The 114,007-nt window shown below is 69.4% G+C and carries 98 protein-coding genes (2 of these 98 only partly in view); 47 read left to right on the plus strand and 51 right to left on the minus strand.

Annotation, left to right across the window (positions count from 1 at the left end):
* The 3 genes from T336_RS0112685 to T336_RS0112695 all read right to left on the minus strand — a co-directional run.
* On the minus strand, positions 1-1,475 hold the 5' portion of the coding sequence (locus tag T336_RS0112685; RefSeq protein WP_026432821.1) for a carbon starvation CstA family protein. Its footprint begins 589 nt before the window's first position; 1,475 of the gene's 2,064 nt are visible here — the first part of the coding sequence; its start codon is at positions 1,473-1,475; its stop codon lies beyond the left edge, outside the window.
* Positions 1,476-1,901: 426 nt separating this feature from the next.
* Positions 1,902-2,561, minus strand: coding sequence for a response regulator (locus tag T336_RS0112690; RefSeq protein ID WP_026432822.1), 660 nt, complete (start codon positions 2,559-2,561; stop codon positions 1,902-1,904).
* A complete protein-coding gene (locus T336_RS0112695) occupies positions 2,558-3,994 on the minus strand; it encodes a cache domain-containing protein (protein ID WP_026432823.1) in 1,437 nt (478 codons plus the stop codon). The genes T336_RS0112690 and T336_RS0112695 overlap by 4 nt, the downstream gene beginning before the upstream one ends.
* 163 nt (positions 3,995-4,157) lie before the next feature.
* Here T336_RS0112695 and ttcA point away from each other — a divergent pair, with 163 nt between their 5' ends.
* From ttcA to T336_RS0112715, 4 genes are all read left to right on the plus strand, one after another.
* A complete protein-coding gene (gene ttcA / locus T336_RS0112700) occupies positions 4,158-5,090 on the plus strand; it encodes a tRNA 2-thiocytidine(32) synthetase TtcA (RefSeq protein ID WP_026432824.1) in 933 nt (310 codons plus the stop codon).
* A 66-nt stretch (positions 5,091-5,156) separates the two neighbouring features.
* Positions 5,157-5,891, plus strand: coding sequence for a DUF4136 domain-containing protein (locus T336_RS0112705; RefSeq protein WP_026432825.1), 735 nt, complete (start codon positions 5,157-5,159; stop codon positions 5,889-5,891).
* 7 nt (positions 5,892-5,898) lie between these two features.
* Entirely contained in the window at positions 5,899-6,540 is a 642-nt protein-coding gene (locus T336_RS0112710) for a histidine phosphatase family protein (protein ID WP_026432826.1), read from the plus strand.
* Positions 6,524-7,705 (plus strand): DSD1 family PLP-dependent enzyme, encoded by a 1,182-nt coding sequence (locus T336_RS0112715; protein ID WP_026432827.1) that lies wholly within the window; start codon positions 6,524-6,526, stop codon positions 7,703-7,705. The genes T336_RS0112710 and T336_RS0112715 overlap by 17 nt, the downstream gene beginning before the upstream one ends.
* A gap of 7 nt (positions 7,706-7,712) precedes the next feature.
* On the opposite strand, the gene T336_RS0112720 is transcribed toward T336_RS0112715, so the two are convergent.
* The 7 genes from T336_RS0112720 to ruvA all read right to left on the minus strand — a co-directional run bounded on the left by T336_RS0112720 (position 7,713) and on the right by ruvA (position 15,439).
* Positions 7,713-8,327 carry a phage tail protein gene (locus T336_RS0112720; protein ID WP_026432828.1) on the minus strand — a complete coding sequence of 205 codons (615 nt, stop codon included), beginning with the start codon at positions 8,325-8,327 and terminating at the stop codon, positions 7,713-7,715.
* A 54-nt stretch (positions 8,328-8,381) separates the two neighbouring features.
* Positions 8,382-8,993 (minus strand): phage tail protein, encoded by a 612-nt coding sequence (locus tag T336_RS0112725; RefSeq protein WP_026432829.1) that lies wholly within the window; start codon positions 8,991-8,993, stop codon positions 8,382-8,384.
* 165 nt (positions 8,994-9,158) lie between these two features.
* Entirely contained in the window at positions 9,159-9,773 is a 615-nt protein-coding gene (locus tag T336_RS0112730; protein WP_026432830.1) for a phage tail protein, read from the minus strand.
* A gap of 231 nt (positions 9,774-10,004) precedes the next feature.
* Positions 10,005-11,066 (minus strand): Holliday junction branch migration DNA helicase RuvB, encoded by a 1,062-nt coding sequence (ruvB, locus tag T336_RS0112735; RefSeq protein ID WP_019700455.1) that lies wholly within the window; start codon positions 11,064-11,066, stop codon positions 10,005-10,007.
* Between the two features lie 37 nt (positions 11,067-11,103).
* A complete protein-coding gene (locus T336_RS0112740) occupies positions 11,104-13,041 on the minus strand; it encodes a trypsin-like peptidase domain-containing protein (protein ID WP_026432831.1) in 1,938 nt (645 codons plus the stop codon).
* Positions 13,042-13,205: 164 nt separating this feature from the next.
* Complete coding sequence (locus T336_RS0112745; RefSeq protein ID WP_035225958.1) at positions 13,206-14,798, minus strand: trypsin-like serine peptidase; 1,593 nt, start codon at positions 14,796-14,798, stop codon at positions 13,206-13,208.
* A 68-nt stretch (positions 14,799-14,866) separates the two neighbouring features.
* Entirely contained in the window at positions 14,867-15,439 is a 573-nt protein-coding gene (gene ruvA, locus T336_RS0112750) for a Holliday junction branch migration protein RuvA (protein WP_026432833.1), read from the minus strand.
* A gap of 48 nt (positions 15,440-15,487) precedes the next feature.
* On the opposite strand from ruvA, the gene T336_RS0112755 reads away from it, so the two are divergent.
* Complete coding sequence (locus tag T336_RS0112755; protein WP_026432834.1) at positions 15,488-16,438, plus strand: PhoH family protein; 951 nt, start codon at positions 15,488-15,490, stop codon at positions 16,436-16,438.
* A gap of 189 nt (positions 16,439-16,627) precedes the next feature.
* On the opposite strand, the gene T336_RS0112760 is transcribed toward T336_RS0112755, so the two are convergent.
* Genes T336_RS0112760 through T336_RS0112770 form a run of 3 tightly spaced genes read right to left on the minus strand, consistent with a single transcriptional unit; the run spans position 16,628 to position 18,388 of the window.
* Positions 16,628-17,041 carry a hypothetical protein gene (locus T336_RS0112760; RefSeq protein ID WP_026432835.1) on the minus strand — a complete coding sequence of 138 codons (414 nt, stop codon included), beginning with the start codon at positions 17,039-17,041 and terminating at the stop codon, positions 16,628-16,630.
* 55 nt (positions 17,042-17,096) lie between these two features.
* Positions 17,097-17,507 (minus strand): hypothetical protein, encoded by a 411-nt coding sequence (locus tag T336_RS0112765; protein WP_026432836.1) that lies wholly within the window; start codon positions 17,505-17,507, stop codon positions 17,097-17,099.
* Positions 17,507-18,388 (minus strand): DUF6402 family protein, encoded by an 882-nt coding sequence (locus tag T336_RS0112770; protein WP_026432837.1) that lies wholly within the window; start codon positions 18,386-18,388, stop codon positions 17,507-17,509. The genes T336_RS0112765 and T336_RS0112770 overlap by 1 nt, the downstream gene beginning before the upstream one ends.
* Positions 18,389-18,750: 362 nt before the next feature.
* On the opposite strand from T336_RS0112770, the gene ybeY reads away from it, so the two are divergent.
* A complete protein-coding gene (ybeY, locus tag T336_RS0112775) occupies positions 18,751-19,209 on the plus strand; it encodes an rRNA maturation RNase YbeY (protein ID WP_026432838.1) in 459 nt (152 codons plus the stop codon).
* On the opposite strand, the gene dtd is transcribed toward ybeY, so the two are convergent.
* From dtd to dbpA, 4 genes are all read right to left on the minus strand, one after another.
* Complete coding sequence (gene dtd, locus T336_RS0112780; protein ID WP_026432839.1) at positions 19,197-19,670, minus strand: D-aminoacyl-tRNA deacylase; 474 nt, start codon at positions 19,668-19,670, stop codon at positions 19,197-19,199. The two genes, ybeY and dtd, sit on opposite strands and share 13 nt — an antisense overlap.
* Positions 19,667-20,590 (minus strand): cation diffusion facilitator family transporter, encoded by a 924-nt coding sequence (locus tag T336_RS0112785; protein WP_019700464.1) that lies wholly within the window; start codon positions 20,588-20,590, stop codon positions 19,667-19,669. The genes dtd and T336_RS0112785 overlap by 4 nt, the downstream gene beginning before the upstream one ends.
* Before the next feature lie 190 nt (positions 20,591-20,780).
* Complete coding sequence (locus tag T336_RS0112790) at positions 20,781-21,806, minus strand: tripartite tricarboxylate transporter substrate binding protein (RefSeq protein WP_026432840.1); 1,026 nt, start codon at positions 21,804-21,806, stop codon at positions 20,781-20,783.
* A 60-nt stretch (positions 21,807-21,866) separates the two neighbouring features.
* Positions 21,867-23,300 (minus strand): ATP-dependent RNA helicase DbpA, encoded by a 1,434-nt coding sequence (dbpA, locus tag T336_RS0112795; protein ID WP_026432841.1) that lies wholly within the window; start codon positions 23,298-23,300, stop codon positions 21,867-21,869.
* A 65-nt stretch (positions 23,301-23,365) separates the two neighbouring features.
* Here dbpA and T336_RS0112800 point away from each other — a divergent pair, with 65 nt between their 5' ends.
* Positions 23,366-24,847, plus strand: a complete 1,482-nt coding sequence (locus T336_RS0112800; RefSeq protein WP_026432842.1) for an AMP nucleosidase — start codon at positions 23,366-23,368, stop codon at positions 24,845-24,847.
* 28 nt (positions 24,848-24,875) lie between these two features.
* Positions 24,876-26,063: a GGDEF domain-containing protein gene (locus tag T336_RS0112805; protein ID WP_026432843.1), complete on the plus strand. Its 1,188-nt coding sequence runs from the start codon at positions 24,876-24,878 to the stop codon at positions 26,061-26,063.
* Positions 26,064-26,108: 45 nt separating this feature from the next.
* On the opposite strand, the gene T336_RS0112810 is transcribed toward T336_RS0112805, so the two are convergent.
* On the minus strand, positions 26,109-27,185 hold the full coding sequence (locus tag T336_RS0112810; protein WP_026432844.1) for a porin: 1,077 nt from the start codon (positions 27,183-27,185) through the stop codon (positions 26,109-26,111).
* 38 nt (positions 27,186-27,223) lie between these two features.
* Positions 27,224-28,564, minus strand: coding sequence for an MFS transporter (locus T336_RS25140; protein WP_035225961.1), 1,341 nt, complete (start codon positions 28,562-28,564; stop codon positions 27,224-27,226).
* 279 nt (positions 28,565-28,843) lie between these two features.
* Here T336_RS25140 and T336_RS0112820 point away from each other — a divergent pair, with 279 nt between their 5' ends.
* From T336_RS0112820 to T336_RS0112830, 3 genes are read left to right on the plus strand one after another with little or no spacing between them, the layout of a single operon-like run.
* The gene (locus T336_RS0112820) at positions 28,844-29,827 is read left to right on the plus strand and encodes an amidohydrolase family protein (protein WP_026432845.1); all 984 of its coding nucleotides are present in this window, start codon (positions 28,844-28,846) and stop codon (positions 29,825-29,827) included.
* Positions 29,828-29,854: 27 nt separating this feature from the next.
* Positions 29,855-30,739, plus strand: coding sequence for an intradiol ring-cleavage dioxygenase (locus T336_RS0112825; protein ID WP_026432846.1), 885 nt, complete (start codon positions 29,855-29,857; stop codon positions 30,737-30,739).
* Positions 30,736-31,806 carry a maleylacetate reductase gene (locus T336_RS0112830; RefSeq protein WP_035225929.1) on the plus strand — a complete coding sequence of 357 codons (1,071 nt, stop codon included), beginning with the start codon at positions 30,736-30,738 and terminating at the stop codon, positions 31,804-31,806. Before T336_RS0112825 ends, T336_RS0112830 begins: the two co-directional genes overlap by 4 nt.
* A gap of 32 nt (positions 31,807-31,838) precedes the next feature.
* Here T336_RS0112830 and T336_RS0112835 read toward each other — a convergent pair whose 3' ends face one another.
* Both T336_RS0112835 and T336_RS0112840 read right to left on the minus strand, forming a co-directional pair.
* Positions 31,839-32,783, minus strand: a complete 945-nt coding sequence (locus T336_RS0112835) for a LysR family transcriptional regulator (protein ID WP_026432848.1) — start codon at positions 32,781-32,783, stop codon at positions 31,839-31,841.
* Between the two features lie 31 nt (positions 32,784-32,814).
* Positions 32,815-33,255: a MarR family winged helix-turn-helix transcriptional regulator gene (locus T336_RS0112840; protein ID WP_019701587.1), complete on the minus strand. Its 441-nt coding sequence runs from the start codon at positions 33,253-33,255 to the stop codon at positions 32,815-32,817.
* 269 nt (positions 33,256-33,524) lie between these two features.
* On the opposite strand from T336_RS0112840, the gene T336_RS0112845 reads away from it, so the two are divergent.
* Positions 33,525-34,793, plus strand: a complete 1,269-nt coding sequence (locus T336_RS0112845) for an acyl-CoA dehydrogenase family protein (RefSeq protein WP_026432850.1) — start codon at positions 33,525-33,527, stop codon at positions 34,791-34,793.
* Between the two features lie 29 nt (positions 34,794-34,822).
* Positions 34,823-35,368 (plus strand): flavin reductase family protein, encoded by a 546-nt coding sequence (locus T336_RS0112850; RefSeq protein WP_026432851.1) that lies wholly within the window; start codon positions 34,823-34,825, stop codon positions 35,366-35,368.
* A 43-nt stretch (positions 35,369-35,411) separates the two neighbouring features.
* Here the strand turns inward: T336_RS0112850 and T336_RS0112855 are convergent, their stop codons facing one another.
* Together T336_RS0112855 and T336_RS0112860 are read right to left on the minus strand one after the other, a co-directional pair.
* Positions 35,412-35,915: a DUF4189 domain-containing protein gene (locus T336_RS0112855; protein ID WP_026432852.1), complete on the minus strand. Its 504-nt coding sequence runs from the start codon at positions 35,913-35,915 to the stop codon at positions 35,412-35,414.
* Positions 35,916-35,963: 48 nt separating this feature from the next.
* Positions 35,964-36,464 carry a DUF4189 domain-containing protein gene (locus tag T336_RS0112860; protein WP_026432853.1) on the minus strand — a complete coding sequence of 167 codons (501 nt, stop codon included), beginning with the start codon at positions 36,462-36,464 and terminating at the stop codon, positions 35,964-35,966.
* 209 nt (positions 36,465-36,673) lie between these two features.
* Between T336_RS0112860 and T336_RS0112865 the strand changes: the two genes are divergently transcribed.
* Together T336_RS0112865 and T336_RS0112870 are read left to right on the plus strand one after the other, a co-directional pair.
* Positions 36,674-37,252: a peptidoglycan recognition protein family protein gene (locus T336_RS0112865; protein WP_026432854.1), complete on the plus strand. Its 579-nt coding sequence runs from the start codon at positions 36,674-36,676 to the stop codon at positions 37,250-37,252.
* Positions 37,246-37,722, plus strand: a complete 477-nt coding sequence (locus T336_RS0112870; protein ID WP_026432855.1) for a hypothetical protein — start codon at positions 37,246-37,248, stop codon at positions 37,720-37,722. The genes T336_RS0112865 and T336_RS0112870 overlap by 7 nt, the downstream gene beginning before the upstream one ends.
* A 48-nt stretch (positions 37,723-37,770) precedes the next feature.
* Here the strand turns inward: T336_RS0112870 and T336_RS0112875 are convergent, their stop codons facing one another.
* Genes T336_RS0112875 through ptsP form a run of 3 tightly spaced genes read right to left on the minus strand, consistent with a single transcriptional unit; the run spans position 37,771 to position 43,167 of the window.
* The gene (locus T336_RS0112875; RefSeq protein ID WP_026432856.1) at positions 37,771-39,561 is read right to left on the minus strand and encodes a fructose-specific PTS transporter subunit EIIC; all 1,791 of its coding nucleotides are present in this window, start codon (positions 39,559-39,561) and stop codon (positions 37,771-37,773) included.
* A 20-nt stretch (positions 39,562-39,581) separates the two neighbouring features.
* Positions 39,582-40,577 carry a 1-phosphofructokinase family hexose kinase gene (locus tag T336_RS0112880; RefSeq protein WP_026432857.1) on the minus strand — a complete coding sequence of 332 codons (996 nt, stop codon included), beginning with the start codon at positions 40,575-40,577 and terminating at the stop codon, positions 39,582-39,584.
* Positions 40,570-43,167 (minus strand): phosphoenolpyruvate--protein phosphotransferase, encoded by a 2,598-nt coding sequence (ptsP, locus tag T336_RS0112885; RefSeq protein ID WP_026432858.1) that lies wholly within the window; start codon positions 43,165-43,167, stop codon positions 40,570-40,572. The genes T336_RS0112880 and ptsP overlap by 8 nt, the downstream gene beginning before the upstream one ends.
* A gap of 290 nt (positions 43,168-43,457) precedes the next feature.
* Here ptsP and T336_RS0112890 point away from each other — a divergent pair, with 290 nt between their 5' ends.
* Together T336_RS0112890 and T336_RS0112895 are read left to right on the plus strand one after the other, a co-directional pair.
* Positions 43,458-44,447, plus strand: a complete 990-nt coding sequence (locus T336_RS0112890) for a LacI family DNA-binding transcriptional regulator (RefSeq protein WP_026432859.1) — start codon at positions 43,458-43,460, stop codon at positions 44,445-44,447.
* A gap of 392 nt (positions 44,448-44,839) precedes the next feature.
* Positions 44,840-45,664: an HpaF protein gene (locus tag T336_RS0112895; protein ID WP_244883930.1), complete on the plus strand. Its 825-nt coding sequence runs from the start codon at positions 44,840-44,842 to the stop codon at positions 45,662-45,664.
* Here T336_RS0112895 and T336_RS0112900 read toward each other — a convergent pair.
* The 3 genes from T336_RS0112900 to T336_RS0112910 form a co-directional block, all read right to left on the minus strand.
* Positions 45,642-47,414: a TonB family protein gene (locus T336_RS0112900; protein ID WP_026432861.1), complete on the minus strand. Its 1,773-nt coding sequence runs from the start codon at positions 47,412-47,414 to the stop codon at positions 45,642-45,644. The two genes, T336_RS0112895 and T336_RS0112900, sit on opposite strands and share 23 nt — an antisense overlap.
* Entirely contained in the window at positions 47,411-49,129 is a 1,719-nt protein-coding gene (locus T336_RS0112905; RefSeq protein WP_026432862.1) for an Hsp70 family protein, read from the minus strand. Before T336_RS0112905 ends, T336_RS0112900 begins: the two co-directional genes overlap by 4 nt.
* Positions 49,130-49,280: 151 nt before the next feature.
* Positions 49,281-51,188 carry a S8 family peptidase gene (locus tag T336_RS0112910; protein ID WP_026432863.1) on the minus strand — a complete coding sequence of 636 codons (1,908 nt, stop codon included), beginning with the start codon at positions 51,186-51,188 and terminating at the stop codon, positions 49,281-49,283.
* A gap of 371 nt (positions 51,189-51,559) precedes the next feature.
* Between T336_RS0112910 and T336_RS0112915 the strand changes: the two genes are divergently transcribed.
* The 6 genes from T336_RS0112915 (at position 51,560) to T336_RS25145 (ending at position 58,592) form a co-directional block, all read left to right on the plus strand.
* A complete protein-coding gene (locus T336_RS0112915) occupies positions 51,560-52,456 on the plus strand; it encodes a helix-turn-helix domain-containing protein (RefSeq protein ID WP_026432864.1) in 897 nt (298 codons plus the stop codon).
* Positions 52,457-52,644: 188 nt separating this feature from the next.
* Complete coding sequence (locus T336_RS0112920; RefSeq protein ID WP_026432865.1) at positions 52,645-54,303, plus strand: flavin-containing monooxygenase; 1,659 nt, start codon at positions 52,645-52,647, stop codon at positions 54,301-54,303.
* A gap of 28 nt (positions 54,304-54,331) precedes the next feature.
* Positions 54,332-55,102 (plus strand): SDR family NAD(P)-dependent oxidoreductase, encoded by a 771-nt coding sequence (locus T336_RS0112925; protein WP_026432866.1) that lies wholly within the window; start codon positions 54,332-54,334, stop codon positions 55,100-55,102.
* 29 nt (positions 55,103-55,131) lie between these two features.
* Positions 55,132-56,184 carry an alpha/beta fold hydrolase gene (locus T336_RS0112930; RefSeq protein ID WP_026432867.1) on the plus strand — a complete coding sequence of 351 codons (1,053 nt, stop codon included), beginning with the start codon at positions 55,132-55,134 and terminating at the stop codon, positions 56,182-56,184.
* A gap of 33 nt (positions 56,185-56,217) precedes the next feature.
* Positions 56,218-56,988, plus strand: a complete 771-nt coding sequence (locus tag T336_RS0112935) for an SDR family NAD(P)-dependent oxidoreductase (protein ID WP_035225933.1) — start codon at positions 56,218-56,220, stop codon at positions 56,986-56,988.
* 128 nt (positions 56,989-57,116) lie between these two features.
* Positions 57,117-58,592 carry a methyl-accepting chemotaxis protein gene (locus T336_RS25145; protein ID WP_051647186.1) on the plus strand — a complete coding sequence of 492 codons (1,476 nt, stop codon included), beginning with the start codon at positions 57,117-57,119 and terminating at the stop codon, positions 58,590-58,592.
* Between the two features lie 43 nt (positions 58,593-58,635).
* On the opposite strand, the gene sstT is transcribed toward T336_RS25145, so the two are convergent.
* The 8 genes from sstT to T336_RS0112980 all read right to left on the minus strand — a co-directional run bounded on the left by sstT (position 58,636) and on the right by T336_RS0112980 (position 66,995).
* Positions 58,636-59,883, minus strand: coding sequence for a serine/threonine transporter SstT (gene sstT / locus T336_RS0112945; protein ID WP_026432869.1), 1,248 nt, complete (start codon positions 59,881-59,883; stop codon positions 58,636-58,638).
* A gap of 266 nt (positions 59,884-60,149) precedes the next feature.
* Complete coding sequence (locus T336_RS0112950) at positions 60,150-61,484, minus strand: glycerate kinase type-2 family protein (RefSeq protein ID WP_051647188.1); 1,335 nt, start codon at positions 61,482-61,484, stop codon at positions 60,150-60,152.
* Positions 61,472-62,479: a transketolase family protein gene (locus tag T336_RS0112955; RefSeq protein WP_026432871.1), complete on the minus strand. Its 1,008-nt coding sequence runs from the start codon at positions 62,477-62,479 to the stop codon at positions 61,472-61,474. Before T336_RS0112955 ends, T336_RS0112950 begins: the two co-directional genes overlap by 13 nt.
* A gap of 18 nt (positions 62,480-62,497) precedes the next feature.
* Positions 62,498-63,325, minus strand: a complete 828-nt coding sequence (locus T336_RS0112960; protein WP_019702649.1) for a transketolase — start codon at positions 63,323-63,325, stop codon at positions 62,498-62,500.
* Positions 63,326-63,356: 31 nt separating this feature from the next.
* Positions 63,357-64,616 carry a TRAP transporter large permease gene (locus T336_RS0112965; RefSeq protein ID WP_026432872.1) on the minus strand — a complete coding sequence of 420 codons (1,260 nt, stop codon included), beginning with the start codon at positions 64,614-64,616 and terminating at the stop codon, positions 63,357-63,359.
* The gene (locus T336_RS0112970) at positions 64,613-65,116 is read right to left on the minus strand and encodes a TRAP transporter small permease (RefSeq protein WP_026432873.1); all 504 of its coding nucleotides are present in this window, start codon (positions 65,114-65,116) and stop codon (positions 64,613-64,615) included. Before T336_RS0112970 ends, T336_RS0112965 begins: the two co-directional genes overlap by 4 nt.
* Positions 65,117-65,166: 50 nt before the next feature.
* On the minus strand, positions 65,167-66,153 hold the full coding sequence (locus tag T336_RS0112975; RefSeq protein ID WP_026432874.1) for a TRAP transporter substrate-binding protein: 987 nt from the start codon (positions 66,151-66,153) through the stop codon (positions 65,167-65,169).
* A 92-nt stretch (positions 66,154-66,245) separates the two neighbouring features.
* On the minus strand, positions 66,246-66,995 hold the full coding sequence (locus tag T336_RS0112980) for an SDR family NAD(P)-dependent oxidoreductase (protein ID WP_026432875.1): 750 nt from the start codon (positions 66,993-66,995) through the stop codon (positions 66,246-66,248).
* A gap of 146 nt (positions 66,996-67,141) precedes the next feature.
* Between T336_RS0112980 and T336_RS0112985 the strand changes: the two genes are divergently transcribed.
* The 3 genes from T336_RS0112985 to T336_RS0112995 all read left to right on the plus strand — a co-directional run bounded on the left by T336_RS0112985 (position 67,142) and on the right by T336_RS0112995 (position 71,181).
* Positions 67,142-68,044: a LysR substrate-binding domain-containing protein gene (locus T336_RS0112985; protein WP_026432876.1), complete on the plus strand. Its 903-nt coding sequence runs from the start codon at positions 67,142-67,144 to the stop codon at positions 68,042-68,044.
* Positions 68,045-68,182: 138 nt separating this feature from the next.
* Positions 68,183-70,207 (plus strand): transketolase family protein, encoded by a 2,025-nt coding sequence (locus T336_RS25150; protein ID WP_035225937.1) that lies wholly within the window; start codon positions 68,183-68,185, stop codon positions 70,205-70,207.
* Positions 70,204-71,181, plus strand: a complete 978-nt coding sequence (locus tag T336_RS0112995) for a D-2-hydroxyacid dehydrogenase (RefSeq protein ID WP_404821586.1) — start codon at positions 70,204-70,206, stop codon at positions 71,179-71,181. The genes T336_RS25150 and T336_RS0112995 overlap by 4 nt, the downstream gene beginning before the upstream one ends.
* A gap of 16 nt (positions 71,182-71,197) precedes the next feature.
* Here the strand turns inward: T336_RS0112995 and purT are convergent, their stop codons facing one another.
* Entirely contained in the window at positions 71,198-72,442 is a 1,245-nt protein-coding gene (gene purT, locus T336_RS0113000) for a formate-dependent phosphoribosylglycinamide formyltransferase (RefSeq protein WP_026432878.1), read from the minus strand.
* Between the two features lie 59 nt (positions 72,443-72,501).
* Between purT and T336_RS0113005 the strand changes: the two genes are divergently transcribed.
* From T336_RS0113005 to T336_RS0113045, 9 genes are all read left to right on the plus strand, one after another.
* Positions 72,502-73,449: an ATP-binding cassette domain-containing protein gene (locus T336_RS0113005; protein WP_019701646.1), complete on the plus strand. Its 948-nt coding sequence runs from the start codon at positions 72,502-72,504 to the stop codon at positions 73,447-73,449.
* Between the two features lie 56 nt (positions 73,450-73,505).
* Complete coding sequence (locus T336_RS0113010; RefSeq protein WP_026432879.1) at positions 73,506-74,321, plus strand: ABC transporter permease; 816 nt, start codon at positions 73,506-73,508, stop codon at positions 74,319-74,321.
* 61 nt (positions 74,322-74,382) lie between these two features.
* A complete protein-coding gene (locus T336_RS0113015; protein WP_019701648.1) occupies positions 74,383-75,231 on the plus strand; it encodes a 3-hydroxybutyryl-CoA dehydrogenase in 849 nt (282 codons plus the stop codon).
* 136 nt (positions 75,232-75,367) lie between these two features.
* Entirely contained in the window at positions 75,368-75,838 is a 471-nt protein-coding gene (locus tag T336_RS0113020; RefSeq protein ID WP_019701649.1) for a MarR family winged helix-turn-helix transcriptional regulator, read from the plus strand.
* Positions 75,839-75,899: 61 nt separating this feature from the next.
* Positions 75,900-76,316 (plus strand): organic hydroperoxide resistance protein, encoded by a 417-nt coding sequence (locus T336_RS0113025; protein WP_011797285.1) that lies wholly within the window; start codon positions 75,900-75,902, stop codon positions 76,314-76,316.
* A gap of 238 nt (positions 76,317-76,554) precedes the next feature.
* Positions 76,555-77,082, plus strand: a complete 528-nt coding sequence (locus tag T336_RS0113030) for a hypothetical protein (RefSeq protein ID WP_209435964.1) — start codon at positions 76,555-76,557, stop codon at positions 77,080-77,082.
* A gap of 317 nt (positions 77,083-77,399) precedes the next feature.
* Entirely contained in the window at positions 77,400-78,158 is a 759-nt protein-coding gene (locus tag T336_RS0113035) for a metallophosphoesterase family protein (protein WP_026432881.1), read from the plus strand.
* A 16-nt stretch (positions 78,159-78,174) separates the two neighbouring features.
* A complete protein-coding gene (locus T336_RS0113040) occupies positions 78,175-79,620 on the plus strand; it encodes a serine/threonine protein kinase (RefSeq protein WP_026432882.1) in 1,446 nt (481 codons plus the stop codon).
* A complete protein-coding gene (locus T336_RS0113045; protein WP_084151423.1) occupies positions 79,589-80,626 on the plus strand; it encodes a serine/threonine protein kinase in 1,038 nt (345 codons plus the stop codon). The genes T336_RS0113040 and T336_RS0113045 overlap by 32 nt, the downstream gene beginning before the upstream one ends.
* Positions 80,627-80,652: 26 nt before the next feature.
* Here T336_RS0113045 and T336_RS0113050 read toward each other — a convergent pair whose 3' ends face one another.
* From T336_RS0113050 to xrtH, 3 genes are all read right to left on the minus strand, one after another.
* Positions 80,653-82,089, minus strand: a complete 1,437-nt coding sequence (locus tag T336_RS0113050; RefSeq protein ID WP_026432884.1) for a carbohydrate porin — start codon at positions 82,087-82,089, stop codon at positions 80,653-80,655.
* Positions 82,090-82,175: 86 nt separating this feature from the next.
* Positions 82,176-82,979: an exosortase H-associated membrane protein gene (locus T336_RS0113055; RefSeq protein ID WP_026432885.1), complete on the minus strand. Its 804-nt coding sequence runs from the start codon at positions 82,977-82,979 to the stop codon at positions 82,176-82,178.
* Positions 82,980-82,994: 15 nt separating this feature from the next.
* Positions 82,995-83,537 (minus strand): exosortase H, encoded by a 543-nt coding sequence (gene xrtH, locus T336_RS0113060; protein ID WP_026432886.1) that lies wholly within the window; start codon positions 83,535-83,537, stop codon positions 82,995-82,997.
* A 244-nt stretch (positions 83,538-83,781) separates the two neighbouring features.
* On the opposite strand from xrtH, the gene T336_RS25155 reads away from it, so the two are divergent.
* The 6 genes from T336_RS25155 to T336_RS0113075 all read left to right on the plus strand — a co-directional run bounded on the left by T336_RS25155 (position 83,782) and on the right by T336_RS0113075 (position 92,111).
* Positions 83,782-88,875 carry an RHS repeat-associated core domain-containing protein gene (locus tag T336_RS25155; protein ID WP_084151424.1) on the plus strand — a complete coding sequence of 1,698 codons (5,094 nt, stop codon included), beginning with the start codon at positions 83,782-83,784 and terminating at the stop codon, positions 88,873-88,875.
* A 540-nt stretch (positions 88,876-89,415) separates the two neighbouring features.
* Complete coding sequence (locus T336_RS0113070; protein ID WP_026432887.1) at positions 89,416-89,772, plus strand: hypothetical protein; 357 nt, start codon at positions 89,416-89,418, stop codon at positions 89,770-89,772.
* A 133-nt stretch (positions 89,773-89,905) separates the two neighbouring features.
* Positions 89,906-90,142 (plus strand): hypothetical protein, encoded by a 237-nt coding sequence (locus tag T336_RS27600; RefSeq protein ID WP_084151425.1) that lies wholly within the window; start codon positions 89,906-89,908, stop codon positions 90,140-90,142.
* The gene (locus T336_RS26665) at positions 90,121-90,735 is read left to right on the plus strand and encodes a DUF6714 family protein (protein WP_156957852.1); all 615 of its coding nucleotides are present in this window, start codon (positions 90,121-90,123) and stop codon (positions 90,733-90,735) included. The genes T336_RS27600 and T336_RS26665 overlap by 22 nt, the downstream gene beginning before the upstream one ends.
* Positions 90,736-90,813: 78 nt before the next feature.
* A complete protein-coding gene (locus T336_RS26670; RefSeq protein ID WP_156957853.1) occupies positions 90,814-91,413 on the plus strand; it encodes a hypothetical protein in 600 nt (199 codons plus the stop codon).
* A gap of 344 nt (positions 91,414-91,757) precedes the next feature.
* Positions 91,758-92,111 (plus strand): hypothetical protein, encoded by a 354-nt coding sequence (locus tag T336_RS0113075; RefSeq protein WP_244883931.1) that lies wholly within the window; start codon positions 91,758-91,760, stop codon positions 92,109-92,111.
* Between the two features lie 123 nt (positions 92,112-92,234).
* Here T336_RS0113075 and htpG read toward each other — a convergent pair whose 3' ends face one another.
* From htpG to T336_RS0113095, 4 genes are all read right to left on the minus strand, one after another.
* Complete coding sequence (gene htpG, locus T336_RS0113080) at positions 92,235-94,184, minus strand: molecular chaperone HtpG (RefSeq protein WP_026432889.1); 1,950 nt, start codon at positions 94,182-94,184, stop codon at positions 92,235-92,237.
* 172 nt (positions 94,185-94,356) lie between these two features.
* Positions 94,357-94,956 (minus strand): GAF domain-containing protein, encoded by a 600-nt coding sequence (locus T336_RS0113085; RefSeq protein WP_019703535.1) that lies wholly within the window; start codon positions 94,954-94,956, stop codon positions 94,357-94,359.
* A complete protein-coding gene (locus T336_RS0113090) occupies positions 94,949-95,914 on the minus strand; it encodes a Bug family tripartite tricarboxylate transporter substrate binding protein (RefSeq protein ID WP_019703536.1) in 966 nt (321 codons plus the stop codon). Before T336_RS0113090 ends, T336_RS0113085 begins: the two co-directional genes overlap by 8 nt.
* A 77-nt stretch (positions 95,915-95,991) precedes the next feature.
* Positions 95,992-97,836, minus strand: a complete 1,845-nt coding sequence (locus T336_RS0113095; RefSeq protein ID WP_019703537.1) for a gamma-glutamyltransferase family protein — start codon at positions 97,834-97,836, stop codon at positions 95,992-95,994.
* Between the two features lie 94 nt (positions 97,837-97,930).
* On the opposite strand from T336_RS0113095, the gene T336_RS25160 reads away from it, so the two are divergent.
* The gene (locus T336_RS25160) at positions 97,931-98,941 is read left to right on the plus strand and encodes a LysR family transcriptional regulator (RefSeq protein WP_019703538.1); all 1,011 of its coding nucleotides are present in this window, start codon (positions 97,931-97,933) and stop codon (positions 98,939-98,941) included.
* Here the strand turns inward: T336_RS25160 and T336_RS0113105 are convergent.
* Positions 98,896-99,420, minus strand: a complete 525-nt coding sequence (locus T336_RS0113105; RefSeq protein WP_026432890.1) for a hypothetical protein — start codon at positions 99,418-99,420, stop codon at positions 98,896-98,898. The two genes, T336_RS25160 and T336_RS0113105, sit on opposite strands and share 46 nt — an antisense overlap.
* A 157-nt stretch (positions 99,421-99,577) precedes the next feature.
* Between T336_RS0113105 and T336_RS25165 the strand changes: the two genes are divergently transcribed.
* Positions 99,578-102,073 carry a PAS domain-containing protein gene (locus T336_RS25165; RefSeq protein WP_244883932.1) on the plus strand — a complete coding sequence of 832 codons (2,496 nt, stop codon included), beginning with the start codon at positions 99,578-99,580 and terminating at the stop codon, positions 102,071-102,073.
* Here the strand turns inward: T336_RS25165 and T336_RS0113115 are convergent, their stop codons facing one another.
* From T336_RS0113115 to T336_RS0113125, 3 genes are read right to left on the minus strand one after another with little or no spacing between them, the layout of a single operon-like run.
* Positions 102,074-103,063 carry a pseudouridine synthase gene (locus tag T336_RS0113115; protein WP_084151426.1) on the minus strand — a complete coding sequence of 330 codons (990 nt, stop codon included), beginning with the start codon at positions 103,061-103,063 and terminating at the stop codon, positions 102,074-102,076. It lies immediately after the preceding gene.
* 4 nt (positions 103,064-103,067) lie between these two features.
* Positions 103,068-105,407: a putative bifunctional diguanylate cyclase/phosphodiesterase gene (locus T336_RS0113120; RefSeq protein WP_026432893.1), complete on the minus strand. Its 2,340-nt coding sequence runs from the start codon at positions 105,405-105,407 to the stop codon at positions 103,068-103,070.
* Positions 105,404-106,030, minus strand: coding sequence for a methylamine utilization protein (locus T336_RS0113125; protein WP_026432894.1), 627 nt, complete (start codon positions 106,028-106,030; stop codon positions 105,404-105,406). Before T336_RS0113125 ends, T336_RS0113120 begins: the two co-directional genes overlap by 4 nt.
* Before the next feature lie 290 nt (positions 106,031-106,320).
* Here T336_RS0113125 and T336_RS0113130 point away from each other — a divergent pair, with 290 nt between their 5' ends.
* Entirely contained in the window at positions 106,321-107,937 is a 1,617-nt protein-coding gene (locus T336_RS0113130; protein ID WP_019700115.1) for a methyl-accepting chemotaxis protein, read from the plus strand.
* A gap of 79 nt (positions 107,938-108,016) precedes the next feature.
* Here T336_RS0113130 and T336_RS0113135 read toward each other — a convergent pair whose 3' ends face one another.
* Both T336_RS0113135 and T336_RS0113140 read right to left on the minus strand, forming a co-directional pair.
* Positions 108,017-108,829 carry a Crp/Fnr family transcriptional regulator gene (locus tag T336_RS0113135; RefSeq protein ID WP_019700114.1) on the minus strand — a complete coding sequence of 271 codons (813 nt, stop codon included), beginning with the start codon at positions 108,827-108,829 and terminating at the stop codon, positions 108,017-108,019.
* A 76-nt stretch (positions 108,830-108,905) separates the two neighbouring features.
* Positions 108,906-111,212, minus strand: coding sequence for a glycoside hydrolase family 98 domain-containing protein (locus T336_RS0113140; RefSeq protein ID WP_156957854.1), 2,307 nt, complete (start codon positions 111,210-111,212; stop codon positions 108,906-108,908).
* A gap of 279 nt (positions 111,213-111,491) precedes the next feature.
* On the opposite strand from T336_RS0113140, the gene cysK reads away from it, so the two are divergent.
* From cysK to clsB, 3 genes are all read left to right on the plus strand, one after another.
* Positions 111,492-112,409 carry a cysteine synthase A gene (gene cysK, locus T336_RS0113145; protein ID WP_026432896.1) on the plus strand — a complete coding sequence of 306 codons (918 nt, stop codon included), beginning with the start codon at positions 111,492-111,494 and terminating at the stop codon, positions 112,407-112,409.
* Positions 112,410-112,675: 266 nt separating this feature from the next.
* Positions 112,676-113,455 carry an endonuclease/exonuclease/phosphatase family protein gene (locus tag T336_RS0113150; protein WP_019700169.1) on the plus strand — a complete coding sequence of 260 codons (780 nt, stop codon included), beginning with the start codon at positions 112,676-112,678 and terminating at the stop codon, positions 113,453-113,455.
* Positions 113,452-114,007 carry the start of a cardiolipin synthase ClsB gene (gene clsB / locus T336_RS0113155; protein ID WP_026432897.1) on the plus strand. 827 nt of this gene lie beyond the right edge of the window, so 556 of the gene's 1,383 nt are visible here — the first part of the coding sequence; its start codon is at positions 113,452-113,454; its stop codon lies off the right edge, out of view. Before T336_RS0113150 ends, clsB begins: the two co-directional genes overlap by 4 nt.

Here is a 114,007-nt window from a genome sequence, read left to right on the forward strand (position 1 = left end):
ATGAAGCGGCCCGCGCGCGTGCCGGCGTCCACCGCCGTGAGGATGAACAACGCCTCGAACAGGATCGCGAAGTGGTACCAGAAGGCCATCATGGCCGGCCCGCCCACCACCTGGTGCAGGATGTGCGCCATGCCCACGGCGAGCGTGGGCGCGCCGCCGGCACGGCCCAGGATGGTGTGCTCGCCCACGTCCTTGGCGGTCTGCACCAGCATGTCGGGCGTGATCACGAAGCCCCAGGTGGAGAGCGTCTGCGCCACGGCCTCGGGCGTGGTGCCCACGAGCGCCGCGGGGCTGTTCATCGCGAAGTAGATGCCGGGGTTGATGCACGAGGCGGCCACCAGCGCCATCACGGCGACGAAGGATTCGGCCAGCATGCCGCCGTAGCCGATGTAGCGCGCGTGGGTTTCGTTCTCCAGCATCTTGGGCGTGGTGCCCGAGGAGATCAGCGCATGGAAGCCCGACACCGCGCCGCAGGCGATGGTGATGAAGAGGAACGGGAACAGGCTGCCCGCCCAGACCGGGCCGTTGCCCTGCGCGAACTGGGTGATGGCCGGCATCTCCAGCGTGGGCGCCACCACCACGATGCCGATGGCCAGCGCCACGATGGTGCCGATCTTCAGGAAGGTGGAGAGGTAGTCGCGCGGCGCGAGCAGCAGCCACACCGGCAGCGAGGCGGCGACGAAGCCGTAGCCGATCAGCATCCAGGTGAGCGTGGTGCCCGAGAAGGTGAACATCGGCCCCCAGGTGGGGTGCGCGGCCACGGCCTGCCCGCCGAAGATCGCGGCCATCAGCAGCACGAAGCCGATGACGGAGACCTCGGCGATGCGGCCCGGGCGCAGGAAGCGCAGGTACACGCCCATGAAGAGCGCCACGGGAATGGTCGCCGCCACGGTGAACGCGCCCCAGGGCGATTCGGCCAGCGCCTTCACCACGATCAGCGCCAGCACGGCCAGGATGATGATCATGATCATGAAGGTGCCGAAGAGCGCGATCAGCCCCGGCACGGTGCCCATCTCCTGCTTGACCAGGTCGCCCAGCGAGCGGCCGTCGCGCCGCGTGGAGATGAAGAGCACGATGAAGTCCTGCACCGCACCCGCGAACACCACGCCCGCCAGCAGCCACAGCAGGCCCGGCACGTAGCCCATCTGCGCGGCCAGCACCGGCCCCACGAGCGGCCCCGCGCCCGCGATGGCGGCGAAGTGGTGGCCGAACAGCACGTGCTTGTTGGTGGGCACGTAGTCCAGCCCGTCGTTGTGGCGCCAGGCCGGCGTGGAGCGCTTGGAGTCCAGCACCAGCACGCGGCTGGCGATGAACAGGCTGTAGTAGCGGTAGGCGATCAGATAGACGCAGACCGCCGCGACGACGATCCAGAGCGCGCTGACGGCCTCGCCGCGCGTCAGCGCGACGGTGCCGAGCGCCCAGGCGCCGAGCACGGCGATGCAGAGCCACACCAGGTGGCGGCGGATGAGGGGCATGGGACTTGTCTCCTGGATGCGGGAAGGGCCCCGGTGGTCCGGGGGCAGGCCAGTATCCCGGCCAGGGGCGCCGCGCGCATCCGCCCTGCCACGTAGGCGGGCCGGGTGGAATTTCGTAAGGGACAACCCTAAGAACGTGTTCACGATCTCCCAGGGGTCGCGCAGCGGTGTGGGCGGGATGGGATGCAAGGCGCGGTGCGCAGTGGATAGCACTGCTATCCACAAGCGCCGCAACGCCGCAGACGGCCCGCCCACACCGCTGCCCTTCGGGTTGGAGCGAAATCGGGCGATTGGACGCCCCGGCTGCTTGCATGGGCACGAGCCCATGCGGCGCATCCGGGGCATCCACTCATCCCGATTGCGCTCCAACGCGATCCCCTGCGAGATCGTGAACACGCTCTAAGGACTACCGACAGGCCCTGGACGTCAGCGGCCCGTGTCGAAGCGCTTCGCGTGCTCGACGGCATAGCGGATCAGCTCCGCCAGGCTGCCCAGCTCCAGCCGCCGGCGGATGTTCTGCCGGTGCGCCTCCACCGTGCGGACGCTCAGGCCGAGATCGCAGGCGATCTGCTTGCTGGACGCGCCGCGGCCCAGCGCCGCCAGGATCTCGCTCTCGCGCGGGGTGAGCAGCGGCTTCGGGGCCTGGTTGCGGAAGAGCCGCTGCGACACGGCCGGGCTGAGGAAGGTGCCGCCCGCGGCCACCGCCTCCAGCGCCGCGACCAGCTCGGACGCCGGCGCGTCCTTGAGCACGTAGCCGCTGGCGCCCACCTGCAGGGCGCGCTGCACGTACTCGGGGTTGTCGTACATGCTGAGCATGAGCACCCGCGGGGCGCCGTCGCCGGCCAGCAGGCGGGCGGCGAGGTCCAGACCGCTCACGTCCTTCATGCCCACGTCCATGAGGACGATGCCGGGCGCCAGCCGCGCGATCAGCGGCTCCGCCTCGTCCGCGCCAGAGGCCTCGCCCACGATCGCCACCCACGGCAGGCTGCCCAGGCGCGCGCGCAGGCCGTCGCGCACCAGGGCATGGTCATCGACGAGGAACAGGCGGACGGGGCGCTCCAGGGGAGCGATGGCGGCAGCGGTCATGCGGGCTCCATCCTATCCGCGGGCACCTCGGCCACCACGCGCGTGCCGCCCGCGCCCGACCGCACCTGCAGGCGGCCGCCGATGGCCGCCATGCGCTCGTGCATGTTGCGCAGGCCGATGCCGCGCCGCGGATCGTGCTGCAGCGCCGCGGGATCGAAGCCCCGCCCGTCGTCGCGCACCTCCAGCTGCACGCCGCCGCCCACGCACTCCAGCGTCACGTGCACCTGTCGCGCCTGGGCATGCTTGCGCACGTTGGTGAGCGCCTCCTGGGCGACGCGGAACAGCGCGGTGGTGACGTCCTGCGGCAGCGGCCCCGGCGGCTGGGCCACGTCGGCGGTGGCTGCCACCGGGCCGTGTTCGCCGAAGGCGTGGGCCAGGTGCTCCAGCGCTGCGGGCAGGCCGAGGGTGTCCAGCAGCGCCGGGCGCAACTCGTGCGACAGGCGCCGCACCTCGCCCAGGGCCTCGTTGAGGTGCTGGAGCGCGGTGCCGAGGGTGGCCGGCGCCGGCCGCTCGCGCTCGATCTCCTCCACCGCCGATTCGATGAGCAGCTTGGCCGAGACCAGGGTCTGGCTGGTGCCGTCGTGCAGTTCGCGCGCCAGGTGGCCGCGCTCCTCCTCCTGCGACTGCACCACGCGGCGCGCGAGCAGGCGCAGGCGGGCCTCCGACAGGCGGTGCTCGCTGAGGTTGAGCAGCAGCCCGCAGGCGCTGATCGCCGCGAAGCCCAGGGCGGCGAAACCCGCGATCCACCACATCGTGGCGCCCACGTTGGAGCCCACCTGCCGCTCCAGGCCGGCCTGCGTGGCCTCGATGTCGTCCAGGTACAGCCCCGTGCCCACCATCCAGTTCCAGTGCGGCAGGGCGATCACGTAGCCCAGCTTCGGCGCGAGCTGCCCGCCGAGGGACGGCTTGGGCCAGGAATACTCCACGAAGCCGCCGCCGGCCTGCGCCTGCGCGATGAGCTGCTGGATGGTCGGCCGGCCCTGGGGATCGCGCAGGTCCCACAGCATCCGGCCCACCAGTTCCGGCTGGCGCGAGTGCATGAGGGAGCGGCCCTGCAGGTCATAGACGAAAAAGTAGCCGTCGCTGCCGTAATCCAGCGCGGCCAGGCGGCGCATGGCCTCCTCCCGCGCCTTCGGGTCGTCGCCGCCCGCCTCGTAGAGCGGCCGCACGGTGCTCACCGCCAGGTCCACGTAGCTGCGCAGCTCGCTGCGGCGCTGCTCCAGGTAGGACTGCTCGACCAGGGCGCGCTCGCGCCGCGCGAGGTCCTGCGCCTGGTGGCGCACCAGGGCCGTCACCAGCGCCAGGGTGACGAGCAGCGGCACCACGGCCAGCGCCACGATCTTCGTGCGCAGCCGGGCCGCGGGGTCCACTGCGCCGGCCGAGGGCGCGCCGTCCGGCGGGGCTCCGCGAAATACGTCCTTGCCTGTTCCCATGCGCCTTCCATCCGTCCCGGAAATGCGTTCCCGCCGTAAAATCGGCGGTCACCCGCCCCTTGAACGGGCGCCGCCGCACGGCTGCGCCGCGCGGCAAGCGGGAGGCGCCGCGCAACCGCGCCGTGCCCTTCCTGCTTCCGCGGACCCGATTGTCTCCCCTCCCATGACCTCCCTGCCCCAAGACACCGACTGGACCGCCGACGCCTCCCGCCCCGCCCAGGCCCGGATCGAACGCGAGGCGCACAAGCTCGAGAAGCGCCTGTGCCGCGAGGTCGGCCGCGCCATCGTCGATTACCGCATGATCGAGGAGGGCGACAAGGTCATGGTGTGCATGTCCGGCGGCAAGGACAGCTACACCCTGCTGGACATCCTCATCAAGCTGCAAAAACGCGCGCCCATCCATTTCGACCTGGTGGCGGTGAACCTCGACCAGAAGCAGCCGGGCTTCCCCGAGCACATCCTGCCCGAATACCTGGCCACCACCGGCGTGCCCTTCCACATCGAGAACCAGGACACCTACAGCATCGTCAAGCGGGTGGTGCCCGAGGGCAAGACCACCTGCGGCCTGTGCAGCCGGCTGCGCCGCGGCATCCTCTACCGCGTGGCCGACGAGCTGGGCTGCACCAAGATCGCGCTGGGCCACCACCGCGACGACATCCTGCAGACGCTGCTGCTCAACATGTTCTTCGGCGGCAAGCTCAAGGCCATGCCCCCGAAGCTGGTCAGCGACGACGGCCGCCACGTGGTGATCCGCCCGCTGGCCTACGTGACCGAGAAGGACACCACCCGCTGGGCGCAGCAGCAGCAGTTCCCGATCATTCCCTGCAACCTCTGCGGCAGCCAGGAGAACCTGCAGCGCAAGCAGGTGGGCGAGATGCTGCGCGACTGGGACAAGCGCTTCCCCGGCCGGGTGGACAACATGTTCAACGCCCTGCAGAACATCGTGCCGTCCCACCTGCTGGACGGAACGCTGCACGACTTCCAGCATCTGAAGGCCACGGGCGTTCCGAGCGACGACGGCGACAAGGCCTTCGACGCGGAGGAATTCCCCCCGGCGCCCGCCCTGCCGGGCCTGCAGGTGGTGCAGATTTCCTGACACGCCGCGGCCCTCCGAGCGACCCGTGAAGCCTTCCCCTTCGTACCGGATTCCAGGAGACCGCCCATGAACGCCGCCACCGCCGGACTGCCCCGGCTCTTCCGCTGCCTCTGGCTGCTGCTGGCCGCCGCCGTGCTGGCCGGCTGCGCCAGCACCCGCACGGTGGACAGCACCGTGTCCACCTACTCCACCCTGCCGGGGCTGCCCTCCCCGCCCACCTACCGGCTGGAGCGCCTGCCTTCGCAGCAGGCGCAGGCCGCGCAGTTCGCACCCATCGAGGCGCTGGCCCAGCAGTCGCTCGCGCGCGTGGGCCTGCAGCGCGACGACGCCGACGCCCGGCTGGTGCTGCAGATCGGCGCCAGCGCCAGCACCACCTGGCCCGCCTCCTGGCCCTACTACGGCCCCGCCTACCCCGGCTGGGGCTGGGGGGTGGGCTGGGGCGGCCGCGGCGGATGGGGCTGGGGCATGGGCTCCGGCTGGATGATGGACCGCCCGCCCACGCTCTACCGCCGCGAGGCCAGCCTGGTGCTGCGCGACGCGGCCACGCAGAAGATCGTCTATGAGACCTCGGCCATCTATGAGGATGTCTGGGTGAACGATCCGGCCATCTTCGGCATCCTGTTCGACGCCGCACTCACCGGATTCCCGGCACCGCCCGCCGGGCCGCGCCAGGTGCGCACCACGTTCGCCCCGGCCGGCCAGGGGCCTGCACCCGCCGCCGCCCCCGCCACCTCCGCCGCGCCCTCCGCACCCGCCACGCCGGGGGTGGTCGTGCCCCCCGATCCGGGCCGCGCCCCCTGACCGCCGCATGCAGCAAGCCACCCGCATCATCGCCATCCGCCACGGGGAAACCGCCTGGAACGTGGACACGCGCATCCAGGGCCACCTCGACATTCCCCTGAACGACACCGGCCTCTGGCAGGCCCGGCAGCTGGGCCGGGCCCTCGCGGACGAGCCCGTGGCCGCGATCTACGCCAGCGACCTGCGGCGCGCCCATGCCACGGCCCAGGCCGTGGCAGACGCCACGGGCGCGCCCCTGGCCACCGACGTGCGGCTGCGAGAGCGCGCGTTCGGCCTCATGGAGGGACGCACCTTCCGCGAAATCGAGGCCGAGCTGCCCGAACAGGCCCGCCGCTGGCGGCAGCGCGACCCGGATTTCGAGCCCGAAGGCGGCGAATCGCTGCTCGCCTTCCGCGAGCGCATCACCGCGGCCACCCATGCCCTGGCCCGCCGCCACCCGGGCGAGCTGATCGCCCTGGTGGCGCACGGCGGCGTGATGGACGTGCTCTACCGCGCCGCCACCGGCCAGGAACTGCAGGCGCCGCGCACCTGGCTCCTGGCCAATGCCGCCATCAACCGCCTGCTCTGGACCGAAGACGGGCTCACCCTGGTGGGCTGGGCCGACACGCAACACCTCGAGGACGCCGCCCGCGATGAAAACCATGCTTGATCCCGCCGCGGCGCTGCTCGCCACCATCGGCCAGCGGGTGGACCTGATCGACACCCCTGCCGCGGTCGTGGACCTCGACGCCATGGAGCGCAACATCCAGCGCATGGCCGATTTCGCGCGCAAGCACCAGGTGCGCTGGCGCCCCCACGCGAAGATGCACAAGTGCGCCGAGCTGGCGCTGCGCCTGCAGCAGGCCGGTGCCGGCGGCGCCTGCGTGCAGAAGGTCTCGGAGGCCGAGGCGCTCGCCGCCGGCGGCGTGACGGACATCTACATCAGCAACCAGGTGATCGCGCCGGCCAAGCTGCTGCGCGTGGCACGCCTGGCGCAGCAGCTCGCCGCACGCGGCGGGCGCCTCGCCATCGCCGTGGACAGCCCGGAGGGCATCACCCGCCTGGCCGAAGCCATGGACGCGGCCGGCCCGGATGGCGCCGGGATCGACGTGTTCGTGGAGATCGACGTCGGCCAGGGCCGCTGCGGCGTGCCGCCGGGCGAGGCGGCGGTGCCGCTCGCGCAGGCGGTCGCCGGCCATGCACGGCTGCACTTCGCCGGCCTGCATGCCTACCATGGCCGGGCCCAGCACCTGCGAGGCGCGGCCGAACGGCGCGATGCCATCGCCGCCGCCGTGGAAGCCGCCCGCACCACGCGCGACGCCATCCAGGCGGCGGGCCTGCCCGTCCCCCTCGTCACCGGAGCGGGCACGGGCACCCTGGTGCACGAAGCCGCGAGCGGCGTGTACGGCGAACTGCAGGCCGGCTCCTTCCTGTTCATGGATGCGGACTACGCGGCCAACGAGCGCGAGCCCGCGCAGCCGGCCTTCGAGCATGCGCTGTTCATCAAGACCCAGGTCATCTCCAGCCGCGATACGCACGCCGTCTGCGATGCGGGCCACAAGAGCCATGCCATCGACTCCGGCCTGCCTCAGGTCGCCTTCCTGCCACCCGAACGCGCGCTGCGCTACGCCAACGGCGGCGACGAGCACGGCCTGCTGTTCGCGGATGGCGACCGGGCCCGCCTGCCCGCCATCGGCCGCATGCTCTGGCTCGTTCCCGGCCACTGCGACCCGACGGTGAACCTCCACGGCCACCTCATCGGCGTGCGCGGCGGGCTCGCGCACGGCGTGGTCGAGCGCATCCTGCGCGTGGACGCACGCGGCGCGGTGACCTGAAGCTTCCTCAGTCGGGCCGGGGCGGGAACAGTCCCTGCACGCAGATGATGAAGGCCACCGTCAGCGAGGGCTGGAGGGTGCCCATCGTGCCGGACACCGCCACGGGCAAGGCCATGGGCTGCTGGGCGCCCACCGGGGCAACGGTCACGGGGGCGTTGAACGGCTTGAGGTTCGCATTCGGGGCGTCGCTCGTCCATTCCCTGACGTCGAAATTGCCCCCCTTGCCCTTGCACTGCACGGCCCCAGGGCCGGGCGTGTCGCTCACGTTGGCCGGTGTCGGTGCGCTGTTCGCGGGAATGCTCAAGGCTGCGCTGCCACCCACCGGCGGCAGCTGGCTGGCGGACACCATGCCCGCCGCCGCTCCGTTGAGCACCACGGGATGCGACGCGGCCCCCGTCGGGCCGGGTTGCTGGTCGGCCGTCTGCAGGCCCATGGGTACCCGGTTGCGCAGGTCGGGCAGCTGGAAGGTGGTGCGTCCATCGCCGCCGAAGCGGTTGCCCAGGATCGCGAACAGCGCCGGGTTCTGCGTGATGTTCAGGACCGACCCGTCGCACAGCGCCCAGCCGCGCGGCACGAAGGCCGCCGTCCACAGCAGGACGGTGCCGATGTAACTCTCATCCATGATTTCCCTCTTTCCTCAAGATGTCTGGAACGGTCCGCAGGCATGGCGGACGGATCAGGGCCGGTCGGGGTACAGACCCAGCAGGCAGATGATGAAGTTCAGCGTCAGCGAGGGCTGGATGGTGCTCACCGGGCCCGACAGCGACACCGGCAGCGACAGGGGCTGCTGCGCGGAACCGGGGCTGATGGTGACGGGTGCGTCGAAGGGCTTCAGGTTGGTATTGGCCGCATCGCTCGTGTAGATCTTCGCGCCGAAGTTGCCCGCCGTTCCCTTGGCCAGCACGCCGGTGGGGCCGGGGACATCGGTGAGGTTCGCAGCGACCGGCGCGTTGTTCACGGGGATAGATACCGATGCCTTGCCGCTCATCGGGGGCAGCTGGTTGGCGGCGATCATGCCGGTGGCGGCACCGGTCACGGTCAGGACCTGCGCCGCTGCGCCCGTGACGCCGGGCATCTGCGAGGCCGCCTGCAGCCCCATGGGCACCCGGTTGCGCAGGTCGGGGAGATTGAAGGTGGTGCGCGCATCGCCGCCGTAGCGCACGCCGATGAGCGAGTACAGCGCCTGGTAGTCCATGATCTTCAGCTGCGTCCCGTCGCACAGCGCCCAGTTCCTCGGCACCCAGCTGCCGGCCCACAGCACGATCGTGCCGATATACGCTTCATCCATGGTTTCCCTCACTTTCGGTTGGTGACTGCTTTGAATGGGCCCGCGCGCATGCCGCGGGACGCACCGCTCCGCAGCCCCGCTCAGGGGGCTGGGAACTGGCGAATGGTCTCGATGGAACGCACCGCGCCACCTCCGGCCGGACCGGAAAGCCGCGGGCGCAGCCCCTCAGTTGCGCGAGGGGTAGATGCCTTCGGTGGCGATGATGAAGTTCAGCGTGATGCCGGGCTGCAGCGTGCTCACCGTGACGGGGATGCTCACGGGTACCGCGGGCGTGCCCGACGGCTGCGCCGTGAGCACGGGCAGGTCCACGTCGAAGGGCTTGAGCGTGGTATCGGCGGCCGTGGCACCGTAGATCTTGGTGGGGAAGTTGCCGGCGGTGCCCTTGCCGAGCACGAGGCCGCTGGCCGGGGCGACGGTGTCCGCCGCGGCGCCGGCATTCGCTGGAATGGCGACACTCAGCTTGCCATTGCCGGCGGCGGTCACCGCATGGGTGTGGGGCGGCAGCTGGCTCGCCGCGAGCGTGACGCTGGCGGTGGTGGAGGCCGTGGCAGCGCCGCTGGTGATGGCCACACTCGTCGCGTTCTGCGAGCCCACGGGCACGCGGTTGCGCAGGTCCGGCAGCGCGAAGGTGCTTACCCCGTTGCCGCCGTAGGCGGTACCTATCAGCGAGAACAGCGCCGCGTTCTGCTGGATGCTCAGCAAAGTGCCGTCGCAGATGGCCCAGCCGCGCGGAATCCACGGCGTGGCCCACAGAATGATCTGTCCAAGGATCGGATCCATCGTAATTTCCCTCTCATCCGTTCGTTGATTGCTTTGAAACCAGCCTTAGCGCGAGGCATTGTTTTCAATGCATCGCATAGCGGCTGGTTATCGCAGTAGACACCATGCGCATGGCAAAACGCACGGGATTTCCCCGAATGACGCCTTGCGGCAACACCATTTTCGGAACGCTTGCGAAAGGGCCCCGGGTGGCCCCAGGATGGAAGGCGGAAACCGCTACGCGCGGCCGGCTCAGGCGCCGCCGAACAGGTCCGTGTGCTGGCGCGAGGGCGCCACGCCCAGGTGCCGGAACGCCGCCAGGGTGGCGATGCGGCCGCGTGGCGTGCGCTGCAGGTAGCCCTGCTGGATGAGGTAGGGCTCGATCACGTCCTCGATGGTGCCGGGCTCCTCGCCGATGCTCGCGGCGATGTTGTCCAGTCCCACCGGGCCGCCGTCGAAGCGGTGCACCACGGCCTCCAGGAGCTTGCGGTCCATCACGTCAAAGCCCTGCGGATCCACGTCCAGCATGGCCAGGGCGCGCTGGGCGATATCCTGCGTGATGCGGCCGTCGCCCTTCACGTCGGCATAGTCGCGCACGCGGCGCAGCAGGCGGTTGGCGATGCGCGGGGTGCCGCGCGAGCGGCGCGCGATCTCGAAGGAGCCCTGGGCGTCGATGGGTGCGTTGAGCAACCCGGCCGACCGCGTGACGATGCGCGACAGCTCTTCGGGCGTGTAGAACTCCAGCCGCGCGACGATGCCGAAGCGGTCGCGCAGCGGGTTGGTGAGCATGCCGGCGCGGGTGGTGGCGCCGACCAGGGTGAAGGGCTGCAGGTCGAGCTTGATGCTCCGCGCGGCCGGCCCTTCGCCGATCATGATGTCGATCTGGTAGTCTTCCAGCGCGGGGTAGAGGATTTCCTCCACCACGGGCGAGAGGCGGTGGATCTCGTCGATGAAGAGGACGTCGTTCCTTTCCAGGTTGGTCAGGAGCGCCGCCAGGTCCTTGGGTTTTTCCAGCACCGGCCCGCTGGTCTGGCGCAGGTTCACGCCCAGCTCGGCCGCGATGATGTGGCTCAGCGTGGTCTTGCCCAGCCCGGGCGGGCCGAACAGCAGCACGTGGTCGAGCGCCTCCTCCCGCTTGCGCGCGGCCCCGATGAAGATCTCGAGCTGCTCGCGCGCCTTCGCCTGGCCGACGTATTCCTGCAGCAGCTTGGGCCGCAGCGCGCGCTCCAGCGCCTCTTCCTGCGGGGACGCGGGTGCGGCGGAAACCACGCGCCTGGGCGGCGCGGGTGCGAAATCGTCGGTCTGAATGCTCATGGGCGCGGATGCGTGTCGGGGAGGAGGTGCCGGGCCGTCAGTTCGTCCAGGCGTAGTACGCCACGCCTTCGTACTTGAAGACCGGGTAGGTCGCGATCACGAAATCGCGCTCGGCCTGGCTGATCGTGTAGAAATGCGTGCTGGTTTTCGTGTTGAAGAAGCGGTACATCGCCGTGGAGCCGTTGCCGGCGCCCGTCTGGGCGTACCACACGGGGCCTTCGTACTTGAAGACCGGGTAGTTGGCGATCACGGAGTCGCGCTCGCCGGCATTGATGGTATAGAAGTGCGCGCCCGTCGAGGTGTTGAAGAAGCGGAAGACCGCGCTCTGGCCGGCCGTGGCGCCGCCGTAGGCATAGAAGCCTACGCCCTCGTAGCTGAACGCCGGGTAGGTGGCGATCACGAAATCGCGCTCGCTGGCACTGGACGTGTAGAAATGCGCGCCCGTGCTGCCGTTGAAGAAGCGGTAGATGGCGGTGCGCCCGCTGGTGCTGACGGCGGGCGAGAGCCACTGCTGCAGCGCCGCGCCGTAGGCGATGTCGAAGCGGCCGTAGAAGTCCGCTCCGCCATTGCTGGTGCAGGTGATGCTGCCGCCGTACAGCGTGCCGACCAGGGCGCCGTTCACGAACACGCCCGATCCGCTGCTGCCGCCTTCCGTCACGCCCTGGGTCCAGTTGACGCGGTAGAAGTTGCCGGAGGTGCCGCTGCACGAGAAGGTCGTGCTCGATTCGGTCAGGGCGCTGCAGGAGCTCAGGGACGCGACGTTGCCGAAGGAAATCTTCTGCAGGTCGCCCTTGGGATGGTGGATGCCCACGGCCGCGCTGCCGAGGGACTGGGTGCCCGCGTTCCACGCGGCGAACACCGCGCCCGCGGGCGGCGTCTCGTTGAGGCGCACGAACAGCGTGTCGGTGCTGGAGCTGGCATACAGCAGCGTGGCGCCGCCGGTGCGGGTCACGGAGCTGGACGACAGCGCAGTGCTGTTGCAGCTCGGGGAGCGGTAGAACCAGTCCGTGCGCAGGCTGGACGCCACGGTCTGCGACGAGAAGCAGTGGTTGGCCGAGATGAAGTACGGCGTGCCCGTGCCGTCGCGGTCGTTGAGCAGCGTGCCGGTGCAGAGGTAGGCACTGCCGTCGGGGCGCACGAAGACCATGCGCGCCACGGCGTTGCGCTGGCTGGCATAGGCGTCGTAGCAGCTCGAGTCGAGGTTGCAGGAGCCCGACTGGCCGATCTTGGCCTGCTCGCCCTCGTCCGCCGTCGGCAGGGAAAGGTTGGTGTAGATGTGCGACAACCGCGGGATGGCGATGTCCAGGGCGCTGGCGGGCGTGCCCGGCGGCAGTTCGATCTCGAGCGTGGCCTCGTCGCCACCGGTGTCGGGCGTCCACCAGGTATGGCCCGCGTCCGACGTGTCGCCGGCAGCGATGTTGCGGTCGATGGTCTGCAGGACTTCCTGGCCGGAAATCTCGTACACCGCGGACTGGCGGTCCTGGCGATAGACGCGCAGCTGCGCGCCGCCCGGCAGCGCATGCACCAGCACGCCCAGGCGCAGGCCGTGCGCGTCCTGCGCCGTGAAGCTGATGGCGGCGGCGAGGCCGCCGGCCGCGGTGGGTGTCCAGTGCAGCTGACCGGCCAGCGCGGCGGGCGTGGCCGTGGCATCCACGGCGCGTGCGGCACCGATCTGGCGCGGGCCGACGGCGGTTGCGGCCGCCTCGCTGCGCGACTCCAGCAGGGCGCCCAGCGAGACCCGCGCGGGCGCCAGTGCCGGCCGCGCCGCCAGGTCCTTGACCCGTATGACATCCTGCGCGGCCGTGGCGGGCTGCTCGCGCGACTCCACGCTCAGCACCGCCGCCCTGGGCTGGACCGCGGCGGAGGCGGAAGCACCCGCATCTGCACCGCTGCCGCCACCGCCCCCGCAAGCCGCCAGGAGCGCGGCAGCTCCCAGCACCATTACCGCTCGAACACTTCGCAGCCTGAAATCCATGGCCTCTGCTCCTGTTGTGGCTCCGGCGGGCACCATGCCCGCCGCTGCCCGTCAATGTGCCACGGCCGCGTTACCTTGGGCGAGCGCGGCCGCAGCAAAACGAATTTGCCCGGCCGTTCCGTTGCGGGCGGCACACGCCGGCCCCGCAAGCGGCCGGGCCTGGATCACCCCTGCGCCACCGAGGCGGCCTCCTGCGGAGCCGCCGGCGTGCCATGGCCGCTGTGGCCGTGGTGGGGCAGCACACGGGGCTGGTGGCCGCGGTGGCGGGCAGGGGTCGCCGGGGCCAGCCATTCCTTGAGCGCCGCCTGGTAGGCATGGTCGAAGCGGCCATACACCCGCACCCCGTCCACCGAGCATTGCCCGTCGCCCGAGAAGCCGTAGAGCGTGCCGATCACCCGGCCACCCTGGAACAGCGCCGCGCCGCTGCTGCCGCGCTCCACCGTGCCGCGGTCCAGGCCGACATCGTAGTAGTTGGCAGCGTCACCCGTCGCGGAGTCGCAGGTCAGGCTCTCGAGGTCGCCGGAGCAGGCGAGCGTGCCCATGATGCTGCCGAAACTGATCCTCTGCAGGTCGCCACGCGGATGGTGGATGCTGGCGATCGCGGAGGACTCGGCCTGCAGGCCCGCATCCCAGGCTGCGAACACGGCGCCGGGCGGCGGTGCGTCGTTGAGGCGCAGGAAGGCCGTGTCCGTATCGGGGCCCGAATAGAGCAGCACGGCACCGCCGGTGCGCGTCGCCGCGTTCGGCGACAGCGTGCGGTTGTTGCAGGACGACGACCGGAAGAACCAGTCGGTCTGCAGCGTGGACGCCACCGTCTGGGACGGGATGCAGTGGTTGGCGGTGAGGAAGTACGGCGTGCGCGTGCCGTCGCGGTCGTTGAGCAGCGTGCCGGTGCAGAAATGCGCCCCGGTGGAGTCCACGAAGACCATGCGCGCCACGGCGTTGCGCTGCTGCGCATAGTCGTCATAGCAGGTGGAGTCGAGGTTGCAGGCCACGGCGTCGCCGACGTTCTTGGCGACCAGCGCGTCATCGCCGCTGGAGGACAGCGAGAGGTCTTCCTGGATGTGCACCAGCGACGGGATGGCGATGTCGAGCGCATCGGCAGATGTGCCGGCCGGCAGGTCGATCTCCAGCGTCGCCTCGCTGCCGCCGGTATCGGGCGTCCACCAGGTTCTCGCTGCGTCCGACGTGTCGCCGGCAGCCGCGTTGCGCGCCAGGATCTGCAGGACGTCGCTGCCCCGCGTCTCGTAGGCGGCATCCGGCCGGTCCTGCCGGTACACGCGCAGTTGCGCCGATTCGGGCAGCCGGCGCACCAGCACGCCAAGGCGCACGCCGTAGGCATCCTCGGCCGTGAAGCTGATGGCGGCCCGCAGGCCCCCGTCCGCCGCCGGCGTCCATTGCAGGCGGCCGGCCAGTGCGGCGGCCGAGGCCGTGCCGGGCACGGTGCGCAGGGAGCCCACCTTGCGCGGGCCGCCATGCCGCCCCGTTTCCTCCGCCCGGGCGGACTGCAGTGCCGCCAGCGCCACGCGCACGGGCTGCGGCACGGCCTCGGAGCGTGCTGCGGTGCGCGACGGCACGGCCGCGTCCGCGGGCTGCACCGCAGACTCGACCCGCAGCACGGTCTCGCCGGACGAGGAGGCCGTGGCGGTGGAGCCGCCCCCGCCACCGCATCCTGCGATGAGCAATGCTGCCGCGATGCCGGCGAGCACGCCGCCCCGGCGCGCGATCTTCCATTCGGAAGCCCTGTGATTTTTCATGTTGTGGTTCATTTTTCTCTCGCCCCTCCCCCAGCGTCCGGCACTGGCGTGCCGGGACGGGCTTAACTTCACTTCGCCAGTGCCTTGAGCGCCAACTTGATGCCCTCGCTGACCCCCACGTCCTTCGGCAATGCCTTGAGCGCGGCGGCGCCTTCCTTGTCGTTGTATCCCAGGGCCAGCAGGGCCTGCAGGATGTCGGCCTGCGCATCGTTCGCGGCCTCGGGGCGGGCACCGATGTCCACGCCCAGCTTGCCCTTGAGCTCCAGCAGCAGGCGCTCGGCGGTCTTCTTGCCGATGCCGGGCACCTTCACGAGGCGGCCGGCCTCCTGCAGCGACACGGCCTGGGCCAGGTCGTCCACGCCCATGCCGGAGAGGATGGACAGCGCCGTGCGCGGCCCCACGCCGGAGATCTTGATGAGTTCGCGGAACGCCTGGCGCTCCGGCGCGCTGCCGAAGCCATAGAGCAATTGCGCATCCTCGCGTACGATGAACTGCGTGAGCAGCTGCACGCGCTCGCCCACGGCGGGCAGGTTGTAGAAGGTGCTCATCGGCACCTGCACTTCATAGCCCACGCCATGGCAGTCCACCAGCACCTCGGGCGGGTTTTTCTCCAGCAGCGTGCCGGTGAGTTTGCCTATCATCTTCGTCCTGTCTTTTTGTCCTGCTGACGTCCAACCGGAATTATCCGCGTGATCCTGCGCCACACATTCACTCCCCACAACAACACCCGGCTCACGCACCTGTGCGGGCCCGCCGATGCCCACCTGCGCACCATCGAGGCGGCGCTGTCCGTCGGCATCGCGCACCGCCACGAGCAGTTCAAGGTGGACGGCCCCAAGGCCCGGGCCACCCAGGCAATGGAACTGCTGCAGGCGATCTACGAGATCGCCGACCGGCCCGTCACCGAAGAGCAGGTGCAGCTCATGCTGGCTGGCGACGGCGCCCTGCGGGAGGCGGCCGACGGGGCCGTGGTGCTCAACACGCGCCGTGCCGACCTGCGCGCGCGCACGCCCACCCAGAGCGTGTACCTGGACAACATCGCCAGCCACGACATCACCTTCGGCATCGGCCCGGCGGGCACCGGCAAGACCTACCTGGCCGTGGCCTGCGCCGTCGATGCGCTGGAGCGCAGCGCCGTGCAGCGCATCGTGCTCACCCGCCCGGCCGTGGAGGCGGGCGAGCGCCTGGGCTTCCTGCCCGGCGACCTGACACAGAAGGTGGACCCCTACCTGCGCCCGCTCTACGACGCGCTCTACGACCTGATGGGCTACGACAAGGTGCAGAAGGCCTTCGAGCGCAATGCGCTGGAGATCGCGCCGCTGGCGTTCATGCGCGGGCGCACGCTCAACAACGCCTTCGTCATCCTCGACGAGGCGCAGAACACCACGCCCGAGCAGATGAAGATGTTCCTCACCCGCATCGGCTTCGGCGCACGGGCGGTGGTCACGGGCGACGTGAGCCAGATCGACCTGCCCAAGGGCGCGATGAGCGGCCTGATCGACGCCGAGCGGGTGCTCAAGCGCGTCAAGGGCATCGCCGTGACGCGCTTCACGACCGCCGACGTGGTGCGGCACCCGCTGGTGGCGCGCATCGTCGATGCCTATGATGCCCAGCGCAGCAGCCGTTCCGGCGCGGCGTGACCGGCGGATCGCTACAGATAAAAGATCGTCCAACGAAACCCTTCCGGCGCCGCTGCCGCATCTTGTCATTCGGGCGTGGACTGCCTGCGATGCAGAGCCTCGCCAGAACCACGGCGATGAGGCCGCTTCCTCACCACTCCAGCGCGATCGGAAGGCGCACGCGATGCACCTGGCGCCTATCGGGGACGGTCATGCCGGCGGCTCCGTATGGGGGCAACCCGGTATCTGCGCCGCCTCCGTGCATTCCTGCGGGATGTTCTCGAAGACAAGCTCCTTGCCCACATAGACTTTGTTGGCTTGCTCGGGTGGGTCGAGCTGCCAGCGGATCTCACGGCCGGCCGCAAGGTCGACCACCTGGCTTTCCCTCAGCCGCTCCCGGGGATCGATCCGGTAGAGGCGGACGACGGACGGAACCTTCTGGTCGCGGTGCACGATGCGCTGCCACGGCGATGCGTGGTAGATCTCCAGCCGATACACATGGTGGGGGCTGTTGTAGCTGTTGAACAGTGTCGGCGTGGTCATGTACCAGCCCAGCGCCACGCAGGCATCCAGTGCCAGGCACCAGACGACGCAGGACACGCTCTTGAGTCGGGGCAGTTTCATCAGCACTCGAGCGTGATCGGGAACGCGAGGCGCTCAGGACGCTTGGCGAAAGTGTTCATTCCGCAGGCTGGGTGCGGGGGCAACTCGGTATCCGCGCCGCCTCCGTGCATTCCGGTGGGATGTTTTCAAACATGACGCTCCCGGCATAGACTGTATTGAATTGCACGGGCGGATCAAGATGCCAACTGACGTCGCCGCCGCCGATGAGATCGACCACCTCGCTTTCTCCCAGCAGTTCTCTAGGCTCGACCCGGTACAGGCGGAAGATGGCCGGGTACTTCTGGTCGTAATGCACGATGCGCTGCCACGGCGATGCGTGATAAGTCTCCAGCCGGTAGACATCATGGGGACTGTTGTCGATGGTGAAAAGCGTCGACCGGGTCGCATACCAGCCCAGCGCCACGCAGGCATGCAGCGCCAGGCACCAGACGATGCAGGGCACGTTCTTGAGTCGGGACAGTTTCATCACCACTCCAGCGTGATCGGGAACGCGAGGCGCACGCGGTGCACATCGGAGACAACCATGAAATCCCCGCCCCGACCATGCAGGGCGCGCCATTGCCGGAAATGTCGGTTCTGCACCAGATAGCTCTGGCGGCCCGCGCCGTCGGCATCGGCGTACATCCACTGCTCGCCGAGGGGAATGTCCATCGCGGACCGGGGGGAACGCTTCACGCCGAGAGGCCCCCAGAAGCCCAGCGGCTGCGACAGTAAGGAATCGTCGTTGAAGTCATAGGAATCGCGCAGGTAGAAGGCCAGTTCGTCGATCGCGATGGACACCTTGCCGCGCCCCCTGGGCGTCACCAGGCCCGACACCGCGATCTTGAGCGTGGCCTCGCCCATGGCGCCGTAGAAGTCGTCCAGGGGGTCGCCGAATCGGCCTACGTTCAGGAAATTCACCTGGCAGGTGTCGTCCAGGATCTTGGCCGGCTGATTCAGATCGCCAAAGCGCCAGGGCGGGGTTTTACCAATCGTCTGCTGTTCAACCCGTTTTTTTAGCTCCACCATCCCCGCAGGGCTGTTCCACCGCGCCTGCAATTGGGACACGGCGGCCCGCACACGGGAAAAGCCCAGGGCCCAGCCCATGGTGACCACGTTTTCTTCCAATTGCGAGGCAGGCAACTGGAGTAGCTTGTTTGGCGACTTGCTGATTTTGATCGGCAGGTTGATCGCAAACCCCACGCCCCTGAACCACCGCTCCATCAGCGCCGCCGCCACCGGCCACCCCAGGTGCGAGCGCATTACACCCGGAATCTCATCGAGCCGGAAGCGCCGGACCCTGGGCGGCAGTTTCTTTTCGAGTTCCGCGCGAAGCTTCTGTCTATCGACCTGAACAATAGGGTCCATCGCCCTTCCCTCTGCTTATTTTCGGGGCCGGATTCTCCGGGCAAAAGCGCCAGGGATCGGAGGGATGGAGCGGCAGCGTGGTGACGGCGTGTAACGGTGCCGGGCAGCCGCACCGATGGGCGGGAGCGGCCCTGCCGGGAATCGCTTCTTTTTTCATAGCGAACTATCGATACTTTTCAGCGGCACGGGGGCAAAATGGCTGGACGCGCTTGGACACACCCGCGACAGCCGGGGGACGCCCGGCGCACTCCGCCGCGCAGCCTGCGATGCAGCGCCTCGCCAGAACCGCTTCGCCGGGTTCCGTCGGCGGCTTTCGCATCAAATAGCGAACCATTCAATACATACGACGACGCTAGGCTCCCATGGCCCTGAACCAGCTTTCCCTCTCCCTGCAGTTCGCGCGGTTTCCCGGCGTGGAGGCGCACCGCGCCGCCCTGCCCCGGCATGCCGTCGTCCGCTGGATCCGCCACGCGCTCTCGCTGGACGCGGAAATCACCGTGCGCATCGTCGATGCCGAAGAGGGCCAGGCCCTGAACCGCGAGTACCGGCACAAGGACTACGCCACCAACGTGCTCACCTTCGACTACGCGCAGGAGCCGGTGGTCATGGCCGACCTCGTGCTCTGCGCCCCGGTGGTCGAGCGCGAGGCGCGCGAGCAGAACAAGGCGCTGCACGAGCACTACGCCCACCTGCTGGTGCACGGCACCCTGCACGCCCAGGGCTGGGACCACGAGACCAGCGCCGAGGACGCGGACGAGATGGAGGCCTACGAGACGGCGATCATGCAGGAGCTGGGCTTCGCGGATCCCTACTCGGACTGAGAGCCTGCCGGACTGGACGGCGGGGCGATCCGCAGCGGGATCGTCACCGGCCCGTCGTTGACGAGGTGCACCTGCATCTCGGCCGCGAAGCGCCCGGTCTCCACCAGCGGGTGCAGGGCACGGGCACGTTCCACGAAATGGCCGTAGAGCCGGCGGCCGTCTTCCGGCGCGGCCGCCTGCGTGAAGCTCGGCCGGTTGCCGCCGCGCGTGTCGGCTGCCAGGGTGAACTGGCTCACGAGCAACAACCCCCCGCCCGTGTCCTGCACGCTGCGGTTCATCTTGCCGGCCTCGTCGGCGAAGATGCGCAGCTTGAGCAGCTTGTCCAGGAGTCGGTCGGCCTGCGCTTCGGTGTCGCCGCGTTCGGCGCATACCAGCACGAGCAGGCCGGGGCCGATGCGGCCCACGGTGGCTCCGTCGATGTCCACGCGCGCCTCGCGCACGCGCTGCAGCAGGCCCATCATGGGTGCAGGCTCCTCGTTTCGTCGTCTTCCATGGGGGTGGCCACGGCTTCCATGCCCGTGGGCAGCAGTTCGATGGTGGCGCGCAGGCCGGGCACGGCATCCACCAGCGCCTGCTCCACCGCGCCCCGCAGCCGCGCGGCCTCGGCCAGGCTCCATTCGCCCGGCACGTGCAGGTGCAGGGACACGTGCCGGCGGCGCCCGGCTCGGCGCGTGGCCACGTGGTCGAAATGCACGCCGGGCTGGCGCCGGGTGAAGGCGGCCAGCGCCGCGTCGATCGCCGCGCGCTCCTGCGGCTCCACGGCTTCGTCCATCAGGCCCTGCGATGCGCGCCAGACGAGGCGGGAGCCTTCCCGCATGATGTTCAGCGCCACGGCGATCGCCACCACGGGATCGAGCCAGAGCCAGCCCGTGGCCATCACGCCGAGGATGCCCGCCACCACGCCGGCCGATGTCCAGACGTCCGTGATCAGGTGCCGGGCATCGCCCTCCAGCGCCTCGGAGCGGTACGCCCGCGCCGAGCGCAGCATCATCCAGGCGAGCAGCCCGTTGAGGGCCGAACTGGCCACCGACAGCGCCAGGCCCCAGCCCAGCTGCTCGATGGGCGCGGGCACCAGCAGCCGGTGCACCGAGGCCCAGAGGATCGCCAGCGCCGCCCCCAGCACGAGGATGCCCTCGAAGCCGGAAGAAAAGTATTCGGCCTTGTGGTGGCCGAAGGGATGGTCGCCGTCGGCCGGGCGTTCGGCCACCGTGACCATCATCAGCGCGAACACGGCGCCCGCCAGGTTGACGAACGATTCGAGTGCGTCCGACAGCAGCCCGACGGAGCCGGTCAGGTACCAGGCGGCGCCCTTGAGGCCGATGGTGGCGAACGCCACGCCGACGGAGATCCAGAGCAGCGTGCGCGGCGGCAGGGGCTTCATGCGCGGCCCCCGTGGCGTGCGGTGCGGCGCCGGCAAGGCGGGAGCGAAAAGGTCTGGGTCATGGCCGTCGGGAGAGTCTGCCCGGATTCTGCCCGAGAGGCATGTCATCCGGACACGGAAGCCCCAGGCGTACAGGTTCCCGGCCCGCCGGCGCACCAGATGCCGCGGGAAAAGGCTCCCCCCATGCCGCTCATCCCACCGAGATCCTGCCCTCGCGGACCACCTGGGCCCACTGCGCCTGCTGCGCCTGGATGAACCTCCCGGCGCTCGCCTGCGAGGCATCGGCGAACATGTCGCCGCCCAGGGCCTGCACCCGCGCCTGCACCCCGGAATCGGCCAGCGTCTTGCGGATGGCGCCCACCAGGGCCTCCCGGGTGTCCGCCGGCAACCCCGCCGGCGCCAGCACGGGATTCCATTCCAGCACCTCGTACTGGGGCACGCCCACCTCGGCCATGGTCGGCACCGTGGGCAGCGAACGGGCGCGCACCGACGCCGTCACCGCGAGCGCGCGCAGCGTACCCGACCGGATATGGCTGAGGGCGGACGCCACGTTGGCGAAGAACAGCGGCACCAGCCCGCCGATGACGTCTTTCATGGCCGGGCCGCCGCCGCGATAGGGAACGTGCGAGAGCTTCACGCCCGCGCGCTGCTCGAACAGGGCGCCGGCCAGGTGCTGCGCCGAGCCGTTGCCCGACGACGCATAGGCGATGGCCCCGGGCCGCTGGCGTGCCATGCGGACCACGTCCAGCACCGTGCGCGCCGGGAAATCCGCGGAGCACACGAGCACGTTCGGGAAGGTGGCCAGCACCGCCAGCGGCGTGAAGTCCCTGCCGATGTCGTAGGCCATCTTCGGATAAAGCGACGGGTTCACGGCGAACGAGGAGGCGTCCACCAGCAGCGTTGCGCCGTCCGGAGCCGCCCGCGCCACGAAGGCCCCTGCCACCTGCCCGCCGCCGCCGGGCCTGTTGTCCACCACCATCCCCTGGCCCAGGGCCTCGCCCATGCGCGGGGCGATGATGCGGGCCATGAGGTCGGCGCCGCCGCCGGCGGGGTAGGACACCACCAGGGTGACCGGGCGCCCGCCCGCGACGGGCGCGGCGCGGCTGGCGCCCCAGGGAGCGCAGAGCGCGCCGGCCGAGGCGCCGAGCACGATGCCGCGGCGCGAGACCCATCCGGCGGGAACGGAGCCGGCCAGCGGCAGGGAGGCATCGGTCATGGGGCCAGTCTCCTCAAGGCGTTTCACACGGGCGTGGCGAGTGTGCAGGCGGGGGGCGCGTCAGGCGTCGCCGTCCTCGACCAGCCGCGCCTTGACGCTGCGGCCCTTCACGCGGCCGGACGAGAGCCGCTGGGCGGCCTGCCGGGCCACGCTGCGCTCCACCGCCACGTAGGTGGAGAAGTCGTTCACGTTGATCTTGCCCACCTGCTCGCGCGTGAAGCCCATCTCGCCGGTGAGCGCGCCCAGCACGTCGCCCGCGCGGATCTTTTCCTTGCGGCCGCCGATGATCTGGATCGTGGCCATGGGCGGCTGCAGCGGCCCGCCCGGCGCGGGCGTGAGGCCGGAGAGCGGATGCCACTCCGAAGGCCGGCCCTGCAGCACCTCGATGCGCCCCACCTGCCCCATTTCCGGCAGGCTCGCGAGGCTGAGCGCCAGGCCTTCCGCGTCGGCGCGGCCGGTGCGCCCGATGCGGTGGATGTGCACCTCCGGGTCGGGCGCCACGTCCACGTTGATCACGGCCTGCAGCCCGGCGATGTCGATGCCGCGCGCGGCCACGTCGGTGGCCACCAGCACGCTGCAGCTGCGGTTGGCGAACTGCACCAGCACCTGGTCGCGGTCGCGCTGCTCCAGGTCGCCGTGCAGGGCAAGGGCGCTGAACCCCTGTGCGCGCAGCACCTCCACCAGGTCGCGGCACTGCTGCTTCGTGTTGCAGAACGCGATGGCGGATTCCGGCCGGAAATGGTTCAGCAGCTGCGAGACGGCATGCAGGCGCTCGCGCTCCTGCACCTCGTACCAGCGCTGCTCGATCTTGCCTTCGGCATGCTGGGCCTGCACGGCGATGCGCTGCGGATCCTTCATGAACTGCCGCGCGATCCGCTCGATGCCTTCGGGATAGGTGGCAGAGAACAGCAGCGTCTGGCGGGTGTCCGGGCAGCGGCGCGCCACCTGGGCGATGTCTTCGGAGAAACCCATGTCGAGCATGCGGTCGGCCTCGTCCAGCACGAAGGTGGCCAGCGCGCCCAGGTCGAGCGTGCCGCGCTCCAGGTGGTCCATCACGCGGCCGGGCGTGCCGACGACGACATGCGCGCCGTGTTCCAGGCTCGCGATCTGCCCGCGCAGCGGCACGCCGCCGCAGAGGGTGACGACCTTGATGTTCTCCTGCGCGCGGGCCAGCCGGCGGATCTCGGCCGCCACCTGGTCGGCCAGTTCGCGCGTGGGGCAGAGCACCAGCGCCTGCACGGCGAAGCGGCGCGGATTGAGGCGCTCCAGCAGGGCCAGCCCGAAGGCGGCCGTCTTGCCGCTGCCGGTGCTGGCCTGCGCGATCAGGTCGCGGCCCAGCAGGGCGGGCGGCAGGCTGGCCGCCTGGATGGGCGTCATGCGCTCGTAGCCGAGCTGGCGCAGGTTGGCCAGCACCTCGGGGGAAAGCCCGAGGGCGTCGAAGCCCGCGGACGCCGCGGCGGCCCGGGGAGCCGGGGAAGGGGGAGAGGGTTGCATCGCCCGATTATCCCGGCCCGGCCCCTTTCCCGGCGCACCATGCGGCGGGCGTGGACAATACGCCCATGGCCCAGATCCCAGAATTCACAGAGCCCACCCTCCACACCGATCCCGCCGACGCGCTGGCCCAGGTCCAGCGCATCTACCAGGAGCAGATCGGCCACCTGAGAAACGCCATGCAGCGCTTCGTGGCCGGCGAGACGCCGAACGGCCACGTGCGGGCGTTCTATCCCTTTGTGCGGGTGCAGACCACCACGGTGGCGCGCGCGGCGACGCAGCTGGCCTACGGTTTCGTGGAGGGGCCGGGCCGCTACGAGACCACCCTCACCCGCCCCGACCTGTTCGCGCGCTACTACGCCGAGCAGTTCCGGCTGCTGCGCGCCAGCCACAACGTCGAACTGGAGGTGGGCATCAGCAACCAGCCCATCCCCATCCACTTCTCGTTCGCCGAGCACGACCACATCGAGGGCACCCTCTCGGCCCAGCGCCGCATGCTCATGCGCGACGTGTTCGACCTGCCCGACCTCGCCGCCATGGACGACGGCATCGCCAACGGCACCTGGGAGCCGCGCGCGGGCGAGGCGCAGCCGCTGTCGCTGTTCACCGCCCCGCGCGTGGACTATTCGCTGCACCGCCTGCGCCACTACACGGGCACCGCGCCCGAGTGGTTCCAGAACTTCGTGCTGTTCACGAACTACCAGTTCTACATCGATGAATTCGTGCGCCTGGGCCATGCCGAGATGGCGAACCCCGACAGCGAATACGTCGCCTTCATCGAACCGGGCAACGTGGTCACGCGCCGCACCGGCCTGCCCGCCGAGGCGGGCGACGACCTCGGCTCCCCGCCACCGCGCCTGCCGCAGATGCCCGCCTACCACCTCGTGCGCGCCGACCGCAGCGGCACCAGCATGGTGAACATCGGCGTGGGCCCCTCGAACGCCAAGACCATCACCGACCACATCGCCGTGCTGCGTCCGCACGCCTGGATGATGCTGGGCCACTGCGCGGGCCTGCGCAACAGCCAGCAGCTGGGCGACTACGTGCTGGCGCACGCCTACGTCCGCGAGGACCACGTGCTCGACGAGGAACTGCCCCTGTGGGTGCCGATCCCCGCGCTGGCCGAGATCCAGCTCGCGCTGCAGCAGGCGGTGGCCGACGTGACCCAGGTGCCCGAGGACCAGCTCAAGCGCATCATGCGCACCGGCACCGTGGCCAGCACCGACAACCGCAACTGGGAACTGCTGCCCGACAACATGCCCCAGCGGCGTTTCAGCCAGAGCCGCGCCGTGGCGCTGGACATGGAAAGCGCGACGATCGCCGCCAACGGATTCCGCTTCCGCGTGCCCTACGGCACGCTGCTGTGCGTGTCCGACAAGCCGCTGCACGGAGAGATCAAGCTGCCGGGCATGGCCAACCACTTCTACCGCGAGCGCGTGGACCAGCACCTGCGCATCGGCATGCGCGCCATCGACATCCTGCGCGCCGGCGGGGTGAGCCGGCTGCACAGCCGCAAGCTGCGCAGCTTCGCGGAAGTCGCCTTCCAATAGCGGAGCGCCGCGGCGCCGACAACGCACGATGGCGCTGGATTTCGTCACGCTGCTGGCCGTCACGGCCACCAACCTGCTGATGCTCTCGGTGGCCCTGCCGCTCATCATGGGGCGGGAGGTGAGCCGTGCGGCGCGCTTCGCGCAGGCCAGCGTGGTGCTGCAGGCCACCTCCTGGGCGGCGATCATCGCGTCCTCCCACCTGTGGGACCAGGCGCTCTCCACACTCTCCATCGCCAGCGCGGCGGCCGCCCAGTGGGCGCTGTTCGCCGCGCTGCAGGAATGGCTGGGGCCGCGGCCGGGGCGGCGGTGGCTGCCCTGGCTCGTCGCCGCGATACCGCTCGGCTACACCCTCGGCTTCGGCAGCTACCCCTTTCGCGTGGGTTGGGCCAACCTGCTGCTGGCCGTGCTGCTGGCCACCGTGGCGCGGGCCACGCTCGTGCCCTGGCGGCCGTCGCCCCGGCACTGGCGCCTGCTGCTGTGCGCCTGCCTCGTCGCCATGGCCGGCTTCACGGGCGCACGCGGCGTGCTCGGTGCCTTCACCGACGCCTACCCGAGCTTCCGCACGCCGCACCCGGTGAACATCGCCGCCGCCGTCGCCGCCAACGTGACACTGGTGCTGGGCACGGTGGCCCTGCTCGTCGCCTGGCGCACCGAGGCCGAGAACAAGCTGCGCGCGCTGGCCAAGACGGATGCGCTCACCGGCGTGCTCAACCGGCGCGGCTTCGACGTGCGGGGCCGCGCGCTGCTGGCGCAAGCGCTGCGGCACGGCCTGCGCGTCACCGCCGTGATGCTGGACGTGGACCATTTCAAGCGCGTGAACGACACGCATGGGCACGGCACGGGCGACCACGTGCTCGCGTTCTTCGCGCGGCTGCTGCAGGACGCGACGCGCACGGGCGACGTGGCGGGCCGCATCGGCGGCGAGGAGTTCGCCGTGCTGCTCGCGCATGCGCCGGGCGACCGCGCCGCCGAGGGCTTCGACCGCCGGCTGCGCGCGCGGCTGGCCGCCGAGGGCCCGCAGGCCCTGGGATTCCCGGTCGGCTACAGCGCGGGGGCCGCCACCCTGGAGGCCACCCTGCCGGCCCCCGGCACCGCGGCCGCCGCCCCGCTGCTCGCGGACCTCATGGCGCGGGCCGACGCGGCCCTCTACGAGGCCAAGCGCGCGGGGCGCGGGCGCATGCAGGTGCAGGCTCCGGCACAGGACGCACCGGGCTGAGCCCCGGGCCCTGCCACCGCCGCGACGGCCGCGGCGGCCGCACGGTCAGAACCGGTGGCGGATGCCCACGGCCAGCGTGGTGCCGCGATCCAGGCCCGAGGCCTTGTCGAACAGCGTCGCCACGTACACGTCCGTGCGTTTCGACAGGTCGTGGTCGTAGCCGAGCGCGAAGGAGGTGCGGTTCTGGTCCTGCGCTGCCGCCTCGGTCTTCTCCGTGCGCGCCACGCTGGCCAGCACCTTGCCGGCGCCCAGGGGCACCGCGGCACCCAGCTGGGCCGTCTCCAGGCGGACCTTGCCACCGGTGCCTTCCAGGCGCGCATGGCGGTACTGGCCGAACAGCCTGACGGCGCCGAAGTCGTAGCTGGCCCCCACGGTGGCGTTGGTGAAGTCCCGCAGGGTGACCACGCCCGCAGCGGGATCGGACACCGGATTGCGGCGGGGGAACGTGGCCGCGGCGCCGCCGGTCTTCTCGTAGCTGACCCCCAGGGAGAATTTCGACGCGGGCGCGCCGTAGATGGCGCCCAGGCCCAGCCGCCGGCCGGCGCCCGAACCCTCGCGGGCCGCGTATTGCACGCTGGCCGTCACGTCGGCGAAGGAGGGGCTGGTGTAGGCCACCGAATTGCTCCAGCCGGAATCCAGGAATCCATCGGATGTCATCAGGGACTGGGACGGGCTGGGCAGGTAGTTGTGCAGAAGGAAAGGGCTGAGCACCGCCGAATCCCCGAAGGGGTTGAACCGCACGGCCTGCTGGAATCCGGTGGTGGGGATGCGGCCCAGGCGGACGGAACCCGCCGTGACCGACGCGAGCCCCACCCAGGCGGCACGGGCCCAGTACGGCTCGGTCGCGGACCGCCCGGCATCGCCGGTGTCCACCCGGATGAACGAGCTCAGGTCGAACTGGGCGCGCAGCCCGCCTCCCAGGTCCTCGGTGCCGGTGATGCCCCAGCGCGAGGTGGAAAGCCCCCCGCTGGTCACGCCGCCCACGGCGGTTTCGCCGGACAGCTGCCGCCGCGTGACCGCCGCATCGACGGTGCCGTACAGCGTCACGGCGGACTGGGCGTGCGCGCTGGCGCATTGCAGTGCCGCGAGGGCCAGGGCGGCCGAAAGGGAGTGCTTGTTCATGTCGTCGTCTCCAGGGGAATGTCGGGTGGATCGGTGCTTCACTTGGACAGCAGCGCGTCGCGGGACACGGCGTCCGCCGCCGACCGGCCGTGCTGGATCAGCAGCACCGCGACCATGCCGATGACCGCGGGGATCGCGATGGCGACGAAGTTCTGCTGCAGCGGCAGGCGCATGCCCACGAGCATGCCGATCAGGATGGGCGCCAGGATGGCTCCGCTGCGGCCGATGCCCAGGGCCCAGCCCAGGCCCGTGGCGCGCACCGCCATGGGGTAGAACTGGCCGGCATAGGCGTTCGCGACGATCTGCGTGCCGATGGTGGAAGCACCCGCCAGGCCGAGCAGCACGAACAGCACGGGCGTGGAAGCCGGCTGCCCCAGCAGCGTGAGCGACACCGCTGCCAGCGCATACATGCCGGCCAGCACGTACTTGATGTGGAAGCGGTCGGCCAGCCAGCCGCCGCCGACGGCGCCCACCACCGCGCCGATGTTCATCACCAGCACGAAGTTCAACGCGGAGCCCAGGCTGTAGCCGGCGCCGGCCATGAGCTTGGTGAGCCATGAGCTGAGCGCGAACACCATGAAGAGGCACATGAAGAACGCGATCCAGAACATGACCGTGCTGAAGCCCCGGCCGTCGCTGAACAGCTGGCGGATGGGCGCCGCGGCGGCCTTCTCGTGCGCGGGGATGGTGAAGCGGTCGGTGGCCTGCGGCCTGTAGGCCGGGTCCAGCCGGGCGACGATCTGCCGCAGTTCATCGGTACGGCCCCGGGCCAGCAGGAACGGCATGGACTCGGGCAGCGACTTCAGGATGAACGGCACCAGCAGCAGGGGCAGGCCGGCGGCGAAGAACACCGACTGCCAGCCATGGCTCTCCAGCAGGCCCTTGCCCAGCAGCGCCGCCAGCATGCCGCCGACGGCGTAGCCGCTGAACATCAGCGTGACCAGGGTCGCGCGCATCTTCCTGGGCGCGTATTCCGTCATGTGCGCCACCACGCTCGGCATCACTCCGCCGATGCCCAGCCCCGCGAGGAAGCGCATCGCGCTGAACGACACCGGCCCCTGCGCCAGGCCGGCCCCCGCGGTGAAGACGCTGAACAGCGCTAGGCAGATGACGATGGCCCAGCGGCGCCCGATGCGGTCCGCCACGGTGCCCAGCAGGATGGCGCCGAACATCATGCCGAACAGCGCGGAGCTCACCATGAAGCCCGCGTGGGTGGCATCCACGCCCATCTTGGCCATGATCGATGGCAGGGCGATGCCGACGACGGCCAGGTCGTAGCCGTCGAACACGATGATCAGCGCGCACCAGAAAAGCACCAGTGCGTGGAACCGGTTGAAGCGGGCGGTGTCCGCCAGCTGGTGGAGGTCGATAGGGCGCACGTCCGTTGTCTCCGTTGCGTTGTCTTTGGAATCCCCGCCGATCTTCTGCACGGCAGAGCGCCGGGTCCAACGCATTTTCAGGATGTCCTGTATGCGCCACGGAAATGATGGGGCGGGTCTTCCCATGGGACCACTCCGGCCTGCCCGGCCGCCGGGGCCCCATGCGATTGGTGAATGCGCGCTATCACGGAATTTCGTTCGACCCGCCGGCCAGCGCTCCCTACATTCCGTTCATTCATCCATCACAGGGCGCGCGCAGCGCCGCAAAGGAGACAGGACATGCAGGGAAAGATCGGCCTGGAAGAACATTTCGCCATTCCGGAGACGCTGCAGGATTCGGCCGGCTTCGTGCCCGGCGACTACTGGAAGGAGCTGAGCCATCGCCTGCTGGACATCCACGAGCGCCGCCTGCGCGAGATGGACGAGAACGGCATGGAGATGATGATCCTGTCGCTCAACGCGCCCGCCGTGCAGGCGATTCCCGACACGCACAAGGCCGTGGAGATCGCCGTGCGCGCCAACGACTTCCTGGCCGAGCAGGTGGCCCGCCGGCCGGACCGCTTCCAGGCCTTCGCGGCGCTGCCCATGCAGGACCCCGACCTCGCCACGCGCGAGCTGGAGCGCTGCATGCAGGACCTGGGCTTCCGCGGCGCGCTGGTCAACGGCTTCTCGCAGGTCGGCACGCCCGAGAACGTGGTCTATTACGACGCGCCGCAGTACGGCGACTTCTGGGGGGCCGTGGAACGGCTGGACGCGCCCTTCTACCTGCACCCGCGCAACCCCATCGCCAGCTGGGCGCAGATCTACCAGGGCCATCCCTGGCTGATGGGCCCCACCTGGGCCTTCGCGCAGGAAACCGCCGTCCATGCGCTGCGCCTCATGGCCAGCGGCCTGTTCGACCGGCACCCGGGCCTCAGGATCATCCTCGGCCACCTGGGCGAAGGCCTGCCCTACAACATGTGGCGCGTGGACCACCGTAACGCCTGGGTGGACATGCCCAAGGGCTATCCCGCGAAGCGCAAACTGTGCGACTACTTCCACGAGAATTTCTACCTGACCACCTCGGGCAACTTCCGCACGCAGACGCTGATCGACGCCTTGCTCGAAGTGGGCGCGGACCGCATCCTGTTCTCCACCGACTGGCCCTTCGAGAACGTGGACCACGCCGCGCACTGGTTCGACGACGCCGCCATCAGCGAGGCCGACCGCCTCAAGATCGGCCGCACCAACGCCCTGTCGCTGTTCAAGCTGCCGCAGGGTTGAGACACGACACACAGCGAGGAAGGCCCCATGATCGACATCGACGAATGGACCATCACCCAGGCCGTGCTGAAAGTGCAGGCCGCCACGCAGGATGCGCGGCTGCGCCGCGTGCTCGACAGCCTGGTGCGGCACCTGCACGACTTCGCGCGGGAGGTGGAGCTGACCGAGGCCGAATGGGCGCAGGGCATCGACTTCCTCACGCGCGTGGGGCACATCACCGACGACCGGCGGCAGGAATTCATCCTGCTCTCGGATGTGCTGGGCCTGTCCACGCTGGTCACCGCGCAGAACAACCGCCGCCCCGCGGGCTGCACGGAAGCCACCGTCTTCGGTCCCTTCTACGTGCCCGATGCGCCCGTGGTCCGCAACGGCGACGACATCGCCCATGGCGCGCACGGGCAGCCGTGCTTCGTGAGCGGCACGGTGCGCGGCATCGGCGGCGAGCCGGTGGCCGGCGCCACCATCGACGTATGGCAATCGGACGAGGACGGCACCTACGATGTGCAGCGCCCCGGCCTGGACCACGCCGAGGGCAGGGCCCGGCTGGCCAGCGAGGCGGACGGGCGCTACCACTTCCGGTCCATCCTCGCGGTGCCCTACCCCATTCCGCACGACGGCCCCGTGGGCCAGCTGCTGGAGCGCACGGGGCGGCACCCGTGGCGCCCCGCGCACCTGCATTTCATGATCCAGGCGCCGGGCTACGAAACGCTGGTCACCCATGTGTTCCGCGAGGGTGGCGAGTACCTGGAATCGGACGCGGTGTTCGGCGTGCGCTCGTCCCTGGTGGCCGACTGGAAGCCCCACGATCCCGGCACGGCCCCCGACGGCACCCGCATGGACACGCCCTTCCACACGCTGGACTACGACTTCGTGCTGAACCCCTCTCCCACAGAGCAGCAGGCACGGCGATGACGGAGACACCCCTGTCCTTCTCTTACGCGGCCAGTCCGTCGCGCATCGTCTTCGGCGCCGGCAGCCTCGACCGCCTGCCCGGGGAACTGGACCGCCTGGGTGTGCGGCGCGCCCTGGTGATGTGCACGCCGAACCAGCGCGGGCAGGCCGAGGCCGTCGCGCAGCGCCTGCCCGGACGGGTGGCAGGCATCTTCGACGGCGCAGAGATGCACGTGCCCATCGAGGTGGCCCGCCGGGCCCGGGCGGAAGCGGCGGCCCTGGAGGCCGACTGCGCGCTCGCCGTGGGCGGCGGATCGACCATCGGGCTGGGCAAGGCCATTGCACTGGAAAGCGGCCTACCCATCGTCGCGGTGCCCACCACCTACGCCGGCAGCGAGGCGACGCCGATCTACGGCATCACCGAGGCCGGCCTGAAAAAGACCGGGCGCGATGCCCGCGTGCTGCCGCGCACGGTGGTGTACGACCCCACGCTCTCGCTCACCCTGCCCCTGCCGCTCACGGTGACCAGCACGCTCAACGCCATCGCCCATGCCTGCGAAGGCCTGTACGCCCACGACGGCAACCCGGTCACCGCCCTGATGGCCGAGGAAGGCATCCGCGCCTGCGCCGCCGCGCTGCAGCCGCTGCGCGCGGACCCGCGGGACCTGTCCGCGCGCAGCCAGGCCCTGTACGGCGCCTGGCTCTGCGGCACGGTGCTCGGGGCCGTCTCCATGGGGCTTCACCACAAGCTCTGCCACACCCTGGGCGGCAGCTTCGGGTTGCCGCATGCCGAGGTGCACTCCGTCATCCTGCCGCATGCGATGCGCTACAACGCGGCCGCCGCCCCGCAGGCCATGGAGCGCATCGCGCGCGCGCTGGGCACGGACGACGCGCCCCTGGGCCTGCACCGGCTCGCCGCGGAGCACGGCGCGCCGCTCTCGCTGCGGGAGATCGGCATGCCGGAATCCGGCCTCGACCGGGCAGCGGAACTGGCCGCCGCGCAGCCGTACCCGAATCCGCAGCCCCTGGAGCGGGCAGCGCTGCGCGGGCTGCTGGACGCCGCATTCCACGGCAGGCCGCCGGCCTAGTAGGGCCTGCCGGCCCCGGATCTGTCGTGGCCTCAGCCCGCCGGCTCCGGTGCCCGCCGCGACTTCTCGTGGAACAGGCCGAACATCAGCTCGCGCAGCCAGCGGTTGCCGCTGTCCTGGTGGAAGCGCTCGTGCCACTGCTGGCTGATCTCGAAGGGCGCCACCTCGAACGGCGCATTCAGGATATGCAGGTCGGAGCGTGAAGCCACCATGGCCTGCGCGAGGCGCTGTGGCGCGGTCAGCACCAGCCCGGTGGTGGCGACGATGGACGACAGGCCCAGCGAATGCGCGGCGGTGAGCACCACGCGCCGCCGGTCGAGCGCGCCCACGCGCTCCAGGGCCTGCTGCAGCTGGTGGTCGGTGGTGCCGCGCGGCCGGTAGGCGATGTGCTCGGCCGCCAGGTAGTCGTCCAGCGTGATGGAGTCCCGCGTGCCCAGGGGGGACGCGCGGGCCACGAGCACCACGAAGGTCTCGTCGAACAGGCGCTGCTGGTAGAACGACGGACCCATGGGCTCCCAACTGCCCAGCGCGACATCGATCTGGCCGTGCAGCATGCGCTGGCGCGCCTCGGCGCGCGGCACGTCCACCGTCTCGAAACGGATGCCCGGCGCTAGGCCACGGGCGAGCGACAGCAGCCGGGGCATCATCACCAGCTGCCCGATGTCGTTGACCGCGATGCGGAAAAGGCGCCCGGAGGTGCCCGCCTCGAACGTGCGGCCCTGGTCCACCGCCTGGGAGAACGCGGCAAGCCCTTCCTCCACCGGGCCGATCAGCCGTTCGGCCAGCGGCGTGGGCACCATGCCCTCCGCGGAGCGCACGAACAGCACGTCGTTGAAGCGCTCGCGCATGCGCTTGAGCGCATTGCTCACCGCCGACTGCGTCATGCCCAGCCGCTCGCCCGCCAGCGTGACGCTGCGGGTCGCGAAGATGGCCTGGAAGACCAGGAACAGGTTCAGGTCGATCGAGTGGATGTTCACCGCGCCTCCCCCTTGCCTTCGGTCATGCCCCTCATTCCCGGTCCAGCGCGGCGAGGTTGTCGTAGAGCATGCGCAGCATGTCGCGCAGCGACTCGGCCTGCGCATGGGTCAGCCCCCCCAGGGAAACCCGTTCGTACAGCTGTGCCAGCGGAATGATGCGCAGCGTCAGTTCGTGGCCCGCCGGGGTCAGGCTCAACGCCAGCGCGCGCGCGTCCTCGCCCGAGCGGTCGCGCACCACGAGGCCGCGCTGCAGCAGCCCATCGACGACGCGCGACAGCGTGGAAGGCTCCGTCGAGGTGTGCAGCGCCAGGTCGGAAAGCCGCTGGTGGGGCTGGTGGTGCAGCGCCACGCACACGCGCCAGTCCGTGAGCGACAGTTCGAACTGCCGCAGCTCCCGGCTGAACGACTGGCCCATGCGCGAGCCCGCACGCGCCAGCAAATAGGGAATGGCGCGCTCCAGGTCGTGACGCACCTCTTTGCCTGCATTTGCAATGGATTCCGTGGCAGCAGCAGGCGCTGCAACTGCGCGCCCAGGTGCCTTGGAGGCCGGAGTTTTCGCGGCAGCAGGGGACTTTTTTCGGGTGGCCATGGCCCATCTTACCGGTGCCGCAACCGTTGGACATCCGTGGAATTCCCTCAGGCATGCGTGAAAACCCCGAGCCTCAATTACTTGCAAATGCAAATAAAAAGCTCTCCAATGGCGTCACAGAAGACGGCTCAACCATTCCATCCGGAGACACCATGCAACCCGCCAACGCCCATCCGTTCGCCGCGCTCAACCACGTGGACCTTCCCGCCCCCGGCCGCCACTCGCCCGTGGCGGGTGCGCCTTCCCTGGCTTCGATCGTTGCATCCGCAAGCGATCTGGTCCCCGTGCTGCGCGCACGGGCCGAGCAGACGGAGCGGGACCGCCGCGTTTCCGACGAGACGACCCGCGCCTTCCACGACGCGGGCTTCTTCAAACTCATGCAGCCGGCACGCTATGGCGGCTACGAATACGGCTTCACCGCCTTCATCGACGTGGTGAGCGAGCTGGCGCGCGGCTGCACCTCGTCGTCCTGGGGCTGCTCGCTGGGTGCCATCCACCAGTGGCTGGTCGGCACCTTCCCTGAACAGGCGCAGGACGACGTGTGGCGCGACGACCCGTCGGCCATCGTGTGCGGCTCGTATGCGCCGGCCACGATGGCGCAGAAGGTCGATGGCGGCTACCTCGTGCAAGGCAAGTGGCTCTTCGCTTCCAACGTGGACAACTCGCAATGGGCCCTGCTGGGCGTGCAGTTTCCGCCCGAAGACCAGGGCGCGCCGCCGTCCGCCGGCTTCCTGCTGGCGCCGCGCGCCGACTGGCGGATCGAGGACAACTGGCACGTCGCCGGCCAGGCGGGCACCGGCTCCAAGGCCATCGTCATCGACCAGCCGCTCTTCATCCCCGGGCACCGCAAGCTGACCTTCGCCGAAGCGTCGTCCAACCAGCCCCCCGGCGCGCAGGCGAACACCAACCCGATCTACCGCATCCCGTTCCTGTCGGCCGTACCGGTGTGCCTGACCTCGCCGATCCTGGGCACGGCCCAGGGCGCGGTGGACGCACTGATCGAGTTGGCAGGCGTGCGCGTGACGCGCGGCGCCGTCTCCGGTGGAGGCAACCGGCTGAGCGAATTCTTCCCCGTGCAGTCGCGCCTGGCCGAAGCCTCGGCCAGCGTGGACGCTGCGCGGCTGCTGGTCTACCGCGACACCGCGCAGGTCGAGCAGATGGCCATGGACGGCCAGGCCATCGACGTTGCCCGGCGCATCCGCAACCGGCGCGACCACGCCTTCGCCGCGCGCCTGTCGCGCGATGCCGTGGAGGCCGTGTTCGCCAGCGTGGGCGGCGCGGGCCTGGCGCTGGACCAGCCCATCCAGCGCATGTGGCGCGACGCGAATGCGATCTCCCGCCACATCAGCCTGAACTGGGACGCCGTGTCGTCCATGGTCGGGCAGTACCTGCTGGGCCTGGAACCCAAGGGCCAGTACTGAAACGAGGACCACGGGAACGGAGCCGCCACATGTATTCCTGGGCCCTCATCACCGGCGACGCGGCCGACACAGTCGATGCACGCGCGCTGCGGCAGGCGCTGGGCGCCTTCCCCACGGGCGTGTGCCTGGTCACCACCGCCACGCCCGACGGCAAGCGCGAAGGCATGACCATCAATTCCTTCGCGTCCGTCTCGCTCGACCCGCCCCTGCTGCTCTGGAGCATCCGCGACGACGCGCGCAGCGCCGATGCCTTCCTGGCGGCGCGCGCGTTCAACCTCAGCGTGCTGGCCGCCTCGCAGCGCGACCTGGCCTGGCACTTCGCCAGGCCTGCGCCGGACAAGTTCGAGCGCTTCGAGGCCGACTTCGACACCGCCCGCAACGGCTGCCCCCGCCTGCGGGAAAGCGTGGCCACCTTCGAATGCAGCACCTACTCGCGCCACCAGGAGGGCGACCACACCGTGCTGCTAGGGCGCATCGAACGGTTCACGCGCGGCGACGCGCCGCCGCTGCTGTTCCACTCGGGGCAGATGGGGTCGCTGTGGGAACTGGCGGGGACGCTGGCGCAACCGGCGTGAGCCGGTATCCCGCGGGCCGGCCCCGGCCCCCCGTCCCGCTGGATCAATACTTGTGGAAGTAGGGTTTCGAGCAATCCGTCCCGCGCACCTTGCACTCGGAGCCACCGGCCTTGCGGCAATCCTCCAGCGCCCGCTCCTGCGCCGCGGGGATGCTCGCTGCACTGATGATCTTGCCGATCGCGCGCCCGGAAGTGGATTTCGGGCTATCGACCACCGCGACGCACTGGTTGCGATAGGTGTGCGAGACGACGCAATCGGAGTTGCCGAGCTTGGTGCAGAGCTGCATTGCGCCCTGGCGCGCGTCCTCCTCCGAGAATCTCCCGGTACTGCTGCCGATGTCCCCGCTGGACGGGGAGGTCGCGATCGCGCCCCAGGTCTTGATCCACTCGCCTGTCGGCCGCGGGGGCGCCTCCTCGCCACCGCCGCTCGGCCCGCAAAGCGCGCTGCCGGCCGCCACGCCCGAGGGGCATGCGGTCTGGGCGAAAGCGCCGAAGGAGATCAGGCAGGAGGCAGCAGTCAGGAGACCGAGTGAGAAGAGATGTTTCATGGCGGTACTTGGGTGTTGGCTCGGCGGTATCCGTGGCTCGCGCCAGTCTCAATACTTGTGGAAGTACGGCTTCGTGCAATCTTTTCCTATCACCTTGCACTCGGTTCCACCGGCCTTCCGGCATTCCTCCAGAGCGAGGTCCTGAGCCGAGGCGATGCTCCCTGCAGAGGAGATCCTGCGCAAGACACGCCCGGACGCAAGCTTCTGACTATCCGCCACTGCGACGCACTGGTTGTAATAAGTGAACACAGCCGTGCAATCCGAATTGCCGAGATTGGCGCAGACCTTCACGGCGCCTTCGCGTGCTTCCTCCTCCGTGAATTTCCCGGTGCTGCTGCCGACGTCCCCGCTGGAAGTAGAGCGTGCGATCGCCCCCCAGGTCTTGATCCACTCGCCTGTCGGCCGCGGGGGCGCCTCCTCGCCACCGCCGCTCGGCCCGCAAAGCGCGCTGCCGGCCGCCACGCCCGAGGGGCATGCGGTCTGGGCGAAAGCGCCGAAGGAAATCAGGCAGGAGGCGGCGAAGAGGGCGAGGGACAGGGGCAATTTCATGGCGGCTCCAATACAGGGCTGGATGGAACGGTTCCAGAGCGTGCTGCAAGCGTAACCGCTCCGCATCCAGGACACGGCGACCAGCGTACCGATCAAGGCGCATCGATGTATCCACCGGCAAGGTTATGCAACGCCAGGAAACAGATGTTTACACATCGAGTCACGCCGATAGCATGGCCCGTTCAAACCAAAGGAGGAACAGGCAAGGCATGGACATCGACAAAACCGGAAAAGTGCAGCATCCGCGTGTGCGGCTGGCGATCCACGGGGCCATCCAGCGCGGCGAGATGAAGGTGATCAACGGCATCATCGTCCACCAGACGGGGGCTTCCACGGCACAGTCTTCATTCAACAGCTACAAGACGGCCAACCCCAACGGCGCGCATTTCCTCATCGACAAGGACGGCACGATCTACCAGACGGCCTCCATCTACCAGAAGACCCACCACGTGGGCTTCATCAAGTCGCGCTGCATGGAGGAGCACAAGTGCACGCCGGCCGAAGTCGCCGCGCTCAAGGGCAAGACCGTGGGCCGCCAGATCGGCACGGTGGAAAAGCACAAGCCCTTCCCCAAGCGGTACCCCGACAACAACGACTCCATCGGCATCGAGATCGTCTCGGGTGTGCAGGGACAGACCTTCGAAGCCGTGACGGGCGCGCAGCAGGTCTCGCTGACGTGGCTGACCGCGCAGCTCACGTCCACGCTGGGCATCTCCACGCGCGAGATCTACCGGCATCCCCAGGTTTCCTGGAAGAACGCTACCGAAGCGAGTACGGCGCAATGGTGAAACGACACGCAACCCTTCTCGCACTCGCCTGCTTCGCGGCAGTGCCGGCCTCCACCCTGGCCGCCGAATCCTGGATGCGCGCGCAGGTCGAGGCCCTGCCCGCCTCCGTGCGCCAGGTGCTGCCCTGCGGCCAGTGGACGCAAGCGTCCCGGCAGGGCACCTACCGCGTGGTGGAGGCGAACGTGAACGAGGGCGCGGGCAGCGAGCTCTATGTGCAGTGGGTGACCGACCCGCTGCAGGGCGACCCGTCGCGCATCACGAAGACCGTCGCCTTTTCCGAGCTGAACGACGACCACAGCCAGTACCGCTTCGAATCCGTGCAGTGCCGCGCGCGCGGCGCGGCGATCGAGATCACGGTGAAGGCCCGCTACGAGCACGACGAGGACGACCGGCTGCGCACCTTCAACGTGCGCGTGGAGCCGGGCGGGAGCTACCGCCTGGACGAGGTCGGCGCGCGCAAGCGCAAGTAGCCAGGCCCGCCGCCGCCCTGCCGTGGCGCGGCGGCCCCTCCCGGTGCCTCAGCGGGCGGCGGGCTGCAGCTTCTTCTTGAACAGCCCCAGCGCCAGCGCCGTCACCACCGTGCCGGCCAGGATCGCGGCCGCATACAGGACCACATGGTTCACGGCGTTGGGAATGGCCAGCACGAACACGCCGCCGTGCGGGGCCTGCAGGCCGATGTTCCAGGCCATCGAGAGGCCCCCGGCCACCGCGGAGCCCAGCACGCAGGCCGGGATCACGCGCAGCGGGTCGCGCGCCACGAAGGGGATTGCGCCTTCGGTGATGAAGGCCAGGCCCAGCACGGCGGAGGCCTTGGAGGCTTCGCGCTCTTCGGCGGTGAAGCGGCTCTTGAACAGCCAGCAGGCCAGGGCGATGCCCAGCGGCGGCGTCATGCCGGCGGCCATGGCGGCGGCCATGGGGTTGGCCACGCCGCTGGCGATCAGGGTGGTGGAGAAGACGTAGGCAGCCTTGTTCACCGGCCCGCCCATGTCGAAGGCCATCATGGCGCCCAGGATCACGCCCAGCAGCACGGCGCTGCCGGTCTGCAGGCCCTTGAGCCAGTCGGTCAGCGCGCCCATCACGGCGGCCATGGGCGCGCCGATCACCATCATCATCAGCACGCCGACGATGGCCGCGCCCAGCAGCGGCAGGATCAGCACGGGCTTGAGCCCGTCCAGCCCGCGCGGCAGGCGGATGAAGCGGTTCAGCCAGTGCACGGAATAGCCCGCGATGAAGCCGGCCGCGATGGCGCCCAGGAAGCCCGCGCCGACGGTGCCGGCCAGCATGCCGCCGATCATGCCGGGCGCGATGCCGGGCCGGTCGGCGATGGAATAGGCGATGTAACCCGCCAGCGCCGGCAGCATGAGCGCGAAGCCCGCCTTGGCCCCGACCTGGAACAGCACCCAGCCCAGCGTGCCCTTGTGCGCGTCGTCATAGACGTAGATGCCGCCCAGCGCGAAGGCCAGCGCGATCAGCAGGCCGCCGGCCACCACGAAGGGCAGCATGAACGACACCCCCGTCATCAGGTGCTTGTAGGCGCCCGTGGATTCGCGCTTGCCGGCCGCTGCCGGAGTGGCCGCCGTGCCGCCGGCCGCAGGGGCGGGCGATGCCGGATCGCCCCACACCTGGGCCTGCGCCCGCGCCTGGGCGAAGACCGCCGCCGCATCGTGGATGGCGGCCTTGGTGCCGGTGGCGTAGAGGCGCTTGCCGGCGAAGCGGTCGCGGTTGACCTGCGTGTCCGCCGCGATCACCACGAGGTCGGCCTCGGCGATCTCGCCGGCGGTGAGCGCGTTCTGCGCGCCCACCGAGCCCTGCGTCTCCACCTTGATCGCGTGGCCCAGCGCGCGCGCGCCCTGCTCCAGCGCCTCGGCGGCCATGAAGGTGTGGGCCACGCCCGTGGGGCAGGACGTGATGGCGACGATGCGCAGGGGTCCGTCCTGGGGCGCAGCGGTTGCGGGCGAAGGCACGGCGGGAGCGGCGGCCTGCACGTGCGCCCCGCCCGCGCGGGCCAGCGCGGCGCGCACCACGCGTTCCGCATCGGCCAGCACGTCCTGCGGTGCGGCTTCGTGCACGGGGGCCGCGGCCGTGCCCAGCAGGTCCTGGCGGTCCACGGGCATGTCGGCGGCGATGATGGCCGCCGCGGCGCCCGCGAGTTCGCCGTCGCTGAACCCGCCCTGGGTGCCCAGGCTGCTGTGCACGCTCACGGCGATGCGGTGGCCGAGCGATTCGGCCGCGGCGCGCAGCGCCTCGGCCACCATGAAGCTGTGCGCCGGGCCGGCCTGGCTCGCGGCGATGGCGATGAGTTGGGCCATGGTGTGTGTCTCCTGATTGCTTAGAGCGGCGTGGCCTGGATGGATGCGGCCAGGGCATCCACCTCGGCGCGCGGCGGCAGGCCCGGCGCGATGCGCTGGATGCGGGCGGCGGCGCAGGCCATGCCGAAGATCGCGGCGGCGGGCATGGCCCGGCCCTGCGACAGGGCGGCGAGCGTGCCCGCCACCAGTGCGTCGCCTGCGCCCACCGTGGTGGCGACGGGCACGCGGGCGGCCGCGGCCTGCCAGCAGCCTTCGGCCGTGGCGATCACCGCGCCGTCGCCCCCCAGGGACACGGCCAGCTGCCGCACCCCGTGTGCGCGGCAGAGAGCGAGCGCGGCCTGCGCCACGTCGGCAGGCGTGGGCAACGCGCGGCCGGCCAGCTCTTCCAGTTCCGCCCGGTTGGGCTTGATGAAGTCCACGGGCACCACGGCGCCGCGCGCCGGATCGGCCAGCGCCTGCAGCAGCTGCCGCAGCACCGCGCCGCCCGTGTCGATGGCGATGCGTGCGCCACGCGCCGCCACGGCGCGGGCGATGCGCTCCCACACGGTGGCATCCGCACCGGGCGGCAGGCTGCCGGCCAGTTCGCACCAGTCGCCGGCCCGCACCTGGGCGCACAGCGCGGCGACCAGGCCGGCCTCGGCGCGCGCGAGGGCCGCGGGCTCCAGGGCCAGGCCGGGCAGGTTGATGTCGGTGGAGTCGCCGCGCGCGGCGTCGGCGATCTTGATGTTGGTGCGCGTGGCGCCCGGCACGCGCAGCATGCCGTCCGCGATGCCGCGCGCGGCGAAGGCGGCGGCGAACACCGCGTCGTTGTCCGCGCCCAGCCAGCCGGTGGCCGTCACCGGCACACCCAGCGCCGCGAGCACGGCCGCCACACCCACGCCCTTGCCGCCGGCCTCCACCTGCTGGCCGAGCGCGCGGTGCACGTTGCCGGGCACGAGCGCCTGCACGCGCACGGTATGGTCGATGGCCGGGTTGAGGGTGACCGTAAAGACCCGGGGCGTTGCGTGGTCAGCCATGGTCGGCCTCCTGCCCGGGTGCCTGCGGCGCCGGGCGCAGCGCGGCGCCCAGGGCGCGCACTTCGTCGGCCGTGTCCACGTCGAGCGCGCTGCGCGCCAGCGCCTGCAGCTCGGCCAGGGAATGGCGCCGCAGCAGCGCCTTGACGGTGCCGATGTCGCCGGCACTCATGCTCAGCTCCTGCACGCCCAGGCCCACGAGCAGCGCCGCGCCCAGCGGCTCGCCCGCCAGGCCACCGCACACGCCCACCCAGCGGCCGTGGCGCGCCGCGCCGGCCACCGTGCGCTCCACGAGCCGCAGCACCGCGGGATGCAGGCTGTCGGCCATGCCGGCGAGTTCGGGATGCTGGCGGTCCACCGCCAGCGCATACTGGGTGAGATCGTTGGTGCCGATCGAGAAGAAGTCCACGTGGGCGGCCAGGCGGTCGGCGGTCAGCGCGGCCGAAGGCACCTCGATCATGATGCCCACCGGCACCGTGGGCGCCTGCAGCTCGGCGCGCACGGCCTCCATGCGCGCTCGCAGTTCGCGCACCTCTTCCACGGTGCTGATCATCGGGAACATCACCTGCAGCGGGCCGTGCTGCGCGGCGCGGTAGAGCGCGCGCAACTGGGGCACCAGCAGGTCGTCGCGCCGCAGCGCCAGCCGCGCGCCGCGCACGCCGAGGAAGGGGTTTTCTTCCACGGGCAAATCCAGGTGGGGCACGCGCTTGTCGCCGCCGATGTCCAGCGTGCGCACCACGAGCGGCCGGCCCTGCAGCGCCTCCACCATGCCGCGGTAGGCCTGGTACTGCGCCTCCTCGTCCGGCACGGTGTCGCGCTCCAGGAAGAGGAATTCGGTGCGCATCAGGCCCACGCCTTCGGCGCCGGATTCCAGCGCCTTCGCGACCTGGTCGGCGCGGTTCACGTTCGCGGCGATCTCCACCGTGTGGCCATCGGTGGTGGTGGCGGGCTCGCGGCGGGTGCGGGCCTCTTCCTCCTGCCGGCGGGCCAGGCGTGCCATGCGCTCGCGCGCTTCCACCAGGGCGGTTTCGCTGGGCGCCACGTACAGCCGGCCGCGGTAGCCGTCCAGGATGGCCGGCGTGCCGCCCAGTGCCGGGCCCGAACCGTCCCGTGCGGGCAGCACGCCCGGGCCGGCAGCCACCACGGCGGGCAGGCCCAGGGCGCGCGCCAGGATGGCCGTATGCGCCGTGGGGCCGCCGCGCGCGGTGCAGAAGCCGCGCACGCGTTCGGTGTCGATCTGCGCGGCCATCGAGGGAGAAATATCGTCGGCCAGCAGGATGGCATGGTCGGGCCAGGCGGCCCCGGCCGCATCCGGCCCGGCCGCCTCGCCGCCCAGGCCCAGCAGGTGGCGCAGCACGCGCTCGCCCACGTCCTGCAGGTCGGCCGCGCGGGCGGCCAGGGTGGCGTCCGGCAGCGCGCGCTGCGCGGCCACGCGCTCGTGCACCGCGTGGCGCCAAGCCCAGGCGGCGCCGTGGCGCTGCACCACGGTGCGGCTCACGGCCTGCATCAGTTCCGCATCGCGCAGCAGCCCCTGGTGGGCCGCGAAGATGCCGGCCTGCTCGGCGCGGCCGGCGGCCTTTGCACCGGCGGCCAGTTGCTCCAGCTGCGCCTGCGCGGCGGCGAAGGCCCGGTCGAGCGCTGCGGCCTCGGCGGCCACAGAGGTGAAGCGGTCCTCCACGTCCAGGGCGGCCGCCTCCGCATGCACCAAGGTGCCCACGACCAGGCCAGGGCTGGCGGCGATGCCGGTGAAGGTATGCCGCGCCGCGGGCTGCCAGTCGCCCAGCTCGCGGCCCAGGCCCTGGGCCTGGGCCTGCCGCGCGGCCGAAAGTTCGGCCTGCCGCGCCTCTTCCTCGCCGAGCCGCACGATGGTGGCTGCCAGCGTGGACAGCGCGGCGGCCGCATCCGGGCCCTGCGCGGACAGGCGCAGCTGCGCGCCACGCCCGGCCCCCAGGCCCAGCAGCGCGGCCACGCTCTTGGCGTCGGCCACCGCGTCGCCGCACCGAACGTGCACCCGCGCCTGGAAGCGCCCGGCCACGCGGGCCCATTCGCCGGCCGGCCGCGCATGCAGGCCGCTCGGGTAATTGAGGGAGAGTTCGCGCCCGAGCGGGAAATCCTCCAGCGCCGCGCCCTGGGCCCCGGCGCCCGCAGCGCCCTCCGGCGCATCGGCCGTGAGTGCGCGCACGATCTCCTGCGCATCGCCCGTGGTGGCCAGGCGCTGCATCAGGGCGGAGTCGCGCATCACGCGCGTGAGCCGGCGCAGCACCTGGATGTGCTCGTCGGATGCCGCGGCGATCGCCACCACCAGCTTCGCCTGCTTGGCGTCGTCGCCCCAGCGCACGCCGGCCGGCACCTGCAGCACGGCCAGCCCCGTGCGGCGCACGAGGTGCTTGTCTTCCACCATGCCGTGCGGAATGGCCAGCCCTTCGCCCAGGAAGGTGTTGGCCACCTTCTCGCGCTGCAGCAGGCTGTCGACATAGGCGGGCTGGATGTGGCCGGCCTGCGCCAGCAGTGCGCCGGCGGCGCGCACGGCGTCCTCGCGGTTGTGCGGGGCCGCCCCGAGGCGGACCTCGACCGGAATGGTGGACATGGGCATGTCTCCTGAATTTGGTATCGATTCCAGACGCGATTATGAAACGGTGGCTCGTGCCCGGGCAAGCCGGATCGCACCCCCGTCGCCCTGAAAACCAGGGAAAACACCTAGGAAATCACAGGTCCCAAGCATGTCTGCGTGCACATCGATGCCACCGGCAGCCGTGGGATGGAAAACCGCCGCCGCACCGCTTGCCAGATGAATCATGGAATCGTTACCATCCAGCGAATCCCGTACCGGCGCATGCCCGGTACCTGTCCCGTTATCCCAACCGCCTTGCCCAGGAGTCCGGATTGGCCAGCATCAAGGACGTCGCCCAGCGCGCCGGCGTCTCCACCACCACCGTCTCGCGCGTGCTCACCACGCCCGGCGCCGTGCGCTCCCCGCTGCGCGAGCGCGTGGAGCAGGCCATCGCCGAAATGGGTTACCGGCCCAACCTTGCGGCGCGGCGGCTGCGCCAGCGCCGCGCCTCGATCGTCGGCCTGATCGTCTCGGACATCCGCAGCCCCTTCTTCACCGACGTGGGCCGTGCCGTGGAGGACGTGGCCTACCGCAACGGCCTGCGGCTCATCCTCTGCAACAGCGACGAAAACCCCGCCAAGGAGCAGTCGTACCTGGAGTTGATGGCCGACGAGCAGGCCAGCGGCGTGATCCTGTCGCCCACCATGGAGGGGCTGCAGCGCCTGCGACCCGCGGACTGGCCGTTTCCGCTCGTGCTCGTGGACCGCGCGCTCGAAAGCTCCCGCGTGGACCGCGTGGTGCTGGACAACCACGCCGCGGCCCGCCGCGCCACGGAACACCTGCTGCAATCGGGCTGGCGGCGCATCGCCCTGCTCGCCGGCATCCACAGCACCACCGGCCAGCAGCGCCACGCGGGCTATGCGGACGCCCTGGCGGCGCATGGCCTCGCGCCGCGGCCGCTGTGGCTCGACCCCACGCGCGAAGCAGGCGAGCGCGCCACGGCGCAATGCCTCGCGGCGCCGCCCGCCGAGCGCCCCGACGCGCTGCTCGCCACCAACGGCCTGCTGTTGCTCGGCGCCCTGCAGGCCGTGCAGGCCGCCGGCCTGCGCACGCCGCAGGACATCGGCATCGCCGGCTTCGACAACAACGACTGGACCGCCCTGCCCGCGCTGGACGTGACCACCATCGCCCAGCCCACCTACGACATCGGCCGCACGGCGGCGGAGTTGCTGCTGCAGCGCATGCAGGACCCGGCGCGGCCTGCGCGGCGCGTGGTGCTGGAAGGAGAGCTGGTGGTACGGGGCTCCAGCGCGAGGCCCTAGCGCGCCCCGCCTGGCTTCGCTCGCCCCTGCACTGCTTCGCACCGCGGGCGCGGCGGCCCGGGGCCTGAGTTACCGTCCGTGGCGGCCAGGACCGCTCCACGCGGCATGCCCACCCCATGCTCCGTATCCAGCGAACCTTCCCGAACACGTCCACGCGGCCCGCTGCTCCGGCTGCACCGGGTCCTGACGGCCCAGCGCCACGAGGTACCACGCTTCGGCAACTGCTCCGGGACCCCGGGGAGACATCCGGAGCGCCGGGTCCTGACGCACCGGCGCCACGGCGCACTACGCTCCGGCAACTGCTCCGGGAATCCGAACCGGCATACGGAGCCGCAGCTCTCCGGCAGGCGCCGCCGGAGCGGCCACGCCACCGTCCCATGCTGTGGGAGTTGATGCACGCAGAAGGCGGAAGGGTGGGCGCGGGCCTGCATCCGCCCACGGAGGCCCTGTCGCGGCGCAAACCCGCAACGGCGCCCGGCTCGGAAGTAGCAGCCCATGGCGAACACCTGCGGAAGTCGGCCGCCGACCTGCAGGCCGTGGACGGGGCTGCGGCCGAGGCCTTCCAGCGGTGGACCCGCGGCCTGCAGGACCAGGCCGCGGTACTCGACCAGCCGCTGACGCAGGCAGACATGGAGTTGGTCGATGCCGTGGTGGCCGAGGCCCTGCGGTCCACCGCCTTCCGGCAGGCCTTCACCACTTTCCTGGTGGAGCACGCCCCCGGCGACCTCCACCTGGACGGATCACCGCGCGACGAAGGTTTCCAGCGCATCGCAGGCGACGCCCGCACCGCCTATGCGTGCATGCTGGAGCACCGGCTCATGCGCGGCACGGGCCAGGACGAAGCACTGCACCTGCTGCTGGACGCCCTGCGCGATCCCCGCCTGGGCCTGTCCCGGGACACCTTGCTGCACGAAAGGCCGCCCACCGGCGGCCCCGAGCGGATATGGCCGCCATTGCGGGCCTATGTGGTCCTGCACGACCCTGCGGGCTCCGCGGCCCAGGAAAAAGCCGCCGCCCTGGCCGCTGGCGCCTTCGAGCAGGCGCAGCAGGGACGCATCGATGAAGCTGCGGCCATCGCGCAGTCCGAGGCAGCGCAGGCGCACGCGAACGGCGCGGCCGACCGGCGGGCCCGCGCGCTGCTGCAGGACTGGGGTTTCGGCCCCGTCCCTGCGGCGGACGGAGCGCGTCCGCCCCTCAGGGCCTCGGCCGGAACGTGATCACCATCTCCGGAGGGAACTGCCCCTGGTCATCCGCAGGCACCCGCTGGACGCGCGCCACCGCGCGCAGCACGGCCTGGTCCCAGTCCGCGCTGCCGCTGGGCTGCACCAGCCGGTAGCTTTCGATGGCGCCCTGGGCGCTCAGCCGCAACCGGACTTCGGCGGCGGGATTGCCGGTCACGCCCTGCGGCAGGCTGATCTGCGACTGGAAGGCATCGCGGATCCGCTGGGCGTAGTCGCGCGGCTTGACCGCGAGACCGGCGGCCGGCTTTTCCCCGGGGCCGGCGGCCGGCTTGTCCGACAGCACGAAGTTGAACGGGATGCGGTAGCTGGCGTCCACGGCATACCCCTGGCTGTCCTTGGCGGGGTGGAAGGTGGCATTGCGCACGGCGGCCAGGGCCGACTCGTCCAGTTCCCGGTGGCCGGAACTCTGGGCGATGGAAACATCCCGCGCCTGCCCCATCGATCCGATGGTGGCGGAGACGACGACACGCCCTTCGTGCCCCCGGCGGCGGGCCTCGGGCGGATAGACGGGCTGCAGCGGCGTGACCGGGGTGGCGCGCGCGGAGAGCGACGGCGGCACGGGCCCCGCCGGCTCGCGGGGCGACAGGCCAGGGTAGATGCCGCCCACCCCGGTCCCTGGCGGCAGGCTGCCGTGGACGGGCGCAGCCGGTGAAGGCGCCGATCGCGGCGGATCGTTCTGCAGGCACGTCCGCAACAGAGCCGTGAGGACCAGCACGCCGAAGATGATCCACCCGTTGCCGATGCGGAAAGACGATTCCGGCACCGAAAACGGCCCGGCTGCGGGCGCGGGCGCGGGTACCCTGGCCGGCGCATAGGTCAGCCAGCGCCGCCACCGCGGCACGGCATCCGCCCATTCGCGCCACCGCTCCGCGTTGCCCAGCGCGGTGACCACGTGCAGCCAGTGCGGAAACAGGCTGCGCAGGTGCAGCACCCGGGGCAGGTGCCGCAGCAGGAACCCCGTGCCCGGGCGCCTGTCGTCCCGCAGCCGGCGGATGAGGTCCCGCTGGCCCACCCGCACCTTTTTCGGCTGCGCATCGTAGAAATCGAGTTCGTCGATCGCGGAGGCGATCACCGCCCCCGCGCGCCCGAACGCGGCCAGCCGGTCCCGGTCGCGGCGCCAGCCGAAACACTCCATCGCGGGCCCGAACAGGTACTCGTGGCCCGGCTGCCAGCCGTTCGCCAGCAGGGACACCACGCCGCCCTCGAACAGGAACCGGGCATCCATGTCGATCAGGCGCTCGCCTTCGAGCGCCTGCTGCAGCCAGGCCTGTACCTTCTCATGGGCCCCGCGCCGCCGCTGCGGCAGCGCCGCGCGCATCGCCTCGAAGACCTCGCGGGCCGAGGCTTCCGCGGCCCGGGCGGCGGCCTGCCGGAGCGCGGCCGCATCGCCGGGGCCATGGCCCGGCTCGCGCGCGGCCGGCGGCGGTGGCCCTGCGGGGAGATCGGGTTCAGCGGGCGCTGGTGGCTCGGCGGGCAATGGTGGTTCTGCATCCGCTGGTGGTTCTTCGCCCGCCTGCTCCCCATCCTCTTGCTGCTGGCGATGGGCGAACCACTGCAGGGAGACCTCGTAAGCCTGGCGCAGGGACTGGAAACCGCCGGGGTCCTTTTCCTGGTCGATCTGCTTGAGCAGCCGCGCGTAGGCACGGCGGATCGCCCGGTCGTCCGCCGCCTCGTCGAGGCCGAGGTGGGCGAGGAACGGAGGCGGCGTGCGGCTTTCCGTGCTCACGGTTCGTCGTCCGCGAGGACGGCCCCCGTGCGCTCGAGGTGGGCCAGCTGGTCCTCCAGCAGCTTGCGCGCCTTGGCGACGACGCGGCCGTCCTGGGTGGCCAGGGCCCCTTCGAACCGCAGGATCTGCTCCGCCAGCCACTCCCGCGCGCCGCCCCGCAACTGCTGGTAGATACGCTCCGCATGCGCCATGGCGGTGCGGTTCTCCAGCGCATCGCGCGGATGGATCTTCAGCGCGCCCATGGCCGTGAGGCGCTCGGCGATCTCGGCTTCGGTCAGCAGGCCCGGATTGCCTTCGATGACGACGCTGAAGGTCTTCTGCGTGCTGGGCACATGCGCCTCCACCTGCAGCAGGCCATTGACGTCATAGCTGAAGCGCACCTCCAGGGAGGAATCCTCGCGGCTCGTGCCCGGCAGCTCGATCCGCAGGTTGCCCAGGTGGATGTTGTCCTGCACCAGGCGCGATTCGCCCTGGTAGATCTCCAGATCGACGAACACCTGGTCGTCCCGCGTCGGCGCATAGGTCTTCATGCGGCTGACCGGCACGATCGTGTTGCGCTCGATGATGGGATCGAAATGGCCCGCCGTGGAACTCCCGTCGGGCATGCGCTTGTTCACGGCCACCCCCAGGGAATAGGGCGACACATCGGTCATCACCACTTCGCTGAGGGCCGCGTCCTTCGCCTTCAGCCCGGCCTGGATGGCCGCGCCCATGGCGACCACCTCGTCCGGGTTGAAGTCGATGGCGGGAAAGCGGCCGAACATCGTCGTCGCGAGCCGCCGGACCATCGGCATGCGCGTGGCGCCGCCGGCCAGCACGATGTTGTCCAGCATGACGGTGCGCAGGTTCGCGTCCCGCAGGGCCCGCTCCACCGGCAGCCGCAGCTGCTTGAGCAGCGTGGCGCAGGCGCTTTCGAACAGGGACTCGTCCACTTCCAGGGACAGAGGCTTTCCCTGGTGCTCCACCGACAGCACGGCCCGTGCCTGCTCGCTGAGCGCCCGCTTCGCGCGCTCGGCGGCCGCAACGAGCCGCTGCATGAAGTGGCTGTCCCGGCGCAGGGATTCGGAGAGCTTGAGGCGCTCGAAGAACAGGTTCACCAGGGCCTGCAGGAAATCCTCGCCGCCGAGGAAGTTGTCCCCCGCGGATGCCCGCACCTCCATCACACCGTCGAACATCTCCAGGATGGAGACATCGAAGGTGCCGCCGCCCAGGTCGAAGACGAGGAACCGGGTTTCGCTGTCCTGCTGGTGCAGTCCGTAGGCCAATGCCGCCGCCGTCGGCTCGTTGAGCAGCCGGTCGACCCGCAGCCCGGCCAGGGCGCCCGCGGCCCGCGTGGCCTTGCGCTGCGCATCCGAGAAATAGGCGGGCACCGTGACCACCGCTTCCTCCACCGGCTCGCCGAGGAACGCTTCGGCGTCGGCCTTCAGCGCGCGCAGCACCAGCGACGACAGCTCCTCGGGCCGGAACGCGCGCCCGGCCAGCACCATCGTCTTGTCGCTGCCCATGTAGCGCTTGAAGTTCGCGGCCGTCCGGTCCGGGTGGGTCTGCAGCCGCTCGCGGGCCGCGCGCCCGACCAGCACCGTGCCGTCCTCGTCCAGGCTGACGCAGGACGGCGTCAGCATCTCGCCGAGCGCATTCGGGATCAGGACGGATCGCCCGTCCTTCCATGCCGCCGCCAGGCTGTTGGTGGTTCCCAGGTCGATGCCGATGATCATCCTCTGCTCCATGTCCTTTGGCGATCAGGCATCGCTCGAAACGTGTGCGGAGCCCCGGGAAACGGCGGTCGCGATGCCGCATGCCACTGCCGGGCTCGAAAGCCCGAGCATGCCATAAAGTTACGCGCCAGGTTAACGACTTGATACCAGCTCAGGGCCGGGAACGCAGGGTCATCGCCCGCGTCACCGCGAGTTCCGCATTGACGAAGCCATGGCCCGAGCGCACGTCATGGCCGGGCGCGCTGAGCGGGTCGCCGGCATCCACCATGTCGCGCGCCGTTTCGCGCAATGCCGGCCCCACCTCGCCGGCACGCATCTTCATGCCCGAGGCCTGCAGCATGAGAGCGGCGACGCCAGCCAGGTGCGGCGAGGCGGCGGAGGTGCCGAAGAAGTTCGGCCAGCCGTTGCCGTCCGTGTCCACGCCGAAGACCGAGTTGTCCACCCCGTCGGGGGCGCAAAGGTCCGGCTTGTGCGTATCGAGGGGATGGGACAGCGCCACACCGTCCGCGTCGCGCGTGCGCGCGAAGCCGCCCGTGGAGGAGAACGTCTCGGCCACCGGGCCGCGCGGCGTATTCACCTGCGAATAGCGCACGGCACAGGCGACGATGGCGCCCTCCGACGCGTTGTGGCCCACGGCAGTCGCGGAGTGGAAGGCCGCCTCGCGCGGCCAGTCCACCAGCGACATGTCGCTGGGCTGCGCGATCAGCTTGAAACGCCCGGGCGGGCGGCCGGTGCCTTCAGGCATGCCGACGCCGATGTGGATGGTGAAGGTCGCGTCGGCCGCATCCGGGTTCAGGAAGGCGAAGACGAACTCGAACGGGTCGCCGCCGACATTGCGGGTGGCGGAGAGGAAGGAGATGTTTCCGCCGCGGTCGTCGGTGAACGCGAACAGGTCCAGGTCGGAGGCGGAGCCTGCGCGGGACCGGGTGAACGAGGCGAAAGGCTCGTCCCACTGCAACACGATGCGCACCCGGCCGCCGCGGTGCAGGGTGACCGGGAAGGTGGTGCGCCCCCCGCCCCAGTCGTGCATCTGCCAGCGGCCCTGTGCAGCGCCTCCCATCGTCAGCCCGCGTGCGGGCAGGGGCTGGAACCAGCCTTCGGCGGACCAGTCGGCGAAGTTGGCCGCGGCATTGATGGAGAGCACGTTCCCGCTGGCAAGAAGCTCCCGCTGGACGGCACCGATCGGGCTTTCCTGGAACCAGGGATCGTTGGTCCAGTACATGTCGTCGCTGATGACGTTGGCGCCTGCCTTCGCCAGGGCGCGCAGGCCGTCGGCATGGTCCTGGACGCTCTCGGGAATGTAGACCGCCAGGGAGGCGCCGGGGGCGACGTCGTGGACGATCTGCGCCATGGCGCGGCCCTCGTCGCTGTCCCTGCCGCTGCTGCGGTCCTTGAGCACCCGCACGGGCTGCAGGCGGCCATTGGGATTGCCGGGGCCGGGCAGGTCGCCGCGTGCCACGTCCGCGGCCGCCCCGCCCTGCGTGTCGTAACCGGTGGAGGTCACCCCCACGACGACGCCCGATCCATCCACCCCGAAGCTGCGCCGCGCGCGCGCGGAACCCTGCACCGCGTCGCCCTGCGACGTCACCCCGCCCACGCTGCCGAACGGCTCCGGCGCCGGCCGCACGAAGCGCGCCGTGCGCAGCGACTGCAGGGCGCCCAGGCCCGCCACGGGCATCCGGCCCAGCACCAGGTTGCCCTGCTGGCGCACATCCGTGGCGCCCAGCCTGCGCAATTCGTCCGCCAGCGCGGCATCGTCGCCCAGGGACAGGGCCTCGATGCGCACCATGCCATCCACCACCCGCGGGCCGACGAAGCCTCTCGCGGCATCCGCCGGGGCGACCAGGTTGCCGCCGCGGCGCAAATGCTCCCCCCAGAGCATCTTCAATTGCGGATCGATGAAGGACCCGTTCTCCATCGCCGCCACCCCGGCGCTTTCCGGCCGCACCACCACGCCGCCTGCGGCGTCCGGCCCGGCCATCGCCCCACCGGCCACCAGGGCGCACGCCAGTCCCGCGCCCCATGCCATCCACTGCCTGTTGTATTGGAATTGCAGCATCCGAGATACCTCTTGCGGCGCGATCCGCGCCATGGACATCCGTTCATCGAATCATCCGCGCGCAACACCCCACAGTCAGGAGCGCCGCAGCCCGTACGGCCGGGCGCACCATGCACCGGGCAACGAATTCCACCACGCGGATTTCCGGATGCCTCCCGGATGGCAACAGCTGCACATGGCTGTTGCACATGGCAACCTTTATGTCACTTCTTCCTTCGGCAACGACGACTGGACTTCCCTGCCGGCGCCGGGCCGGCACAGGGCGCAGGCGCGGACGTAGAAGCAGGCGCCCCCGCCGGCCGGATGCCGGGGCGGCTGTCTGGTGTTTCCCCCAGCCCCGGCCCCGCCCGCCGTCGTTTGAAATCGGGGCCATGGCGATTCCTGCCCAGCCCATCGCGTCCGAAGACCTGCCCCGCTGGGTGCCCGGCGAGCTGCTGCGCAGCAGCGACGGATGCGACTGGAACAGCGTGGCGCTGCGCGCCTACCGCTACGGCGGCCTGGACGTGGAGGTGCCGCCGCTGTCGGACTTCATCCTGGTGTGCTACCAGGAGGGCACCACGCTCATGGAGCGCCGCTTCGAGGGCCGCTGGACGCGCACCGAATGCCGGCCGGGCGACGTGTCGCTGCTGACCCGATCGCAGGCCTCGCACTGGCACTGGACCGCGCCCATCGACGTGGCGCACGTCTATCTGCCCTCCAGCCTGCTGTCGCGCGTGGCCGCCGACGTGCTGGACCGTCCCGTCGCCGACGTGCGGCTGCATGACCTGCTGCGCATGCAGGACCCGGCGGTCAGCCACATCGTCCAGGCCATGGCGCACGAGGCCGGCAGCAGCGCCGTCGGCGGCGCGCTGTATGCCGAAGCGCTGGGCACGCAGCTGGCGGTGCATCTGCTGCGGCACTACGCCTCGGTGGATTTCATCGACCAGTCGGCCAGCGGCCAGCTGCCGGCCGCGCTGCGCCGCCGGCTCGAGGAATTCGTGGAGGAGCGCCTGGACCAGCCCCTGTCGCTGGAAGAGCTGGCGGCCGTCGCCGGCATGGGCGTGTGGTCGTTCTGCAAGCGCTTCCGCGCCTCGTTCCAGACCTCGCCGCACGGCTACGTCATCGACCGGCGGGTGGAGCGCGCCCGGCGCCTGCTCCTGCACAGCACGCTGGCGCTCAAGGCCGTGGCCGCCGAATGCGGCTTCTCCGACCAGGCCCATCTGACGCGGGCCGTGCGCGCCCGCCTGGGCTGCACCCCGGCCGCCCTGCGCCAGGGCAGGCCGCACTGAGGCTCCGCGCCCCTCCCCCTCCCTCACACATTCCTTCAACGCGCGCACCGGATCGTTCAAGTCCGGCCCGCACGCCGTGCCTATCGTGCATGCCATGGCCAACGCAGCCATGTCCCGGAAGGACGCCGCAGGGCCCTGCAGCCCGCGCGAGCGCCCCTCCCCATCCATGCACACAAGGAGACAAGCACATGAACGATACGGTTCTGGAACGCAAGGGCGCGACCGCGGAAGACGCGCCGCCCACCCGGCTCGACGCCATGGTCATCGGCGCGGGCGTGGCCGGCCTCTACCAATTGCACCGCATGCGCGAGATGGGCCTGAAGGTGCGGGCCTACGACACGGCTTCCGGCGTCGGCGGCACCTGGTACTGGAACCGCTACCCCGGCGCGCGCTTCGACTCGCAGGCCGAGATCTACCAGTACTGGTTCTCCGAGGCGCTCTACAAGGCCTGGCAGCCCAGCGAGCGCTTTCCGGCCCAGCCCGAGACCGAGCAATGGCTCAACTTCGTGGCCGACCGGCTGGACCTGAAGAAGGACATCCAGTTCGGCACCCGCATCGTCTCGGCCCACTACCAGGAAGGCACCGGCCGCTGGCTGGTCACCACGGCGACCGGCGAGCGCATCGACACCCAATACCTGCTGGCCTGCTGCGGCATGCTGTCGGCGCCGCTGGCCGACCGCTTTCCGGGGCAATCGAGCTTTCACGGCCCCATCACGCACACCGGCCTGTGGCCCAGGGAAGGCATCGACCTGAAGGGCAAGCGCGTGGCCGTGATCGGCACGGGCGCCACCGGCATCCAGGTGATACAGACCATCGCGCGCGAGGTCGGCTCGCTCAAGGTCTTCACGCGGTCGCCGCAGTACGTGGTGCCGATGCGCAACCCCAAGTACAGCGCGGCCGACTGGCAGCGCTGGGGCGAGCGCTTCCATGAGCTCAAGGCGCGCGTGCGCACCACCTTCGCGGGCTTCGACTGCGACTTCGAGAACCGGCCCTGGGCCGAGCTGACGCCTGCCGAGCGCACGGAGATCCTGGAGAAGTACTGGAACGACGGCTCGCTGGCGATGTGGCTGGCGACCTTCCCCGAGATGTTCTTCGACGAGGGCGTGAGCGCCGAGGTCTCGGAATTCGTGCGCGGCAAGATGCGCGTGCGGCTGCGCAACGATCCCCGGCTCTGCCAGATCCTCATCCCCGGCCCCGGGGACTACGGCTTCGGCACCCACCGCGTGCCGCTGGAGAACGGCTACCTGGAGGTCTATCTGCAGGACAATGTCGAGCCCATCGACTGCCGCGCCACGCCCATCGAGCGCATCGTGCCCGAAGGCATACGGACCGCCGACGGCCGGGTCCACGAAGTGGACGTGATCATCATGGCCACCGGCTTCGACGCCGGCTCCGGCGCGCTCAGCCGCATCGACATCCGCGGGCGCGGCGGCCGGTCGCTGAAGGAGCAGTGGTCGCAGGAGATCCGCACCGCCATGGGCCTGCAGGTCCACGGCTATCCCAACCTCTTCACCACGGGCGCGCCTCTGGCGCCCTCGGCGGCGCTCTGCAACATGACCACCTGCCTGCAGCAGCAGGTGGACTGGATCAGCGAATGCATCGCCCACGCCCGCCGCCACGGCAAGCAGACCGTCGAGGCGACGAAGGAATTCGAGGACCGCTGGGTGCAGCACCACGACGAGACCGCCGCCGCCACGCTGGTGGTCAAGACCGACTCCTGGTACATGGGCTCGAACGTCGATGGCAAGCCGCGCCGCCTGCTCTCCTACATCGGCGGTGCGGGCAACTACCACCGCCAGTGCGACGAGCTGGCCGCCCAGGGCTACCCCGGCTTCGAGATGGCCTGAAGACCGCACGCTGTCCCAGGAGACGACCATGAAACGACTCGAAGGCAAGGTGGCCGCCGTGACCGGCGGCGCCAACGGCCTGGGCGAAGCCATCGCGCTGCGCCTGGGCGAGGAAGGCGCCGCCGTGGCGCTGCTGGACCGCGACGAGCAGCGCGGCCGCGAGGTAGCCGCACAGCTGCAGGAGCGCGGGATCCGCGCCCTCTTCGCCACGGCCGACGTGACCCGCGAAGACCAGGTGCGCGCCGCGCTGGACCAGGTTGCCAAGGAGCTGGGCGGCCTGCACGTGCTGGTCAACAACGCCGGCATCGAAGGCGCCAACCAGCCCACCCACGAACTGCCGCTGCAGGAGTGGGAGCGGGTGATGGCGGTGAACGTCACCGGGGTCTTCCTCTGCACCAAGCACGCGATCCCGCACCTGCGGGCCGCGGGCGGCGGCTCCATCGTCAACATCTCGTCGATCTACGGCATCGTGGGCGGCGGCGACGTGCCGCCCTATCACGCAGCCAAGGGGGCCGTGCGCACGATGTCGAAGAACGACGCGCTGACCTACGCCCCGGACCGCATCCGCGTGAACTCGCTGCACCCCGGCTTCGTCTTCACCGCGATGGTCAAGCGCCATGCCCAGCATTCGGGCCTGCCCGAAGAGGCCGTGCGCCAGCACCTGGACAGCCTGCACCCCCTGGGCGGCACCGGCACGCCCGACGACATCGCCTGGGGCGTGGTGTACCTGGCCTCCGACCAGGCCCGCTGGGTCACGGGCTCGGAACTCGTGATCGACGGCGGCTACACGGCCCGCTGACTCCCATCATTGCCCGAAGAGACGACACCATGACGCAGAACACCTACTACACCCAGGAAGCCCACGGCCCCTTCGAGCGCATCGGCATCGGCGCGCTGGAGCTGGAAGACGGCGGCGTGCTGCCCGACTGCCAGCTGGCCGTGGCCACGCACGGCATGCTCAACGCCGCCCGGGACAACGCCATCCTCGTGCCCACCTGGTATTCGGGCACCAGCAAGATCATGGAGCAGGCCTATATCGGCCCGGGGCGCGCGCTGGACCCGTCGCGCTACTTCATCATCGTGGTCAACCAGATCGGCAACGGCCTGTCCACCTCGCCGCACGATGCGGCCGGCGAACTCGCCGGGCCGGGCTTTCCCAAGGTGCGCATCGGCGACGACGTGCGTGCGCAGCACCGGCTGGTCACCGGGCACTACGGCCTGCGCGAGCTGGCCCTGGTGGTGGGCGGCTCCATGGGCGCGCAGCAGACCTACGAATGGGCCGTACGCTACCCCGAGATGGTGCGCCGCGCGGCGCCCATCGCCGGCACCGCGAAGAACACCGAGCACGATTTCCTCTTCGCCCAGACCCTGGCCGATGCCATCACCTCGGACCCGGGCTTCCAGGGCGGCCGCTACGCATCGCCGGCCGACGTGGCCGCCGGCCTGAAGCGCCACGCCCAGCTGTGGACGGTGATGGGCTGGAGCACCGACTTCTTCCGCGAGGGCCGCCACAAGGCGCTGGGCTTCGACTCCCTGCAGGCCTTCGTGGACCAGTTCATGGCCGGCTACTTCGCGCCCATGGACCCCAACGCCCTGCTGGCCATGGCCTGGAAGTGGCAGCGCGGCGACGTCAGCCGCCACACCGGCGGCGACCTCGCGGCGGCGCTGGGCCGCATCCGGGCGAAGACCTTCGTGATGCCGATCAGCCATGACATGTTCTTCCCGCCCGCCGACTGCCAGGCCGAGCAGCGGCTCATACCGGGCAGCGAATTCCGCCCGCTCGCCTGCATCGACGGCCATCTGGGCCTGTTCGGCACCGACCCGCAGTTCCTCGCCCAGGTCGATGCCCATCTCCAGGATCTGCTGGCCCTGCCGGCCTGAGCAGCTACCCCCGAACCCATTCAAGGAGACACCATGTCGAAAAGACTGCAAGGCAAATGCGTCGTCATCACCGGCGGCGCGGGCGGCATCGGCCTGGCCAGCGCCCGGCTGTTCATCAGCGAAGGCGCCCAGGTCGTGCTGGTCGATCTGCAGCAGGAGGCGCTGGACGCCGCGCTGGCGCAGCTCGCCAGCGGCGCGGCCAGCGCCGTGGCGGCCGACGTGAGCGACGAGGCGCAGACCCGGGCCTATCTGCAGGCAGCGCTGGAGCGGCACGGCCGCATCGACGCGCTGTTCTGCAACGCCGGCACCGAGGGCCGGATCGCACCCATCGCCGACTACCCCATGGACGCCTTCGACCGCGTGATGGCGGTGAACGTGCGCGGCGTCTACCTGGGCCTCAAGCACGCCATGCCCATCATGCAGAAGCAGGGCGGGGGCAGCATCGTCATCACCTCCTCCATCGCCGGCCTGAAAGGCTTCGCCGGCCTGTCGGCCTATGTGACGAGCAAGCATGCGCTGGTGGGCCTGATGCGCTCGGCCGTGCTGGAGGCCGGCGGCTCCGGCGTGCGCATCAACACCATCCACCCCTCGCCCATCGAGACACGCATGATGCGATCCATCGAGGAAGGCGCTGCGCCCGGCGCCGGCACGGCGGCCAAGGCGCAGTTCTCGGCCGCCATTCCGGCCGGGCGCTATGGCCTGCCGGAGGAAGTGGCGCGCACCGCGCTGTTCCTCGCCAGCGACGACAGCGTGTTCTGCACGGGCGGGCGCTACAGCGTGGACGGGGGGATGTCGGCCGGGTGAGATGGTGTTCACGATTTCCAGGAGGCACGCTGATGCGTGCGTGCCCCGGAAATTCCCTGATGCCCGAGTGATCCAGGGTGGATACAAATTCGTACAAAAGCAAACAAATCCCACGCCCCTCCCACGCCATGCAAAAACGCTCCATACGCCAATGGCTGAAACTCCTCGCGATCGTGCTGCTCGTGTCCGCGGTCACGTCGTTCTACGGCTTGCGCCTGATGGGCAAGGGAGCGAAGTTCCATTACCTGGAGCGCGAGTACGCGGTGAACCTGCTGCACCTGGACAGGGACCTGGAGCACGCGGCGGCAGGGGCTGCGCTGGACAAGGCGCCCGTCCTCAAGGCGTTGAACCATTCGCAATGGATCTCCGGCCATGTGGACACGGAACTCTTCGGCTTCGAGCTCGTCGCGTTCCGCCTCATGGGCTTCGGCGCGGTGATCGACCTGCCCCGCGACAGCATCCGGCGCGTGGGCGCCATGATCGCCAGGCTGGAGGCGGACCCTTCGGCCCAACTCTCTCCGGCGCTGGCGAAGGCCCTGCAGCCGGACCTCGTGGAGCTCATCCGCTACGGCGACGATTTCGCCAAGGAAGTCTCCTCCGCCGTGAACTTCGTGGGCGTCGCCGTGCGCGTGCTGACAGCGATCTGCCTGGCCCTGCTGGGCCTGAGCCTCTGGCGCATGGCAGCCGCCGTGCTCGGCCCGCTGGAAAACGCGCGGGACGTGGCGCAGACCCTGGCCCAGGGCGATCTGTCGGTGCGCATCGGCGGCAGCGATGACCGCGGCCAGGCCCACGAGGTGGGCGAGCTGCTGTCCGCGCTGCGCACCATGCAGAGCACGTTCAGGGACGTGGTCGCGCGGGTGACCGACGCCAGCCAGGCCGTGGTGTCCGGCAGCAGCGAAATCGCCAGCGGCAGCACCGACCTGAGCCACCGCACCGAAGAGCAGGCCAGCCGCCTGCAGCAGGCCTCATCGGCCATGACGGAGATGGTGGAGGCGGTGCGGCAGAACGCCGATACCGCGGCGTCCGCGACCCAGGTGGCCCGCGAGGCCAACGACGCGGCACGCCAGGGCGCGGAGGTCATGGCGCGCACGATGGAAACCATGAAGGCCATCGCCAACGACTCGGGCAGCATCGCCAACATCGTCGGTGTGATCGACTCCATCGCCTTCCAGACCAACATCCTGGCCCTGAACGCCGCGGTCGAGGCCGCACGGGCCGGAGAGCAGGGACGCGGGTTCGCGGTGGTGGCCAGCGAGGTGCGCACGCTGGCAGGACGGGCCGCCGCCTCTGCGCGCGAGATCAAGACGCTGATCGGCGCGAGCGTCGAGAAGGTCGGCGCGGGCTCGCAGCTGGTGGACGATGCGGTGAGCGCTGTGCAGCAGATCGAATCCCGGGTGGATCAGGTGCAGCAGCTGATCGGCGCCATCTCGTCCACGCTGGCACAGCAGTCCTCGGGCATCGAGGAGATCTCCCAGGCCGTCGCGCATCTGGACGGTTCCACCCAGCAGAACGCCGCCATGGCCGAGCAGAGCGCCGCGGCCACCCACAGCCTGAAGCAGCAGGCCGACAGGCTGGGCGAAGCCGTGGCGTTCTTCCGGATGTAGCGCTCACGCCGCGGCCCGGCGCCCGCCGCATCCTCCGGTCGCCTCAGGCGCGCACCGCGCCGGAGCCCTGCCCGGGCAGCTGCACGTCGCCAGGGCAGCCGGCGGCGGTCAGCAGCACGTCGGTGGAGGAATTGAGCGCCGTCTCGGCCGAGTCCTGCACCACGCTGATCACGAAGCCGATGGCCACCACCTGCATGGCCACGTCGGCGGAAATGCCGAACAGGCTGGTGGCCATGGGAATGAGCAGCAGCGAACCGCCGGCCACGCCCGAGACGCCGGCCGCTGCCAGCGAGGACACGATGCACAGCAGCAGCGCGGTGAGCAGATCGACCTGGATGCCCAGCGTGTTCGTGGCCGCCAGCGTCATCACGGTGATGGTGACCGCGGCGCCCGCCATGTTGATGGTCGCGCCCAGCGGGATGGAGATGGCGTAGGTGTCCTCGTGCAGGCCCAGCTTGCGGCACAGCTCCAGGTTGATGGGGATGTTGGCCGCCGAGCTGCGCGTGAAGAAGGCGGTGATGCCGCTTTCGCGCAGGCAGGTGAAGACCAGCGGATACGGGTTGCGGCGCAGCTTCCAGAAGACGATCAGCGGGTTCATCACCAGCGCGACGAACAGCATGCAGCCCACGATGACCAGCAGCAGCTGGCCATAGGCCGCCAGCGCGCCCAGGCCCGACTGCGCCAGCGTGGCCGCCACCAGGCCGAAGATGCCCAGCGGGGCGAACGAGATCACCAGCTTGATCAGGCCGGAGATCGCGTCGGACAGGTCGAACAGCATGCGGCGCGTGCTCTCGCTGGCATGGCGCAGCATCACGCCCAGGCCGATCGCCCAGGCCAGGATGCCGATGAAGTTGGCCTCCATCAGCGCCTTGACCGGGTTCTGCACCGCGCTCAGCAGCAGGTTGCGCAGCACGCCCAGGATGCTGCCGGGCGGCTCGCCGCCCACCGGCGGCGCATCGAGCACCAGCGTGGTGGGGAACATGAAGCTCGCAGCCACGGCCACCATCGCCGCGCCCAGCGTGCTGAGGATGTAGAGCCCGATGATGGGCCGGATATGCGTGGGCTGCCCCGCCTGGTGGCCGGCGATGGCCGCCGCCACCAGCACGAGCACCAGCACCGGCGCCACCGCCTTCAGGCCCGCGATGAAGAGGTCGCCCAGCAGGCCGGCGGACTCGGCCACGCCCGGCGCCAGCAGGGCCAGCAGCACGCCCAGCGCCATGCCGATGAGGATCCGCGTCACCAGCCCGGTGCGCGTGTAGAGGCGTGCCGCCCCGGAAAAAACGAATGCCATCGAGATTGCCTCCAGTTGAATTAATTCTAGGGGTCGGGCATAAGAACGGGCTGACCATCTCCCAGGGGTCGGGCAGCGGTGTGGGTGGGATGGAAGGCACGGTGCGCAGTGGATAGCTTGGACTATCCAAGGGCGGCACCCCGGCCGGCGCGCTGGACGACCGGCGGGTGCAGGCGGTGCATGACTGGATCGTGGAGCAGGCGCTGAGCGCGTGAGCATCTGAGCGGGCGGGCCGCGCCAGGGCCGCTCAGAACGTGTTCACGTTCTCAGGCTACGAGCAGCGCGCGGAAGTCGTTCACGTTGGTGTGCGTGGGGCCGGTCACGACCAGATCGCCCAGCGCGCCGAAGAAGCCGTAGGCGTCGTGGCGCTGCTGGTGGTCCGGCAGGGCCAGGCCCAGGGCCCGCGCGCGCTCCAGGGTGTCGGGCGCCACGAAGGCGCCCGCGTTGTCCTCCACGCCGTCGATGCCGTCGGTGTCGGCCGCCAGGGCCCAGACGCCCGGCTGGCCCTGCAGCGCCTCGGCCACGCCCATGCAGAACTCGCCCGCGCGGCCGCCGCGCCCCTGCGGGCCCGCCGCGGGCACGGCGCCGACGGTGACCGTGGTCTCGCCGCCGCTCAGCAGCACGCAGGGCCGCTGCAGGCTGCTGCGGCCCTGGGCGATGGCGCGGGCCATGGCGCCGTGCATGCGGCCGATCTCGCGCGACTCGCCCTCGATCGCATCGCCCAGCAGGTGCACGGCCAGCCCGGCATCGTGCGCCGCCTGCGCGGCGGCCTGCAGCGACTGCCAGGGCGTGGCCAGCAGATGCACGGCATGGCCGGCCAGCCGCGCATCGCCGGGCTTGGGGGTTTCCCAGCGGCCGGCCTCCAGGGCCTGCCGCACGGGCGCGGGCAGCGGGATGCGGTAGCGGCCGGCGATGGCGAGCGCATCGGCGCAGGTGCCGGCATCGGCCACCGTCGGGCCGCTGGCGATGGCGGAAAGCTCGTCGCCCGGCACGTCGCTGATCGCCAGGGTGACGACCGGCGCCGGCGCGCAGGCCACGGCCAGCCGTCCGCCCTTGATGCGGGAGAGGTGCTTGCGCACGCAGTTCATCTCGGAGATGGTGGCGCCGCTCGCCAGCAGCGCACGGTGGATGGCCTGCTTGTCCTTGAGCGTCAGGCCTTCGGCCGGCAGCGTGAGCAGGGCCGAGCCGCCGCCCGAGATCAGGCAGATGACCAGGTCGTCGGCCGTGAGGCCCTGCGCCAGGGCCAGCATGCGTTCGGCCGCCCGCAGCCCGGCGGCATCGGGCACGGGATGGGCGGCTTCCACGATCTCCACCCGGGCGGGCAGGCCCGCAGGCCGGGGCGGCACATGGCCGTAGCGCGTGGCGACCAGGCCGGAGAGCGGCGCATCGGCCGGCCACAGCGCCTCCAGCGCATGCACCATGGCGCCGCCGGCCTTGCCGCCGCCCAGCACCAGCGTGCGCCCGCGCGGCGGAGGCGGCAGCAGCGCGGCCATGCCCTGGCCCGGCTGCGCGCGCCGCACGGCGGCGAGGAACAATGCCTCCAGGAAGCCGCGCGGCGCCTGCAGGGCCCCGGCCAGCGCCGGCCCGCTCAGTCCAGCCATCGGCGGATGGACTCCACGACCTTGGCCGTCGAGATGCCGTAGCGGTCGTGCAGCGTGGGCAGCGCGCCGGCATCGAGGAAGGCGTCGGGCAGGGCCAGCATGCGGAAGCGTGCCGGCGCCACGCCTTCCTGCAGCAGCAGGCCGGCCACGGCCTCGCCCAGCCCGCCGACATGGGTGTGGTTCTCGGCCACCACCACCAGCCGGCCCGGGCGGCGCACCTGCTCCAGGATGGCGGCGGCGTCCAGCGGCTTGATGGTGGGGCAGTGCAGCACGGCCACGCCCACCTTGTCGCCGGCCAGTTGCCTGGCGGCCTCCAGGGCGCGCATGGTCAGCAGGCCGCTGGAGATCACCAGCACCTCGGCGCCGTCGCGCAGCAGCTTCGCCTTGCCCAGCTCGAAGCGGTAGCCCTCGTATTCGTCCAGCACCAGCGGCACGCTGCCGCGCAGCAGGCGCATGTACACCGGGCCGGGGTGCGCGGCGATCTGCGGCACGGCCTGCTCGATGTCCAGCGCATCGCACGGATCGACCACGGTCAGGCCGGGAATGGCGCGCATCATGGCCAGGTCTTCGGTGGCCTGGTGGCTGGGGCCGTAGCCGGTGGTCAGGCCCGGCAGCGCGCAGCAGATCTTCACGTTCAGGTGCTCTTCGGCGATCACCTGGTGGATGAAGTCGTAGGCGCGCCGCGTGCCGAACACGGCATAGGTGGTGGCGAAGGGCACCAGGCCCACCTTGGCCATGCCGCCGGCCGCGCCCATGAGCAATTGCTCGGCCATGCCCATCTGGAAGAAGCGCTCCGGATAGGCCTGGGCGAAGAGGTGCAGGTCGGTGTACTTGGCCAGGTCGGCCGTCATGCCCACGACCTCCGGGTGCTGCGCGGCGTATTCGACCAGCGCCTTGCCGAAAGGCGCGGCCCTGACGCGCTGGCCCTCGTCGGCGATGGAGGCGATCATGGCCGAGGTGGTCAGCCGGGGCTTCGTCTGCGTTGCGGTGTTCATCGTCTTGGTCTCCATCGCTCAGGGCCGGTTGGCGTCCAGCACGTCCAGCGCCTGCTGCCATTCGGGCGGATCCACGCGGATGAAATGGTTCTTGTCGCGCGCTTCCAGGAAGGGCACGCCGCAGCCCATGAGGGTGTCGCACAGGATCACGCGCGGCCGCGGCTCGGCCAGGCTGCGCGCCGTGTCGAAGGCGCGCACCACGGCGGGCAGGTGGTTGCCGTCCACCCGCTGCACGTGCCAGCCGAAGGCGGCCCACTTGTCCGCCAGCGGCTCGAAGCCCAGCACCTTGCCGGAAGGGCCGTCGGCCTGCTGGTTGTTGATGTCCACCAGGCAGATCAGGTTGCCCAGGCCGTGGTGGGCGGCCGACAGGGCGGCCTCCCAGGTCGAGCCTTCGTCCAGCTCGCCGTCGGACATGGAGTTGTAGACGAAGGCCGGGTTGCCGCGGTGGCGCAGCCCCAGCGCCATGCCCACCGCAATGGGCAGGCCCTGGCCCAGCGAGCCGCCGGACATCTCCATGCCCGGCGTGTAGCTGGCCATGCCCGACATGGGCAGCCGGCTGTCGTCGCTGCCGTAGGTCTCCAGCTCCGATTCGGGAATGATGCCGGCCTCGATCAGCGCCGCGTAGAAAGCGATCGCATAGTGGCCGTGGGACAGCAGGAAGCGGTCGCGCCCGTCCCATTCGGGGTCTTCGGGACGCAGCTGCAGGGCGTGGGCGTAGGCGGTGGCCAGCACGTCGGCGTAGCCCAGGGCCTGGCCGACGTAGCCCTGGCCCTGGACCTCGCCCATGCGCACCGCGAAGCGGCGGATGCGCCACGCGGCCTGGGCGATGTGTTCGAGCTTGCTCATGGATTCGTCTCTCCGGTGGGTGGAATCAGGGTCAGCGCAGGGTCAGCCACGGCAGATAGGCGAAGCCCAGCAGCAGCAGCAGCGCGACCACGTAGAAGGGGATCAGCTCCTTGACCACGTCGCCGATGCGCACCTTGGCGATCGAGCTGGTGATGAACAAGGTGGTGCCGATGGGCGGGTGGTAGAGCCCGATGGAGAGGTTCACGATCATCATGATTCCCAGCTGGATGGTGTCCATGCCCACGGCGGAAGCCAGCGGCACGAACATGGGCGTGAGCAGCAGCACGGCGGCCGGCAGGTCGATGAACATGCCCGTGGCGAGCATGATCAGGTTCATCGCCAGGATGATCAGCCAGGGCGACTGCAGCGTCTCCTTGGCGTACTGCGTGAAGGCGGCGGGCAGCTGCTCGTAGGTGACGATCCAGCCCACCACGCTGGAGGCCATGATGATCAGCAGCACCACGCCGGTGGAGATGCCGGCCTCCACCGCCGCATGCTTGAGCTTGGCCAGCGTCAGGTCGCGGTACACCACGCACGACACCACCAGCGCATACAGCGTGGACATCACGCTCACCTCGGTCGGCGTGGCGATGCCGAAGCGCAGGAAGATGATGATCAGCACCGGCATGGCGAGCGCCGGGCCGGCGTGCAGCAGCTGCTTCCAGAAGGCGGGCCATTCGAAGGGCGTGGTGTCGCGCGGGAAGTTGCGGCGCCGCCCCTGCACGTAGCACACGGCCATGAAGCCGCCGCACATCAGCAGCCCGGGCAGGATGCCGGCGACGAACAGCGCGCCGATCGAGGCGCCCGACACCAGCGCATAGACGATCATCGGGATCGAGGGCGGGATCAGGATGTCGATGGTGGCCGCCGCGGCCAGCGTGCCCGCCGCGAAGGGCGCCGGGTAGCCCAGCTTCTTGAGCCAGGGGATCAGCATGGAGCCGATGGCCGAGGCATCGGCCACGGCCGAGCCGGAAACCCCGCCGAAGATGGTGGACGACAGCACGCCCACCTGGGCCGGTCCGCCGTGCACGCGGCCGATCATCATGGACAGCAGGTTGACCAGGCTCTGGCCCAGCCGGCCGCTGACCATGAGCGCGCCCGTCATCATGAAGAAGGGAATGGCGATCAGCGGGAAGCTCTGCGTCTGCGTGATCATCTGCTCCACCGCCAGATGGACGGGAACGCGGTCGATGATGAGCAGGCCGCCCACGGAGGCCAGCACCAGCGCGTGCGCGATCGGGACCGAGGCCAGCGCGGCGACGATGAAGAGGCCGATGATGAGGAAGGTCATGCGTCGGCTCCCACGGTGCTGGCGGGCAGCTCGCCCCGCACGATCTGCGGCAGCCGGCACAGGGTGACCACGGCCAGCAGCACGAAGCCCAGCAGCAGGCTGCCCACGCTGACCGAGCCCGGCACCTGCATGATGGGCGTGCGCTCGTCGGCGGCGATCTCGAACACCGGCCAGGCGGCCCAGGCCAGGCCCAGGTACAGCGCCGCCACCACCAGCGAGCCGGCGGCCAGCACCCAGCGGCGCGCGGCGCCCAGCCGCTGCGTGAGCAGCACCACGGCGATGTGCGAGCCGTGCTGGGCGGCCAGCACCACGCCGGCCATGATCATCCAGGGGAACATCAGCTCGGGCAGCTCGGCTGCGAAGGTCAGGCTGGTGCCGGCCAGGTAGCGCAGCACCACGTTGATGCTCAGGATCAGGAACACCACGGACAGGGTGAGATACAGCACGGCATGGCACCACCAGGTGATGGCGGCGTCCACCGCGCGGAGAAGAGGATTCATGGACAACTCCTTGGCACGCCGGAGCGTTCCGGCGCGCGGCGATGGATCGTTCAGCGGGCGGCCTGCTGCACCTGGGTGACGAAGGCGCCGATCGGGCCGGTGCTCCACTTCGCATAGACGGGCTTGACGGCTTCCACGAAGGCGGCGCGGTCCACGGTGTCCACCTGCATGCCCTTGGCCTTGAGGTCAGCGACCAGCTTGTCGTCGATCTCCTTGTTCATCTGGCGCTGCATCTGGGTCGCCTCCGCGGCCGCTTCCATCACCGCCTGCCGGTCGGCCGGGGCCATGCGGTCCCAGGTGCGCCGGCTCATCAGGAAGGGCGTGCTCTCGTACTTGTGGCCGGTGAGCGCAAGGTACTTCTGCACCTCGTAGAGCTTGGCCGAGGCGATGTTGGTGAGCGGGTTCTCCTGCCCGTCCACCACGCCCTGCTGCAGCGCCACGTACAGCTCGGAAAACTTGATCTGCTGCGGATCGGCGCCCAGCGCCTGCATGATGTCCATCGTCACCGCATCGGGCGGCGTGCGCATCTTCAGGCCCTTCATGTCGGCAGGCAGCTTGACGGGACGCTTGCTGTTGGTCACGTGGCGCACGCCGTTGTCCCACAGGCCCAGCAGCACCATGCCCTTGGCGGCGGCCTTGTCGGCCAGTTCCTTGCCGATGGGGCCGTCCATCACGCTCCAGGCCTTCTGCACGTCGGCGAAGAGGAAGGGCATGCCCAGGGCCGCGAACTCGGGCACCACCGCCGCCACCGCGCCCTGGCTGTTGGCGGAGAAATCCAGCGTGCCGGAGCGCAGGGCCGTGACCATGGCCGCATCGTCGCCCAGCTGCGCCGAGTGGGCCACCTGGATCTCCACCCGGCCATTGGTCTTGGCCTTCACCAGATCGGCGAACTTGACGGCGGCCAGATGGCGCGGGTTGTCCGGCGGATTGCCGTGGGCCAGCGTGAGCTTGACGGGCTGCTGCGCCGTGGCGAGCGAGGCGCCGGCCGCCAGCGCGGCGGCCAGCAGGGTACGGCGGAGGATGCGGATGGATGCCATGGTCTTGTCTCCTGTGGAATAGGTCTTGTCGTCGGCCTTTGCGGCCTTGTGGATCTCTGGCAGGCGTGGCGCGGGAAGGCTCCCGCAGGCGGTCAATGGATCAACATGCCGCCGTTGACGTCGAGCGTGACGCCGGTGCAGTACTTGGCAAGGTCGCTGGCGAGGAACACCACGCAGCCGCCGACGTCGGCGGGCTCGCCGATGCGCGCCAGCGGGATGCCGTCCAGGATGCCCTGGCGCTTGTCCTCGGGAATCTTTCCCTTGTTGATGTCGGTGGCGATGAGCCCCGGCGTCACGCAGTTCACGCGGATGTTGCTGCCGCCGTATTCGCGCGCCATGGCACGGGCCAGGCCCAGCACGCCGGCCTTGGCGGCCGAGTAGTGCGGCCCGCCCAGGATGCCGCCGCCGCGCTGCGCGGAGACCGACGAGATGCAGACTATGGAGCCGCTCTTTTGCGCCAGCATGGTCGGCAGCACGGCCTGCGAGGCGTAGAGCGTGCCGCGCAGGCTCACGTCCAGGATGCGGTCGTAGTCGGCGCCCGTGATGTCCAGGAACTTGACGGGCTGCGTCACCCCGGCGTTGTTGACGAGGATGTCGATGCGGCCCCAGCGTGCCAGGACCGCAGCGGCGGCGGCCTCGCACGACGCCTTGTCGGTCACGTTGGCTACCAGGCCCAGATGCTCCTCGCCCAGCCGCGCGGCGGCGGCCTGCGGGTCGGCCTGTTCCAGATCGAGGATGACGACCCGGGCGCCCTGCTCCGCCATCATCCGGGCAGTGCAAAAGCCCAGTCCGTTGATCCCTGCGCCGCCGGTGATGACGGCCACTTTGTCCTTGAGCAGCATGCTGTGTCTCCTTGTGTGTCGTTGGACTGCGTTGAAAGTGGGCGGATTCTGGGACGCACCCGGCAGCTGATTCAAACGATATAAACTCATCGCCAATTCAAATTCATTCATGTTGCGCCGCAACAAGTGAATGCCCTTCATCCGCCGTGATTCCACCGCTCAGCGCCCTGCAGGCCTTCGAGGCCGTCGCCCGCCGCCGCAGCTTCCAGCTGGCGGCCCATGAACTGCATCTCACGCCCTCGGCCATCAGCCACCAGCTGGCCAAGCTGGAAAACCTGCTGGGCGTGCGCCTGCTGGAGCGCTCCTCGCGGGGCGTGGCGCTCACCCCCGCCGGGCAGAGCTATCTGCAGCGCGTGGGCAATGCGCTGGGCGTGCTCAACACGGCCACCGAGGGCCTGCGCCACGGCGTGCAGGACACCCTCTACCTGCATTGCAGCCCCAGCTTCGCGTCCCTGTGGCTGATGCCGCGCATCGCCCGCTTCGCGCAGCGCCATCCGGGTATCTCCCTGGTGTTGTCGGCCTCCCACTTGCATTCGGACTTCCAGCTGGGCCTGGTCGATCTGGACATCCGCTACGGCCTGCCGGCCTGGCCGAACCTGGAGGTCGAGCCCGTGTTCTCGGAAAAGGTGATGCCGCTCGCCAGCCCCGAATTCATCCGCCGGCACGCGCTGCGCACGCCGACGGATCTGCTGGAGGCGCCGCTGATCCAGTCCATGGTGAACGTGGCGCAATGGCCCGAATGGTTCGCGCGCTTCGAGCCCGACCAGCGCCCGGACCGCATCGCGCTGAAGTTCGACCGGGCCATGATGAGCCTGGACGCCGCCGTGCAGTCCCTGGGCGTGGCGCTGGAAAGCGCCACGCTGGGCCAGGCACACATCGCCAGCGGGCGGCTGCAGCCGGTGTTCGGCGACGAGATGAGCCTGGAGGTGCAGGCGCATTTCCTGGTCTATCCAGCACGCCACGCGGCACGGCCGGAAGTGGGCAAGTTCCTGGACTGGATCCGCGAGGAGGCCCGCCCGGGCACCCCGGCCGCGGCGGTTGCTGGATGAACGCGATTCATGCACCACTGAAAAAACGTCGCTTGTAGTCAACCAGCGGCGCGCCGAAGAATCGCGCCTGGCCCATCACACACAACGACAGGAGACAGGGCGTGCCGGCCCCGGCCGGGCTGCGCGCGCACGACCACCATGAGCGCACACCCGCTACAGCCGCTGGCCCATGCCATCCGTTTTCTTTCCATCGACGCCATCGTCCGCGCGGGCGAAGGCCACCAGGGCGTGCCCCTGGGCATGGCGGAGATCGCCACCGCCCTCTACACGCAGCACCTGAAGATCGACGCCGCCGCGCCCGGCTGGTGGGACCGCGACCGCGTGGTCCTGTCCAACGGCCACGGGTCGATGCTGCTCTACGCCCTGCTGCACCTGAGCGGCAACCCGCACATCACGCTGGACCAGATCCGCAGCTTCCGCGAACTGGGCTCGCATTGCGAGGGCCATCCGGAGCGCTGCGTGGCGCACGGCATCGAGGTCACCACCGGCCCGCTGGGCCAGGGCATCGCCAACGCCTTCGGCATGGCCGTGGCCGAGGCCTACCTCAACGCCCGCTTCGGCCGCGGGCTGGTGGACCACTTCACCTATGCCTTCGTCGGCGACGGCTGCCTGCAGGAAGGCATAGGCCAGGAAATGGTCTCGCTGGCCGGCCACCTGCGCCTGGGCAAGCTGGTGCTGCTCTGGGACGACAACCGCATCACCGACGACGGCAGCACCGCGCTGTCGATCAGCGAAGACGTGGCCGAGCGCTTCCGCGTCGCCCGGTGGCATGTGGAGGAGGTGGACGGCCACGACATCGATGCCGTCTCCGCCGCGCTGGCCCGGGCCCGCGCCGACGGGCGGCCCTCGCTCATCGCCTGCCGCACCACCATCGCCAAAGGCATCCCGCGCCTGCAGGGCCAGCGCGGCGGCCACAGCGCCCGGCTTTACGGCGAAGACGCCCAGGCCGCCCGCCAGTTGCTGGACTGGCCGCACGGCCCGTTCGAGATCCCGGCGGACATCCTGCAGGCCTGGCGCACCGCCGGGCAGCGCGGCGCGGCGCAGCACGCGGAATGGCAGCGCCGGCTGGACGGCCTGCCGGCCGCCGACCGCGCGGAGTTCATGCGCACCATGAACGGCGAGCTGCCCGCCGGCTGGCAGCAGGTGCTGCTGGACTACAAGCGGCAGGCTCTGGCAGCGCAGCAGGAGACGGGCGGCATCCTGATCTCGGCCGACATCAACGACCGGCTCGCCCCGCTGCTGCCCGAGCGCATGGTGGGCTGCGCCGACCTGGAGGCACCCACCGGCCACAAGCGGGGCCTGGCGGCCTTCACCGCCGAGGACCGCTCCGGCGCCTACGTGCATTGCGGCGTGCGCGAACACCTGATGGGCGCCATGGCCAACGGCATGGCCGCGCACGGCGGCATCCTGCCGCTGTCGGTGACCTACCTGGCCTTTTCCGACTACGAGCGCCCCGCCATGCGCATGGCTGCCCTGATGGGCCTGCCGGTCAAGTTCGTGTTCAGCCACGACTCCATCGGCGTCGGCAGGAACGGCCCCACGCACCAGCCGGTGGAGATCCTGGCCTCGCTGCGCGCCATGCCCGACATGTGGGTGATGCGGCCGGCCGATGCGGTGGAAGCGGCCGAATGCTGGGCAGCGGCACTCGCGCATGCCGGCGGTCCGGTCAGCATGGTGTTCGCGCGCCAGACCCTGCCGCTGGTGCGCGACCGGCACACGGAAGAGAACCTGAGCGCGCGCGGCGGCTACCTGCTGCGCGAGGCCGCCTGCGGGCCGCGCCAGGTCACGCTGCTGGCCACCGGCTCCGAAGTGGCGCTGGCCCTGGCGGCGCGCGAGCTGCTGGAGCGGCAGGGCACCGGCACGGCCGTGGCCTCCCTGCCCTGCTGGGAGCTGTTCGACCAGCAGCCGCCCGCCTACCGCCGGCAGGTGCTGGGCGCCCCGGGCAGCGTGCGCGTGGCGGTCGAAGCCGCCTGCCGCATGGGCTGGGACGCCTACCTGGGCGAGCGCGGCGGCTTCGTGGGCATGGCGGGCTTCGGCGCCTCCGGCCCGGCCGATGCGCTCTACCGGCGCTTCGGCATCACGGCCGAAGCCGTGGCGGGCGAAGCGCGCCGCCTGCTGGCCGGCGAAGAGGCGGCTGCCGGGCAGGAAGGAGCGCAGCGATGATGACGGGCCTGAACATCGTCTTCCTCGACCGCGAAACGATCTCGCCGCAGACGGCCGTGCGCCGCCCGGCCTTCGAGCACACCTGGACGGAATACCCGCGCACGGCCCCCGCCGAGGTGGCGGAACGCCTGCGCGATGCCGACGTGGCCATCGTCAACAAGGTGCGCATCACCGCCGAGGCGCTGGAGCAGGCGCCGCGGCTGCGCCTGGTCGCCGTGGCCGCCACGGGCACCGACAACATCGACCTGGCCGCCTGCGCGGCGCGCGGCATCGTGGTCAGCAACGTGCGCAACTACGCCACGCACACCGTGCCGGAGCACACCTTCGCACTGATCTTCGCGCTGCGGCGCAGCATCTGCGCCTACCGCGACGCGGTGCGCGCCGGGCGCTGGCAGGCAGCGGGGCAGTTCTGCTTCTTCGACCATCCCATCCGCGACCTGGCCGGCTCCACGCTGGGCGTGATCGGCGACGGCGCGCTGGGCCGCGCGGTGGCCGCCATGGGCCGGGCGCTGGGCATGCGCGTGCTGATGTCGGCGCACAAGGGCCGCACGGGCCAGGGGTCGCTCTACACCCCGTTCGAGGAAACGCTGCGGCAGTCCGACGTGCTGACCCTGCACTGCCCGCTGAACGCGGGCACCCGCCACATGATCGGCGCGCCGGAGTTCGCGCTGATGGCCGCGCGCCGCCCGCTGCTCGTCAACACCGCCCGCGGCGGTCTGGTGGACGAAAGCGCCGTGGGCCCGGCCCTTGCGGCCGGCCGGATCGGGGGCGCGGCCTTCGACGTGGCCAGCGCCGAGCCGCCGCCGGCAGACCACCCCTTCATGGCGCTGCTGGACCGGCCGGACTTCATCCTCACGCCCCACGTGGCCTGGGCCAGCGCCGAAGCCATCCAGGCCCTGGCCGACCAGCTGATCGGCAATATCGAGGCCTTCGCGGCGGGAACGCCCGCCAACGTGGTGTTGCCGAAGCGCTGACGGCCCTGGGGACGGGTCAGGCCAGGCGCGGCTTGACCTTGCCCGCCGCCAGCTTGGCGTTGGCGCGGGCCGTGTCCACATCGCCGGCGCGGGCCACGGCCACGCCCATGCGGCGCTTGGCGAAGCTCTCGGGCTTGCCGAACAGGCGAAGGTCGGTGCCCGGCACGGCCAGGGCTTCATCGATGCCGTCGAAGGCGATGCCCTGGGCATCGACGCCGCCGTAGATCACGGCGCTGGCGCCGGGATTGCGCAGGCTGGTGTCCACCGGCAGGCCCAGGATGGCGCGGGCGTGCAGCTCGAATTCGCTCTGGTGCTGGGTGGCCAGGGTCACCAGGCCGGTGTCGTGCGGGCGCGGGCTGACCTCGCTGAACCAGACCTCGTCGCCCTTCACGAACAGCTCCACGCCGAAGAGGCCCTGGCCCGAGGGCTGGCCGTCCAGGCCCCGGCCCAGATCGTCGGTCACGGCTTTGGCGATGTCCTTGGCGCGCTGCAGCGCGAGGGACGGCATGGGCTGGGGCTGCCAGCTTTCCACGTAGTCGCCGCTGACCTGCTTGTGGCCGATGGGCTCGCAGAACGAGGTCTGGATGCTGCCGTCCGCGGCCCTCGCGCGCACGGTGAGCAGGGTGATCTCGTATTCGAAGTCGATGAAGCCTTCGACGATGACCCGGCCATGGCTCACGCGGCCGCCGGCCATGGCGTAGTCCCAGGCCTTTTGCACGTCGGCCGGGCCGTCGAGCTTGCTCTGGCCCTTGCCGGAGCTGCTCATCACCGGCTTGACCACACAGGGAAAGCCGATGGCGGGCTGGCCGTCGGTGCCGTCGATGGCGGCCTGCAGCTCCTCGGCCGAATCGCAGAAGCGGTAGGGGCTGGTGGGCAGGCCCAGCGTCTCGGCGGCCAGGCGGCGGATGCCTTCGCGGTCCATGGTGAGGCGCGCGGCGCGGGCCGTGGGAATGACGCGCACGGTGCCGGCGGCCTCCAGTTCTTCGAGCATGGGCGTGGCGATGGCCTCGATCTCGGGCACGACCAGGTGCGGGCGCTCGGACTCTATCAGGCTCTTGAGCTGTGCCGGGTCGCTCATGGTGATGGTGCGCGCATGGTGGGCCACCTGCTGGCCGGGCGCGTTCTCGTAGCGGTCCACGGCCGTGGTTTCCACGCCCAGGCGCTGCAGGGCGATGAGGACTTCCTTGCCCAGCTCGCCGGAGCCGAGCAGCATGACTTTGGTGGCGGAAGGCGAGAGGGGGGTGCCGATGGTGATGGGCATGGTCGTCGAAGGATGGGAAGGGAAAGGGATGGCGGAAAGGGCGGCCAATAATAGACGCCATGGCCACTCCTTCCCCGCTCTTCGAGATCGCCCACCTGCGCAAGCGCTACGGCGGCACGGCCGTGGTGGACGACCTGTCGCTCTCCATCGCGCCGGGCGAATGTCTGGGCGTGATCGGCCCCAATGGCGCAGGCAAGACCACCACGCTGCGCATGTGCCTGGGCCTCACCGCGCCAGACGAAGGCAGCGTGCGCTTCCACCCGCCCGGCGGCGGCGCGCCGCTGTTCATGCCGCAGGACGCGCGCACCATCAAGGCGCAGCTGGGCGTGGTCACGCAGTTCGACACGCTCGACCCGGATTTCACCTGCGCGGAGAACCTGCACGTGTTCGGCCGATATTTCGGCCTGCGCGGCCGGGTGATGGACGAGCGCGTGCCGCGGCTGCTGGAGTTCGCCGCGCTCTCCCACAAGGCCGGTGCGAAGCCGGGCGAGCTGTCGGGCGGCATGAAGCGGCGCCTCTCGCTCGCACGGGCACTGGTGAACGACCCCGCGCTGCTGCTGCTCGACGAGCCCACCACGGGCCTGGACCCGCAGGCCCGCCACCTGATGTGGGAGCGCCTGCAGCAGTTGCTGCAGCAGCAGGGCAAGTCGATCCTGCTCACCACGCACTTCATGGACGAGGCCGAGCGCCTGTGCACGCGGCTGCTGGTGCTGGACCACGGCCGCAAGATCGCCGAGGGCCGCCCGCGCGAACTGATCGCCGAGCACCTGGAGAGCGACGTGGTCGAGGTGTACGGCCAGGGCGCGCTGGCGCTGGCCGGCGACGCCCCGCTGCGCGCGCTCGCGGCGCGCGTGGAGGTGAGCGGCGAGACGGTGTTCTTCTACACGCACGACGCACACCCGCTGCTGGCCTCGCTCGACGCGCACCCGCAGCTGCGCCGCCTGCACCGCCCCGCCAACCTGGAGGACCTGTTCCTCAAGCTCACGGGCCGCCAGATCCGCGAGTGAAACGGCCCTGCCCTCGTTCTTCCCCTTCCTTGTCTGCCGCCTCCAGGACCGATCCCATGGACTCTCCCACGCCTTCCGTGCCCAGCCACTGGCGCCCGCCCGCGCCCACCGCGCGCTGGTGGCCCGTGTTCCTGCGCAACCTGCTCGTGTGGCGCAAGCTCGCGGTGCCGAGCCTGCTGGGCAACATCGCCGAGCCGCTGATGTGGCTCGTGGCCTTCGGCTACGGCATGGGCGCGCTGGTGGGCCAGGTGAACGTGGACGGGCGCACGGTGCCCTACATCCTGTTCCTCGCCAGCGGCTCGATCTGCATGAGCGCGATGAACGCGGCGAGCTTCGAGGCGCTCTACTCCGCGTTCTCGCGCATGCACGTGCAAAAGACCTGGGACGGCATCATGAACGCCCCCGTGGGCCTGGACGACGTGGTGCTGGCCGAAATGCTCTGGGCCGCGTTCAAGGCGTTCTTCACCGTGACGGCGATCATGGGGGTCATGCTGGCCCTGGGCATCAGCCACAGCCCGAAGCTGCTGGTCGCCTGGCCCGTATTGCTGCTGGCGGGCGTGATGTTCTCCAGCATCGCGCTCATCTTCAACGCACTGGCCAAGGGCTACGACTTCTTCACCTACTACTTCACGCTGGTGCTCACGCCGATGATGTTCCTCTCGGGCGTATTCTTCCCGCGCGAGCAGTTGCCGGACCTGGTGCGTCGCGTGTCGGACTGGCTGCCGCTCACCAACGTGGTCGAATTGGTGCGGCCCCTCTTCATGGACCAGTGGCCCGCGCACCCGCTGCGCCACGGGCTGGTGGTGGGCCTCACCGCGCTGGCCTCGTTCTGGATCGCGCTCGCGCTCACGCGCCGCCGCTTCGCGAAGTAGCGGTTTCCGCCTTTCGTTTCTTTCCTTTGTCTTTTCCACTCGTTCTTCAGGAGGATTTCCAATGACGATCAACACCGTCGGCATCATCGGTGCGGGCACCATGGGCAACGGCATCGCGCAGGCCTGCGCGGTCGCCGGCATCGACGCGGTGATGGTGGACATTTCCGATGCGGCCGTGCAGAAAGGCCTGGCCACCGTGTCCGGCAGCCTGGACCGGCTCATCAAGAAGGAAAAGATCACCGCCGCCGACAAGGACGCGGCGCTCGCGCGCATCAGGACCTCGACGAACTACGACGACCTGAAGGCCGCGCAGCTCATCATCGAGGCCGCCACCGAGAACCACGAACTCAAGGTGAAGATCCTCCGGCAGGTGGACGCGATCGCGGCGCCCGAAGTGATCATCGCGTCGAACACCTCGTCGATCTCCATCACGCAGCTCGGCGCCGCCACCTCGCGGCCCGACCGCTTCATCGGCATGCACTTCTTCAACCCGGTGCCGATGATGGCGCTGGTGGAGATCATCCGCGGCCTGCAGACCAGCGACGCCACGCACGATGCCGTGAAGGCCCTGGCCGAGCGACTGGGCAAGAGCCCGATCACCGTGAAGAACGCGCCGGGCTTCGTGGTAAACCGCATCCTGGTGCCGATGATCAACGAGGCCTTCTTCGTGCTGGCCGAGGGCCTGGCCACGCCGGAAGACATCGATGCCGGCATGAAGCTCGGCTGCAACCAGCCGATCGGCCCGCTGGCGCTGGCCGACATGATCGGCCTGGATGTGTGCCTGGCGGTGATGAATGTCTATCTGGAAGAGTTCGGCGACAGCAAGTACCGGCCCTGCCCGCTGCTCAAGGAGATGGTGGCCGCGGGGCGACTGGGCCGCAAGACGGGCCAGGGCGTCTATCGCTATTGAGCGCCACCGCCGGGGCCATCGACATGCTGCAGCGCCGGGGCTCGGGGGCACTGGCCGGGCAGCCGGCCCCAGGCCCGTCAGGGTCATTTTCGCGATTCAATTGCACGCAATTTAATTAACAACAATAATTCGATCCATGCCTTCCCGCACCATCCCAGCCACGGCCCCGCCCCCCGCCCTCCAGCGGCTGGACAGCCAGGTCTGCTTCGCCCTGTATTCGGCGTCGCTGGCGATGACCAAGCTCTACAAGCCGCTGCTCGATGCCGTCGGGCTCACCTACCCGCAGTACATCGCCATGCTCGTCCTCTGGGAGCAGGACGGCATCACGGTGTCCGAGCTGGGCGAGCGCCTGTGCCTGGACTCGGGCACGCTGACCCCGCTGCTCAAGCGCCTGGAGTCCTCCGGGCTCGTCGCACGCAGTCGCGATCCACAGGACGAGCGGCGCGTGCGCATCACCCTCACGGCCGCCGGCAGGGCCCTGCGCGGCCCGGCCGAGGCGATCCCGCATTGCGTGCTGGAGCGCAGCCAGTGCACCATTCCCGAACTGGAGGCGCTGACCGCGCAGCTCAAGCAGTTGCGCGAACGGCTCTCCCGCAGCCCGGGCTGACCGCCGCCACCGCGGCGCGCCCGTTCCTTTTTTCTTTCGTCCACCCACCCAAGGAGTCCACATGACCACGCTCGACAAAGTTCTCTATACCGCCCGCGCCCACACCACCGGCGGTCGCGACGGCGCCTCGCGCAGCGATGACGGCCGCCTGGATGTCAAGCTGTCCTCCCCCGGCACCAGCGGCACGGGCACCAACCCCGAGCAGCTCTTCGCCGCCGGCTATTCCGCCTGCTTCATCGGCGCCATGAAGGCCGTGGCCGGCAAGGTCGGCGTCACCATTCCGCAGGACCTGGCCATCGACGCCGAAGTGGACCTGGGACAGATCCCCAACGCCTACGGCATCGCCGTCCGCCTGAAGGTGTCCCTGCCTGGCGTGGACAAGGCCAAGGCGCAGGAACTGGTGGATGCAGCGCACCAGGTCTGCCCCTACTCCAACGCCACGCGCGGCAACATCGACGTGACCATCACGCTGGCCTGATCCCCGCGGTCGCCGGCCGGCCGCCCGCCTCCAGGCTCGATGCAGCCCGGGGCGGGCGGCCTTTTTTCTGCCTCTCGCGGTGCGGTACGCCGGCCCCTCCGGACTTCGGCGGCAAACAAGTCGAAACCTGAAATCAATTACGTTACTTCGGCCGATACCCGCACGCTTCGCGTTAGCGATCAGTGCAAACCCTTGGTTGCCAGACGATTCCTCCATCTTTTTTTCATGAGGAATCACCATGGGTTGCGTCAACAGCACACCACGAACCAGCTCCCCGCCCCGCGCCAGCCGGGCCCGCGACAGCCATCACACACCAGCACGCCACACCGGTGCGCAGACCGGCGGCACGCGCACGATGACGGCCTATCCCGACGAGAGCCTCCGCATCCAGGGACGGGCCACGGGCCAGGGAAACTGGCAAGCCGATCGCGCCACCATCACCAACGTCAGGCTGGGCACCCAGCAACTGCTGCGGGACACGGCGAGCACGCTCGACGAAAACTCGCCGCTGCGCTCCCGGCTGCGCCAGCTGTTGACAACGATCGCCCTTCAACTGGAGGGCAACCAGTATTTCATGCCACCGGAGCAATTCGAGCAGCAACTGGACAGCATCCGGCGGGACATCGAAGAGTACCGCGCGGACCATCCCACCGCCCATGAAATCGAGGGCCGGGTGGCCTATGCCATGGCGTTCCATGACCAGAACTTCGACGCGTCCGCACAGTTTCCCACCGCGTACGACATGGGAGACTTCCACGGGCGGTAATTGAGCCACGCACCGCCGGATGGAGGGCCGTCCGGCGGCCATGCAGGACAGCGGCCCCGGCCCTTCCGGATCGATTGTCGGCACCGGGACCTGCCGCTGCCGGAAATGGCTGCTTTTCTCTTGCAGAAATAGCGTCTCTGCCATCCCGGCGTTCATATTTGGCGATGGCAGAGGTTTCAAAGCCCGGGCAGCCGCTTTTTTTGCGTCATGCGCCCGCAAAACCAGGCGTTTCCACGCCATCATGTCGCCCGGCGCCTCCCACTCCGCCGCCCCGCTTCCCCTTTCCGCTTTCGTGAACGCCCTGCGCGCGTGACGCCATGAAGATCGCCCTGCTGTCCGACATCCACGCCAACCGCCAGGCGCTCGAGGCCTGCCTCGCGCATGCGCGCGCACAGGGTGCGGAACAGTTCGCCCTGCTCGGCGACCTGGTGGGCTATGGCGGCGATCCGGTGGCCGTGGTCGATACCGCGATCGAGCTGGCCGCGCAAGGCGCTCCCTGCGTGATGGGCAACCACGACGCGGCCGCGCTGGACCCGCCCGTGGATTCGCCCCTGCTGGGCGAGCAGAGCGCGCAGTGGACGCATGCGCAACTGGCGCCCCGGCATTGCGAGTTCCTCGCGGGCCTGCCGCTCACGCGCCGGCTGGGCGCCTCGGCGCTGCTGGTGCATGCCAGCGTGGACGATCCTGCGCACTGGCACTACGTGCACGACGCGGGCGCGGCGGAGCGCAGCATGGCCGCCGCCAGCGCCATCGACCCGGCGATCCGCTACGTGTTCTGCGGACACGTCCACGAACAGGCGCTCTACTTCCTCACGCCCACGGCCAAGCTCATGCGCTTCGCGCCGCAGCCTGGCGTGGCCGTGCCCGTGCCGCCGCACCGCCAGTGGCTGGCGGTGGCCGGCTCGGTGGGCCAGCCGCGCGACCGCGACGTGCGCGCCATGTACGCGCTGTTCGACGACGGTGCGGCCACGATCACCTTCCACCGCGTGCCCTACGACCACGCGGCCGCGGCGGCGGCCGTGCGCGCCGCGGGGCTGCCTGCCTTCTTCGCGGACCGGCTCGAGGAAGGCCGCTGACCCGGCCGGCCCCTCCATGAAGCTGCTCGCTCCCGGCACCGCGGTGGACGGATTCGTGGTGCACGAGTGCCTGCACGCGGGCGGCATGGCGCACATCTACCGTGTCTCCTGCGCCGATCCCGCGCAGGACCCTGGATTCCCGATCGTGATGAAGGTGCCGCGCATGACGGCGGGCGACGGTGCCGAGAACATCGTGGGCTTCGAGGTGGAACTGCAGATCCTGCCCGCGCTGCAGGGGCCGCACGCACCGCGCTTCGTGGCCGCGGGCGACCTCGCGCGCCTGCCCTACCTCGCCATGGAATACGTGGAGGGCGACACCCTGCAGCACCGCCTGGATGCGGGCCAGCGCCCGGGCACGGATGACATCGCGCGGCTCGGCGCGGCCATGGCCCTCGCGGTGCACAGCCTGCACCAGCAGAACGTCTGCCACCTGGACCTCAAGCCCGCCAACGTGCTGCTGCGTCCGGACGGCAGCGCGGTGCTGCTGGACTTCGGCCTCTCGTTCCACGCGCACTACCCCGACCTGCTGGCCGAGGAAATGCGCGAGGCCGTCGGCTCGCCGGCCTGGATCGCGCCCGAGCAGGTGGTGGGCGTGCGCGGTGACCTGCGCAGCGATGTCTTCGCCATCGGCGTGATGCTCTACGAACTCGCAACGGGTGAGCTGCCGTTCGGCACGCCGGCCACGCGCGGCGGCCTGCGCCAGCGGCTGTGGATGACGCCGCGCCCGCCACGCCAGCACCGGCCGGACATCCCGCCCTGGCTGCAGGAGGTGATCCTGCGCTGCCTGGAGCCCGAGGCCGCGCAGCGCTACCCGTCGGCCGCGCAGCTCGCGTTCGATCTGGCGAACCCGGAGCAGGTGCCGCTCACCGAGCGTGCGCACCGGCAGCGCGGACCGGGCCTGCGCGCCCACCTGCGCCGCTGGCTGCGGGCCGCGGGCATGCACTACCAGCCCAGTCCGCTGCCGGCGCGGCTGATCGAGGCCGCCCCCATCCTGATGGTCGCGCTGCCCGGCGAGGAGGCCGCCGACGCGACGCTGCAGTCGCTGCGCGAGGCGGCGGCGCGATCGCTGGGCATCCGGCCCGGGGCGCGCCTGGCCTGCGTGACGGTGGTCTCTCCTTCCGCCAGCAGCGCGACCGACCCCGCGCGCAGCGAGACCACGCTGCACCGGCGCCACCTCGTGCGGCTGCGGCAGTGGGCCTCGGGGCTGGACCTGCGCGGGCACGGCGCGAGCTTCCACGTACTCGAAGCCGGCGACGTGGCCCAGGCGCTGGTGCGCTACGCGGCGGGCAACCGGGTGGGCGTGATGATCCTCGGCGCGGCCACGCACGGCGTGCCGCTGCAGCGCTTCATCGACACCATCCCGCTGCGGGTGGTGCGGGATGCGCCCTGTACGGTCATCCTCGTGAAGCCGCAGCAGCCTGGCGGCGACAATGCCGGCCATGCACCACCCACCAGCGCCTGAGGGCGACGACCTCCACCCCTACGCCCACCTCACGCCCGACCTCGTGCTGGATGCGCTCGCGTCCATCGGCCTGTTCGGCGACGGCCGCCTCATGGCCCTGGGCTCGTACGAGAACCGGGTCTATCAGGTGCACCTGGAGGACGGCACGCGCGTGGTCGCCAAGTTCTACCGCCCGGGCCGCTGGAGCGAGGCGCAGATCCTCGAGGAACACGCATTCTCCGCCGAACTCACCGCCGCCGAGGTGCCCGCGGTCGCGCCGCTCGTGGTGGAAGGCGGCACGCTGCACGCGCACGCGGGCTTCGCGTTTTCCGTGAGTCCCTGGCGCGGTGGCCGCACGCCCGACCTGGAGGATTTCGACACGCTGGAATGGATCGGCCGCTTCCTCGCGCGCATCCATACCGTGGGTGCGGCGCGGCCGTTCGTGCACCGCCCGGCGCTGGACGTGCGCAGCTTCGCCGTCGAGCCACGCGATGCCCTGCTGCAGGCCGAGGCGATCCCGCTGGACCAGCAGTCGGCCTGGACCGCCGCCTGCGGCGATGCCATCGCGCTGATCGAGGAAAAGATGGCGGGCACCGGCGGCGCAGCACCGTGGACGGTGCTGCGGCTGCATGGCGACTGCCACCCGGGCAATGTGCTGTGGACGCCCACCGACCTGCCCGGCGGCGGCCCGCATTTCGTGGACCTGGACGACGCGCGCACGGGCCCGGCCGTGCAGGACCTGTGGATGCTGCTGTCGGGCGAGCGGCGCCAGCGCACGCAGCAGCTCTCGGCCCTGCTGGACGGCTACGAGCAGTTCCGGGATTTCGACCGCCGCGAACTCGCGCTGATCGAGCCGCTGCGCACGCTGCGCCTCATCCATTACAGCGCCTGGCTCGCGCGGCGCTGGAGCGATCCGATCTTCCCGATCAACTTCCCGTGGTTCGGCAGCAGCGACTACTGGCGTGGCCAGGTGGACATGCTGCGCGAGCAGATCGAGGCGATGCAGGAAGAGCCGCTGGCGGCGTAAGACACGCCCCCGCAGCGCACTGCCGCTCAGAACTCCGCGTGCAGCCGTACCGAGAAGATATCCACCGGACCGCGGTCGCGGTTGTAGCCCGGGTTCTGGATGCGCTGGGCGCCCAGCGACACCGCCGACTGCAGCGCACCAGCGGCCGTCTGCACCGGCGGCATGACCACGCGGTAGTACACCTCCCAGACCCGTTCCTTGCCATAGTTCAGGGCGCCGTCGCCCAGGAAGGCGCCCTGCCCGCCGGCAGCGAGGTAGTCTCGGTGGCTGCCCGACAGCCCGTTCACCGCCAGGGCCGCGCCCATGCGGTCCGCCGGCCGGCCCCAGGCCGCGCCGGACCACTGGCCGCCCACCGACAGCTGCCGGTCGATCTCGGTGAACGCGAACGTTTCCTGCCGGCCGCCGCTGCGGCCCGCGCGCACGAACACGCCGGCATCCTCGCCCAGCGGCGCCTCCAGGGTCACGGCCCAGCCGGTCTTGGTCTGCAGCCGGCGCACCGAGCCCACGTCCGGCACCGTGCCGGTGGCCTGCCCCAGCGCCACCGCATCGTCGAAAGCCCCCATCACCGCCCGGTTGCGGAACCACAGCACGCGCCCGCGCAGCGGGCCCGCGGGCAGCGCCACGGGCAGGTTCGACTCGGCCTCGATCTGGTCGCCGTAATGGCGCCGCCAGGCGCGGTCGAGCTTCGGCCCGTTGGATTCGCGCGGCTGCAGCCCCCGGCCGCCGCGCACGGCCCACTGCGGCGTGCGGTATTCCAGGATGCCGGCCCAGGTGTAGCCGCGCGCATCGGCGGCGTAATCCCATGGCCCCGGCGCCAGGAACGACCAGTTGAAGAACTGCTCGCGCGGGTCCTTGGCATAGGGGTTCGGATCGAAGTAATCCAGCAGCGAGACATTGCCCAGCACCAGCGTCCAGCGGCGCGCGGTGGCCGTGCCGCCCATCTCATTGAAGTCCGCGTCGATCTTCTCCGTCTCGCCGCCCGCGTTCCAGCGCTGCAGGAGGAAGAGCCGCGCGCGGTAGGCCTTGAGCTGCGCCCCGGAAGAGCGCGCCAGTTCGCCATTGGATAGCCCGCCCGCGCCCGTCAGGCGCGACAGCGGCACGCCCTGCGCGGCCTCCGGGTTGAAATGCAGCTGCCCCCCCTCCCAGGGCCGCACCGCCAGGTCGGCCGTGGCGGTGAAGGAATACGAGCGCTCGCGCGTGGGCACCAGGCTGTTCGGGCCGGTGTAGGCCGCATCGAAGGCCGGTTTGCGCTGCCAGACATAGGTGGTCTGGGCGTGCAGGGCCACGCGCGGCTCGGGTGAAGAGTCACCATCTGCTGCGGCGGTCGCGGGCGCAGCGGCGTGGGCATCGTCCGGAGCCGCGGCCCAGGCCCCGGCGGCGGGGATAGCCAGCAAGGCGGCGGTCAGGAAGGCAACGCGGAAACGGGCCGGCGCGGGAAAGGACAGGGGCAGGAAGCTACGCATGGGCCGGCATTCTGGCAGCGCCCGGCGGCACGGCCGTGTCGGCCGGCCCCGGTGTGACTTGGCCGCCACACTGCCGGGCCGGGAGGTCAGCGCAGGGGCCGGCGCGGGGGCAGGCCCGCCGAGGCGCTGGACGACACCGGAACGCCGCCGATGGAACGCTCGGGGGGCAGCGGGGCGCCGGTTGCGGGAGCCTCTGCAGCCGGCCCGGAAGCCACGGCGGGGGCCGGTGCAGCAGCCTCGCCGGGGACGGGTGCAGCAGCCTCGGGCGCCCCGGCAGGCACGACGGCCCGGCCGGACAGCGAACGCTTCCACGCGCCGATCACCACCTCGTTCACGAACGCCCGGTCCAGCCAGAGCCAGACCAGGATCGGCGCCAGCGTCGGCACCACCAGCGAGCCCAGCTGGTAGCCATAGACCAGGGCCTCCATCTGCCACTGCGCCACGCGCAAGGTGCGCACGTCGAACTGCGCCGTCAGCAGCAATTGCATGAGCAGTTGCATGCACAGGCTGAAGGCCTGCAGCGGCAGCAGCAGCGCATAGCCGGCCAGCGCGCGCACCGTGCGCCCGGGCCCGCGCGCGGCCAGCAGCAGCGCCAGGAAGATCGGCAGCCCGTAGGCGTAGCGGCCCGGGTCGGATTCGAGGGTGATCTCCACCGGCTGGTTGCCCGTCTGGGGCGTGGCGATGGCCACCGAGGTGTCCACCTCCAGCCGCCCGGGGGCGAGCCGCGCCTCGCGCACCCAGCCGGGGGCCGTGCGCTCCAGCGCCACGCCGGCCACCATGCCGGCGGGGTAGGACGTCCAGGGCGACACCCGCGTCCACGCGAGCGTGAGCAGGACGACCCCGATGAAGAGGCCGATGACGAAGGCCTTCAGGCTGGCGGCGCGGCGCATCGCGGTCGCGCTGCCTCAGGCCAGGGCCGCGGCCGGGGGTGTGGCCGGCGGCGCGCCCGGGCCGGGCGGGGAGCCGGCGGACGGCTTGCTGCCCGCGCGCACCCACAGCAGCCAGACGATGAGCACGTCCACCATGATCAGTGCCTGCCAAAGGTACTCGTGCGCGAAATTGAACACCGCCGTGCTCCACTGGCCCAGGTAGAACAGGCTGATCACCCGCACGATGTTGAGCGCCTGCACCGCCACGAAGCCCGCCGCCAGCCCGACCAGCTTGTGCCGCCAGGTGGAGGGAAACGCCATCACCGCCGCGAACAGCACGATGCAGGCCTCGATCCCGTTGCAGCCTGCCTCGATCGACACGCCGAAGCCCGTGTTGTGGTTCCAGAGCACCTTGCCCGCTGCCGCGGCCGAGCTGTCGAACCACATCACCATCGTCGCGCAGATGCGAGCGAGCAGCGCTGTCCACGGCAGCACCAGGTGCTCCTGCACCCAGTTGAGCATGTTGATGCCGAACAGGGTGAGCTGGAGGGTGAGGAAGATGAGGAAGAAGCGCAGCATGGCCGTGGGGCTCCGCGGAGGGGGTGGGATCGCTGCGCATTATCCGGGAGCGCTGGGGAGCCGCCCGGTCAGCGCCTCATGCGTGTCTGGTGCAGACCCAGCCCATCCACCTTCAGGAACAAAAGTTACCTGGCGCAACCTTTCGATCAATTATAGAAATTTATGATCCCGGCCGTTTCAATGGACTCGACCGCAGTCCGGAAGGTTGCGGTCCATAACGATAACTGACGAGGGGAGTGATGACATGAGCGGCAAACCCGCAGCCCGCCAGGGCGACCTGACGAAAAAAGGCGGCCCGATCGTCCAGGGCTCGGCGACGGTGCTCATCGGATCGGCAGGCGGCGTGGCGTGCTCGGAGTGCCCCGGAGGGATGGCGGTGGGCAACCCGGTGAACCCATCGCTGGGCGCAAAGGTGCTGACAGGGGCGGATGAACTGGACTTCGCGCTGCCGGGGCCGCTGCCGCTGGCGTGGCAACGGATGTACAGCAGCTATGTGAATGCAGAACACGGCGCGGCGTGCGGGCTGCTGGGGTACGGCTGGAAGCTGCCTCTGGAGCTGCGGGTGGTGCTGCAGGACCAGCGCGCGGTGCTCTTCGACGCATCGGGTCGGGCGATCACGTTCGATGAAACTCTTGAACCGGGGCAGGCCCTCTACAGCAGCAGCGAGAACCTGTGGTTGATGCGTGGCGGCGGGATGGTCGTTGCGGACACATCCTCCGCCCCAGCCATCCCGACCGAGCTGCAGCCCTGGGCGCAGCAGCCCCGGTGGTCGCACGTTCCGGCGGTGCTGCGCGCAAACCCTGACTGCGTGATCGCCGCGCCGGGCTCTGCCGGTGCGGGGGCAACAGCCTGGGTGTTCCTGCCCGCCCAGGCGGCAGCGCCCGCCACCCCGGCAGGCAGTGCCCCGGATCATGTCCTGCATGCCTTGATCGACCGCTTCGGCCGCAGCCAGTGCTACCAATGGGGCGACGAAGGCCTGCAGCGGGGCCGCGTCGCGGGCATCACCGATGGAAGTGGACGCCGCTACGTGCTGCGCTACGAGCGCATCGCCTCCGGTGCATCCGCCTCCCCATCGGCCAAACCGAAGGCGCCCCACCCCTCGCTGCAACCCGACGACGGCGTGCGGCTCGTGGCCGTGGACTGCACGTTCAACCCGCTCGATCCCGGCCTGATACCCGACACGGCCCCGCGCCCGCAACCGCTGGTGCGCTACCGCTACGACGGCGCGGGCAACCTCGCCGAAGTTCTGGGCCAGGACGGCACGGTATTGCGCCGCTTCAGCTACGACGCATGGCACCGCATGACGGAACACCAGGTGCGCCAGGGTCCGCGGCACCGCTACGTGTACGAGGACCAGACCGCGCAAGGCCGGCGCAAGGGATTGCCTGCGCGCTCGGGCGCACGCGTGGCCGAGCAGCACAACGAGGAAGGGCTGTCGTACTTCTTAGACTACGGCCACTCTCCGATAACCGCCGGCAATGGACCTGCCGCCTTGGTGCGCAGCAGCACGGTAGTGCACGACAGCCTGGGGCGCACCACGACCTACCACTTCGAGGGCGAAGGCGGGCTCAAGCGCCTGGTGCGTCTCGTGGCACCGGACGGGGCCGAACACAGCTACAGCTACGACAGTGCCGGCCGTCGCCTCTCTGCCACCGATGCGCTGGGCCGCACCACGTGGTGGCGCTATGACGGCGCAGGTCGGCTGCTGGGCGTGCAGAGCCCGGATGGCCGCAGCACCCAGCAGCGCTGGGGCGCAGCAAGCAGCGCGCAGGACGGGCTGCTGCTGGCGAGCCAGGACGCGGCAGGCCTGCGCACGCACTACCGCTACGACGACTGGGGCCGTCTGGTGGAGGTCGCGATACTGCCGGAAGGAGGAACGGACGAGGCGGCAACGCTGCAGGGCCTCATCACCCGCTTCGAATACGCACAGCCCCAGCAGGATGCTGGCACCGGCGCCGTGACATTCCCACCCCACGCGCTCGCCTGGTGCGACCAGCCCGTGGCGGTGATCGACGCGCAAGGCGGCCGCAGCCAGTACGCGTACAACGCCTGCGGCCAAATCACGCAGCACACGGACTGCTCCGGCCACAGCCAGACATGGCGCCACGGTGCATGGGGCGAGGTAGTGGAAGCGGTGGACGCGCTGGGCCAGCGCACACGACTGCACCACGCGATGCAGCAAGGCGCGCTGCGGCTGATGGGCGTGCAGCATCCGGGCAACACGGCGGTGCGCTACCGCTGGAACGAAACCGGACGGATGGCGGCCATCACCCACGGCACGCACGACGTGCTGGAAGGCACGGGCGAGCCTGCAGGCACCAGCGCCACCATCGCTTACCGTCACGACCTTTGGGGCCGCGTGGTGGAGCAGGTGCAGGCGGGCCGGGGCGTGCAGCTGCGCTACGACGTGGCCGGGCGGCTGCAGGAACTTGTCAACGAGAACGGCGACGTGACCCGCTTCGTGCACGACGCGGCCGACCGGCTGGTGCAGGAAGTGGGCTTCGACGGGCGCAGCCAGGTGTATGGCTACGACGCGGCGGGCCAGCTCACGCACGCGGGCGACGGGCATGGCGAAGGCCACCATCCAGCGGCCGGCGCGACGACCGGGCCGGAGATAAAGGCGGTGGTGCGCACTCGCATGCACTACGACCTCGGCGGCCGGCTGGTGGCACGCGTGGCCGTGCGGTTGCCGGCGCCGGGAGCGCCGGCCGGTGCGGGTGCCAGTACCACAGGCAATGTGACCGAGAACCTCACAGCCGATGAGCACTCCGTGCTGCAGATCCAGCGCTTCGTGCACAGCCCTTCGGGCGGCTTGATACAAGCCATGGCTTGGCAGGCAGAGTTGCCCCATGCAGCGACGCCCATGGCGCAGGCCTTGGCAACCACACCTTCCGGACAAGGGAGCGTGGCGAGCCGCCCCTTGCCACTGGCAGAACGCTGGCTGGCGCTCGATACCCAGGCGCTGCTGGCCCTGCTGGAGCGGCCCGGCGACCCGGCCATCGCTGAAGTGTCCACCGTCCTGCAGGCCCATCAACTGGTAATGGACAGCCGCGTGGCATTGGCGCGTGATGCCTTCGGACGTGTCTGCGGCGAGACGCAGACGCTGTACCGGCAATCCACCCCAACGCAAGTGCAGCATGTGGATAACACGCATGCCGGGGCCGAGGCGCCCATCGAATTCGAGCACACGATCGCCCACACCCTGGGCCCCCTGGGCCAGCGCACGGCCACTCAGGCGCAAGGGCTGGGCACGCTTCAGTGGCTGGCCTACGGCTCGGGCCACGTGCATGGTCTGCTGCTGGACGGCCAGCCGTTGGTGGACTGGAAGCGCGATGCGCTGCACCGCGAGGTGGGGCGCACGCTGCATGTGCTGGAAGGCCAAGGCAACGCAGACCTGCCGGTGATCGTGCATGCACGCCAACTCGATCCGGTGGGCCGCATGCTGCAACAGCACTGGCGTGGCCTGCGCTATGCAGCAGCCATGCCGGCGACCGGTGACGCAAACGACTCCGATACCGGCCCCTCGTCCGCCGCAGGCCGTGGCGTCCCAGCCCTGGGCCCGCTGTCCACGCTGGCGCAGCGGCGCTATCGCTACGACCCACTCGGCCAACTGGTGGGCATGCAGACGCCCGGCGAGGCCATGCGCTACGATTACGACGCATGGCGGCGCCTGACCGGACTGCAACGCGCCGGGCAGGGCGTGCCGGAAGTACAGGAGCATTGGGCGCTAGATGCTGCCGGCAACCGCCTGCCAGCATCCAGAGACATCCGGCCCACCCCACCGCACTTAGCCCGGCAACGCCAGGAATGGCAGCAACAGGTGCGCGAGAACCTGCACGATACGGACTTCGACCTGCTGCGCGCCACTGGCACTCCCGGCGAAGGCTTCGGCACCGTTACCCGCTGGCCGGGCAACCGCATCGGCTGGAGTGCGGCCCGGGGGCCGGACAACGGCCAAACCGCAGGCGCCACCCGCTACCGCTATGACGCATTCGGTAATCGCGTGCAAGTGCTGCATGTCGATGGGCGCATGCAGCAATTGCGCTATGACGCGCTGCACCAACTGCGCGGGGTTTGGCAGCGCGATGGCGCAGGAAGCGCTTGGCGTTTGATAGCCCGTTATCGCTACGATGCATTTGGGCGACGATTGGGCAAGACGGTCCATCAACAGACAGGCCGGCACGGTGCAGCCACCTATGTTGGCTGGGATGCCGACAGACTCGTGCACACCGAAGGCCCTGCGGGGCTCGTTCACACGCTCTACGAGCCTGGATCCTTCGTGCCGTTGCTGCGCCTGGAGCGCGAGAAGGCCATTCCCACGGCCCTGCAGTCCATGCTGACGCTGGGCGCCGATGGCGACGACGAGAGCCAGAAGACGGAAGGACAGACAGGTATTTCAGCAGCCCAGGGCTTTTTTGCGGCACTGCCGCGGGCGCAGCGTGAATTCCTGGACCGCGCTTTACGTGAGGCCATGTACTCGGGCTCAGACTACAGTGCAGGGTCCGCGCGCACCAGACCCTCCACCATGCCGGGCGGAGTGAGCGAACTGCTGGAGGAGGGCCTACAGGCCCTGCGCATCCAACAAAAAGCATCCACCCAGGCCCATCCCACGCGCATCCGCCACATCCTTTGCGATCACCTGGGCACCCCGGTCGGCTTGGTGGATGCCAACGGCCCCCAAGCAGGCTTGGTCACCTGGGCCGCGACATACCACGCCTGGGGTAAGGTTCGGGAGGAATACGACCCGCACGGTGTGGGGCAAACCATCCGCTTCCAGGGACAGCACCTCGACCCCGAGACGGGGCTGCATTACAACCGGTTTAGGTATTACGACCCAACTCTAGGACAGTATGTAACGCAGGATCCCGTTGGATTGGCAGGCGGATTGAATAAGAACTCTTATGCCGCCAACAATACGCTGGGGTTCACAGACCCACTCGGACTTACACAAGCCGATATCGACAACGCCTTCAGCACTGCAAAATCGATGACACCGGAATGGAATCACCCAACCTCCATTGGAACATGGAGCCAGCAGGGCAAAGGAGGAAAGTATGGATTCTTCAATGAAAATATTCAGGTAGATTCAAAATACCTTGGATGCCTTGATGACGGAGAGGCTGGTGCACTGCTGATAACCATCCTCCATGAAATGAAGCACTACAATCAAAAATGGTATGAATTTGCTTTCGATAATATTCAGGAGAGGTTGACTGGAGGAAACTCCTCCAATGCACAGGATGCGGCAGAAAATCTGGTATTCAGCAATGATAAAAAAGTAAGCGAATTCTTGAAGAAAAGAAACATAGGCCTTATATCATGTCATTGCAAGAAATAAAAAAAATTGTTCCATACTGCATTATTTCAATTGTATTCCATGTTGTTTACATTTTCACTGGTTTTGGAAACTATCTCCATGGAGGTAGTTTCCTGGAATTCATCATTCTCTTGGCCATCGCTACTCTAATTTTATGGCAAGCCTTAAAATTAGCAGGAATTATCAAAGGGTTTTTCAGAATTCTTCTAATATGCCTAGCGATCATCCCTGCCATATCGATTGCTGCAAATCTATATCTATTTATAGCTAGACCTTGATTTTACATACCTCCAGCACATATCGAACCATAGCCCCGCAATTTCTTCGCTGGCGGGGACACAGGGCACAACAAAAACCTCAATCTCTCAGAATCCCAGAAAATGCACAGGACATAATTAAAAATAACGAGCAAAGGATAAAAGAAATTTTATCCGAGAGAAGACTCAATATGTCGAAATTCCTCCCCTCAGCGAAGCTATGCATCACTGGGATGAAGAGTAAACGTGACAGTGGCTGGCCTATCTCGTCATGGCCTCATGGAAGAACTTCGGGACAAAATCCATGAATTCTACTGAGGCGCAATCTGTGGCGGTCATCTTTGAGATGGATGCGCGAGAGCAAATCATGAAGCTGGCGGCATTCATGCCTGTGTGGGCTATTGACAGCACGGCAAATGCGAAGGCGATTGACGATGCAAGGCAGCAGCACCAGTTCCCGCTGACCATTTTTTTTGCGCATCCTGGCGAATCGAGAATGGATATGTTTTGCCGGGTTTTGTTCGACGTTGACGAACATCACCAATGCGGCACGTTCGATGTGTACGGTGCGTCCGAGAGGGATATCGACCCAGCAGCTGTGACCGAACTGAATATCCATCGTGTGCGCGAGACTGAATACGGATGCCAATTAATCCGGTGAGGCAGATGATGCAATTGAAACAGCCCTTGTTGCTGCCCAGGGTATCTGCCACCGCCAATCGCGCGCTCTCATGAAGCCCGTGTAGCGGTCTCGCGCAGCCACTTTCGGTGGTGCTCCGCTGCTCTGAAACCCAATGAGGTTCGCAGAGCGCCAGACAGGAGGATTTGGCAGACAACCTGGGCCGCGTTCCTACGAACTGAATCTGCACAGAATCCGAATTCAGCTTCAGAAGACAGAAAAATTACAAAGATGCATTGACGCAAGAATCAACATTGCAAAAAAATGCTTTGCAGGTGGCGACGCTGGTCACAACAAGCAAATCAATGAGCTTAGGAGAATCGTCGGTAAATGCACGGGACGCCAATGGTAGAGAATAATCCAGTCAACCTTCAAATCCTAAAGAAAAGAAAGAAGGAGGCTTCTTTAGCGCCATCTCTAGCAAAGCGCTATGAAAGCATGCTGCTAGCGGCCTTCCCTGAAAGTTACCCAGAAGGTGAATTATTCATAAAAAACACCTTCACGGGAGATGATAGGGAAGATTATCTAAGGTTTTTCTCATTATTTAATGGGAAAAAGTGGACCGAAGTAGATATAGAAAAAATCGAAGATATCTACATACAACACTCCAGATTGACAACCAGCGGTAGCATCTATTATTTACCTGTATTTCTCAAATATTTCTTCGACCTTAAGAATACAGACAACGAGTTTTTTATTTATCTAATGTTTGATTTGGAGAATGGATTCGATGAGCATACGCCAGAAAACCTGGACGACTCCTTGAAAGGAAAGAGAAAGCTGGAAAGAAAATATCTTTCTTTTGAAAAGATCAATCCTATACAGTCTAAACTGGTGGCCACATTTTTAGTCAATGTAGCAAACCTTCTGCCGGAGGGAAGCTACGAGGGCAGACAAGCTCAACGCGCACTCACCAACTACTGGGGAAATTTCCTGATTTTCTGATTTGCATCCCAAACAGCCCAATAGTGGTTCGCCGGCGGGCACGCGGTCGCAACAAAAACAAACCGATCACCCAGAATAATGCAAGACAACAAGCAAAGGATAGAAGAAATTTTATCCGAGAGAAGGCGCCATATATCGACAGCACCGTCCCTCAGTGAACGCTATGAAATTTTGCCGAAAGAATCATTTCCATGTGAACCAGGGGATGAATCCTTGTTCTACGCAAAGACCTTTACAGGCACCGATGCTGAAGATTACGAGAATTCGGTCAGAATTTTCCGCGGCAAGCTCTGGACGGAAGTCAGTTTTGACATACTGCAGGAAAAGTTCGTGCAGTTTCTTTATCTTACGCCGAAGGGAAAAATATATTACCTGCCTTCTTTTTTAAAAAATTTCTTTGACCTGCGCCTGCTGGAATTAGAATTTTTTTCTTACTTCATCTCCGATCTGGAAAACGGCTTCTTCTCACCAAGATTTGAAGAAATCATGAAGTCGTTAGACGAAGGCAAGGATTTTCCAAAGGATCTATCGTCTTTTGAATCCTTGACACCTCTCCAATCCAAAATGGTGGCATTGTTCCTGGCTAATGTCGCAAATCTTCTGCCTTCCGGCCATTACGAAAGCCAACAAGCCCAACGGGCATTGACAAATTATTGGGGAAATTATCTTCTTTTTTAGCGAAGGTCCGATAAATCATCTTGCGACATGTCCGGCATCCATGTTGGGGCATCACATCGCACCCGAACCGACAATGCCAGGAGTGGCAGCAATAGGGTCACTATAGCCCAGAATATGTCATTGCGATGGCTCGTCGATGACCTGATCGGCACCCTGCAAGTCAGCTCATCGGAGGTGCATCGACATCCTGACGTGAGCAGAAAAAACACCACCGAGGCGAGTACCGCAGTATGGCGTTGAAAATATGTTCCGCCGCGGCCATATGCCTGGCCGCGCACCTATGCAACGCGGGGCAGGCACCTGCGTCACCGCGAGCCTCCGATAAAACCCATGCCATCGCTCCCGTGGCATCCATCCAGATCACCCGCGCCAACGCGCAAACCGCGGCAGGAGACGCGGCTCCCTGTACAGGCATCCGGCCGCTGACCGAAGGCGACGTGCGCCGGTTTCTCGCACACGCCCGCCCCATCACCCGCCGGGCGGCCCTGCACGGCGATTTCCTCGTGGGCGACTGCTACACGGAAGCCCGCATCCGCTTCCAGGACGGCCGCACCGCCAGCCTGGGCATCGCCAACGATGCCGGCACGGCCCTGCTGACCCCCATCGTGGAGGGCAAAGAGCAGACACAGGGCCGTTACTTCCGCTGCAAGCAGTGCGCCGGCATGCTGGACCTGCCGGACCGCCTGCCCACGAACTGATCCGCGCACCGGCGCGGAAAAACGCGCCCATGAAAAAGCCGCGAAAGGCATGCCTGCCTTCCGCGGCTCCGGTGTGCAGGCGGGCGGCCTGCAGCGCAGGCCCGCAGGCCTGCTCGCCTGGCCTTACACCAGCAGCGCGTTCACCCGCTTCACGTACGCGGCCGGATCCTCCGGCAGCCCGCCTTCGGCCAGCAGGGCCTGATCGAAAAGGATGTGCGCGAGGTCGTGGAAGTGCACGCTGCCGTCCAGCTTCTTCACCAGCGCATGTTCCGGGTTCACCTCCAGCACGGGCTTGGCGTCGGGCATCGACTGGCCGGCCTGCTTCATCAGGCGCGCGAGCTGGGTGCTCATGCCGTGCTCCTGCACCACGAGGCAGGCAGGCGAATCGACGAGGCGCGTGGTCACGCGCACGTCCTCGGCCTTGTCCTTGAGGGCTTCCTTGAGTTTCGCCAGCACGGGCTTGAAGGCCTCGGCGGCTTCCTCGGCGGCCTTCTTCTCGGCCTCGTCCTGCAGCTGCCCCAAGTCCACCGCACCCTTGGCCACGGACTGCAGCGGCGTGCCGTCGAAGTCGTGCAGGTAGTTGAGCGCCCATTCGTCCACGCGGTCGGTCATCAGCAGCACCTCGATGCCCTTCTTCTTGAAGACCTCGAGCTGCGGGCTGTTCTTCGCGGCGGCCAGGGTGTCGGCGGTGATGTAGTAGATCGCCTCCTGGCCTTCCTTCATGCGGGCCTTGTAGTCGGCCAGCGAGACGGTCACGCTGTCGGTGGTGCTGGAGGCGAAGCGCAGCAGCTTCGCGATGCGCTCGCGGTTGCCGAAGTCCTCGCCCAGGCCTTCCTTGAGCACCGCGCCGAACTCGGCATAGAACTGCGTGTACTTGCCCTCCTTGGCCTTGTCGTCCTCGCTCACCACGTCGGTCACGCCGTCGGCGCCTTCACCGGCGGTGTGGCGGTCGTGCTTGGCCAGGTCTTCGAGCATGGAGAGCACGCGCTTGGTGGAGCCCTCGCGGATGGCGCGCACGTCGCGGCTTTCCTGCAGCAGCTCGCGGCTCACGTTGAGCGGCAGGTCGGCCGAGTCGATCACGCCCTTCACGAAGCGCAGGTACGTGGGCATGAGCGCTTCGGCATCATCCATGATGAACACGCGCTTCACGTAGAGCTTCACACCGGCCTTCTTGTCGCGGTTCCACAGGTCGAACGGCGCCTTGGCGGGGATGTAGAGCAGCTGCGTGTACTCGGTGTTGCCCTCCACGCGGTTGTGGCTCCAGGTGAGCGGGTTCTCGTGGTCGTGGCTGATCGCCTTGTAGAACTCCTGGTACTGCTCGTCGGTGATGTCCTTCTTGGGGCGCGTCCACAGGGCGCTGGCCTTGTTCACGGCCTCCCACTCGCCCGTCTTGACCATCTGGCCGGGCTCGCCTTCCTTCTCGCTCTCCTTCCACTCTTCCTTCTCCATGAGGATGGGCAGGCTGATGTGGTCGGAGTACTTGCCGATGACCTGCTTGAGCTTCCAGGCGTTCAGGAACTCCTCGGCTTCCTCACGCAGGTGCAGGATGATGCTGGTGCCGCGCTCGGCGCGCGTGATGGTCTCCACCTCGAAGTCGCCCGTGCCGCCGCTGATCCAGCGCACGCCCTCTTCGGGCTTCAGACCCGCGCGGCGCGATTCCACGGTGATCTTGTCGGCGACGATGAAGCCCGAGTAGAAGCCCACGCCGAACTGCCCGATGAGCTGGGCGTCCTGCTTCTGGTCGCCCGAGAGGCGGCTCATGAAGTCCTTGGTGCCGCTCTTGGCGATCGTGCCCAGGTGGTCGATCGCCTCCTGCTCGCTCATGCCGATGCCGTTGTCGGTGATCGTGAGCGTCTTCGCGGCCTTGTCGAAGGACACGCGCACTTCGAGGTTGGGCGCATCCTCGTACAGCGCGGCGTTGTTCAGGGCCTCGAAGCGCAGCTTGTCGCAGGCGTCGGACGCGTTCGAGATCAGCTCGCGCAGGAAGATTTCCTGGTTGGAATACAGCGAGTGGGTGACCAGGTGCAGCAGTTGCGCGACTTCGGCCTGGAAGGAATGGGTGTGCTTGCTCATGGTTGGTGGATGGCTCTTGTAGAGGTTCGCAACGAAAAGGGGAACGCCCGGCCATCTGGGGGCCGGCCGCGGATTATCAAGGCCCATGGCCCGCGCCTTGCGGGCGAGCCCCATCCGATGCCCTGGCGCAGGCCTCCGCGAGGTTCCGGCGGGCATCCCCGCGCGCACCCGCTCACCCAGCCAATCCGCTGGCTGCCGCGGCCGGGCCGGCCTGCACCGCCCAGGCGATGGCAGGAGAACACAAGGCGGCCAGCAGGCGGGCCAGGGATACCGCCTCCGGTTTCCACCGCGGCTCCCTGCCCAGCACGTTGAATGTGGCGATGCATCGGCCCTGTCCGTCGAACACGGGCACGTTGATGACGGCCTGCAGGCCCAGCGAGTCAATGAGCGCGTGGTCGTCGAAGACCGATTGCAGCACTTCGCGCCCTTCACCGATGAAGAGCTCCCCGTCGAGCAGCAGCTTCCGCGTCCATGGCGTGAGCGCCTTGCGCTTGCGGCCGGCCACGGGATAGGCGACGGGATCGGAGGTCCATGCCCGCTGGAGCACCAGCATGGCACCGGCATCCCCGGAGGCCGGCAGCGGGCTGCGCAGGAGGTTCACCGTGAGCAGGCCCGGGCCCACGAGGGTGCGACGGGCGGTGTCGGCGATCTGCATGGCGGCGTCCAGCCCGCAGGCGCGCGGCAGGTCGGCCAGCAGCGCGCCGCAGGCGTGCTCAGGCAGGGTCAGCCCGGCGCAGCCCGCGGGTTCGGCAAAAGATGCGTGCTCACTCATTGGTAATGCCGAGCTCCTTGATGATCCTGCCGTAGCGTTGCGCATCGGCCTTGAGAATCCTGTCGAACTCCTGCGGCGATTTGCTCACCACTTCGACGCCGATGGAGTCCATGCGCTGGCGCACCGCGGGCACCTGGAGGGCCGCGTTGGTGGCAGCGTTCAGGCGCTGCACCAGATCAGCGGGCATGTCCCGGGGGCCGAACAGTCCGTACCAGACACCCAATTCATAGCCGGGCACGGTCTCGGACACCGCGGGCACATCCTTCAGCAGTGTGGAGCGCTGCGCTTCCGTCACGGCCAGCAGGCGCAGCTTGCCGGCCTTCACATGCGGCAGGGTCTGCGTGCCGGCGGAGAAGAGCACCTGCGTCTGGTCGGCGACGGTATCCACCACGGCCGGGGCGCCGCCACGGTAGGGCACGTGCGTCATCTGAATCCCGGTGGCCTTCTCGAACAGCACGGCGCTCAGGTGGTTGGTCGAACCCGGGCCGGCCGATGCGTAGTTGAGCTTGCCGGGGTTGGCCTTGGCGTAGGCAATGAGCTCCTTGACGGTCTTGGCCGGCACCGACGGATTCACCACCAGCGTATTCACCACGTTCGCCATCAGGGCGATGGGCGTGAAATCCTCCACGCCCCTGAAAGGCATGTCGGGCATGAGCGCGGGGTTCATGGCATGGGTGCTCATGGAACCCACCAGCAGCGTGTATCCGTCCGGCCTTGCCTTGGCGACGAAGTTCGAGCCGATGTTGCCGGAGGCGCCCGCGCGGTTGTCCACGATGACCGGCTTGCCCAGCGTCTTGCCGAGCTGTTCGGCCAGCGACCGCGCCAGGATGTCGGTGGAGCCGCCGGGAGCCCAGGGCACGATGAGGGTGACGGGCTTGTCCGGGTAGTCGGCGTGGGCCAGCGAGGCCAGGCCGAGGAGCGACAGGACAGCCAGGCTGCGGCGGATGCGGGAGAACATGGCGAAGACTCCTTGGAGGGAAGGAAAAGGAACTGCGGAAAAGAGGCGGAGGAAGCAGAAACGGGGGCGGCGCCGCATCAGCGGCCCACGGCGTATCCCTGCATGCCGCGCGGATTGGCGGCAGCGCGCAGCACCAGGCGGCCTTCCCGGTCGCGCTCGCGGGTGCAGGCGGACATGCGGCTTTCAGACCAGGGCGCCCCCACCTTCACGGTGTGGCCCATGGCGCGCAGCGCGTCGATCTGCACGGGGTCGAAGCGCGACTCCAGGGTGAGCTGGTTGAGCGTGGTGCTTCGCGGCCAGAACGACGCGGGGAAATGGTCGATGTGCCAGGCCGGCGCATCGATGGCCTCCTGCAGATTCAGGCCATGCACCGCATGGCGCAGGAAGAATGCCGGGGACCACTGGTCCTGCTGGTCGCCGCCTGGCGTGCCGAACACCATGTAGGGCTCGCCGTCGCGCAGCGCGAGCGACGGCGAGAGCGTGGTGCACGGCGCCACGCCGGGCGTCACCGTGTTGGGCAGGCCTTCGTCCAGCCAGGTCATCTGCAGCCGCGTGGTCAGCGCGAAGCCCAGGGCGGGAATGACCGGGCTGGACGACAGCCAGCCTCCCGAAGGCGTGGCCGCGACCATGTTGCCGTGGCGGTCGATCACGTCGATGTGGCAGGTGTCCCCCACGAAGACCTCGCGATCCAGCCATTCGCTCACCGGGGGCAGCGCAGCGAAGGTGGGCTCGCCGATACCGAAGCGGGTGTCCGCCTTCAGCAGGGTGCGGCGTGCCACGTCCAGGTCCGGCATCACCGGCTGCCGTCCCCCCGGCGCGCCGGCGCGCAGCCGGGTGCTGGCGCCATCGCCGATCTCCTCCCAGCGCGCGCGCAGGTAGGCGCCGGACAGCAGCGCCATCTGCGCATCGCGCTGCGCGCCCGGAGCGGCGCCATACCAGGCCAGGCGGTCGGCCATGGCCAGCTTGGCCGCCTCGGCGATGCGGTGCACGAAGCCTGCGGAATCCACGGGGTGCTGCTCCAGCCCCGCATGGCGCAGCATGCCCATCTGCTGCAGGAACGCCGGGCCCTGGCTCCAGAAACCGCACTTGGCCAGCGTGTAGCGGCCGAAGTCCAGGGTCAGCGGCGCCTCGATGGAGGGCGACCAGTTCGCCAGGTCGTCGTAGCGCAGCAGGCCGCCATGGCATTCGCCGGTGGTGTCGCGCACTTTCCCGGTGCGGTAGAAGTGATCGATGTCGCGCGCCACGAAACCTTCGTACCAGCAGCGGATGGCCGCATCGATTTCCCGGGTGCGCTGCCCGCCGCCCTCACGCTGCGCTGTCTCGACGATGCGCGTATAGGTATCGGCGAGCCGGGGAAGCCGGAACAGCGCACCCGGTTGCGGCACCCGGCCCTCGGGCAGCCAGACCTCGGCCGAGCTGGGCCAGTGCGCACGGAACAGCTCCTGCACCGCGACGATGGCCTGCACGGTGCGCGCCAGCAGCGGAAAGCCGTCACGGGCATATCCGATGGCCGGGGCCAGCACATCCGCCAATGACCAGGTGCCGTGGTCGCGCAGCAGGGTCAGCCACGCGCCGAACGCTCCGGGAACAGTGGCTGGCAGTAGCCCGATGCCCGGGACCTGCTCCAGCCCCAGGCGGCGGAACGCCTGCGCCGTCGCTTCCGCCGGTGCGCTGCCCTGGCCGCAGATGGAGCGCATGGAGCGCTCGCGCTCACTCCAGTACAGGATCGGCACCTCGCCCCCCGGGCCGTTCAGGTGCGGCTCGACGACCTGCAGAACGAAGCCGCCGGCCACGGCCGCATCGAACGCGTTGCCTCCACGCTCGAGCACGCCCATGGCGGTCTGCGATGCCAGCCAGTGGGTGGAGGCGGCCACGCCGTGTGTGCCGGTGATCTCGGGGCGGGTCGTGAAGGAGTGGCTCATGCTCGGTACTGGTGCGTGTGGATGACGGTTCCAGTCTAGGAGCATCAAATAGACCAACTAACATGTATATCTATGGATGCATGCATGTTTCTCTATGGCCGATACCGCACTTCCCCGGGATGAACTGGCCATCCGGCTGGAGAACCGGCTCAAGATGCGCCACTACGTGCTGCTGCTGGCCATCGACCGCCATCGCTCCATCAGCCGTGCCGCCGACGAGTTGCAGTTGAGCCAGCCCACCGTGACCCGCGCGCTGGCCGACATCGAAGACATCTTCATGGCCCCGCTGTTCGTTCGTACCCGGCGCGGGCTGGAGCCCACGCCGGCCGGGGAAGTGGTACTTGCCCGTGCCCGCTTCGCCGCCGCGGACAACCATGCCCTGCGGCGCGAACTGGAAGGCTTGCGCGCAGGGCACCAGGGGCGCCTGCGCCTGGGCGTGATTCCCTATGCGCCCGACGCCATCCTGGATGCCGCCTGGCATCACCTGCTGGGCAAAAGGCCGCGGCTGTCGCTGCAGGCGCACGAGGACACCACGCTCAACCTGATTGCCGCGCTGCGCAACCGCACGCTGGACTGCGCCCTCTGCCGCTTCTCGCAGGACAGTTCGGCCGATGACCTGGAGCAGGAGCTGCTGTACCAGCAGACGGCCCATATCGTCGTGTCGCGGGACAGCGCGCACTCACTCAAGCGCCTGGCCTCGCCCGACGTCGGCCAGTTGTCGCAGATGGACTGGATTTTTCCGCCGTCGAATACGCCCATCCGCCACATGATCGACGCCATGTTCGCCGCCGGCGGCCGGCGCGTGCCCGTGCCCGTGCTGGAGGCCTATGCCACCCGTACCATCGCCTCCGCCCTGGTGCGCCTGCCCCGCGGCGTGACGCTGCTGCCCCTGCACACGGCCGAGCTCGTGGCCGCCGATGGCCGCGCCGTCGTCATGCCCGAGCCGCTGCCCTGGCGCATGCCACCCATCAGCCTGGCCTGGCTGCGTGGCAATCCCAAGTCGCAGATGGCCTGCGAACTGGTGGCAGCGATTCGCGAGCGGTTGCGAGCGGACGAGGCTCAGCCAGAAGCCGGCAAGCCGGGCTTTTCCGGGGGAATGGTGTAGTCCGCCGGTTGGCAAAACGCGTTGCGCGCAGCATCCCACTGCACAGGGATGTTCGCGAAGTAGCCCGCTGGAATGTCGGTCTCCACCCAGTATTCATGCGCCCATCCGCTTTCCGTTCGAGCGCCGTGCACGGGCTTGCCCACGCCTTTGACGAAGCGGTCGTAGCCTGCCGGCAGACCGATCCGGACGACCTGGATGCCGACGCATTTCTGACCGAACCCGAACCCTGCGATGTAGTGGGTTTCACAGGCCAGTTCCGTGAGCGAGTCGGACCACATCGCGCCGTGCCCTTCGAGTTTCTTGTAGTTGAATTCGGCGAAGTCGAACGTATTGGTGTATCGAGCGAGGACGAGCTGCCAGCTGGATGGCTGCTGCCCCAGGGACAGCAGGGGCAGCCGGCTCGATTCTGCGACCGCAGCTTGCGCAAGCCAGTGGCGCTTGAACCCTATGGCGGACAGGCTTGTGGGTGGGGGGTACATGGGAGGCCCTGCTCGTATGACCCATCCATTCTCGGGCATCGCTCAGGCGGTCCGGTCCAGGATGCAAGCGCCGGTGGAAAAGGAAAGGTTCCGCACCCCCGGCAGGCATTACGCGCGGGCCCGACAGCAGGACGCATGCTCGGGTTACATTGCCGGCATGAACTCTTCCGCGCCCCATTTCCTGCCCGACGGCATGCCGGCGCACCCGCTGGTACGCGGGGGGAATTGGGCAGCATCCCCCCTGGGAGACCCCTGCGGATGGCCGCGGCCGCTGCGCGCGGCGGCCTCCCTGGTGCTGGATTCACTGGCCCCGACATGGCTCGCCTGGGGCCCGGGCCTGGGCATGGTGTACAACGCGCCGTACGTGGACCTGCTGGGCAACAAGCACCCCCGGGCCATGGGCGCCGCCCTGGATGCGGTGTGGGCCGAGGTCTGGCCCGACGTGGCCGACCTGGTGGCCAGGGCCCTGTCGGGCGAGGCGCTGCACCGCGAGGACCTTCCGCTGGTCGTCAACCGCCGCGGCCACCCTGAGCCCGCCTGGTTCAGCTTCTCGTACACGCCCCTGCGCGACGACGACGGGCGCGTGCAGGGCGTGCTGTGCACGGTTGCGGAAACCACCGGCAAGATGCTCGCGCAACGCGCGCAGGCCGACAGCGAATCGCGCCTGCGGGCGCTGACGCTGGCGACGGCCAACGCGGTCTATCGCATGAACGCCGACTGGAGCCGGTTGCTGGAAGTCAACGGCCAGGGCTTCGTGGCCGACACCTCGGAACCCATGCGCTCCTGGGTGGAGCAATACGTGCCGGTGGAGGACCAGCCCCGGGTGCGCGCAGCCATCGCACAGGCCATGGCGACGCGCAGCCTGCTGGAGCTGGAGCACCGCGTGTTCCGCGTGGACGGCAGCATCGGCTGGACGCTGTCGCGCGCCATGCCGCTGCTCGATGCGCAGGGCGAGGTGGTGGAATGGTTCGGCACCGCCACCGACCTCACGGCCCGCAAGGCCGCGGAAGAGGCGCTGCGCGAGAGCGAACTGCAACTGCGCACGCTGTTCGAGACCATGGACGAGGGCTTCTGCGTGATCGAGTTCCTCGACGGCCCCCACGGCCCGCTGAGCGATTACGTGCACATCTCCGCCAACCCGGCCTATCTCGCCAATGCCGGCATTGCCGACGTGGTCGGCCAGCGCGTGCGCGACATGGTGCCGGACGAAGCGGACGCCTGGGTGGAGATCTACCGCAAGGTGCTGGTCACGGGCGAGCCGGTGCGCTTCGAGCGCGAGTTGGTCAAGACCGGCCGCTACCTGGCGCTGTCCGCCTTCCGCGTGGAGCCGGCCGAACGCCGCCAGGTGGCCGTGCTGTTCCAGGACGTGACGCAGCGCCACCGCGCCGAGCGCGCGCTGCGCGACCTGAACGAGGCCCTGGAGCAGCGCGTGGCGCTGGAGGTGGCCGAGCGCCTCAGGACGGAAGAAGCCCTGCGCCAGGCGCAGAAGATGGAGGCGGTGGGCCAGCTCACCGGCGGCATCGCGCACGATTTCAACAACATGCTGGCGGTGGTGCTGGGGTCGCTGGAACTGCTGGACCGCCGCTTTGCCGCGGGCGAGCCACGCGCCAGGCGCCACATCGACGCAGCCCGTGGCGGTGCCCGGCGCGCTGCGCAGCTCACGCAGCGGTTGCTGGCCTTCTCGCGCCGGCAGCCGCTCAGCCCGGTGCCGCTGGACGCCAACCAGCTGGTCGCCGGCATGTCCGACATGCTGCGCCATGCGCTGGGCGGTGCGATCCGGCTCGAGACGGTGCTCGCCGGCGGGCTGTGGCGCATCCATGCCGACCGCAACCAGCTCGAGAGCGTGATCCTGAACCTCGCCGTCAACGGCCGCGACGCCATGGGCGCGCTGGCCGACGGCGGGCGCCTGACCATCGAAACCGCCAATGCCCACCTGGACGAGCGCTACGCCGCGGAGCACCTGGGTGTGGCGCCGGGGCAGTACGTGCTGATCGCCGTGAGCGACACCGGCACGGGCATGCCGCCGGAGGTGATCGCCAAGGCCTTCGACCCGTTCTTCACCACCAAGGAGGTGGGCCGCGGCACGGGCCTGGGGCTGAGCCAGGTGTACGGCTTCATCAAGCAGTCCGACGGGCACGTGAAGATCTATTCCGAGGTCGGCGAAGGCACCACCGTCAAGGTGTACCTGCCCCGCCTGGTGAACGCCATCGAAGAAGAAGCCGGACCGGCCGCCCCGCCGCCGCTGCCCCTGGGGGATGCGCAGGAGGTGGTGCTGGTGGTGGAGGACGAGGCCGCCGTGCGGCAGTTCTCCGTGGAGGCACTGGGAGAACTCGGCTACCGCGTGCTGGAGGCCGACGGCGCCGCCGCGGCGCTGAAGCTGATCGACGCGCACCCGGAGATCGACCTGCTCTTCACCGACGTCGTCATGCCCGACGTGAACGGCCGCAAGCTGGCCGAGGAAGCGCTGCGCCGCCGCCCGGGGCTGAAAGTGCTGTTCACCACCGGCTATACGCGCAACGCCGTCGTGCACAACGGCGTGCTGGACGCGGGCGTGCACCTGCTCGGCAAGCCTTACACCCTGGAAGACCTGGCGCTGCGGGTGCGCGAGGCGCTGGATGCGCCCGATGCCGGCATCCAGCCCGGCAGCGGCTGATCAGAACCGCTCGTTCGGCCCCAGGTAGCGCCACTGCCCCACGGGCAGGTTGCCCAGCACCACGCGGCCGATGCGGATGCGCTTGAGGCCCACCACCTTCAGGCCCACCAGCTCGCACATGCGGCGGATCTGGCGCTTCTTGCCCTCCTGCAGCACGAAGCGCAGCTGCTCGGGGTTCTGCCACTCCACCTTCGCCGGCTTGAGCGCCTGGCCGTCCAGCGACAGGCCGTGGCAGAGGCGCGCCAGCTGCCCGGCCGGGAACACGGACTGCACGTCCGTCGCGACCTCGCCGTAGTGCACGCGCACGAGGTATTCCTTCTCCACCCCGGAGTCTTCGCCGATCAGGTGCCGCGCCACGCGGCCATCCTGCGTGAGCACGAGCAGCCCGACGGAATCGATGTCCAGCCGGCCGCAGGGCGCGAGCCCGCGCAGCTGCGGGGGCGAGAAGCGCTGGCGGCTCGGGTCCTCGCGCCAGTGGGTGCGCGGGTTGATGAGCGCCACGGCGGGCGTGTGGCCGTCCTCGGCCTGGCCGCTGACATAGCCCATGGGCTTGTGCAGCAGGATGGTGACCTGCCGCTCCTGCTGGCCGCGGGCGGCCGGGTCCACCTCGATGCGGTCCGCGGGCGACACCTGCAGCCCCATGGCGGCGACCTGGCCGTTCACGCGCACCCAGCCGCTGGCGATCCAGTCGTCCGCCTCGCGGCGCGAGCACAGGCCCAGCTCGGCCATGCGCTTGTTCAGGCGCGAGGTGCCGGAGGGCGCGCCGCCGCGGTGTGCCCCGGTGGGCGCAGCCGCGGGGGCGGGAGCGCGCGCGGGGCCGGGTCGCGGCGCCTCGCCTGCGCCGGCCTCCGGGGCGCGCAGGGTGAAGCGGCCCGCGGGCCGGGGACCGCCCGCGCGGGGCGGTGCGGGACGGGAAGCGGGATCGGGCTGGCTGGCGCGCGGGCCGCTGGGCGGGAGCGACAGGCGTCGGCGGGGGGCGGAATCGGACATGGCGCTATTTTCGCGCGGCAGCGGCCGCGTGCCAGGCGAGGAAGTCGTCCGCGGGCATCGGCCGGCCGATGTGGTAGCCCTGCGCTTCGTCGCAGCGCAGCCCGCGCAGCTGCTCCAGGATCGCGGCGGATTCCACGCCCTCGGCCACGACGGAGAGCCCCAGGTTGTGCGCCAGGTCGATGGTGGAGCGCACGATCTGCGCATCGCCGGCATCCACCGCCATGCCCATGACGAAGGACTTGTCGATCTTCAGTTCGTCCACCGGCAGGCGCTTGAGGTAGGCCAGCGAGGAGTAGCCGGTGCCGAAGTCGTCGATGGACAGCTTGAAGCCCTGCGCGGACAGCCGGTTCAGCATGGCCTCGGCCCGGCCGGGGTCGTCCATGATGGCGCTTTCGGTGATCTCCAGGCAGAAATCCCCTGACTCCACTCCGTGCCGCGCCATGAGCGTGCCCAGGCGGGTGCTCAGGTCCGTGTCCATGAGGTCGCGCGTGGACAGGTTCACCGAGATGCGCAGGCCCAGGCCCCGCACCTGCGGCCGCGCGAGGTAGCGCGCGGCCTGCTCGAAGATCCAGAGCGTGAGCTGCCGCACGAAGCCGGTCTGCTCGGCGAAGGGGATGAACTGCATGGGCGGCACGAGGCCGCGCACGGGATGCTGCCAGCGCACGAGCGCCTCGGCCCCGCAGCCGGCCTGGCTGTCCAGCCGGAGCTTGGGCTGCAGGAAAAGCCGCAGCTCGCCGGCTTCCACCGCATGGCGCAGCTCCGACAGCAGCGACAGCGCCGCCGCGCTGGAGGATTCCATCGAGGGGTCGTAGATCTGCGCGCCATGCAGGCGCCGCTTGGCCGCGTACATCGCGATTTCCGCATGGCTGAGCAGCGTGTCGGCGTCATCCGCCGGACCCGGCCAGCAGGCGATGCCGATGCCCGCGCTGAGGTCCACCATCTGGTCGTCGAACACCAGGGGCGACTCGAACGCCCGCGTGATGCGCTGCGCCGTATCGCGGGCCGATGCCTCGTCGGCGCCCGGCAGCAGCACGGCGAACTCGTTGCCCCCGAGTCGCGCCACGAGTTCCCGCTCCGTGCGCAGGTGGGCCGCGATGCGCGCCACCACCGCCTGCAGCAGCCGGTCGCCGAGCGCATAGCCCAGCACGTCGTTGACCTGCTGGAACCGGTCGAGGTCCAGGGTGATCACCGACAGCGGCTCCCCGGAGCGCCCTCCGTGCTCCATGGCCTCCATCAGCAGCCGGCGGAACCGCTCCCGGTTCGGCACGCCGGTGAGCCGGTCGGTGTCGGCCAGCTGGCGGATCTCGTCCTGTTGCGCAGCGATGCCCAGCCGCATGCGGTCGAAAGAGCGCGCCAGGCGGCCGATCTCGTCCGTGCGGTGCGTGTGCTCGATGGGCTCGGCATAGTTGCCGCGGGAGATGCGCTGCGTGGCCTCCGTCACCGCCCGCAGGGGAGCGGCCACCCGCCGCGCCATGAGCGCGAAGCCGACCGCGAACAGCGCCACGCCCGCGAGCGTGATGGCGCCCAGCAGCACCTGCAGGTGGCGGTAGGGCGCCAGCACGCCGTCCAGGGAGCGCATCAGCAGGACCAGCGTCTCGCCGTTCGCGCTCTCGAGGGGCACCCGGCGGATCAGCAGCGGGCCGCCATCCATCTGCACCTCGTCGTCCCCCGCCAGTCCGGCCAGCCGCTGCCGGTCGACTTCCGGCAGCGTGCTCACCGGCACGGACCGCTGGCCGTCGGGGCCGCGCACCACGATGGCCACGTCGATCGACTGCAACTGGTGCATCTCGGCGGCCAGCGCCTGGCCGACCGGGAATCCCATCAGCACCCAGCCGATCACCAGGGGCGCCCGCATGGGCACCATCACGAACTGGTAGGGCACGCCGGCCACGATCGCGATCTGGCTGCGGCCGGGCTGCCGCGTCAGCAGGGGCAGCACGCCGAGCAGCGTCGAGCGCGAGTCGCTGGAGGCATCCGCGGCGGAAGACACCACCAGCTGCATCTCGGTGTCCAGCAGGGCCGCGACCGCGGCCCCGATGCGTCCCCCGTGGTTGTAGAGCACCGACGCGATGGTCTCGGCATCGCCGGAATTGACGGCCGAGCGGAAGCCGTAGTCGGCCGCCAGCAGCGCCGAGGCCTGCTGGAGCCGCTCCGCGTTCTGGCCGATGAGGCGCCGCCAGACGCGCTCGTCCGCGTCCAGCCCCACGGCGATCTGCGCCCGCGCGTTGCGCTCGATGGACGCGCGCACCACCAGGAACCCGGCCGCCTGCACCAGCAGGAGCAGGAGCAGCGACACCCCGGCCAGCCGGAACATCAGGCTCTGGCCGAACGCGCGCCAGGTCACTGCACGGCCCCTGCCAGCCGCACGGCCACCGGCGCCCCGCCCGGCTCGGCGACGGCGAGCGGCTGGGCCAGTGCCGGAGCCCCCACCGGCAGCCCCGGGTGCCACACGCGCAGCGTGTACTCGCCCGGCGGCACCTTGTCGAGGCGCACCATGCCCGACGCATCGGAGCGACCGTAGTACGGCGTTTCCACCACCAGGATCCAGCCCACCATCTGGTCGTGGATGTTGCAGCCCAGCACCACGACGCCCGGCTGGTCGAACAGCACGGGGTTGGCGGGCGTGCCCGAATAGAGCTTGAGCTCGAACTTCTTGGCCGGCGAGAAGGAATAGACGTGGTGGCGCACCGTGTCGTGGTTGGGAAACTGCACCTGCGTGCCGGCCGTGACCACGAGCACGTCGGGCACGAAGGTCCGCTTTTCCTGGGCGACCTCGGCGGACGCCAGCGGCTTCGCCTGGCGCCGCGCCTGCGCAGAATCCAGGAACGCCACGGCGCCCTGCAGCGGCTTGCCCGTGCCGTCCTGCACCAGGACCTGCACCAGGGCGGCCCGCGCAGCGGTGCCGGCGAACAGCGCCAGCAGCAGGATGGAGATCCACACCGAGCGCATCACACCTGCATTCACCATGTCACCTCCAGCGGCCATATGTAACAAAACCACCGTGCCACGCTTCGGCGCGCAGGACTCTGGCACGATAGGTCCAATTCAAGAACAAGCTATTAAATAAATAGCTTGAAACGATGGGATAGGCGGGTCATGGAATGATCCAATGGTTCATCGCACGCGACTTCCGCCATGCGGAGCATGCCAGCGAAGTGCCTTGCCTGCGCCCCTCATTTGTAACAACACCAGGCTTTCTATTGGCACTTATCTTGCAATGAACTCCTGACATCCGACCAGGCTACCGGAAACACACTATGCAGGCCGTCACATTCCTTCGCTCCCTCTCGATCTCGCGCCGGCTGTTCCTCGGCTTCGGATGCATGCTGGCCCTGCTGGTGGCCGTGGCGGCCCTGGGCCATTTCTCCATGTCGGCCATGACCGGGCAGATGCAGCAGATCACCGGCCCGGGCGCGGCCAAGGCGCGGCTGGCCAACGGCATGCTGCAGACCGTGAGCGCCACGGGCATCCATGCACGCTCGGCGGCCATGCTCGGCGACATCGATCCCCGCAATGCCGAGGACCAGGCCCGCAAGGCGGCCGACACCCTGCAGCGGTACGCCAGGCAGGAGGCCGAGCTCGCGGCGCTGCTGGAATCCGGCGGCGCGACACCCGAGGAGCGCCAGCTGATGGCGGACATCCAGGCGCAGTCCCGCAAGACCCGTCCCGAGATCGAAGGCGCAGTCAAGCTGGTCACCGACGGTGACACGGTCAGCGCCACGCTCGGCCTGATGACCCGCGTGGCGCCGCCCGAAGCCGTATGGCGCGACAAGCTGGCGCAGCTCGTGGAACTGCAGAACACCCTGAACGCCGATGCCGCTGCCGGCGCGCAGCAGACCCAGACCCGCTCGCGCCTGACCGGCGGCACGCTGGTGGCCGTCGCCATCGCCCTGGGCCTGTTCATCGCCTGGCGCACCACGGCCACCATCACCCAGCCCATCGGGCGGGCCGTCGTGGTGGCCGAACGCATCGCGAGCGGGGACCTCACCTCCCGCGTGGAAGTCCGCATCCACGACGAGACTGGCCGCCTGCTGGACGCGATCGCGGCGATGCAGGAGCAGCTGCGCGCCCTGGTGGGGCACATCGGCACCACGGCCGACTCCATCCTCCTGGCCAGTTCCGAGGTCGCCTCCGGCAACCTGGACCTGAGCCACCGCACGGAACAGACCTCCGGCAACCTGCAGGAGGCCGCCTCCGCCCTCGAAGACCTGACCCAGACCGTCCACCAGGGCGCCGATGCCGCCCGGCAGGCCAACCAGATGACGGCCTCGGCCGCGCAGGTCGCCACGCGCAGCGGCGAAGTGGTCTCTCAGGTGGTGCGCACCATGGATGTGATCAGCGCCAGCTCCCGCAAGATCTCGGACATCATCGGCGTGATCGACGGTATCGCCTTCCAGACCAACATCCTGGCGCTCAACGCCGCGGTCGAGGCGGCCCGCGCGGGCGAGCAGGGCCGGGGCTTCGCCGTGGTGGCGGGCGAAGTGCGCGCCCTGGCGGGGCGCAGCGCCGAGGCCGCACGCGAGATCAAGGCGCTGATCCTCGCCAGCTCCGGGCAGGTGCAGGAAGGCTCCAGCCTGGTCGCCCAGGCCGGCGCCACCATCGGGGAGCTCGTGCAGTCCGTGCAGAAGGTGTCTTCCATCATGGGAGAGATCACCACCTCGGCCCACGAGCAGAGCGACCGCATCGGCCAGGTGAGCCAGTCCGTGAGCGCGCTGGAGAACATGACCCAGCAGAACGCCGCGCTGGTGGAAGAGAGCAGCGCGGCGGCCGGCAGCCTGCGCGAGCAGGCCGGCCGACTGACCGAGATGGTGGGCGCCTTCCGCCTGCAGCGCTCCCCCGGCGAAGCGGGCACGGCGCCCGCGCTTCCCGGCTGAAGGGGGTTATTCGCTCACCAGCGTGGCCACGCTCTGCGGATCGGCCCGGAACGTGGCCTGCCCGCCCGTGATGCGGTCATCACGCCCGCGCCGCTCCGCGGACCGGGTGGTGGCGCGGCGTCCGGCGGGAGGCGGACTTCGCTGGCGGCCTGCCTGCGGGCGGCACGCCTTCTTCTGCCGCCGCCGCGAACACGCTCTCGCGCAGGGCCTGGAGGTCCAGCACCCGCAGGCCGCCATATTCGACGCGGATGGCCCCCTGGGCCTGCAACGCGGCCAGCGCCTCGTTCACGCGCTGGCGCGACAGGCCCACCAGGTAGCCCAGCTCCTGCTGCGTGATGCGCAGCACATGGCCCACGCCGGGATAGAGCAGCGGATTGAAAAGCGCCGCCAGCCCCCGCGCCACGCGCGCGTCCGGGCTGCCCAGGCGCTCGATCTCCCGCGCGGCGATGAACTGGCCCAGCCGCTCGTTGAGCTGCTGCATCACGAAGCGGTTGAAGCCCAGGGAATGGTCCAGCAGCCAGTGGAAGGTGTCGATCGGCAGCCCGGCCACCACGCTGCGGCGCAGCGCCTGGATGTCGTAGCGGTAGGACTCGCGCTTCACGGCCGTGCCTTCGCCGAACCAGCCGCCGGGCGGCACGCCCGCGAACGTCATGGTCTGCCCCTGGGCGTTGTCGGTGCTCATCTTGAGCAGGCCCTCCACCACGCCAAACCAGTAGGTGACGGGCCGGCCGCGCCGGCACACGAAATCGCCCACCTGCGCATCGCCCACCACCAGCGCATCCATCGCACGGTCGCGTTCGGCAGGTGCGAGGGCAGCGAGCCAGGGGATCCCCTGCAGCTCGGCCGGCGTGGGCCTCCGGCGGCGCTGGTGGAGCGAGAGTTCTTCGGACATGCGCCGAGGATGGTGGAAACGCGGGCCCGGGTGGTTCAGGGGAAACCACGAGGCGGGCGGCTCCCCGCCCCGGCCGTCACTGCCGCAGGACGACGTTGTCGAAATAGACGGGAGCCGGCGCCGCGACCCGCGCCCGGAACTCGATCGTGTTCACCCCTGCCTGCAGTTCCACCGGCAACGCCTGCACCGCCCAATCGCTGACCGAGGGGGTCTGCGCGAAGACGGGCGAGGCGATGCGCACGCCGTTCACGTACACATCGATCGTTCCCACGTCGGCACCTGCCACCGCGTAGCGGGTCAGCAGCTGATAGCTGCCGGCAGAGGGCACCTGGACACGGCCACGCAGGCTCGCGGCACTGCCGGTGCCGAAGTTCACGTAGCCCAGCCCCCGGTAGTTGCGGGCCGCCTCGTTCACCCCGTTGGCGACCACGCGGGCGATGTTGCGGAAATCGAAATGCTCGGCCTCGTACTGGTGCGCTCCGGCATAGACGGGAGGCGCATCGGGCGCCTGGATGACGGCCTCCGCAGGGGCCGTGAGCCGGCCGCCGGCAGGCCCCGAGCAGTTCACCGTCAGGTCCAGCGCCCCGTTGTGCGCCACATCCAGCGTGAGCGCGCCATCCGCCCAGGTGCCGGTCACCTGGCTCGCCGCATGGTCGCCACGGTCCTGGAAGGAGAAGGCCGGCTGCGCGGCGGCGCCCCGGAACACGATCCGGCTCTTCTTCAGCGCGGCATTCTCCGGATCGTAGTTCGTGAGGTAGATATTGACCTTGTCCGGGTACTCCTTCACCACGCCGGTCGTGAAAGGCGGATAGGTCACGTCCAGTCCTGCACAGGTGTTGTACTTGAAGGGAATGCTGCCGCTCGCGGCCTGGCTGGTACGGTAGGGGTTGTAGGTCACCCAGGTGTTCTCCAGGCGGCCTGCATAGATGTCGCCCGTGGCTTCCTGCGGGAACAGCGCGTCGAACTCTGCCACCTTGGCCGCCGGGGTGGGCCAGCGGCTGGCGTATTCCGACTTCTTCACCGTGGTCTGGAACGATTGCGCCACATCGTCCGCCAGCCGCCAGACCGTGGGAATCGCGGGATACCGGCCGGTCTTCTTGGTCCAGCTGTGCTGGTTCAGGTAGGTGCCGTCGCCGTCCATCGCGTACAGCCCGGAAAAAAGCGTTTCCGGCGTGGAGTAGAGCGCCCGGTCGCTGCCCGAGGACATGTCGTTGACGATGGCGATCCGGGTACGGTCGATGACTTCCTTGCGGCCGGGGATGCGCAGCGTGCCGTCGAGGATCTTGCGGTAGATGTCCAGGTGGATGTTCCGGAACTGGGGATAGAAATCCCAGCGCCGCGTGGAGTAGCCGTCGGCTGTCTGCCCGTTGGGCTGGTTCCTGACCATGTCGAGCATGACCAGTTCAGGGCCGTCGAACACGGTCTGCCCGGTCAGCGCCAGGTGCTCGATGAGGTGGGGCGCGCCCGCGGGCACCGGGTACGTGCTGGAGCCGTCGGCGTTGTACCAGCCCGTGCGGTCCGTGCGGATGCCGTAGTTGCCGGCGTAGCCGGACAGGTACATGCCCAGGCTCACGCTCTCGTTGTCGTGGAAGCCGTAGTTCGCGGTGAATTTCTCCTCGATGATGAAATTCTTCGCATACGCCTTGAGCGCGCCTTCCAGCACCGGGCTGCGCTTGACCATGGCCAGCGGGTTGAGTGCCGCCCCCCAGAAGCCGCCGGTGAAACTGACGTCGAGATAGCCTCCGTATTTGTTCGTGAGCTTCAGCAGGTTGGCCCAGTGCTCCCAGCGCCTGTCCGCCGACGGGGAGCAGGTCTGGTCGAATCCCCAGAACTGCTCGGCGTAGTTGAAGCCGAGGAAGTTCGGATAGTCCCGGAAGAACTCGCCGTAGACGGTCGACTCCAGGTCGGCGTCTCCGTCATAGTCCGGGAAATGGGTGAACCCGCCGCTGGACGGCTGGACCATGGCCCACATCCGGTTGTCTGCGGCCACCTTGATCCATGAGCGGGCGGTCTCGATGCCGTTCTCCACCTGCCGCCAGGCGCACTGCGTGGGCGTGGACGCCTTGTCGTCATGGAGGATGGACAGGGAAAGCACCAGCACCGTGTAAGGGCGGATGTCCTGCGGGATGAGATCGATGATCTTCTGGGGATCGGCCGAATTCCAGGTGTCCACGTGTACCAGGAACATCGGTTGCTGCGGCGATACGGGGCGCCGCAGCGATCCCCCCGCGGTGGTGGCCGGGCCGGATGCCTCGGACCTGGCAGAGGCCGCAACCGCAGGCGTGGCAGGGGATTCGCCTCCGCTTCCGCCGCAAGCCGTGAGCACGGCGGCGAGCAGCAGGGACGGGCGGGCGCAGGAGCGCCAGGAAACGATTTTCCGCATGGTTGGTGTATTTCTGTATGGCGGAGACCCGCGGTTTCTGAAAGACGGAATTCCTGCAGGACGGCACGGAGAATATCCGCGCGGCCGCTCGCCCATCCACCGCGGAACGATGAATATTTCTATGCTCCTCTAATTTCCTTCATAAATTAAATTTTGCATATGGCAGGGGCGCCTGGAGTATGGGAACGGCGGCATATCCATATGCGGGCCGTGTCGTTGGAGTGGTCCACAATGGCCCGTTCCCGTTCCTCAGGAACCTTTTTCCACCGTGGAGACGCCATGAAGATCGACAACATCCTGCAGTCCATCGGCAGCACGCCGCACGTGCGCATCAACCGGCTCTTCGGGGCGGGGACGAATGTCTGGGTCAAGTCCGAGCGCAGCAACCCGGGCGGATCCATCAAGGACCGCATCGCGCTGGCCATGGTCGAGGACGCCGAGCGCTCCGGCGCGCTGCAGCCCGGCGGCACCATCATCGAACCCACCTCGGGCAACACCGGCATCGGCCTGGCGCTGGTCGCCGCGGTGAAGGGCTACCGCCTCATCCTGGTGATGCCCGAGAGCATGAGCATCGAGCGCCGCCGCCTCATGCTCGCCTATGGCGCGCAGTTCGACCTCACCCCGCGCGAAAAGGGCATGAAGGGCGCCATCGCCCGCGCGCAGGAACTGGCCGCGCAGACGCCCGGCGCCTGGGTGCCCCAGCAGTTCGAGAACCCCGCCAACATCGACGTGCACGTGCGCACCACGGCGCAGGAGATCCTGGCCGACTTCCCCGAAGGCATCGATGCGCTCATCACGGGCGTGGGCACCGGCGGCCACATCACGGGCGTGGCGCGCGTGCTCAAGCCGAAGTTCCCCCAGCTCAAGGTGTTCGCCGTGGAGCCCGTGGCCTCGCCGGTGATCTCCGGCGGCCAGCCCGCCCCCCACCCCATCCAGGGCATCGGAGCGGGCTTCGTGCCGAAGAACCTGGACACCAGCCTGCTGGACGGCGTGATCCAGGTCGATGCCGAGCCTGCCCGCGAATACGCCCGCCGCGCCGCCCGCGAGGAAGGCCTGCTCGTGGGGATCTCCTCCGGCGCCACGCTCGCGGCCATCGCCCAGAAGCTGCCCGAACTGCCGCAGGGCGCACGGGTGCTGGGCTTCAACTACGACACGGGCGAGCGCTACCTGTCGGTCGAAGGCTTCCTGCCGGCGTGAGTACATCCCCCTGAGGCGCTTCGCGCCTTCCCCCTTCTCTCGCCGTGCTGCGCACGGCGGGAAGGAGGACGACGCCGGTGGCCGGGCGGAGCCCGTTCCACGGCGTCTGCTGGCATGGCCTGCTCCGCGGCCTTCTGATGGGTGAGGCCGTGCGCACGGTCGGCCCGCAGTCCTACAGCACGGCTGTGCAGGGGTCGGAACAATCAGTTGGAACCCCGCGCCGCGGCCGGCGGCCCGTCCGCCATGGCTGCGGTGCCTTTCCACCGATGGCATCCATGGATACCCACGCAGAATCCCCCCCGCCCGTCGCGTTCAAGGTGCTGACCGTGAACGTGCACAAGGGCTTCACCTCCTTCAACCGCCGCTTCATGCTGCACGAACTGCGCGAGGCCGTGCGCGGCGTGTCAGCGGACCTGGTGTTCCTGCAGGAAGTGCTCGGCACGCACCAGCGCCACGCGAACCGCGTGGCCAATTTCCCGCAGGAGCCGCACTATGAATTCCTGGCCGACACGATCTGGGGCCAGTACGCCTACGGCCGCAATGCGGTGTACGACAGCGGGCACCACGGCAACGCGCTGCTGTCCAAGTTCCCCATCGTCCACTACGAGAACCACGACATCTCGGTGAGCGGCCCGGAGCGGCGCGGCATGCTGCACTGCGTGCTGCAGCCGCCGGGGCATGACCGCCAGGTGCATGCGATCTGCGTCCATCTGGGCCTGCAGGAGGCGCACCGCCAGCGCCAGCTGCGGCGCGTGTGCGACCTGGTCAACACCTTCCCCGCCGAGGATCCCGTGATCGTGGCGGGCGACTTCAACGACTGGCGCGGCCGCGCCCACGAGGTGCTGCGCAAGGGCGCGGGGCTGCACGAGGTGTTCGTGCATGCGGGCGGTCGCGCGGTGCGCACGTTCCCGGCCTCGATGCCGCTGCTGGCCCTCGACCGCATCTACGTGCGCAACGCGTCGGTGCATGCACCCGTGGTGCTGCCGCGCAAGCCCTGGCACAAGCTGTCGGACCACGCGCCCCTGGCGGCGGAGATCGCGCTATGACACGGCCGGGCCGCTCCTCGCGCTGGGTGCCGGGCAACCGCTTCGCGCTGCTGGAGAACGGCGAGGCCTTCTTCCCGCGCGTGTTCGAGGCGATCGCCGCGGCGAAGCGTGAAGTGCTGCTGGAGACCTTCATCCTGTTCGAGGACAAGATCGGCCAGGGCCTGCACGCCGCGCTGCTGCAGGCCGCCCGCAACGGCGCCGAGGTGCATGTGCTCGTGGATGGCTTCGGCTCGCCCGACCTCTCAGAATCCTTCGTCGGGTCGCTCGTGGCCGCAGGCGTGCGCTTCCGCATCTTCGATCCGGGCGGGCTGCGCATCTTCGGCCAGCGGCTGAACCTGCTGCGCCGCATGCACCGCAAGATCGTCGTGGTGGACGGCGAGGTCGGCTTCATCGGCGGCATCAACTATTCCGCCGACCATGTAGCGGACTTCGGGCCCGAGGCCAAGCAGGACTATTCCGTCGAGGTGCGCGGCCCCATCGTGGCGCAGATGCGCGCGTTCGCGCGCAGCGTGGTGGACAAGGGCGACAGGAAGGACGGCCGGCGCTCGAACC

The organism is Paracidovorax oryzae ATCC 19882, assembly GCF_000687165.1.
GTDB lineage: Bacteria > Pseudomonadota > Gammaproteobacteria > Burkholderiales > Burkholderiaceae_C > Paracidovorax > Paracidovorax oryzae.

What these genes read in the sequence shown, in the direction of transcription:
- T336_RS0112690 (WP_026432822.1), bottom strand. Translation starts at nt 2,561, where the DNA reads ATGACCGCTGCCGCCATCGCTCCCCTGGAGCGCCCCGTCCGCCTGTTC.
- T336_RS0112695 (WP_026432823.1), bottom strand. Translation starts at nt 3,994, where the DNA reads ATGGGAACAGGCAAGGACGTATTTCGCGGAGCCCCGCCGGACGGCGCG.
- ttcA (WP_026432824.1), top strand. Translation starts at nt 4,158, where the DNA reads ATGACCTCCCTGCCCCAAGACACCGACTGGACCGCCGACGCCTCCCGC.
- T336_RS0112705 (WP_026432825.1), top strand. Translation starts at nt 5,157, where the DNA reads ATGAACGCCGCCACCGCCGGACTGCCCCGGCTCTTCCGCTGCCTCTGG.
- T336_RS0112710 (WP_026432826.1), top strand. Translation starts at nt 5,899, where the DNA reads ATGCAGCAAGCCACCCGCATCATCGCCATCCGCCACGGGGAAACCGCC.
- T336_RS0112715 (WP_026432827.1), top strand. Translation starts at nt 6,524, where the DNA reads ATGAAAACCATGCTTGATCCCGCCGCGGCGCTGCTCGCCACCATCGGC.
- T336_RS0112720 (WP_026432828.1), bottom strand. Translation starts at nt 8,327, where the DNA reads ATGGATGAGAGTTACATCGGCACCGTCCTGCTGTGGACGGCGGCCTTC.
- T336_RS0112725 (WP_026432829.1), bottom strand. Translation starts at nt 8,993, where the DNA reads ATGGATGAAGCGTATATCGGCACGATCGTGCTGTGGGCCGGCAGCTGG.
- T336_RS0112730 (WP_026432830.1), bottom strand. Translation starts at nt 9,773, where the DNA reads ATGGATCCGATCCTTGGACAGATCATTCTGTGGGCCACGCCGTGGATT.
- ruvB (WP_019700455.1), bottom strand. Translation starts at nt 11,066, where the DNA reads ATGAGCATTCAGACCGACGATTTCGCACCCGCGCCGCCCAGGCGCGTG.
- T336_RS0112740 (WP_026432831.1), bottom strand. Translation starts at nt 13,041, where the DNA reads ATGGATTTCAGGCTGCGAAGTGTTCGAGCGGTAATGGTGCTGGGAGCT.
- T336_RS0112745 (WP_035225958.1), bottom strand. Translation starts at nt 14,798, where the DNA reads ATGAAAAATCACAGGGCTTCCGAATGGAAGATCGCGCGCCGGGGCGGC.
- ruvA (WP_026432833.1), bottom strand. Translation starts at nt 15,439, where the DNA reads ATGATAGGCAAACTCACCGGCACGCTGCTGGAGAAAAACCCGCCCGAG.
- T336_RS0112760 (WP_026432835.1), bottom strand. Translation starts at nt 17,041, where the DNA reads ATGAAACTGCCCCGACTCAAGAGCGTGTCCTGCGTCGTCTGGTGCCTG.
- T336_RS0112765 (WP_026432836.1), bottom strand. Translation starts at nt 17,507, where the DNA reads ATGAAACTGTCCCGACTCAAGAACGTGCCCTGCATCGTCTGGTGCCTG.
- T336_RS0112770 (WP_026432837.1), bottom strand. Translation starts at nt 18,388, where the DNA reads ATGGACCCTATTGTTCAGGTCGATAGACAGAAGCTTCGCGCGGAACTC.
- ybeY (WP_026432838.1), top strand. Translation starts at nt 18,751, where the DNA reads ATGGCCCTGAACCAGCTTTCCCTCTCCCTGCAGTTCGCGCGGTTTCCC.
- dtd (WP_026432839.1), bottom strand. Translation starts at nt 19,670, where the DNA reads ATGATGGGCCTGCTGCAGCGCGTGCGCGAGGCGCGCGTGGACATCGAC.
- T336_RS0112785 (WP_019700464.1), bottom strand. Translation starts at nt 20,590, where the DNA reads ATGAAGCCCCTGCCGCCGCGCACGCTGCTCTGGATCTCCGTCGGCGTG.
- T336_RS0112790 (WP_026432840.1), bottom strand. Translation starts at nt 21,806, where the DNA reads ATGACCGATGCCTCCCTGCCGCTGGCCGGCTCCGTTCCCGCCGGATGG.
- dbpA (WP_026432841.1), bottom strand. Translation starts at nt 23,300, where the DNA reads ATGCAACCCTCTCCCCCTTCCCCGGCTCCCCGGGCCGCCGCGGCGTCC.
- T336_RS0112800 (WP_026432842.1), top strand. Translation starts at nt 23,366, where the DNA reads ATGGCCCAGATCCCAGAATTCACAGAGCCCACCCTCCACACCGATCCC.
- T336_RS0112805 (WP_026432843.1), top strand. Translation starts at nt 24,876, where the DNA reads ATGGCGCTGGATTTCGTCACGCTGCTGGCCGTCACGGCCACCAACCTG.
- T336_RS0112810 (WP_026432844.1), bottom strand. Translation starts at nt 27,185, where the DNA reads ATGAACAAGCACTCCCTTTCGGCCGCCCTGGCCCTCGCGGCACTGCAA.
- T336_RS0112820 (WP_026432845.1), top strand. Translation starts at nt 28,844, where the DNA reads ATGCAGGGAAAGATCGGCCTGGAAGAACATTTCGCCATTCCGGAGACG.
- T336_RS0112825 (WP_026432846.1), top strand. Translation starts at nt 29,855, where the DNA reads ATGATCGACATCGACGAATGGACCATCACCCAGGCCGTGCTGAAAGTG.
- T336_RS0112830 (WP_035225929.1), top strand. Translation starts at nt 30,736, where the DNA reads ATGACGGAGACACCCCTGTCCTTCTCTTACGCGGCCAGTCCGTCGCGC.
- T336_RS0112845 (WP_026432850.1), top strand. Translation starts at nt 33,525, where the DNA reads ATGCAACCCGCCAACGCCCATCCGTTCGCCGCGCTCAACCACGTGGAC.
- T336_RS0112850 (WP_026432851.1), top strand. Translation starts at nt 34,823, where the DNA reads ATGTATTCCTGGGCCCTCATCACCGGCGACGCGGCCGACACAGTCGAT.
- T336_RS0112855 (WP_026432852.1), bottom strand. Translation starts at nt 35,915, where the DNA reads ATGAAACATCTCTTCTCACTCGGTCTCCTGACTGCTGCCTCCTGCCTG.
- T336_RS0112860 (WP_026432853.1), bottom strand. Translation starts at nt 36,464, where the DNA reads ATGAAATTGCCCCTGTCCCTCGCCCTCTTCGCCGCCTCCTGCCTGATT.
- T336_RS0112865 (WP_026432854.1), top strand. Translation starts at nt 36,674, where the DNA reads ATGGACATCGACAAAACCGGAAAAGTGCAGCATCCGCGTGTGCGGCTG.
- T336_RS0112870 (WP_026432855.1), top strand. Translation starts at nt 37,246, where the DNA reads ATGGTGAAACGACACGCAACCCTTCTCGCACTCGCCTGCTTCGCGGCA.
- T336_RS0112875 (WP_026432856.1), bottom strand. Translation starts at nt 39,561, where the DNA reads ATGGCCCAACTCATCGCCATCGCCGCGAGCCAGGCCGGCCCGGCGCAC.
- T336_RS0112880 (WP_026432857.1), bottom strand. Translation starts at nt 40,577, where the DNA reads ATGGCTGACCACGCAACGCCCCGGGTCTTTACGGTCACCCTCAACCCG.
- ptsP (WP_026432858.1), bottom strand. Translation starts at nt 43,167, where the DNA reads ATGCCCATGTCCACCATTCCGGTCGAGGTCCGCCTCGGGGCGGCCCCG.
- T336_RS0112895 (WP_244883930.1), top strand. Translation starts at nt 44,840, where the DNA reads ATGCACGCAGAAGGCGGAAGGGTGGGCGCGGGCCTGCATCCGCCCACG.
- T336_RS0112905 (WP_026432862.1), bottom strand. Translation starts at nt 49,129, where the DNA reads ATGATCATCGGCATCGACCTGGGAACCACCAACAGCCTGGCGGCGGCA.
- T336_RS0112910 (WP_026432863.1), bottom strand. Translation starts at nt 51,188, where the DNA reads ATGCTGCAATTCCAATACAACAGGCAGTGGATGGCATGGGGCGCGGGA.
- T336_RS0112915 (WP_026432864.1), top strand. Translation starts at nt 51,560, where the DNA reads ATGGCGATTCCTGCCCAGCCCATCGCGTCCGAAGACCTGCCCCGCTGG.
- T336_RS0112920 (WP_026432865.1), top strand. Translation starts at nt 52,645, where the DNA reads ATGAACGATACGGTTCTGGAACGCAAGGGCGCGACCGCGGAAGACGCG.
- T336_RS0112925 (WP_026432866.1), top strand. Translation starts at nt 54,332, where the DNA reads ATGAAACGACTCGAAGGCAAGGTGGCCGCCGTGACCGGCGGCGCCAAC.
- T336_RS0112930 (WP_026432867.1), top strand. Translation starts at nt 55,132, where the DNA reads ATGACGCAGAACACCTACTACACCCAGGAAGCCCACGGCCCCTTCGAG.
- T336_RS0112935 (WP_035225933.1), top strand. Translation starts at nt 56,218, where the DNA reads ATGTCGAAAAGACTGCAAGGCAAATGCGTCGTCATCACCGGCGGCGCG.
- T336_RS25145 (WP_051647186.1), top strand. Translation starts at nt 57,117, where the DNA reads ATGCAAAAACGCTCCATACGCCAATGGCTGAAACTCCTCGCGATCGTG.
- sstT (WP_026432869.1), bottom strand. Translation starts at nt 59,883, where the DNA reads ATGGCATTCGTTTTTTCCGGGGCGGCACGCCTCTACACGCGCACCGGG.
- T336_RS0112950 (WP_051647188.1), bottom strand. Translation starts at nt 61,484, where the DNA reads ATGGCTGGACTGAGCGGGCCGGCGCTGGCCGGGGCCCTGCAGGCGCCG.
- T336_RS0112955 (WP_026432871.1), bottom strand. Translation starts at nt 62,479, where the DNA reads ATGAACACCGCAACGCAGACGAAGCCCCGGCTGACCACCTCGGCCATG.
- T336_RS0112960 (WP_019702649.1), bottom strand. Translation starts at nt 63,325, where the DNA reads ATGAGCAAGCTCGAACACATCGCCCAGGCCGCGTGGCGCATCCGCCGC.
- T336_RS0112965 (WP_026432872.1), bottom strand. Translation starts at nt 64,616, where the DNA reads ATGACCTTCCTCATCATCGGCCTCTTCATCGTCGCCGCGCTGGCCTCG.
- T336_RS0112970 (WP_026432873.1), bottom strand. Translation starts at nt 65,116, where the DNA reads ATGAATCCTCTTCTCCGCGCGGTGGACGCCGCCATCACCTGGTGGTGC.
- T336_RS0112975 (WP_026432874.1), bottom strand. Translation starts at nt 66,153, where the DNA reads ATGGCATCCATCCGCATCCTCCGCCGTACCCTGCTGGCCGCCGCGCTG.
- T336_RS0112980 (WP_026432875.1), bottom strand. Translation starts at nt 66,995, where the DNA reads ATGCTGCTCAAGGACAAAGTGGCCGTCATCACCGGCGGCGCAGGGATC.
- T336_RS25150 (WP_035225937.1), top strand. Translation starts at nt 68,183, where the DNA reads ATGAGCGCACACCCGCTACAGCCGCTGGCCCATGCCATCCGTTTTCTT.
- T336_RS0112995 (WP_404821586.1), top strand. Translation starts at nt 70,204, where the DNA reads ATGATGACGGGCCTGAACATCGTCTTCCTCGACCGCGAAACGATCTCG.
- purT (WP_026432878.1), bottom strand. Translation starts at nt 72,442, where the DNA reads ATGCCCATCACCATCGGCACCCCCCTCTCGCCTTCCGCCACCAAAGTC.
- T336_RS0113005 (WP_019701646.1), top strand. Translation starts at nt 72,502, where the DNA reads ATGGCCACTCCTTCCCCGCTCTTCGAGATCGCCCACCTGCGCAAGCGC.
- T336_RS0113010 (WP_026432879.1), top strand. Translation starts at nt 73,506, where the DNA reads ATGGACTCTCCCACGCCTTCCGTGCCCAGCCACTGGCGCCCGCCCGCG.
- T336_RS0113015 (WP_019701648.1), top strand. Translation starts at nt 74,383, where the DNA reads ATGACGATCAACACCGTCGGCATCATCGGTGCGGGCACCATGGGCAAC.
- T336_RS0113020 (WP_019701649.1), top strand. Translation starts at nt 75,368, where the DNA reads ATGCCTTCCCGCACCATCCCAGCCACGGCCCCGCCCCCCGCCCTCCAG.
- T336_RS0113025 (WP_011797285.1), top strand. Translation starts at nt 75,900, where the DNA reads ATGACCACGCTCGACAAAGTTCTCTATACCGCCCGCGCCCACACCACC.
- T336_RS0113030 (WP_209435964.1), top strand. Translation starts at nt 76,555, where the DNA reads ATGGGTTGCGTCAACAGCACACCACGAACCAGCTCCCCGCCCCGCGCC.
- T336_RS0113035 (WP_026432881.1), top strand. Translation starts at nt 77,400, where the DNA reads ATGAAGATCGCCCTGCTGTCCGACATCCACGCCAACCGCCAGGCGCTC.
- T336_RS0113040 (WP_026432882.1), top strand. Translation starts at nt 78,175, where the DNA reads ATGAAGCTGCTCGCTCCCGGCACCGCGGTGGACGGATTCGTGGTGCAC.
- T336_RS0113045 (WP_084151423.1), top strand. Translation starts at nt 79,589, where the DNA reads ATGCCGGCCATGCACCACCCACCAGCGCCTGAGGGCGACGACCTCCAC.
- T336_RS0113050 (WP_026432884.1), bottom strand. Translation starts at nt 82,089, where the DNA reads ATGCGTAGCTTCCTGCCCCTGTCCTTTCCCGCGCCGGCCCGTTTCCGC.
- T336_RS0113055 (WP_026432885.1), bottom strand. Translation starts at nt 82,979, where the DNA reads ATGCGCCGCGCCGCCAGCCTGAAGGCCTTCGTCATCGGCCTCTTCATC.
- xrtH (WP_026432886.1), bottom strand. Translation starts at nt 83,537, where the DNA reads ATGCTGCGCTTCTTCCTCATCTTCCTCACCCTCCAGCTCACCCTGTTC.
- T336_RS25155 (WP_084151424.1), top strand. Translation starts at nt 83,782, where the DNA reads ATGAGCGGCAAACCCGCAGCCCGCCAGGGCGACCTGACGAAAAAAGGC.
- T336_RS0113070 (WP_026432887.1), top strand. Translation starts at nt 89,416, where the DNA reads ATGAATTCTACTGAGGCGCAATCTGTGGCGGTCATCTTTGAGATGGAT.
- T336_RS27600 (WP_084151425.1), top strand. Translation starts at nt 89,906, where the DNA reads ATGAGGTTCGCAGAGCGCCAGACAGGAGGATTTGGCAGACAACCTGGG.
- T336_RS26665 (WP_156957852.1), top strand. Translation starts at nt 90,121, where the DNA reads ATGCACGGGACGCCAATGGTAGAGAATAATCCAGTCAACCTTCAAATC.
- T336_RS26670 (WP_156957853.1), top strand. Translation starts at nt 90,814, where the DNA reads ATGCAAGACAACAAGCAAAGGATAGAAGAAATTTTATCCGAGAGAAGG.
- htpG (WP_026432889.1), bottom strand. Translation starts at nt 94,184, where the DNA reads ATGAGCAAGCACACCCATTCCTTCCAGGCCGAAGTCGCGCAACTGCTG.
- T336_RS0113085 (WP_019703535.1), bottom strand. Translation starts at nt 94,956, where the DNA reads ATGAGTGAGCACGCATCTTTTGCCGAACCCGCGGGCTGCGCCGGGCTG.
- T336_RS0113090 (WP_019703536.1), bottom strand. Translation starts at nt 95,914, where the DNA reads ATGTTCTCCCGCATCCGCCGCAGCCTGGCTGTCCTGTCGCTCCTCGGC.
- T336_RS0113095 (WP_019703537.1), bottom strand. Translation starts at nt 97,836, where the DNA reads ATGAGCCACTCCTTCACGACCCGCCCCGAGATCACCGGCACACACGGC.
- T336_RS25160 (WP_019703538.1), top strand. Translation starts at nt 97,931, where the DNA reads ATGGCCGATACCGCACTTCCCCGGGATGAACTGGCCATCCGGCTGGAG.
- T336_RS0113105 (WP_026432890.1), bottom strand. Translation starts at nt 99,420, where the DNA reads ATGTACCCCCCACCCACAAGCCTGTCCGCCATAGGGTTCAAGCGCCAC.
- T336_RS25165 (WP_244883932.1), top strand. Translation starts at nt 99,578, where the DNA reads ATGAACTCTTCCGCGCCCCATTTCCTGCCCGACGGCATGCCGGCGCAC.
- T336_RS0113115 (WP_084151426.1), bottom strand. Translation starts at nt 103,063, where the DNA reads ATGTCCGATTCCGCCCCCCGCCGACGCCTGTCGCTCCCGCCCAGCGGC.
- T336_RS0113125 (WP_026432894.1), bottom strand. Translation starts at nt 106,030, where the DNA reads ATGGTGAATGCAGGTGTGATGCGCTCGGTGTGGATCTCCATCCTGCTG.
- T336_RS0113130 (WP_019700115.1), top strand. Translation starts at nt 106,321, where the DNA reads ATGCAGGCCGTCACATTCCTTCGCTCCCTCTCGATCTCGCGCCGGCTG.
- T336_RS0113135 (WP_019700114.1), bottom strand. Translation starts at nt 108,829, where the DNA reads ATGTCCGAAGAACTCTCGCTCCACCAGCGCCGCCGGAGGCCCACGCCG.
- T336_RS0113140 (WP_156957854.1), bottom strand. Translation starts at nt 111,212, where the DNA reads ATGCGGAAAATCGTTTCCTGGCGCTCCTGCGCCCGCCCGTCCCTGCTG.
- cysK (WP_026432896.1), top strand. Translation starts at nt 111,492, where the DNA reads ATGAAGATCGACAACATCCTGCAGTCCATCGGCAGCACGCCGCACGTG.
- T336_RS0113150 (WP_019700169.1), top strand. Translation starts at nt 112,676, where the DNA reads ATGGCATCCATGGATACCCACGCAGAATCCCCCCCGCCCGTCGCGTTC.